The sequence below is a fragment of the Prosthecodimorpha hirschii genome (assembly GCF_001305515.1).
Lineage (GTDB): Bacteria > Pseudomonadota > Alphaproteobacteria > Rhizobiales > Ancalomicrobiaceae > Prosthecodimorpha > Prosthecodimorpha hirschii.
In genome coordinates this window covers 3,859,353-3,943,451 of record NZ_LJYW01000001.1, presented here as the reverse complement: position 1 = coordinate 3,943,451, position 84,099 = coordinate 3,859,353, and the positions used below count along the sequence as shown (strand labels likewise).

Here is an 84,099-nt window from a genome sequence, read left to right as displayed (position 1 = left end):
ATCCCCGCAAGGACCACGCCGTCCACGTTTCTCTTTCTTCGATCCATCTTGTCAATGAACACGACTAAAGCACACAAGGCTCAGTCGTTGCCAGAAACGAGTTCTGGCTTAAGACGATCCGGCGAACGTCGTCGCGGGATACACCGACATCTCTTCGGTAGTCTCATCCGAGACTTGGAGGCAACCGATCCACTCCGTCTTTCTCGGAGCCGATCGTTTCACCTTCAGAGGAGAACCAGGGCAGCGCTCAGTGGTGCGCCCCGCGTCGGTGGCGGTTATCTATGCGAAGCCCCGGACCCACGCAAGCCCCTTTTTTTGAAAAAATTCGCTGCATCGCGATGGACATGGCAAAACCCGAGGCAATCCGCCGGAAAGCCGGCTGTGGATCAGCCGCCGAGCTGGCGGACCAGCCGGGCGAGGTCCTGGCGCAGGGCCTGCAAGCCGGACTGGGCCGCATCGCGCTCCTTTTCGAGCCGGCTCATCTCGGCCTCCTGGCGCTTCAGCCGGTCCTGATAGGTGCGGGCGAGCTCGCCATTGCGGTCGACCGCCGCGAGATTGCCGCGCACCCGCTCCTGGTCCTCCCGGATCCGCCCGATCGCCTCGTCGACGCGCTCGATCGTGCGCTCGAACTCGGCCGTGTCGCGGCGGACCTGGGCGATGCGGCGCAGCGGCTCGCGCAAGGCCGGCTCGATCCGGTCCCCGCTTGAGACCACCTCGGCGACGACCGCGTCGGGCGTCTCCAGGATGGACCAGCGCTCCCGGTCGACGATGGTCTCGGTCACGGTCACGCTGCGGCTCTCGCCCGCCCCGAGATCGGCGCCGATGCGCGCGCGGCGCCCGTCGCGGCCGACCAGATTGCCGTCGGTCGTCACGGTCCAACCGGGATTGGCGACATGCTCGATCGACAGGCTGCGCGGGCCGGACGGATCGCCGGTCAGGGCATAGACCGTCCGCTTCTGACGGCCATACTCGACGATCAGCACGCCGTTCTCGACCTTCACGGTCTTCATCGCCCGGCTGTCCTTCACGTCACTGGCGACGCCGATCTTCGCATCGAGCGCATAGGCCATGGTGCGCTCCTCGCCGGGCGCCGCGCCGGCGAATTCCGCATCGCCGACGAAGCCGACCCCGGACCGGGTCGCCTCGGCCCCCTCGTAGACGGTGACGATGCCGCCGGGCAGCGTGACCGCGCTGTCGTTCTTGATGCGCACGGCGGCGATCGGGTGCCGGTCGTTGACGCTGGCCTGGAAGACGGAAACCCGCGTCGCCGTCGCGGCGCCGTCGAAGAAGGGCAGCGTCAGCGAGCGGCCGACGGCCAGATCGACCGGCCCCGGCAAGGCGAAGGTGGCTGCCGCGAGGGTCTCGACCGCCGCCACATCGACGCCGCCGGCGACCGGGGGCGGCTCGGCGAAGTCCATCGAGGCGGGCGCGGGTGCCGCCAGGGCCAGGGCCGGACGGGCATCCATCTCGGCCCGGCCGGCAAAGGCGGCCGGCTTCTTGGCCATGACGCCGCCGGCAAGCGGAGACGGCGGCGCGACCGGGCGTGGCGCGACGACGCCGCGATCCATGTCGGGGCGGAGCCGCTGGCCGACGCGGAGCGGGCTTTCCGGCCGCGGCACGCTGACGCTTTCGTAGAGATTCTGGCGCAAGGCCACGGGCGTGCCGGACGAGAGGGTCAGCCCGACGCCCTTCCAGTCGAGCCCGGTCCGGTTCTCCAAGACCGCCCAGCCCTGGAACCGCGCACTCGCCTGTCCGGCCGGCAGCACGACGCGCCAGGTCGGCTTCCAGACCGGTGCGGCGACCACATAGGTGACCAGGGCGCGCGTCTCGGCCGGCGCCTCGACGGTGACGGCGATGCGCCGCTTGTCGGCGGCCCGGTCGGCGGCAACCGCCTTCAGCGCGGCCTTCAGCGCGCCGCGCATCCGGTCGTCGGCGATCGTCACCCGGGTCGCCTCGTCGATCTCGACGTGCTCGATGGCATCGTCGTCGGTCGCCAGCGCCAGCCGGGCGCGGCGCCCCTGCGCCTGGCCGCCGTCGACCGCCTCGACCCCGATCACCAGGCCGGCCAGGTTGCGATCGCTGCGCCGGATCTCGACGCGCACGCCCTTCAGCGCCGCCAGCAGCGTCACGGAACTTTCGAGGTCGGCCGGTTTCAGCGGCATGCCCGCGAAGGTATCGCCGAGCCGTTCGCGGCCGGGCAGATCGACCGACAGGATGCGCAGGTCGCGCCCCTGCACCACGAGGCTCTTCAGGATGTCGTCGACCTGGGCCAGGGGGGCGTCGAACTCGATCACGGTCCGGCCCGCGACCGGGACCGTTCCGGCGATCTCGGCCAGACCGCCGGAAGACAGCTTGATGGTTTCGGGCCGGAATTCCGCCGCCACGGCCGGCCCGGCGGCGATCAGACCAACCAGGCTCGAGACCAGCGCTTTCGACATGGGGTTCTCCCTCGTTGCATTCCGCACGCCCGAGGGCGATCTCACGGGAGGATCGCGCCGGAACCGTGGCGGCGGGCCAGCGGAAGCGCGGCAGCCGCCCCCCGGATGACCGACACCCGGACGACCGATACCGGGCGGGCAAATCGCAGACGGCGGCCGAGGGACGGCCGCCGTCGAATGGCGCCGGGTGGGCGCGGGATCAGTGGGCGCGGGATCAGTCGAGCGACTGCTCGGTCCGTTCGCCGGCGCTGACGGTGAAGCGAACCTCGCTCGTATTCGTGCCGCGAGTCACGATCGCCACATAGTCGCCGGCCGGCATGGCCTTCTCGAAGGTCTCGCCGAACGCCGTGTCGAGCAGCTTGCGCTGGCCGGAGATCGACTTGCGGGCGGCCGCGATCTCGATCTTGGAGGCGCCGGAGGCGGTCAGCGCCGCGAAGCCCGCCTGCAGGTCGAAGGTCACCTTGATCGGCTCGCCGGCGCCGATCTCGACGATGCGGCTCTTCTCGGCAAGGCCCGCCCGGGCGATGACCTCGTAGGTACCGGACGGCAGGTCGAAGGCCGACAGGGTGTCGTACTGGGTCGCAATCCAGCGGCCGGGCGTCGTCGCATCCCGACGCGGCTCGCGCACCTCGACCACCAGACCGGTCTCGACCGGTTCGTCGGCGGCGAAGACGGCATCGACCGTCAGGCGGCTGGAATCGAGAGCGAGCCCGAGATTGATGCTGTCGCCGGCGGCCAGCGCGAAGGCCTTCTTGGCCGATGCCGACCCCTTGGTCAGCGTCATCTCGTAGGCGCCGGCCGGCAGCACGAAGCGCGGCACGGCATCATATTGGGTGGCGATCCACTGGCCGGCCGAATCGCGCACCTCCCAGGCGACGCCTTCGGCCTTGGCGCCGGAGCCGACGATGCGGCCCTCGCTGGTGACGGTGCCGGCATCGAGCACGACATCGACGCTGGTGATGCCGTCGCGCCGGACGGTCACCGGCAGGTCGCGGGTGACGTTCCCGAGCGTGACGCGCAGCACATAGTTGCCCGGCTCCTGGCCGCGCGCCAGCCGCGCGCCGTAGTCGGTCGACAGCCAGGCACCGGCCTCGGCGCCGGATTTGGCATGCAGCGCCCAGGCCAGCCCCGAATCGGTGACCGGGTCGGACCCGGCCGCGAGGCGGGCGATGGCGCGCAGGTTGTTGGCCGCCAGCGGATCGGGTTCGGCCTGGGCGGCCGGTGCCGGCTTCGGGGCGACGGCCGGCGCGCGGGCCGCCGCGACGGCGCGGGTCAGGGCGCTCGCAAGCCCGTCGGCATTGGCGGCGTCGAGATAGACCCCGCCGGTCGCTCCTGCGATGCAGGCGAGCTGCCGCTTGGCGACCGGGTCGGCCACATCGAAGCCGATGACATGGGCGACCAGCCCGACATCGGCGCGCTTCAGTTCGGCCGCGACCGCGCAGGGGTCGGCGTTGCAGGTCTCGATGCCGTCGGAGACCAGAATGACGTTGGCGCGCGCCTCGCCGCCCTTCAGCGCGGCCGCGGCCTGACGCAGGCTATCGGCGATCGGGGTGCGGCCCTTCGGCTCGACGCCGGCGACCGCCGCGCGGATCCGATCGGGGTCGAACGGCGACAGCGGCACGACCGTCTCGATGTCGCTGCATTCGCCCTTGCTGCGATGGCCGTAGACCATCAGGCCGACCCGGTCGCCGGGCTTGAACTGGCCGAGGATGGTGCCGACCGCGGTCCGCGCGCCGGCGATCTTGGTCCGACCGTCGACCAGCCCCCACATCGAGCCGGACGCGTCGAGGATCAGCATGGTTTCGGTCCCCTGCGCCTGGGCCGCGACGGGCGTCGTTGCGATCGACACCGGGGCGGCGGAGAGCAGGGCGGGCAGAAGAAGCGTGACGGCGGCGCGGGTCATGACGGCCCCTCAATGTTGCGTTGGGCGCAACAATCGCGAAACCTGCCTGAAGCCTGCGTGAACGTTTTTCTACGGAGGGATGTCAGACGCCGGAAACCGGTGGTTCCCGCACGGCTCGACGCTCCATCGATCTGGGTGAGCCCCATGATCGATCCGGACCATCATCACTATCGTCGTGCCGGAAAGGGAAAACTGGTGCCGCAGAAGGGACTCGAACCCCCGACCCCATCATTACGAATGACGTGCTCTACCAGCTGAGCTACTGCGGCGACCGGTGCGGCTAGATAGACGCAAAGCGCGCGGCTGGCAAGGCTGGAAACGACGGTGCGGCGCGGCTGTGCATGACGGCAGGGGAACTGTCGGAACGACCGGCCTCGGACGGCGCCCGGCAGTGCCTTTGCGGCAGGCCGGCGCGGGAGGCGGATACGAGGGACCGATACGGGAAACCGGCGGGGCCCTGCCGACGGGACGAAGGCCGAAACCGGTGCGGGAGGATCGACGGTTCCGGGCCGATCGACGGCTCTGCGCCAAACGCGGGTTCCTGGTCGATCGACCGCTCCGTGCCAAACGCGGGCTCCGCGACGATCGACGGCGGGCCTATTCGGTGACCACGTAGATGTTGGTGATCATCTTCTCGGGCGCCGTGACGGTCGGGTCGGTCACGTATTCCTCGTAGACCTTCTTCATGCTCAGGCTCTTGGCGACCAGGAAGTCGTCGATGCGGTTGTAGACCTCCTCGAGATCCTCGAAGGCGCCCTGGTGGACGAATTTCAGCGCCGGGCCGGCCGGGCTCTGGCCGACCTTCACGTCCTTGCCGGGCGCCTTGGCGGGTGCGGCCTCGATCGGCACCATGGCCTTGAACTGGAACTCCTCGTCGCCGGAATCGAGATACTCGATCATGGCCGACCCGGCGGCCTTCAGGTTGCCCTTGGCGATGGCGGCGAAGATGGCGTTGACGGCGTTTCCGATGCCCTCCTCCGCATCGTCCCAGGTCGCCTTGCCGGTGACGAACAGCACCGGCCGGGCCGTCAGCGTCACGGCTTCGGGCGGCGCCAGGGTCACGTCGCCATGGCCGCCGGCCTTGCCGAGATCGGCCGGCGACTGCATTTCCTTGCCGGCTTCCGGCGTTGCGGCCGATGGAGTACCGGGAGCCGGAGCGCCCGGAACCGGCGTGCCGGGCGCGGGCGTCACCGGCGCCGGCGTGGATTGCCCGGCAGGAGGTGGCGCATCCGTCGTCGTTTGTGCGACGGCCGAACCGCCGACGGACAGCACGATCGCCACGGCGACAGCCGATACGGCGCGGAACGGACGAACCATGATCATCTCCCTCGGGCAGCTCGCTCCCGATCCTTGAGCCTAAACCGGATCGTGGACGATTCGAAGACGGCGGCTGCGCGCCCCACTCAGAGGCCGCGGCACGTCCCTGCGTCAATCGCGATTTGGCACGAGAGCGACGGGCGTGGCCAGGGCGGCCGGATGATCGGGTCCGACGGCTGCAATCCGCTGCACGATCTTGGCGCCACCGCCGGAACAGAAACGGCCGGCCAGCTCGCCCTGCTCGTAGGCGATCACGACCAGCCCGGCGGCGAGGGCCGGGGCCAGCAATTCGTTCGGTTGCAGGTGGAAGTCCGTCCGCTGCGGGCGTCCGTGCCGCTCCTGGCCGCGGGCGAAGGTCTCGTAGATCAGGATTCCGTCCGCCGCGACGGCCCCCACGATCGCCGGAAACAGCGGCCGCCAGAGATAGTTGGTGACCAGAACGCCATCGAAGCGCCGGCCACCGAGCGGCCAGGGACCGGCCTCGATGTCGGCGATCACGGTTTCGACATCGCCGTCGTCGGCGAAGGCCGCCAGACCGGTCGGATCGCGATCGACCGCCACCACGGCGAGGCCGAGGCTGCGCGCCAGATGGACGTGCCGGCCGGTCCCGCAGGCGAGGTCGAGCACCGTTCCGCCTGGCCGGACTGCCGGCAGGAAACGGGCCGCCCAGTCGGACGGCGTCTGCGGCGCATGGTAGGGCTTGGCGGCGGGGACCGGCATGATCGGCGTTTCCAGGCTTTCCGGCTGGCAATCCGGGGCATCTTTCGCCATATAGACGGTGATCTCAAGAGCATCAGGACCCGGCGCGCATGTCCGCGACCTTCCGCTTTCGCAAGATGAACGGCCTCGGCAACGATTTCCTCGTGTTCGACGCGCGGCGTGACCCCGTGCGCCTGACGGCGGACGAGATCCTGCGCCTCGCCGACCGCAAGACCGGGATCGGCTTCGATCAGATGATCACGCTGGAGCCGTCGGGCGCCGGGGCGGATGCCTTCATGCGCATCCACAACGCCGACAGCTCCGAAGTCTCCGCCTGCGGCAACGCCACGCGCTGCGTCGGCTGGCTCCTGATGCAGGAAAAGGACAGCGCGGCGGCGACCATCGAGACCCGCGCCGGGCTGCTCTATGCCTCGGATGCCGGAGAGCCGGAACTGATCACGGTCGACATGGGCGAGCCGAAGTTCGACTGGCGCGACATCCCGCTCGCCGAGGAATTCCACGACACCCGCGCGATCGAACTGCAGATCGGCCCGATCGACGCGCCGATCCTGCATTCGCCGGCGGTCGTCAACATGGGCAATCCGCACGCGATCTTCTGGGTCGACGATGTCGAGGCCTACGACCTGGCGAAGCTTGGGCCGATGCTCGAACATCATCCGATCTTCCCCGAGCGGGCCAACATCTCGCTCGCGCAGGTGACCGGGCCGGACTCGCTGATCCTGAAGGTCTGGGAGCGCGGCGCCGGCCTGACGCGCGCCTGCGGCACCGGCGCCTGTGCGGCGGCCGTGGCGGCGGCGCGGACCCGGCGCACCGGCCGGCGCGTGCGCGTGACCCTGCCGGGCGGCGATCTGGTCATCACCTGGCGCGAGAGCGACAACCACGTGATGATGACCGGGCCGGTCGAGACCGACTTCACCGGCACGATCGACCGCGACACGCTCGCCGTCACCCTCGATCCGCCCGCCTCGGTCCGGGGAGCGGCGGAGTGACGATCGACGTCCTCACCTTCGGCTGCCGGCTGAACACGGTCGAATCCGAGACCATCCGGCGCGAGGCCGAAGCGGCGGGCTTGAGCGATCTCGTCGTGGTCAACACCTGCGCGGTGACCGGCGAGGCCGTCCGCCAAGCGCGGCAGGCGATCCGGCGCGCGCGTCGGGACAATCCGGCCGCCCGCATCGTGGTCACCGGCTGCGCCGCCCAGGTCGAGCCCGACACCTTCGCCGGCATGGAGGAGGTCGACCTCGTGCTCGGCAACGACGCCAAGCTCGAGGCGGCGAGCTGGCGCGGCCTGAAGGATTTCGGCGTCGAGGCGACCGAGAAGGTGCGCGTCAACGACATCTTCTCGGTGCGCGAGACCGCCGGCCATATGATCGAAGGCCTGGAGGGCCGCACCCGCGCCTTCGTGCAGGTCCAGAACGGCTGCGACCACCGCTGCACCTTCTGCATCATCCCCTATGGCCGCGGCAATTCGCGCTCCGTGCCGGCCGGCGCGGTGGTCGAGCAGGTCCGGCGGCTGACCGGCAACGGCTATGCCGAGATCGTGCTGACCGGCGTCGACATCACCTCCTGGGGCCAGGACCTGCCCGGCACGCCGAAGCTCGGCGACCTGGTCGGGAGCCTCCTGCGGCATGTGCCGGACCTGCAGCGCCTGCGCATCTCCTCGATCGATTCGGTCGAGGCCGACCCGGCGCTGATCGACCTGATCGGCACGGAGGCGCGGCTGATGCCGCATTTCCATCTGTCGCTGCAGGCCGGCGACGACATGATCCTGAAGCGCATGAAGCGCCGGCACCTGCGCGACGACGCGATCCGCTTCTGCGCGGACGTGCGCGCCCGCCGCCCGGACGTGGTCTTCGGCGCCGACCTGATCGCCGGCTTCCCGACCGAGACCGAGGCGATGTTCGAGAATTCGCTGAAGCTGGTCGCCGATTGCGGGCTGACGCATCTGCATGTCTTCCCATTCTCGCCGCGCCCGGGCACGCCCGCCGCACGCATGCCGCAGCTCGACCGCGCGACCATCAAGGCCCGCGCACAGCGCCTGCGCGAGGCCGGCGAGGCGGCGCTCGCCGCCCATTTCGACGCCGAGATCGGCCGCCTGCGCCAGATCCTGGTCGAGAAGGACGGGATCGGGCGCACCGAGCATTTCACCCTGTGCGAGATCGCAGCCGCACCGGCGGCCGGGCCCGTGCGGCCCGGCACCATCCTGACCGCCCGGATCACCGGCCATACCGTCCGGGCACTGACGGCGACGCTGGCCGAGGCGGCATGAGCGGGGCCGCGCGATCGATCGAGGCCGGGGAGTTCGGGGCACCATGAGCGACGACAAGGCGAAGCCCGGCTTCTGGAAGCGCATGTTCGGCGGCAGCCCCGAGCCTGCGGCCCAGCCCGCGCCGATCGAGCCCACAGGCGCGGAAGCCGCAGCGGTATCGACCGCAAGTCCCGTCGAGCCCCAGCCCGCCCCCTCCCCCGCGGCCCCGGAGCCGGCCGTCGCCGCCGACGCGCCGAAGCCGTCCTGGTGGTCGAAGCTGAAGTCTGGGCTGGCGCGCACCTCGTCGTCGCTGACCACCGGCATCACGGCGATCTTCACCAAGCGCAAGCTCGATGCGGCGACGCTCGAAGAGCTCGAGGACGTGCTGATCCAGGCCGATCTCGGCCTCGATACGGCGATGCGCATCACCGAGACCCTGCGCCGGGACCGTTTCGACAAGGAGATCTCCGACGAGGAGGTCCGCGCGGTGCTGGCCGCCGAGGTCGAGAAGGTGCTGGCGCCGCATGCGGTGCCGCTGACCATCGACCCGACCAAGAAGCCGCATGTCGTGCTGGTGGTCGGCGTCAACGGCACCGGCAAGACGACCACGATCGGCAAGCTGTCCGCGGAACTGACCCGCGCCGGCCGCTCGGTGATGCTCTGCGCCGGCGACACCTTCCGTGCGGCGGCGATCGATCAGCTGCGCATCTGGGGCGGGCGCGTCGGCGCGCCGGTGATCGCCCGCGAGCCCGGAGCGGATGCGGCCGGCCTCGCCTTCGATGCCTTGAAGCAGGCCCGCGACGAGGGGCGCGACGTCCTGATCATCGACACCGCCGGCCGCCTGCAGAACAAGGCCGAGCTGATGGCCGAGCTCGGGAAGATCGTCCGCGTCCTCAAGAAGCAGGACCCGGAGGCGCCGCATTCGGTGCTGCTGACCCTCGACGCGACCACCGGCCAGAATGCGCTCAATCAGGTCGAGATCTTCGGCCAGGTGGCCGGCGTCACCGGTCTCGTCATGACCAAGCTGGACGGTACCGCCCGCGGCGGCATCCTGGTCGCCATCGCGGCGAAGTTCAAACTGCCGATCCACTATATCGGGGTCGGTGAGGGCATCGACGACCTGGAACCCTTCGACGCCGCCGATTTCGCCAAGGCGATCGCCGGCCTGGAGCGCTGACGGGGTCGGCCCGCCCGTCAGCGGTTCGCGTCCCCTGCCGCCGCCCGCCGCATCTGCCGGGCGATGCGGTCCGGCCTCCGCCAAGCGGCTGCGGCGATGCAGGCGCTCGTACGTGGCTCAGTCGCTCGTGAACCGCAGCGCCGCGGCGGCGGCGATCGGGCCGATCACGGCGGAGAACAGGGTCAGCGCCGACAGGAGCAGGAACGGCGTCAGGAACGGGGCCGGCTGCAGGACGGGCGCATTGGCGGCCGCGACGCCGAAGATCAGGATCGGGACCGTCAGCGGCAGGACCAGGATGGCGAGCAGCAGCCCGCCGCGGCGCAGCGTCACCGTCAGCCCCGCCCCGATCGCCCCGATGAAGGTCAGGGCCGGCGTGCCGACCGCGAGCGTCAGCATGGTCGAACCGATCGCGATCGGCTCCATGTTCATGAACAGGGCCAGCAGCGGCGATATCAGCACCAGCGGCAGCCCGGTGGCGACCCAATGGGCGGCGCATTTGACCAGCACGACCAGTTCCAGCGGCTCCTCGCCCATCAGGATCAGGTCGAGCGTGCCGTCGTCGCGATCGGCCTGGAACAGCCGATCGAGCGACAGCAGCGTCGCCAGCAGGGCGCCGATCCACAGGATCGCCGGGCCGATCCGGGCGAGCAGGTTCAGATCCGGACCGACCCCGAACGGGTAGACGGTGACGACGATCAGGAAGAACAGCGCGCCCATCAGGGCGCCGCCGCCGACCCGGGTGGCAAGCCGCAATTCGCGGACGAAAAGCGCACCGATCGGGCTCATCCGGCCATCTCCTCGGCCATGCCGGCCGGCGCCAGGACGAGCGACCGGACGGCGGAGAACAGCAGCGGCTGGTGGGTGGCGGCGACCACGATGCCGCCGGCCCGCTGGTGGCCGGCGACGATCGCCGTGAAGCGGGCTTCGGAGGCGGCGTCGAGCGCCGAGGTCGGCTCGTCGAGCAGCCAGATCGGGCGGTCGGAGACCAGGAGCCGGGCGAGCGACAGCCGCCGCCGCTGGCCGGCGGAGAGATAGGCGGCCGGCAGGCCGGCGAGATGGCCGATCCCGACCGCCGCCAGCGCCGCATCCGCTGTCGCCGCCGGGCGGCCGAAGAAGCCGCGCCAGAAGCCGAGATTCTCTTCCACCGTCAGGGCCGGCTTGAGGGCGTCGGCATGGCCGAAATAATGCGCCTGCTGGGCGATCGAGAGGTCCGCGTCGCCCCCCTCCAGCGCAATCCGGCCCTCGCTCGCCGCGACCAGGCCGGCGATCACCCGCAACAGCGTCGACTTGCCGGCGCCGTTCGGGCCGGTGACGACGAGCGCCTCGCCGCCCGAAACCGAAAAGCCGAGATCGTGGAAGACGAGCCGCCCGCCGCGCTGGCAGGCAAGCCCTCGCGCATCGAGCCGAAGTGGCGGAAAGGCTGGCATTTCGGCTGATTCCGATCCGGTTGGAGCGCCACCCGCTGCGCCGCACAAAAAAGCTGCAGCCCGTTGACCCACGCGACTCTCGTCTGACTGGCCTCGTCTTACGAAATTGGCTACAAGGCGCGCAACCCGCGGCGACTGGCCGCGGGCTCCGGGTTTTTCCCGAGACGGTCCGTCGCGGCCGCCGGTGTCCTCGCAGGATACCGCAGGTGCATCGCAAAACGCCGGCAGGCGCACCGCGACGACAAGCCCGCCAAGGGGTCCCCGTCTCCAGCCGTGAAGGAAGGCCGCCGTGACCACATCCCTCGACAGCTTCAAGTCTGCCAAGACCCTCGAGGTCGGCGGCAAGTCCTACACCTATTACAGCCTCGTCGAGGCGGAGAAGAACGGCCTCGCCGGCGTCTCGGCCCTGCCCTTCTCGATGAAGGTGCTGCTCGAGAACCTGCTGCGCTTCGAGGACGGCCGCTCGGTCACGGCCGAGGACGTGAAGTCGGTCGCCGAATGGCTGGTCAATCGCGGCAAGGCCGAGCGCGAGATCGCCTATCGCCCGGCGCGCGTGCTGATGCAGGACTTCACCGGCGTGCCGGCGGTGGTCGATCTCGCCGCCATGCGCGACGCCATGAAGGCGCTCGGCGGCGATCCCGAGAAGATCAACCCGCTGATCCCGGTCGATCTGGTCATCGACCATTCCTTCGTGGTCGACTTCTACGGCAACGCCACCGCCCTGCAGCGCAATGTCGAGCGCGAATACGAGCAGAACCAGGAGCGCTACCGCTTCCTGCGCTGGGGCCAGAACGCCTTCGAGAACTTCCGCGTCGTGCCGCCCGGCACCGGCATCTGCCATCAGGTCAACCTCGAATATCTGGCCCAGACCGTCTGGACCAAGACCGAGGACGGCGTCACCTACGCCTATCCGGACACGCTGGTCGGCACCGACAGCCACACCACCATGATCAACGGTCTCGGCGTGCTCGGCTGGGGCGTCGGCGGCATCGAGGCCGAGGCGGCCATGCTCGGCCAGCCGATCTCCATGCTGATCCCCGAAGTGATCGGCTTCAAGCTGATCGGCAAGGCGGCGCCCGGCATCACCGCCACCGACGTGGTGCTGACCGTCACCCAAATGCTGCGCAAGAAGGGCGTGGTCGGCAAGTTCGTCGAATTCTTCGGCCCGGGCCTCGCCACCATGTCGCTGGCCGACCGCGCCACCATCGCCAATATGGCGCCGGAATATGGCGCGACCTGCGGCTTCTTCCCGGTCGATGACGAGACCCTCGCCTATCTGACCACCTCCGCCCGCGCGACCGACCGGATCGCCCTCGTCGAGGCCTATTCCAAGGCCCAGGGCATGTTCCGCACCGACGCCACGCCGGACCCGGTCTTCACCGACACGCTCGAACTCGACCTGTCGACCGTCGAGCCGTCGCTGGCCGGCCCGAAGCGTCCGCAGGACCGTGTCGTGCTGAAGAACGTCAAGGCCGGCTTTGCCGCCTCGCTCGAGGGCGAGTTCAAGAAGCCCGGCGAGATCGACAAGCGCGTGCCGGTCGCCGGCCGCGACTTCACCGTCGGCCATGGCGACGTGGTCATCGCCGCGATCACGTCCTGCACCAACACCTCCAACCCGAGCGTGATGATCGGCGCCGGCCTGGTCGCCCGCAAGGCGAACGCGCTCGGCCTCAAGGCCAAGCCCTGGGTCAAGACCTCGCTGGCGCCCGGAAGCCAGGTGGTCGCCGACTACTTCAACAATTCCGGCCTGCAGACGGACCTGGATGCGCTCGGCTTCAACGTGGTCGGCTTCGGCTGCGCCACCTGCATCGGCAATTCCGGTCCGCTCGACGAGCCGATCTCGGAGGCGATCAACGCGGCCGACCTGGTCGCCGCGGCGGTGCTCTCGGGCAATCGCAACTTCGAGGGCCGCGTCAACCCGGACGTGAAGGCCAACTACCTCGCCTCCCCGCCGCTGGTCGTGGCCTATGCCATCGCCGGCTCGATGCAGATCGACCTCGCTAACGATCCGATCGCCACCACGGCCGACGGCACGCCGGTCTATCTGAAGGACATCTGGCCGACCAAGGAGGAGATCGACGCGGTCATCGCGCAGTACATCACCCGCGATGTGTTCGCCTCGAAATACGCCTCGGTCTTCGAGGGCGACGCGCGCTGGCAGGGCATCGAGATCACCAAGGGCCTGACCTATTCCTGGCAGTCGACCTCGACCTACGTGCAGAACCCGCCCTATTTCGCCGGCATGTCGGCGACCCCGGCGCCGGTCACCGACATCCGCTCGGCCCGGGTCCTCGGCCTGTTCCTCGACTCCATCACCACCGACCACATCTCGCCCGCCGGTTCGATCAAGGCGGCGAGCCCGGCCGGCGAGTATCTGCGCGACCATCAGGTCCGCCCGCAGGACTTCAACCAGTACGGCACCCGCCGCGGCAACCATGAAGTCATGATGCGCGGCACCTTCGCCAACATCCGCATCAAGAACCAGATGCTCGGCGGCAAGGAAGGCGGCAACACGATCCACTATCCGTCCGGCAAGGAACTGCCGATCTACACGGCAGCCATGCAGTACAAGAGCGAGGGCGTGCCGCTGGTGGTCTTCGCCGGCAAGGAATACGGCACCGGCTCGTCGCGCGACTGGGCCGCGAAGGGCACCAACCTGCTCGGCGTCCGCGCCGTGATCGCCCAGTCCTTCGAGCGCATCCACCGTTCGAACCTGGTCGGCATGGGCATCCTGCCGCTGCAGTTCAAGGACGGCGACGGCTGGCAGGCGCTCGGCCTGAAGGGCGACGAGGCGGTCACCATCCTGGGTCTGGAGGCCGGCCTCAAGCCGCGCCAGATCCTGACCGCCGAGATCACCCGCGCCGACGGCTCCAAGACCTCGGTCGATCTGATCTGCCGCATCGATACGCTCGACGAGCTCGACTACTTCAAGAACGGCGGCATCCTGCAGTATGTGCTGCGCAGCCTCGTCGCGGCCTGAGCAACAAAGCAGAAATACAGATCATCGAGCCGCCGGGGCCTCTCCGGCGGCTCTTTTTGTCGTCCGGTCCAAATCGTTCCCGGCTTTTCCGGTCAGGCACCTCAACTTGGGTGAGCGTCACACCGACGTGACTCGCACTTGATGCGCGGCCGGCGTATGAGCCAAGGGACAGGACGGACGGCAGAGGCGGTGGAGCGGTGAGTTACTTCGTCGGAATCGCGATGACCATCGCCGCAGGAAGCTTCGCCTTGACGGGCGCCGAGGCGGGCGAGAAGCCGCGTGCGGTTCTGGAGCTGTTCACCAGCCAGGGCTGCTCCTCGTGCCCGCCGGCCGATGCCCTGATGAACCAGCTCGTCGAGGACAGAAGCCTGCTGGCCCTGACCTTCCCGGTCGACTACTGGGACTATCTGGGCTGGAAGGATACCTTCGCGCGTCCCGAATATACGCAGCGCCAGCGCGGCTATGCCGCCGGCCGGCACGATCGGGCGGTCTATACGCCCCAGATCGTGGTCAACGGCCGCGAGCATGTGGTCGGCAGCAATCAGGCCGCGATCGAGCGGACGGTGGCAAGCCACGAGCGGATGGATGCCCTGCCGGTCGACCTCGATCTCGACATCAAGGGCGACGTGGTCGTCGCCCGGGTCGGCGGCTCGGTGGCCGGCGTCGAGACCAAGGCCACGTTGTGGCTGGTCACCTACGATCTGCGCCGCTCGGTGCCGATCGCGCGCGGCGAGAACAAGGGCCGGACGGTCGTCTACAGCCATGTCGTGCGCCAGGTTCAGGCGATCGGCATGTGGAAGGGGCAGTCGATGACCGTCGAACTGCCCCGCCACGAATTGATGCCGGATCGCGATGTCGGCATGGCGATCATGCTTCAGCCCGATCGGGATTCCGGCCTGGGCCCGATCCTGGGAGCCGCCATGTTGACCGGCCCGTCCAGCTGACGGACCCGTCCATCTGATCCGGTCCGCCGCCCGCCCGGCATCCTGGGCATCCGGTTCCGACATCCGCCGCCCGTCCATGGTCGGCGGCGATGGCGGCGAAATCGAAGATCGGGAGCAAGGCCCTCTTCGAGCATCCTACTCCGATCGGGAGTACCGTTCGCAAACGAGACCATGCGGACCATCGACCGATCCCCTCGGATCGGGCACCGTTTCAGAACTCGACCAGCCTTGGCTTCTTCTCCAGAACCGCGAGAACGCGGCCGAGATCGGCGCCGCGCTTCAGAACCATGCCGCCTTGCGCGACGATCGAATACTGACCCTGGCGGCCGGCCAGTTTCGGGTCCTTCTCGATCCGGTAGAGCGGTGCTTCGGCGGTTCGCCGGAAGACCGAGAAGACGGCCCGATCGCGGCGATGATCGATGGCGTAGTCGCGCCATTCGCCGTCGGCCACCATGCGACCGTAGAGCTTCAGAATCTCGAACAATTCGCGCCGATCGAAGGTGACGGGCAGAACGGTCTTTCCACCGCCATGGGGAAAGGCGAACACCACGCCGTCGGCGGACGGCCGGCTGGGTTCGTCACCCTGGTCCCATTCGCTCAATCCGCACCCCTCCTCCGTCCTTGACCCGGATATCGGGCCGCCCGCGCGATCGGCAGCGGGACCGCATCCCCGGCGCCTCACAACAGCGAGCCGGCTGATCATCGCGTTGCCGGCCCGCGAAGGCAAGAACCGCCTGCGCGACAGCCGCGCCGCCGCACTGGCGGTCGGCCGGATAGGCCCCGTCGCGCCCGGGAGGGGGCCTCGCGTTCGGCTGATTAATTAATATTTATCAACAACTTAGAGGATAATTGTTTCCACTCTGTTTTCTTGCTTTCGCCGCAATCCGGACAATCGCGAGCCACGTTGCCCACCGACAGTCATCGTCGGTTCCGGTTGGTTCGACCCGATGGCTCGGCCGGTTTATTCAGCCCCCCAGCCCCCCGGATGGGCTGTCGGGTCGGACCTCCGGAACCCCGAAACCCCCGATCGAATGACGACCTGACCTGACGGGCCCCGCGCGGGCCCGTCCGTTTGTCGGGCATCGCCCTGTCGCGCGCGCCCCTCTCCCGGTCGGGCCGCCATGCACCGTCGACGCAAGGGTCCGGACCGGCGCCGCCTATTCGGCAGCGACCGATGGCAGGGACTGCGGACGGGACCCGACGGCGGACGATCCCGCATGCCGGGCGGGATCGAGCCAGAGGTCGAGGAAACGCTCCAGCCACAGCCGGGTCTGGGCGTCGTAGAGGGCGCGCCCCTCGAAATGGTGCGGCCGGCCTTGCGCGCCGGGCAGCTCGAAACGCTCCGCGCCCCGCGTGGTCCAGCGGTGCAGCATGGCGAGGGTCAGTTCCGGATGGAACTGGATACCGTAGGCGGCCGGACCGACCTGGAAGGCCTGGTTCGGGAAGCTCTCGCCCTCGGCCAGCAGGGTGCAGCCGCAGGGCAGGTCGAAGCCCTCGCGGTGCCACTGGTAGACCTCGGTCGGCCAGGCCATCAGCGCCTTGCCGGCCTCGGTCGGACAGAGCGGGTAGTAGCCGATCTCAACGAGCCCGTGCGGATTGGGGCCGACCGTGCCGCCGAGCTGGCGCACCAGCATCTGGGCGCCGAGGCAGATGCCGAGATAGGGCTTCTGTTCCGCCAGCGGCACGGCCAGCCAGTCGATCTCGCGCCGGACGAAATCGTCCTCGTCGTTGGCGCTCATCGGCCCCCCGAACACCACCGCGCCGGCATGGTCCCGGAGTGTCTCCGGCAGCGGATCGCCGTAGCGCGGGCGGCGGATGTCGAGCACGTAGCCGCGGCGGGTCAGCATCTGACCGACCCGCCCCGGCGAGGAGGTCTCCTGGTGGAGAACGATAAGGATGCGCGGGAGCGGCTTGGCCATGGCGTCCGGGCGAAGAGTCGTTCGCAGGTGCGAACCATCACACAAGTGAAACAATGGCCCGGGAAATGTGGCCGAATCAACCGTCGTCTTCGGATTTGTCGAGACGGGCTTCGACTTTCTTGCGGATCAGGACCCTGTCGCGGGTGCCGACATCGAGCAGCTCGGCCAGGCGCCACACCGTGTTGTCCTCGAATTCGTGCACCGCACCATCGGCCAGCACCATCTCCCAGAACATTTCGACCAGCGCCTCGCGTTCCGCCGGCGCCAGCCGCCGCTTCAGCAGCGCGGTGAACCGGTAGAGGTCGACCGCGTCGCGATCGGCGGTCTTCGCGGCTTCGAGCAGGGCCGCGAGACCGGCCGCGTCGAGATCGAAATGCCGCGTCAGCAGGCGCCGGCAGATGTCCTGCTCCGGAACCGAAACGGTCCCGTCGATGCCGATCAGGTGCACCATCAGGGCCGCGGTGGCGAGACGGACCTCGTCCTGCGGCGCCGGGATCGGAGCACCGCCGGTGAGATCGGCAAAATAGGCTTTCAAGGCATCGAACATCGTGACCGCCGATCGTCGGCTGAAAGGAAGACCGGATCATAGGGGCCGAGGCCGCTTCGACAAGAAGCCGGCCGTCGAATGCCGTCATGCGCGCGCCGGCCAGTGACAGAAACGCGTGCATTTCCTATAGCAAGCTGAGACAGAGCCTTGCCACGGTGCCCATGCGGATCACGATTTTCTTCGCGGCGATCGCCAGCCTCCTTGCCCCGATCGCCACGGCCGGCGCCGACCCGGCGCCCTCCGAGCGGGTCCGCCGCCTCCTCGCCGAGATGACGCTGGAGGAAAAGATCGGCCAGCTCGACATGCCCTCGCACGGCGGCCACTACGATCCGGCGCGCGTCGCGGCCGGGCGGACCGGCGGGGTCCTGAATTTCGGCAGCCCGCAGGAGATCGCCGCGATCCGGGCGCTGAACGCGCAGTCGCGGCTGAAGATTCCGTTGATCTTCGGCCTCGACGTGATCCACGGCTACCGCACCCTGTTTCCGATGCCGCTCGCCGAGGCGGCCAGCTTCGATCCGGCTGTGGCTGAACAGTCGACCCATTGGGCTGCCGTCGAAAGCCGCGCCGCCGGCCTCAATCTGACCTTCTCGCCGGTCGCCGACCTCGCCCGCGACCCGCGCTGGGGCCGGATCGTGGAAGGCGGCGGCGAGGATCCGATGCTGGCCGGCCTGTTCGCGGCGGCGCGCGTGCGCGGCTTCCACAGCGGCGGGATCGGCGCGACGCTGAAGCACTTCGCCGGTTACGGCGCCGTCGAGGGCGGGCGCGACTATGCCCCCGCCGACATCTCCGAGGGCACGCTGCGCGACCGCTACCTGCCGCCCTACCGGATGGCCGTGGAGGCCGGCGTCGACGTGGTCATGACCTCCTACATCTCGCTCAACGGCACGCCGACCACGGCCAGCCGCCGGCTGATGTCCGATATCCTGCGCGGCGAATGGGGCTTCCCCGGCTACGTCGTCTCCGACATGAACGCCATTCCGGAGATCGCGCTGCTCGGCGTCGCCGACGGCAACGGCGAGGCGGCGAAACTGGCGCTGGAGGCCGGCGTCGACCAGGACATGGACGGCGAGGTCTATATCGCCGAACTGGCCGGGCTGGTGCGCGACGGCACCCTGCCGGAGGCCGCGCTCGACCGGGCCGTCGCCCGGGTGCTGGCGACCAAGGAGCGGCTCGGCCTGTTCGACGAGAAACCGTTCGACCCGGCGGCAGCGTCAGCGGTGCTCGGCCGGGCCGACATTCGCGCGGCGAGCCGGGCCCTTGCCGCCGAGACCTTCGTCCTGTTGCAGAACAAGGACGACGTGCTGCCGATCCGGCCGGAAACGCGCTCGATCGCCGTCGTCGGCGCGTTGGCGGCCTCGCAGGCCGACACGCTCGGCAACAACGCCGCCCGTGCGGTTCCGGCCGAGACCGTCACGGTGCTGGACGGCCTCAGGGCCCGCGCGCCCGCCGGCACGCGGATCGATTTCGTCGAAGGCTGCGATACGGCCTGCACATCCGATTCGAACTTCCAGGCCGCCGCCGCCAAGGCGGCCGAGGCCGACCTGATCGTCGCGGTGCTCGGCGAACCCCAGGACCATTCCGGCGAAGGCGCCTCGCGCGCCAGCCTGGAACTGCCCGGACGCCAGACCGACCTGCTCCGCCGCCTCGCCGCCACCGGTCGGCCGGTGGTGGTCGTGCTGCTCGCCGGGCGCCCCCTGGCCCTGTCCGAGGCCGTCGATCCGGCCGCCGCGATCCTGCTCGTCTGGTATCCCGGCAGCGAGGGCGGCCATGCGGTCGCCGAGACGCTGTTCGGCGACCGCGATCCGGCCGGCCGGCTGCCGGTCACCTTCCCGCGCCATGTCGGCCAGGTGCCGATCACCTATGACGCCCTGCCGACCGCCCGGCCGGGCAAGGTCGAGGACCGCTATACGAGCCGCTATCTGGATGTCGCGCTCGGACCGCTGTTTCCCTTCGGGCACGGCCTCGGCTACACGCGCTTCACCCAGTCGGACGCCCGGATCGCGGCACGCAAGCTCGGACCGGACGACCGTCTGACCGTCGCGGTCACGGTCGCCAATGCCGGCACCCGGCCGGGCCGCGAGGTCGTGCAGCTCTATGTCCGCGACGTGGTCGCCAGCCGTGCGCGTCCGGTGCGCGAACTGAAGGCATTCGGCAAGCTGCTGCTGGAGCCCGGCGAAGCCCGCGAGGTGGTGCTGTCGGTGCCCGTGCGCAGCCTCGGCTTCCATCGCGACGACGGCAGCTATGTGGTCGAGCCGGGCCGCTTCGACGTCTATCTCGGCTCGAGCGCCGCCGCGCCGCTGATCGGCAGCGTGGTCGTCTCGCCCGGCTACGAGGCGCCGCCGGCAGGCCTGTCAGCCGAGCGGTTCGAAGCAGGCCACATGACGGTCATCGGCAAGAGCCCGTAACATCGGCATCTCGGCGCGGCACCGGGCCTTTGCGCGCGGGCAGCGATCGGCGAGCGGACAGGCGCCGGCCTCGGCCGCGCCGGGCTCGCCAAGCCGGAATGCGCCTGCGGCATGATCGGCTGGATCGGCATCGAAATCCGGCAGGGCGTCGACCAGCGCGCGGGTATAGGGATGGACCGGCCGGGCGAACAGCACCGCCGCCGGCCCGCTTTCCACCACCCGCCCGCGCAGCATGACCATGACGCGGTCGGCGACATGCTCGACCACCGCCAGGTCGTGGCTGATGAACAGATAGGTCAGCCCGCGCCGCTCCTTCAGGTCCATCAGCAGGTTGAGAACCTGCGCCTGGACCGAGACATCGAGCGCGGAGACCGGCTCGTCGGCGACCACCAGGGCCGGCTCGGTGATCAGCGCCCGGGCGATGGCGACGCGCTGGCGCTGGCCGCCGGAGAATTCGTGCGGATACCGGTGGAGCGCCGCCGTCGGCAGGCCGACCGCCTCCAGGATGGCCAGCACCCGCTCCCGCCGCGCGCGCCGGTCGAACCCGGGCTCGGCGACGGTGAGCGGTTCGGCGACGATCCGCTCCACGGTCAGGCGCGGGTCGAGCGAGCCGTAGGGGTCCTGGAACACCATCTGGAAGTGCCGCCGCCGCCGGCGCAGATCCGAGGCGGAGAGCGCGTTCAAATCCTCGCCGCGGAACAGGATGCGGCCCGCGTCGGGTCGCTCCAGCGCCATGGCGAGGCGGGCGAGCGTCGACTTGCCCGAGCCTGATTCGCCGACGATGCCGAGGCTGACGCCGGGCTCGACCGTGAAATCGACGCCGTCCACCGCCGCGACCCGTGCGGCCGGCGTGAACAGCCCGCCGCGGCCGACGGGATAGCGGCGCACCAGCGCCTCGGCGACGAGCAACGGTCCGGTCATGGCGCCCGCTCCGGGTGATGGCAGGCGGCACGGCTGGCCGGACCGCCGACGAAGGGCGGCGGCATGTCCCGGCAAAGATCCGTCCCGCGCGCACAGCGGCCGTGGAACGGGCAGCCGGGGGGCAACCGATCCGGCGACGGCACCGTGCCGGGAATCGCGGCGAGCCGCGCGCCGCGCACCGCATGGCGACCCGGCGAGGCGCCGACCAGCCCGCGCGTATAGGGATGGATCGCGGCGCGGAACATCGCCCGGCTGGCGCCCTCCTCCATGGCGGCGCCGCCATACATGACCAGCGAGCGTTCCGCGATCGCACCGATCACGGCGAGATCGTGCGAGATGATCACCAGCGCCATGCCGAGTTCGACCGAAAGCTCCTTCAGGAGCGCGATCAGCCCGGCCTGCACGGTCACGTCGAGCGCCGAGGTCGGCTCGTCGGCGACCAGCAGCGCCGGCCGGCAGGCGAGCGCCATGGCGATCATGACGCGCTGCCGCTGGCCGCCGGACAATTCGTGCGGATAGGCGTCGAGCCGCTCCCGGGCGCGCGGGATGCCGACCCGATCGAGCAGGCGCAGCGCCTCGGCGCGGGCCGTGGCACGGTCGGCACGGCCGTGGATCAAGAGCGGCTCGGCGACCTGGTCGCCGATCCGGTGCACAGGGTTGAGCGAGGTCATCGGCTCCTGGAACACCATCGCGATGCGCGCGCCGCGCAAGCCCGCCCGCTCCGGCTCCGGCAGCGCGACCAGATCGCGCCCCTCGAACCGGATCTCGCCATGCGTGCGCGCGATGGCCGGCAGGAGCCCGATCAGGGCGAGCGCGGTCATCGACTTGCCGGAGCCCGATTCGCCGACGATGCCGAGCCGCTCGCCGGCCTGCAGCGAGAAGGAGAGATCGCGCACGACCCGCGCCGGCCCGGACGGGAACGGCAGCGTCACCGAGAGGTTGCGCACGTCGAGCAGGGGGGCGCTCATGTCCGCGCCCTCCGGGCCCTGGGATCGACCAGGTCGCGCAGGCCGTCGCCGAGCAGGTTGAAGCCGAGCACCGTCAGGGCGATGGCGGCGCCCGGAAAGATCGCCAGCCAGGGCTGGGTCTGCATGTAGGTGCGCGCCTCGTAGAGCATCCGCCCCCAGCTCGGCGCCGGCGGCTGGGTGCCGAGGCCGAGATAGCTGAGCCCGGCCTCGGCCAGGATCGCGATGGCGAACTGGATGGTCGCCTGCACGACCAGGAGCCCGGCCATGTTGGGCAGAATATGGGCGATGGCGATCCGGGTCTCGGTCAGGCCCGCGGCCCGGGCGGCGAGCACGAAGTCGCGCGAGCGGACCTGCAAGGCGGCGCTGCGGGCGAGGCGCGCGAAGACCGGCACGTTGAAGACCGCGATGGCCAGGATCGCGTTCGCCGCGCCGGGACCGATCAGGTGGACCATCATCACGGCGGTCAGCACGGCCGGAAAGGCGAGCACGAAATCGTTGGTCCGCATCACGGCTTCGTCCAGCAGCGAGCCGTTGCGGCTGGCCGCCCAGGTGCCGAGCGCGGTGCCGGCGACGAGCCCGAGTGCGACCGACAGGAGCCCGACCTTGAGCGAATTGCCGGCGCCGACCATCAGCCTGGCGACGGTGTCGCGGCCGAGATGGTCGGTGCCGAGCCAGTGCAGCGCCGACGGTCCCTGCAGCCGGTCGGGGAGGGCAAGACGGGTCGGATCGAACGGTGTCCAGACGAAGCCGAGCGCGGCGATCGCCATCAGCGCGAGGGCGATCGCGCCGCCCACCACGAGGCCGGGATGGCGGTACCAGGCGAAGCCCATCAGGCCCTCCGCCGCAGCCGCGGGTCGACGATGCCATAGGCGATGTCGACCAGGAAATTGATGACGACCACCAGGGCGGCGAAGACGACGACCAGATCCTTGACCACGATGATGTCGTGCTGGCCGATCGCCTGGAACATCAGCCGGCCGAGCCCGGGCAGCGAGAAGACATCCTCGATGATGATCGCGCCGGCGATCATGAAGGAGAAGCGCACGCCCAGCATGGTGACGACCGGAACCAGGGCGTTGCGCAGGACGTGCCGGTAGAGCGTCGCGGCCGCGCCGAGCCCCTTGGCGCGGGCGGTGCGGACCCAGTCCTCCTGCAGCGCCTCCAGCGTCGCCGAGCGCGTCACCCGCGCCAGGATCGCCGCCTGCGGCAGGGCGAGGGCGATCACCGGCAGGATGAGCGAGGCGAGCGCCGGGCCGAGGCCGGCGTCCCAGCCGGGAAAGCCGCCCGACGGCAGCCAGTGCAGGCCGATCGCGAAGGCCAGCACGAGCAGGATGCCGACCCAGAAATCCGGCAGCGCCAGCCCGGCCTGGGCGAAGACCATCACGCCGGCATCGCGCAACGAACGTGGCCGCGAGGCCGCCAGCATGCCGAGCGGCACGCCAACCAGGGTGGCGAGCAGGATCGCCGCGAAGGCGAGCGGCAGCGTCACCTGCAGACGCTCGCCGATCAGCTGCGCGACCGGCACCCGGTAGCCGTAGCTGGTGCCGAGATCGCCGGTCAGGAGACCACCGACCCAGCGCAGGAAGCGCTCCGGCGCCGGCAGGTCGAGGCCGAACTCGGTGCGCAGGGCCGCGACGGTCTCCGGCGTCGCGCTGACGCCGAGGATCACCGCGGCCGGGTCCCCGGGCAGGATTTCCAGAACGACGAAGACCACCAGGGCGGTCGCCAGCAGCGTGACCGCCAGACCCGCAAGGCGCCGGGCGAGGAAGCTCAGCATCGATCCCCCGTCCCCGGCGCGACTGCGGCGATCACTGCCAGGCGAGATCGGTCAGCGGCGTCGCCGGCAGCGGCCAGTCGGCCCACATGCCGGTGAGGCTGGCCTTGGACACGGTCACCTTGGGCAGCACGAACAGGAACACGTTGACCGAGTCCTCGGCCAGCATCTTCTGCGCATCGCCGTAGAGCGCCAGCCGGCTCTTGTCGTCGACCGCCGCATCGACCTTCTTCATCAGGTCGACGAAGGCCTGGGACTTGTAGTTGAAGTAGTAGTCCGGCCGGGCATAGATGTTGATGTCGAGCGGCTCGGTATGCGAGATGATGGTGAGATCGTAGTCCTTGTTCTTGAACACCCGGTCGAGCCATTGCGGGAACTCGACATTCTCGATCGAGACCCGGATGCCGACCTCACCCAGCATGGCGGCGACGATCTCGGAGGAGCGCCGGGCATAGGCGGGCGGCGGCACTTTCAGGGTCAGTTCGAAGCCGGATGCGTAGCCGGCCTCCGCCAGCAGCGCCTTGGCCTTGGCCGGATCGTAGGGGTAGCGGCCGGTCAGATCGACATAGCCCGGCTGGGCCGGCGAGAAATGGCTGCCGATCGGCGTACCGGTGCCGTTGATGGCGCCGAGATTGACCTGGTTGCGATCGACCGCATGGGCGATGGCGCGTCGCACGCGCAGATCGTCGAGCGGCTTCTTGCCGTTGTTCATGGCGATGATGGTCTCGCCCTCGGTCTTGCCGATGGTGACCGTCAGCCGCTTGTCGGCCTTCAGCGTCGGCAGGGCCTCCGCCGCACCGAAATTGGTCAGCGCGTCGCAGTCGCCGGACTGGATCGCCGCCAGCTGGGCCTGGGGATCGTTGATGAAGCGGAAGGTGGCGCGGGCAATCGCCGGCTTGCCACCCCACCAGCCGTCGACCGCAACCAGGCTCAGCCGGTCGCCGCGGGTCCATTTGTCGAGCTTGTAGGGGCCGGTGCCGACCGGAGTGGTGGCGTTGGCGGCCGCCGTCTTCTCGGACACGATGATCGCATCGCCCCAGGCGAGCCCGTAGAGGAAATTGGCCGCGACCTGCTTCAGGGTGACCTTCACGGTCGCCGCATCGGGCGTCTCGATCGAGGCGATCGGCGTGAAGATCCACTTCTGGGCATTCTTGGAATCCGGCGCGACGGCCCGCTCCAGGCTGTATTTCACGTCCGCCGACGTGAACGGCGTGCCGTCATGGAAGGTGACGCCCGACTTCAGCTTGAAGGTGTAGACGAGATTGTCGGCCGAAATCTGCCAGCTTTCGGCCAGCTTCGGCACGATCTTGCCGGCGCGGTCGATGGCGACGAGGCCTTCGAAGATGTTGCCGTAGGTGACCTCGCGGATCGCCTGGGCGGCACCCGCGGTCGGGTCGAGCACGGTCGGCTCGAGGGTCTGGCACAGCACGACCTGGCTCTTGTCCTGAGCCAGGGCCGGCGAGGCGATCCCGCCCGCGACCAGCGCGGCGAGCAGAACGGAACGTCGGTACGGCATGGTGGGTCCCCCCTGGAATTTTCTCGAAACGCGCCGCCGGCCGAGGCCGACGGGTCAGGACGATGCGCCTCCGGCCAGCGTCAGCGCTGCGGCCGCCATGATCTTGGCCGAGGCGATCATGTCGTCGATCACCACATACTCGTCCGGCTGGTGGGCAAGATCCAGAATACCGGGCCCGTAGGCGACGCAATCGATCACCGATCCGTGCCGCGTGATGTGCTTCTGGTCGTAGGTGCCCGGCGAGGCGATATGGCGCGACGGCTTGCCGAGCACGCGATGGATATAGTGGTCGAGCGCCTTCACGACCGGCGCATCCGGCTCGGTCATGGTCGGCTGGAAGGTCATGATCTCGTCGAGCCGGTAGTCGAGGCCCGGCGTGCCGGCCTTGACCCGGTCCAGGAGCGCCAGGATCTCGCCCTTCACGGCCGCGAAATCCTCCTCGACCAGATAGCGGCGGTCGATCACCAGCCGGCAGGAATCGGCGACGACCGGCGCCGGCAACGTCTCGTCGCGCGGCTCGGCCAGGCCGCCATGGATCGAATTGTAGTTGAGCGTGGCGCTGCGGGCGCCGGGCGGTTCGCACGGCATGCGGGTCTGCCGGCGGGCGAGATCGGGCAGGAGCTCGCCTTCGACCAGGCTCAGGAACGCCGCCATGCCGCGGATCGCATTGATGCCGAGGAACGGCATCGAGCCGTGGCCGATGCGGCCCTTCATCTCGATCTCGGCCCACCAGACGCCGCGATGGCCGAGACAGACCCGGTCGACATCGAGCGGTTCCGGGATGATGACGTGGTCGACCTTGCTGCGGTCGAACCAGCCGTTGCGGGCCAGCCAGCCGACGCCGCCGAAGCCACCGGATTCCTCGTCGCAGGTGCCGGAGACCTCGATCGCGCCGGCGAAGTCCGGGGATTCGGCCAGGATCGCCTCCGCAGCGATGACGCTCGCCGCGATGCCGCCCTTCATGTCGCAGGCGCCGCGGCCATAGACCCGGCCGTCGCGGACCACGCCCGCGAAGGGATCGACCGTCCAGCCGTGCCCGGCCTCGACCACGTCGATATGGCCGTTGAAATGCACCGTGCGGCCCGGCCGGCCGCCGTCGCGCCGGGCGACGACATTGACGCGCGGATAGCGGTCGCTATCGCCCGGCGCCCCGAGCGCACGGGGATAGTCGACCGCAAAGCCGGAGGCCGCGAGCCGGCGGCCGAGATATTCGGCACACTCGCGATAGCCCTCGCCGGGCGGATTGACGGTCGGGAAGCGGATCAGATCGCGGGTCAGATCGACCAGATCGTCGCGCAGCGCGTCGATCCGCCGGAACAGGCGCTCGGCACTGCCCGCCGGCAGCGGGCCGGCGGTATCGGGGCGTGCAGAGGCCAAGATCGCGTCCGTATCCAAGGGCATGCGGTCACTATAGTGCCCGCAGGCCACGCCGCAACCGCCCGAACGGATCGCCGTTCAAATGCGCAACATCGCATCCGTCGGCGCCCGTCGGGGGTCTTCGGAGCCTCTTCGCAGCCGCCGCCGGGCCGCGGCCCGATCAGCCGCGCTTCTTCGCGGTGACCTCGATCTCGACCTTCATCTCCGGCTTGACCAGCCCGCAGACGATCATGGTCGCGGCCGGGCGGATATCGGCGAAGTAGCTGCCGACGACCGGGAAGACGGTGTCCATCATGCCGGCCTCGGTGACGTAGTAGGTCGCGCGGACCACATCGGCGAGGTCGAAGCCGGCCTCCGCGAGCGCCTTGCGGATCGTCTCCATGGCGTTGCGGGTCTGGTCCTCGACGCTGTCCGGCATCTGCATGGCCGCATAGTCGTAGCCGGTGGTGCCGGACACCCAGCACCAGTCGCCGTCGGCGACCGCACGGGAATAGCCGGCAACCTTCTCAAAGGGCGAACCGGTGGAGACGAGCTTTCTGGTCATGGGAACTCCGCAGTGAGATTGGTTCAGGCCTGCGCGGGACGGCGCGCGAACAGGAGCAGGGCGCCGGCGACGATCAGCGCCGTGCCGGAGATCCGGTTGACCAGCGCCAGGCGGCGCGCATCGCGGACGAAGCGCTCCAGCCGGCTGCCGGCGAAGGCATAAAGCGCGACCGCGACCGCTTCGAGCGCCAATGCGGCGGCACCGAGCTGCAGGATCTGCCCGAAGGCAGGCTGCGTCGGATCAACGAAGGGGGCGAAGAAGGCGGTGAAGACCAGCATCGCCTTCGGATTGGTGATCGCGGTCAGAAACTCCCGCCGCGCCAGAGCGGCAAGGCGCGAGGAGCCCTCGGCCTCGGTGAGATCGGAGGCGCCGCCGAGCACCATCTTCAAGCCCAGCCAGACCAGATAGATCGCCCCCGCGATCTTGATGGCGGTGAAGAATTCAGCCGAGGCGGCCAGGGCCGCCCCCAATCCGACCGCCGCCCCCAGGACGAAGCCGGCGAAGGGCGGGAAGCGCCCCGCCGAGGCCAGCAGCGCCGTGCCGAAGCCGTAGCGGGCGCCGTTGGTCATCGCCAACACGTTGTTCGGACCCGGATACATGTTGAGCGCGAAGGCCGCGGGCACGAACAGGGCCCAGGTTTCCGGTGACATCGCAGAAGAGCCCTTGGAACAGAAAGGGGCCACGGCCGGCGTCAGCCGGCCCGATCAGCAGGCAGCAGCACGACCGGCACGCGACGGCGTCGGGGCGTGTGCCTCCCCCCGACGCCCGGCGCCGGAACTCAGGCCCAGGGCTGGACCTCGGCGAGCTTCGTCTCGTAGCTGGTGATCTTGTCGGCCTTCTCGAGGGTCAGGCCGATGTCGTCGAGGCCGTTGAGCAGGCAATGCTTGCGGAACGCGTCGATCTCGAATTTCACGGTGCCGCCATCCGGACCCCGGATTTCCTGCGCCGGCAGGTCGATGGTCAGCGTGGCGTTGGACCCGCGGCCGGCATCGTCGAGCAGCTTCTCCAGGTCTTCCGGGGAGACCACGATCGGCAGGATGCCGTTCTTGAAGCAGTTGTTGTAGAAGATGTCGGCGAAGCTGGTCGAAATGACGCAGCGGATGCCGTAGTCGAGCAACGCCCAAGGCGCGTGCTCGCGGCTCGACCCGCAGCCGAAATTGTTGCCGGCGACGAGGATCTGCGCCTTGCGGTAGGCCTGCTGGTTCAACACGAATTCGGGCTTTTCGACACCGGCTTCGTCGAAGCGCATCTCGAAGAACAGGCCCTTGCCGAGACCGGTCCGCTCGATCGTCTTCAGGAACTGCTTGGGGATGATCATGTCCGTGTCGACATTGACGATCGGCAGCGGCGCGGCCACACCGGTGAGCGTCGTGAACTTGTCCATGGCCTCGTCTCCCGTCCTCGGCAGCCGGCCTTCGCGCAACGCGCGGTCGCCGGCAAGACATGACGCCCGTCGATGACGGATCATGCATTTCGTCGCGCGGGTGAATAGCCTGTTTTCGCGCCGGATCAAAGGGGCTCGGCCGCATTGCCGCCGCGCGGCGGCGAGAGAGCGGCCGCGCCGCCGCGGCTGCTTTCCGTGTTGCACCGCCGAATGGGTCGGCTAACGTCGGCCTACGTGGGGTCCCAGAGAGATTCGGGAGGCGCGCACCATGCCAAGGCTTTTCACAGGCCTCGAGATCCCCGCCGATCTCGCCCTCACCCTGACCGAGTTGCGCGGCGGCCTTCCGGGGGCGACCTGGATCGATCCGGAGAACTATCACGTCACCCTGCGCTTTATCGGCGATGTCGATGAGCGCATCGCCGACGAGATCGCCGACGCCCTGGCCCGGGTCCGCCGGCCGGCCTTCGACGTGCGGATCCGCGGCATCGACTATTTCGGCGGCCGGCAGCCGCATTCCGTCTTCGCCAAGGTCGAACCGACACCGGCGCTGATGGAGCTTCAGGCCGAGCATGAGCGGATCATGCAGCGGCTCGGGCTGGACCCCGAGGGCCGCAAGTACCATCCCCACATCACCATCGCCCGGGTCAAAGGCGCGCAGGCGCGCGACGTCGCGCATTGGCTCGATGTCCGCGGCGGCTTCCCCGGCGGACGCTTCCGCGCCGAACGCGCCGTCCTGTTCTCGTCCAGGGCTTCGAAGGGCGGCGGCCCCTATATCGTCGAGGACGAATATCCGTTCGTGGCGGCGGCCCCGGCGACCCGGCGCGATCCGGTGGTGGTCGCCAGGATGTATCCGCGCGCGATCCGTTCCGTGCCCGCCTCCTGAACCCGCGCGATCTTGAATTTATCCCCGGCGTCACGATTTCAAGGTTCGTGGCCGGCTGCGATCTCGCCATGCCGGCGGATCCCTTCCGCATGCCGGCGGAACCATTCCGCGTCCGCCGTCTTGTCAGGTCGCAACCTCGCCGGACCGTATGCAGGGCCGGCCCATCGGGAGTTCGCCAGAACCATGGACCAGCGCATCTTTCTCGACCCCGAAATCGTCGGGCCGGAAGACGAGCGCGAGGCGAAGGTCCGGGCCGGCTTCTGGGCGTCCCTGCGCCGCGCGGCCCGCGCCATCCCGTTCTCGACCGATCTGGTCGCCGCCTATTATTGCGCGCTCGATCCGACGACGCCGCGGCGGGTCCGCCTGACGCTGCTCGGCGCCCTCGCCTATTTCGTGATGCCGGCCGATCTCCTGCCGGACTTCCTGCCTCTGGTCGGCTTCACCGACGATGCCACCGTGCTGATCACGGCGATCGGCATGGTCACGGGCCATATCCGCGACGAGCACCGACAGGCTGCCGAGAAGGCCCTGTCCGAAGGCGCCGCGACCCAACAATAGTCGGCCCGTCGGCCTGGGCCGCGATCACTCGACCGGAGCCTGACCGGTCCCGGCAAGAGCGCCGACGTGAGGGTCCAGGCAGGCGAGATGCGCCGGCCGGCCGGCCAGATAGACCTGCGCCCGCGATGCGGCCAGGACGCGATCCTTTTCGGTGTCGAGCACGGCCAGGACGAAGGCCGCCATCGGCCTGCCGGCGGCCGCCGCAGCCTCCAGCCCGGCGCGCAGGTCCGGCCCTGCGGCATCGCCCTGACCCTGGATCGCGTCCCGGAATATGACCCGGAGCTCCTTCGACGGCGCCACGACGGCCGCCTGCGCCAGGGCGGCATCGGCGGCCTCCGGATCGGCCTCGGCGTAGCCATGCGCGGCCCGGACGATGTGCAGACGGGCGTTGAAGGCATCGTGGCGGAGCGCCAGGTCGATCAGGGCGAGCCGCTCGCCCGGCTCGAGCTTCGCCGCCGTCGAGAGCCGGTCGAAACGCAGGGCGACGCGGCAGGCAAAGGCCGTCTGCCGGCCGGATATCGCGACCTCGCGCGCCGCCGCCTCGGCGGCGAGCCGCGTCCGGATCAGCGAGACGATCTCGTCCGGTTCGAGGCCGCCGTTTGACGGCGCCAGCTGCACGGGTCCTGCCAGCGCGGCCGTCCCGGCAAAGGCGCTCTGGCCGGCATGAAGGCGGTGCAGGCGCGTCATCAGGGTGATCTCGAAGATGGCCCGCTCCAGTTTCGACATCCCCGCGAGGTCGACCGTGTCGGAGATGGGTCTCGCCGCATGGCGCTTCGCGAGATGGGACATGAAGGCCCGATCTTCCCCGAACAGGATGACCGCGTGACGGGCGGCCCGCTCTTGCACCACGATCGCCTCGGCGACCGGATAGGAGATCGCCTTGGTGACCATACGGGCATCCGTCCGGTAGTCGCCGTAGATCACGTCGCCGGCCCGCAGATGCACCCCGACGGCTCTCGCCGGCAGCGGCAAGGCCGCGGCCTTGCGGCGCGCGGCCTCGAGCGCGGGGACGAATTCGATGGCGTCGAACGCCGCCCGGCAGAGCGCGCGGTATTCCTGGGCGGTCCAGAACTGCGGCAGTTCATGTCCGATCGGCCGCCAATGCGCCCGCACCGCGACGACACCCTGCGGCGGCGCCCGGCCGGACTGGATCGCATCCCGGACCGCGCCGAGTTCGGCGACCCCCGACAGGCCTTTCGGTGCGCCCGGACCGCGGTGCCGCTCCAAGAAGGCCGGTGCGAAAATCTCGGTGACCGGCCCCATGGCATGGGTGTCCGGGTCGCCGGCCGTCATCGGCGGCCAGTCCAGTTCAACCGTCCCGCCGGCCCGTCGCGCCAGCGCGAGGGCATTGATCAGGCTGCTGAGCCGCGCGCCCAGGCCGTCGCGCTGGTGGACCAGGAAGCGCCAGCCGGAGGATACACCCTGCCCCTGCCATTCCAGCCATTTCGGCAACGCGCCGGAAGGCTTCGATCCGCCTGGCGCCGGCGCGCTCTTGGTATCCCGCAATCCGACGCTGGTCATCGCGCTCCGTGTCCGCCTTGGCGCATCGGGCCGAAGACGCCCCCGCCCCACCTTCCGCCGGCATCAGCCGACCTTGAAAATCTCGTCCACCGGGACCTGCATGGCCGTGACCAGCCGATTGGTCTCGGCCGCCATGCCGATCACGGCGAAGAGTTCCATCAGTTCCTGATCGCTCACGCCCTTGGCCCGCGCCGCAGCGGTGTGGGAATGGATGCAGTATTCGCAGGATTGCGCGACCGAGACCGCGATATAGATCAGTTCCTTGACCTTCGGGTCGAGCTGACCGGGGCCCATCACCGCCTTGAGGCTCTCCCAGGTGCGCTTCAGCAGGGCCGGATCGTTGGCCAGCGCACGCCAGAAATTGTTGATGAAATCGGTCTTCCGGGTCGCGCGGATGTCGTCGATCACCGCCCTGGCCTCAGGGCTCATCTGATCGTCGGCGAGAAGCGGCATGGTGGCCATGGTGGGGGTTCCTTGCGAGCCCGCAAGGTCGCCGACGCTGCCGACGGGGTCAAGCCGGCGCATGGCCCATCACCGGCGCTGTCGTGCAGCGGAACAAGGCCGCGACGGTTCGCTTCCCGGGCGACCGCAAGCGACGCTGCGGCACGACAGGACCGCGGCCGGGAGCCGTCGTGGCGCGCCCACGGGCCTCAGACCCTGTGCGATCCGCCGCAGGTGCCTTCGCGGGTCGGCGCGAAATGCTCAAGAACACCCGGTCGGGCACGCGAGACGCCGAAGGTCTTCGCTGGGGCCAGCGCCAGACGCTGAGATCCCTTGTCCGGAGTCAGCGCCAGACGCTGACCTCTCTGTCCTGGGTCAGCGCGAGACGCTGATCACTCTCTCCTGGGTCAGCGCGAGACGCTGAGCACCCTCTCCTGGGTCAGCGCGAAACGCTGACCGGGAGCCGCTCGCTGGTCTGGCCCGAGAAACGCTCCGGTCCGGCGCCGTAGAGCGTCGCCACGATGGAGCCGTCCGCCCCCTTCAGGGCAACCTGCTTGCCGCTCAGATCCCAGGCGGAGATCCGCTGCAACTGCGGCGAGGTGCAGCCGCGGGTGTTGGCGCGATAGCCACCGGACCACGTGGTCAGCGTCATGAAGAGCTGGCAACTGTCGGTCCCCGACGCGATCTTCCAGGCCCCGAGGACCTCGGTGCGACCGATCGGCGGCGCCTTTTCGGGCGAGGGCGGCGGGCCGGGATCGACGGCCGCCACGGGTCCGGGCGCGCCCGGCGGCGGCATGTCGCCGGCCATGCCCGGGCCCGGCTGTCCGGGAACCGGCGGCAGCGGCTGGAGCGAGCCTTGGGTGACCGGCTTGGTCGGTGCGGCGGGCAGTGGCTCGTATTGGGCAGCCGGCGCCGGCCCTCCCATATCCGACATCCCCAATCGGCCACAGCCGGCCAGCATGGTGGTGGCGACCAGCGCCAGCACGGCCGCGTGGCGTCCCGTCATGTCTCTTGCTCCGATCCCCGTCGCGACCGAACCGATTCGTCGCGTTGTCAGCATTACCGCATCCGGCCGTGTCAAGGCGACCGGAAATCCGCCGCGGACCGGCGTTCCGCCCGTGTCTGAACGGCGTTGATGGCTATTTTTCGATGCCCGGCCGAATCCCGGCCCGACGGGCGCCGATTCCACGCCCGATCCTCGAGGTTGCGCCACGCCGGGGCCGGTCGCCGCCGCAGACCGGCCGGCGGGGGTCCGCGGCGGCACCGGCACGTCCGCTGCGCCAATTCGTGATGGCAGCGATGCCAAGAGGGGTTGGATTTGCCATAGAGCCGCCCCATATTGCAGTGCAATATAGACCATGAGGGACGCCCTCCGTTGCCGGAACAGGCCGCGGATCGCCGCCGACCCGCCGCCGCAGAACCCGTATCGGGCCGGTGGACCAGACGGGTCGAATCCCAACCGGGCCACCCGGCCGTCGCAAGCCGGGCGCGCGAGGACATGACAATGAAAACGATCACCGACGGGGGCACAGTGCGCAAGCTCTGGCTCGCCGACCGCGGCGCCTTTCGGGACCATCTTTTGCGTCTCGACCCGATCTCCCGCCACCAGCGCTTCGCGATGGGGGCGTCCGACGACTTCGTCATCCGCTATGCGGAGACGAGCTTCAACCTAGACACGCTGATTCACGGCTGGTTCGCGGACGATCGGCTGGTCGGCGCCGGCGAATTGCGCGGCCTGCCGCAGAATGCCAAGGAAGCCGAAGCGGCCTTCAGCGTGGAGGCCGACTGGCAGCTCAAGGGCGTCGGCTCCGCGCTGATGGAAAAGACGCTGCTCGCCGCCCGCAACCGGCGCATCCGGCGCGTCTACATGAACTGCCTCGCCTCGAACCGGCACATGCAGCGCCTCGCCCGCCGGTTCGGTGCGGAACTGGAGTTCGAATCCGGCGACGTCGTCGGCCTCGTGCTGCCGGACGGCCCGACCCCGGGCAGCTATTTCCGGGAAGCCGTCGCCGACGCCCATGGCTGGACCACCGCCATCTTCGACCTGCAGCGTCGCATGGTGGCGCCGACGCGGGCCTGATACCGACGGTCATGGAATGATCGTCGGCATTCGACACGCGGATTTCTCATGCCTCTGCCGCCCATGAGACATTCGCGGCACGTCAACGGCCCGGTGCGTCGGCATCCTGGGCCGTTGCTGTGATCGGTACCGGTCCGGGATCTCAAGCCGCTGAACGGCCTCGGCATTCCGGACGCGGTTAACGAATGGTTCACCCCTTTCGCCGAAATTGACTCGAAGGCGGGCGATCCGGTCTTCCTGCGTCGCATGGCCGGCGCGGGGACGGGATCGCCGCCGGCCTTCGGCGCACCGGCACGAGGCGGGCGAATCGTTTCGCACGGGCGCCGACGACGAGCCAGTTCGAGCACGCGCGGGACCCGGACATGAGTGAAGACATCCTCGTACGGCTTCTCTGCGCCTCCGAACTCGAGGCCTATCTCGACCACATGATGCGCCTCGACGGCCCGGCCCGCGCCCAGCGCTTCGCGGCCGGCGTCGACGATCACTTCATCCTGTCGCACTGCCTGCACATGATCGTCTCGCGGACCAGCCTGATCGGCGTCTTCGTCGACGGCACCCTGCGCGGCGCCGCCGAACTCGAGGTCGACGACGACGGCGCCACCGGCGAACTGGTCATGGCGATCGAGAAGCCCTGGCGCGGCCGCGGGCTCGGCCGGCAGCTCGCCGCCGCGGCGATCGCCGAGGCCCGCCGCCGCGGGGTCGGCGCGATCCGGATCGATATCGAGGCGACCGACGAGGCCACGCGCGCCATCGCGCTCGGCCACGGCTTCCGCTCGCAGGGCGGCCGGCGCACGGTGACCTACCAGCTCACGCTCGACGGCAGCAGCCGTGATGAGACTGGCGAAACGCCGTCCTCGCGCTGGTGGAACCCCTTCCGCACCGCCGCCCGATCCGCGTAGGCGCATGCCCGCGGATCGAATGGCCCATCCTGCAGGCGGATGGGCGATGGGCCACCCGGCCGCATCCGGCAGAAGCGCGCGAACGCTCTCCAGACCGCTGAAAGAATGAGGCACCTGAAAGAATGCGGCCGCCACCTTCCGGTGACGGCCGCCATCTCGACATCCCGGCAGCGCAGGCGACGGCGGGTCAGACCCGCCGCTCGACCATCATCTTCTTGATCTCGGCGATCGCCTTGGCCGGGTTCAGGCCCTTCGGGCAGGTGTTGGCGCAGTTCATGATCGTGTGGCAGCGATACAGGCGGAACGGATCCTCGAGATTGTCGAGCCGCTCGCCGGTCGCCTCGTCGCGGCTGTCGATCAGCCAGCGATAGGCCTGCAGCAGCACTGCCGGACCGAGATAGCGGTCGCCGTTCCACCAGTAGCTCGGGCAGGAGGTCGAGCAGGAGGCGCACAGAATGCACTCGTAGAGACCGTCGAGCTTCTCGCGATCCTCGCGCGACTGCTTCCATTCGATCTGCGGCGTCGCCGACACCGTCTTCAGCCAGGGCTCGATCGAGCGGTGCTGAGCGTAGAAGTTGGTCAGATCCGGCACCAGATCCTTGATCACCGGCATATGCGGCAACGGATAGATCTTGATGGCGCCCTTCACCTCGTCCATGCCTTTGGTGCAGGCGAGCGTGTTGAGGCCGTCGATATTCATCGCGCAGGAGCCGCAGATGCCTTCGCGGCAGGAGCGGCGGAAGGTCAGCGTCGGGTCGATCTTGTTCTTGATGTAGAGCAGACCGTCCAGGATCATCGGCCCGCAATCGTCCAGATCGACATAGAAGGTGTCGATCTGCGGATTGCGCCCGTCATCCGGATTCCAGCGATAGACCTGGTATTCCTTCAGCCGCGTCGCATTGGCCGGCTTCGGCCAGGTCTTGCCCAGCTGCATGCGGCTGTTCTTGGGCAGTGCAAGCTCGACCATCGTGTCGTCCTTCGCCTCAACCGTCCTGCGCCCCGAGCGTCCGGCGGAGATCCTTGCGGATCACGAGCTTCAAGCCCGACCAGATCGCGTCGACCGCGCAAACCTTCACATCCACCAACCCCAAGGGCAGCGCCACGTCGCGAACCACATCCTCGGTCACGTCCGTCGCCACCTTCGCGGCCTTCTTGGGCCAGGCGACCCAGATCATTCCGGCCGGCCTGATCGCCGCGATCATCCCCGCCAGACCCGCCGCGAGATCGGCGCGCCGGGCGGTGAAACCGAGGATCAGATCCAGCCGGGCCGGCGGGCCGAAACCCACCCAGGCCTCCGTCCGGATCATGCCGGCAAAGGAGGCCGCCGCGGCGAGCGCCTCAAGTTCCGGGGGCAGGCCGACGAAGGCCACCTGCTGGCCGTCCGCAAGCCCGAGCTTGCGCGGCAGAGGCGTGCCCGAGTAGCCCGCCCCGGTCACATCAGTAGACCCGCGCCTTCGGCTCGATATAGGCGATGTCGTTGGACATCGTGTAGGTATGCACCGGGCGGTAGTCGAGCGTCACCTTGCGGGTGTCGTCGCTGGCCCAGGCGAGGGTGTGCTTCATCCAGTTGGCGTCGTCGCGGTCCGGAAAGTCCTCGCGGGCATGGGCGCCGCGGCTTTCCTGGCGGTTGGCGGCGGAGTCCATGGTCACGACCGCCTGGGTGATCAGGTTGTCGAATTCGAGCGTCTCGATCAGATCCGAATTCCAGACCATCGAACGGTCGGTGACCTTCACGTCGCCGATGCCGCTCCACACGTCGTGGATCAGCTTCTGGCCTTCGCTCAGCACGTCGCCGGTGCGGAACACCGCACAGTTGGTCTGCATGACGCGCTGCATCTTGAGCCGCAGCTCGGCCGTAGGCGTACCGCCCGAGGCGTAGCGGAAGCGGTCGAGGCGCGACAGCGCCAGGTCGCCGGCGCCCTTGGGCAGGTCCGGCTGGCGCTCGCCGCGCCGGATCGTCTCCGCGCAACGCAGGCCGGCGGCGCGGCCGAACACGACGAGGTCGATCAGCGAGTTGGAGCCGAGGCGGTTGGCGCCGTGGACCGACACGCAGGCCGCCTCGCCGATCGCCAGGAGGCCCGGGACGATGCAGTCCGGATCGCCGCCCTTCTTGGTCAGCACCTCGCCGTGGAAGTTCGTCGGGATGCCGCCCATGTTGTAGTGGACGGTCGGCAGCACCGGGATCGGCTCCTTGGTCAGGTCGACGCCGGCGAAGATCTTCGCCGATTCCGTGATGCCCGGCAGGCGCTCGGCCAGGATCGCGGGATCCAGATGGCTCAAGTGCAGGTGGATGTGATCCTTGTTCTTGCCGACGCCGCGGCCCTCGCGGATTTCGATCGTCATGGCGCGGCTGACCACGTCACGCGAGGCGAGATCCTTGGCCGAGGGGGCATAGCGCTCCATGAAGCGCTCGCCCTCGGAATTGGTCAGGTAGCCGCCCTCGCCGCGGGCGCCCTCGGTGATCAGCACGCCGGCGCCGTAGATGCCGGTCGGGTGGAACTGCACGAACTCCATGTCCTGCAGCGGCAGGCCGGCGCGCAGCACCATGGCGTTGCCGTCGCCCGTGCAGGTATGGGCGGAGGTGCAGGAGAAATAGGTGCGGCCGTAGCCGCCGGTCGCCAGGATGGTCTTGGCGCAGCGGAAGCGGTGCAGCGTGCCGTCTTCCATGCACAGTGCGATCACGCCGCGGCAGGCGCCATCGTCGTCCATGATCAGGTCGATGGCGAAATACTCGATGAAGAACTCGGCCGAGTAGCGCAGCGACTGTCCGTAGAGCGTGTGCAGGATGGCGTGGCCGGTGCGGTCGGCGGCGGCGCAGGTGCGCTGGGCGCGGCCCTTGCCGAAATGGGTGGTCATGCCGCCGAAGGGCCGCTGGTAGATCTTGCCTTCCTCGGTGCGCGAGAAGGGCACGCCCCAATGCTCGAGCTCGTAGACCGCATCCGGCGCGTTGCGGCACAGATACTCGATCGCGTCCTGGTCGCCGAGCCAGTCGGAGCCCTTGACGGTGTCGTACATGTGCCAGCGCCAGTCGTCCTCGCCCATGTTGCCGAGCGAGGCCGAGATGCCGCCCTGGGCGGCGACGGTGTGCGAGCGGGTCGGGAAGACCTTGGTGATGCAGGCCGTCTTGAGGCCGGCCTCGGAGCAGCCGGTGACGGCCCGCAGCCCCGCGCCGCCGGCCCCGACCACCACCACGTCGAAGGTGTGGTCGATGAACGGATAGGCGCCGTTGAGCGCGGAGGGGGCGGCGGTGGTCTTGGATTCGGCCATGGGTGCTGTGTCCGAGCGTTCAGATGCCGAAGGAGAGCTTCACGACGGCCCAGACGCACGCGATGGCCATCAGGGCGCAGAAGAAGGTGTTGGCGAGAACCAGCGCCGTCTTGGTCGGCTCGGTGTGGATGTAGTCCTCGATGACCACCTGCATGCCGAGATGCATGTGGTGGATGCCGGCGAGGAGCGTGGCGAGCAGCGTGATGGCGACCAGCGGATGGCCGAGCAGCGCGACGGCGTCGGCATGGCTGCGGCCGGGGATCGCGATCACCACGCCGACCACGATCAGGGTCAGCGGAACGAGCGCCACCGAGGTGACCCGCTTCTGCCAGAAGTGGTGGGTACCGTCATGGGCGGAGCCGAGACCGCGGACGCGGCCGAGCGGGGTGCGCATCGACATCGGAGTTCTCCTCAACGGACCACGAGGGCGACGATCCAGGTCAGGACCGTCAGGACGGCCGACCCGATCAGCGTGAACTTGGCCATCGCCATCCGGCTCTGCAGCTCGAAGCCCTTGCCGGTGTCCCAGATCAGGTGACGGATGCCGCCGAGCGTGTGGTGCCAGAGCGCGAAGGTGAAGCCGAACAGGACCAGGAGGCCGAGGAAGGAGCCGAAGAACCACTGCACGGTGTCGTAGCTCGCCTTGCCGGACGCCGCCGCGACCAGCCAGATCGCGACCAGCAGCGTGCCGCCGTAGAGCGCCGCACCGGTGATGCGATGGGCGATCGACATCGCCATCGTCCAGGAGAACCGGTAGATCTGCAGGTGCGGCGAGAGCGGGCGCGCGGGTCCGCTCGCTTTGCTTTCCGTGGTCGACATCGGCACTGGTCCGTCCGTTGAAGGCGGTCGTCGTTGAAGCGAACTCGTTCGGGCGGTCCGGATCGAATGCGGCGCCGGGTCCCCCCCCGACGCGCCTCGTTCTGCAGGCCCCCCGCCCGACGGGTCTAGGTTCTAATCCCTTTTGCTGCTCTGCGTCAAAACGTCCAAAGGGATTACGTCGCAATCCATCGCCCGGACGGCTCGCGTCGGGAAAAAATGCTCAACCATTGCTATCCTGGCATGCCATATACCTGAAATATCTCACCGTCATACGCATGAAGCCGTCACGCACACAAGACCTTGCAGTGCAGCATGCACGGGATGACGGGCAGGGTCTCGCGAGACCGGGCGGTGCGGCGTCCGGTCCTTCGCGCGGGTCCCGGTCGACCGGACCAAGGGCCTGATTCGAGATTGCTTTCCGCGCTGCCCCATCCCGCGCCCGCGCCCCGCCGCCTCGGTCCGGCAGCCCGATGCCGAGCGGCAAGACCGGCGCGGGCCGAGACCCGTCGGACGGCGGGACGACCGGCACCGCGCCGCGCAGGCCGGTCGACGGCACCCGGGCGCCGCCGCCCGAGCGGGAGCCGGCCAAGCGCCGATCACATCCCGATCCCGGTCTCTCGCTGGAACAAGATCAGGTCGAGGTCCGGCGCGCGGCCGGCGGAGCGGGTCAGGATCACATGCGCCTGGCCGCGATGGTGGGTCTGGTGGTTGAAGAAATGGGCGAGCGCAGGCGCGAGCGGCTGCGTCACGGGCTCGGGCCGCGTCACCGGAACATAGGTGAAGGTCGCCGCAAGCCGAGCCGCGTCCAGGCCGTCGACCCAGTCGACGATGCGCCGGTCCTCGGCGAAACGGGCCGCGGTCAGCCCCGCGAGGTCGTCATGCAGGATCGCGTCGAGCCGGTTCGGCGCCTCGCCCGCACCGGTGAACCGGCGCATCCAGATGCGATCGCCGACCAGAATATGGTTAAGCGTCCGATGCAGCGACCCGAAAAAGGCCCCGTGATCGGCCCGATAGTCGGCCTCCGGAAGCGCCGCGGCGGCTTCGTAGAGCCGCCGGTTGGCCCAGGCATTGTAGCCGGCGAACATGCGGAAATGGTCGAGCATCGATTGGCCCTTCATGTCAGTGGTCGGGCCTGAGGGTGCCCGGGCGGGGGCCGCCGCGCAACCGATCCGGCGTCGAGCGCAGCCGTCCGGCAGAGACGCAGCAGTCCCCTCCACCGCGGGCATCAGTGGGCTATTTTACCGTATCTATAAATTTCAGATTGTATTTTATTTTTGTTGCAACTTTATTTTAGTAGGCTCAAGATCAGACCAATAATAATCCTGCATTTTAGAATCCCCTCCTGCACTTTCAGGAGTCACCGCGATGAAAAAACGGATTCCGACATGTTTCGCCATCGCCACGTTGGCGCTGATTGCCGTCCTGGGGCTGGGTGCCAAGAGCAGTCATGGCAACCCTCAGGCTCAGACCTGCGAGTGGTCGAATTCCGAGGAGTTGTTCCGGAAGACCGTGAACTTCAAGAGCACGGATTCCACTGTCGCAGCCCCCATCCTATTACCGAGTCGAACGAAGAACGTCTACGACAGTGCCGGATATTCGCGCTCCGACGAAATTCGTGTCGCAGTCGGTGATGCGGCCCTGGTGAGGATTGAACTTCCCTCGAAGGACGCCACGACTTTGATCTACACAAACGGCGCAGCCCAGCCAAAGGTCGTGTGGAGCATCAACTCGCCGTCGGACTTCCGCGACGCGCCGCCGCCGGTCAAGTTGCCGATCAACACCAAAATCGATACCCGGAGCACCGATGCCATCGTCGTCAGGCTGGATGCCCCGAATATTGTGGCCTTAACAGAGCCCTGGCAGCTCGTAGCCGCCCTTTGCAACGGCACAACGAATACGCTGATCGGCTACACGATCATCGACGTCGAGGTCGTCAAACCGCTTTACGCGTGGGCCGCGTCACTCGCGGCTTTAGGCTTGTTCTGGAGCCTGATCAGCTTCGCGGCCTGGCGGTTGAACAAAACGAAAATCGACAAGCTGATCAACCCCGCGGATGACGGAAACTACCCGCTGCCTCTGACACTCGGAACATTTATGCACCGAATTCGAATCTGTGCTGACCCAGTCTTTATCTCTCAGAATTCACTCGGATACGGCAGCCTCAGTCGATTTCAGATTCTCATCTTCAGCTCTGTAGTCGGATTTGTCGTATTGTATGTCTATATTTATCTTGGAACACTGCCATCCATGTCTTCAACGATTTTGCAACTGCTCGGCATAACAGCCCTCGGAAGCACCTTCGTTCGAGCCACCAACGATTGGGCGGGAATCTCGCCGGCCACGCGACGCCTTCTGATCGGCGGCAAGCTTCTCATCATCAGCAGAGACAAGCCGCATCTCTCCGACCTTATCGAGACCCATGGCGAAATCGACGTCGCCAAAGTGCAGGCATTGTTGTTCACCGGGCTTGTCGCCGTCAGCATCCTGGGTTGTACGGCGGTCGGTCTTGCCGGTTTTACTCTGCCGCAGGAGATCGTCTACCTCAGTGGAATCAGCCAGCTCGCCTATGTGGCCGGCAGCGTGGCGCCGTCCGATACCCGAAAGCGCCTTGAGCAGGACATCACCGACTTTCGCCAGAAGGCCGCGGACCGGCGCAGCAAACCCGACGATCCGCAGGCCAAGATGGCGTTCGAGCAGGCCGCCGCACTGGCGCGCTCGACGCTCTACGAGACCTATCTGGACCGCTTCGACGACGATGAATTCGAAGCGATGATCAACGATCCGAAGCTGGAGCGGATCGCCTGACCGGATACTGCCAGTTTGCCCGGCTCCCCTACCCTACCCTCACCGCGGGATCAGCACCCAGTAGTCGAGATCGAGGATGACGGACGGATCGTAGTCGCCCGTCTCCAGCCGGTGGGGGAAGTCGGCGCAGGGCCGGTCCTTGGTGGCCACCGTCCGGATGCGCAGGGCGCCGACATCGGTGCGGCCGGGCAGGTCGGCGGTGTCGAGCACCTCCGACCAGGCGAACACCGTCATGCCGGCGAAGAGCGGGGCGACATGGCGGCCGCCGTTGATGGCGGCGACATGGAAGGCGTTGCCGAGGCCGTTGAAGCTGAGCGCGCGGGCGAGCGAGATGACGTGGCCGCCATAGATCAGCCGGCGGCCGAAGCGGCCCTGGCCCTCGGTGAACTGGTTGAAATGCACCTTGGCGGTGTTCTGGTAGAGCCGCGTCGCCAGCTGGTGCTCGGCTTCCTCGACCGTCATGCCGTCGACATGGTCGATCCGCTCGCCGGGCCGGTAGTCCTCGAAACGATGCGGGCTGCCGGCAAGCACGGCGTCGTAGCCGGCGCCGTCGAGCAGCGGCACGGCCGCGCCGATCACGTCGGGCGCCAGCACCGCCGGCAGTTCCGGCACATGCTCGTCGGCGATGCCGGCGCTCTCGTCGCTCTTGCGCACCATGACCCAGCGCACATAGTCGAGCACCTCCGCGCCGTCCTGGTTGTAGCCGGTCGAGCGGACATAGACGACGCCGGTCTTGCGGTTGGAATTCTCCTTCAGGCCGATCACCTCGGAGACGGTCGACAGCGTGTCGCCCGGATAGACCGGCGCCAGGAAGCGGCAGCCGGCATAGCCGAGATTGGCGATGGCGTTGAGCGAGATGTCCGGCACCGTCTTGCCGAAGACGATGTGGAACACGAGCAGATCGTCGAGCGGCGCGCGCGGATAGTTGATCGCCCGGGCGAAGGCATCGGAGGACTGGACCGCGAAGCGCGGGCCGTAGAGGGCGGTGTAGAGCGCCACGTCGCCGGTCGTGACGGTGCGCGGCGTGGCATGGCGGATCACCTGCCCGATGCGGAAATCCTCGAAGAAATTGCCCGGATTGGTCTTGCTCATCGCCGCCCCCGCCTGTCGCACTGCACCATGCCCCCGATGTGACCGCGCGGCGCGGGATTGTCCAGCCCTCCGGTGGTCGCAGACCCACTGGCGGACACTGATCGATTGTTGGTCCTCGAACCGCTGACGGTCAGTCACCCGCTGGCGGCCGCAGACCGTTGCAGTCATGGGAGATCGCCAAGGCCGGCTCAGGCCCAGATCGCCACCGTCAGGCCGCGCCCGTCCCGCTCGGGCGGATCGGGGAAGGGCCGGGCCTCGCCGGCCGCGATCCGGACGGCGATCAGGGCGTTGACGGCGGCATCGATCAGGTCGTCGCGGCCGACGCCGCGCGGCAGCGCCTGCTCCAGGAAGGCACGCGGATAGCCGTGGCGGACGAGCAGGTCGATCCGCTCGGCGAGACCCGGCTCGGCGGCGCGGTTCTTGACCTTCTTGGGCAGGCGCATCGCCGAGCCGCCGTTCAGCCGCCAGAAGGCGACCTCCGGGTGGACCTCGAAGACGCGGCCCGACAGAGCCGGCGTCATCAGCCGGTCGATCTCGCGGATCTTGGGCAGGATGTGGAAGCACTGGCGCGAGATCTTGCGCGGCGGCTCTGAGGTGGCGAAGGCGACGTCGCAGATGGTCCGGTAGGCGTCGGGCGCGTCGAGATCGTCGACGGCCCAGACGGCGGCCCGGCTCGGCACCGAGAAGACCGAGGACTGCCGCTCGCCGAGGAGCGGGCGGACAAGCCGCTCCGGCCCGCGTCCGCCCAAGCCGACCCGATCCGGCAGGCCGATCGGCATGTCGACCGCGATCACGCCCCCCTCCGCGGCGAGGATGGCGGCGAAATCGGCATGGACGGCGAGATGCGGCGCACCGGCATCGAGCGTGACCGCGACCCAGCCGGCCGGACAGCCGTCGACGCCGGCGACCGGCCCCGCCGCCGAAGCAGTCCCACCCTGCGGCGGCACCGTCACAGCGTGCCCGGCTTCGGCGCGCGACGCGGCCCATCGCCGCGCGGGCGGCCCGGTTCGGCCAGGGTGCGCACCGAGACGGTCGCCATGGAATGGGCCAGCACGTCCTGTTCGGCGGCGAGCAGAAGCTCGTCGGCGCCGGCGCGGACCGAGCGGGCGACCATGTCGAACACCGTCGCGGCGGCCCGCTCCAGGGCCTTCTCGGGACCGGCGCCGTCGAGGATGCGGGCCAGGAACAGGGCGGCGAGCAGGTCGCCGGTGCCGTTCGGCGCGCCCTCGACGAGCGGATGCTCGGCCTGCACGGCGCCCTTGGCGGTGACCAGCAGATTGGCGAAGGCGCGCGCCATCATGGCCGGGGCCGAGGTGACCAGCACGGTCGGCCGGCCGAGCGCGCGCGCCGCCGCAATCGTCTCGGCGGTCGAGCCGGTCGGCAGGCCGGCGAGCCAGCCGGCCTCGAAGCGGTTCGGGGTCAGGATGTCGGCGCCGGGCACCAGACGGTCGCGGATCGCCGCCGCGGTCGCCTCCGGCACGTAGAGGCCGCCCGAGCCGTCGGGGCGGACATCGCCGATCACCGGGTCGCACAGATGCAGGGCCGCCGGCCGCGCCGCCCGGACGGCCGCGATCAGGCGGGCGGCGGCCTCGACCTGGCCGGGCGCGCCGAAATAGCCGGTCAGCACGGCGCCGACCTCGCCGAGCTTGGGCGAACCGGCCAGGTCGTCGACCAGCGCCGCGAAGGCCTCGTCGGGCGCGACGAGGCGGGTGGCGCGGCCGTGGCCCGGATGCCATGGCAGCGTCACGGTCGGTACGAACCAGACCGGGAAGCCGAGCCTTTGCAGTGCGAACACCGCCCCGCGCCCGCCGACCGAACCGCGCGCCACCAGGCTCGACACGACGATCACGGCCGGCTTGCCGCGATCGGGGCCAGGATGAGGAGCGGCCGCGCCGGTCATATCACGTTGAGCTCGCGCACCGGCCGGCCGGCCGCGATCCGCTCGAAGCCGAACACGGCGAGATCGAGCGAGACCGAGCGGCCCGCGACGATCCATTCGGCGATCGCCCGCCCGGCGGCCGGGGCCTGCTGCAGCCCGTGCCCGGAAAAGCCGTTGGCGAAGAAGAAGTTGCCGATCTCCGGATGCGGCCCGATGACGGCATTCTGGTCGAGCGTGTTGTAGTCGTAGTGGCCGGCCCAGGCCCGGATCAGCTTGGCGGCCTCGAAGGCCGGGATGCGGGTGGCGAGCGCCGGCCAGATCAGGTCCTCGAACAGCGCATAGTCGACCTCGAAATCGTCGTCGGCCGGACGCGGATCCGGTCCCTCCTCGGGCGAGACGCCGCAGATGTGGTACTCGCCCTCCGGCCGGACATAGACGCCGGTTGTGTCGACCAGCAGCGGCATGCCGGGCAGCTTCTCGCGGCAATGGATGACGAAGACGAAGCGCTTGCGCGGCTCCACCGGCAGCGCGATGCCGGCGAGCGCGGCGACATCGCCGGCCGCCGGGCCGGCGGCATTGACGAAGGTACCGCAGGCGAGCGTGCTGCCGTCGGCGAGCGTGACGCCGGTGATGCGGTTGCCGTCGCGCCCGATGCCGGCGACCCGGCCCTGAAGGTAGGTCGCCCCGGCGGCGCGCGCGCCCTTGCGGATCAGGTCGAGCAGCGAATGGGCGTCGAACCAGCCCTCCCCCGTCACCCCGAAGGCGCCGGCGGCGAGGCCGTCGGTCGACAGCCAGGGGAAGCGGGCCGACAGCCCGGTCGGATCGAGCAGGGCGATGTCGGCCTGTTCGGCCGCCTGCACCCGATGATTCGCCTCAAGGATCGGCAAGCCCTCGGGGCTCGCCAGCAGGAGATAGCCGCCCTCGTGGAAGCCGATCTCGGCCTCGGCGCCGAAACGGGCCTTGAGCGAGCGGATGAAGTCGACGCCGTAGAGCGACAGGCGGATATTCTCGGGCGTCGAGAATTGCTGCCGGATCGAGGCCGCCGACAGGGTCGTCGCCGAGCGGGCATAGGTCGGATCGGGCTCGATCACCGCCACGGAGCCGGTGAAGCCGAGTTCATGCTTCAGGAAATAGGCGACGGACGAACCGACGATGGCGCCGCCGGCGATGACGACATCGAAGGACTGAGCGGGAGAAGGGCCGGGCACGACGGGCTCCGTGTGGCGGAATGAGGCGGGCGACGCAGCGTCGCCATGGCGGCGGACCATAGCCGAAGCCCGGCCGCGGGTGAAATGCCGCCGCCGCAGGGCACCTCAGTGCAGGCGCGACCCGATCCCGTCGACGACGAAGATCGCCGCGCCGAGCGCCAGTTCGACGCCGGCCCCGATCGGGATCGCCCACCACGCCGTGGACACGCCGCCGAACCGGAGGATCAGGACCGATACCGACGCCGAGACCAGCACCGTCAGCGCCAGCCCGGCCAGGATCGGCAGCGTGCCGGCCAGCGCGGCGATGACCACCAGCCAGGTGATCGCCTCGCCAAAAGGCGCGATCAGCCAGAGCAGGATCACGATATAGCCGAAGGCGACCGCCGCCGCCCCCAGGGCTGCACCGAGGAAGCCGACCAGCAGCGCCACGGGCGCGCGCACCCCAAGGCCATTTTCGCCGCTCATCGCGATTTCCGATCGACCACCGGCGGGCGCGGCGGCGCGCTCGGCGGCGGCGGCCGGCGGGGACCGGGATGGGACGGCGCAATGCTCGGCACCGCCGAAGCCGGTCTCCGATGCGCCGGCGGCGGCGACGGCGGCGGGGTGGCATGCGGGCCCGTCCGCCTCGGGTCGGGGACGGGTCCCTGGCCTGACGGCGCGGCCGACGCCGGCCGCGACCGTCCCGCGCCCCGGCCGGCGATCAGCCAGTAGACGAAGCCGCCGACGAAGCCGGCCGCGAGTGCCGGCGCGAAGGGCTGCGCCGCGATGCCGCCGATCGGTGGGCGGGCCGCCCAGAGCCCGATCAGCCCGCCGGCGACCAGATAGTAGCCGAGACTGCGCAGGCCGATGATCTCGCTGACCAGCGCCAGCAGGATGCCCGGCACGAAGGAGACCGAGAGGACGATCGCATAGGCGACCAGGAAGGCGCCGAAATCGGCCAGCGGCCCGAAGCTGCGCCAGATTTCGGCGGCATCGCGAAATTCCGGCGGCAGATGGCTGAGGACCTGCGAGGCCGCCGCAAAGGCAGCAGCCGCCGCCGCGGCCGCGAGGTAGCCGACCGTGATGACGATGAAGCGCCACAGGAGACGAAAGACGATCATCGGTTTTGTCCGCCACCGTTCGAACGGGCTGCCAAATCGGCCGGAACCCGGCTCACCGGTTCGGTGCCGAGCCTCGCCGGTTTCCGGCCGCGACGCAATCCGGCTGCAAGGCGGGCATCCGGCACCGCAGGCTCAGCGGTTCTCCGGCGCACGCTGCGGCGGCCGGGATCGGCGCTGCGGCGCCCCGACACGGGCGAAGACCAAGCCGGCAACCGCGCCGACGACCGCGAAGAGCAGGAAGGCCGCCAGATTCGAGCGCGCCGCATTGCCCATCCCGGATGTCGCCCAGACGGCCTGCACGAGCAGGCCCGAGAAGGCGCCGTAGAGCGTCTGGATCAGGGCCGACAGTTCGCCCCGGGCGGCACCGAACAGCACCAGTCCGACCGCAAAGGGCGCCGCCACCACCACAAGAATGGCGAAGGCGAAAAGGGCGATCACCCAGATGCCCGCGATACCGGCCGAACCGAGCGCCCGCGACGGCCCGAGGACGAGCGCGTCATGGGCGATCTGCCCGAGCGGCAGGATGAGGGCGGCAGCCAGGCACGCCGCCAGATAGCCGACGAGCAGGCGCGGCAGGCGCCCGCTGGGGATCATCGGCGGCCTGTTCGGATGCGGCCTGGGATCGGACGGCCTGGGATCGGATGGGCTGGCCATGGACGATTTCGGTCCCCGCGTGCACCCGCGCGCGAATCACGGGGGTGACGGTCCGATCCTACCGTTTCGGCACCCTCGGCTGTAGGGCTTCCTCGGCAACGCGTTACCGAATCGGCTCAGTCCTCGTCGGCGCCGCCGATCATGGCCTCCAGGGCCATGCGCTCGCGGATGCGAAGCCGCTCGGTCGCGGATTTGAGCTGCCCGCAGGCCGCCAGGATGTCGCGTCCGCGCGGGGTGCGGATCGGGCTGGCATAGCCGGCACGGTTGACGATGTCCGAGAAGGCCTCGATCGTATCCCAGTCGGAGCATTCGTAGCGCGAGCCCGGCCAGGGATTGAACGGGATCAGGTTGATCTTGGCCGGAATGCCGCGCAGCAGCCGGACCAGTTCGCGGGCGTCGGCCGGGCTGTCGTTGATCCCCTTCAGCATCACATATTCAAAGGTGATGCGGCGGGCATTGGAGAGGCCCGGATAGTCCCGGCAGGCGGCCATCAGTTCGGCGATCGGATATTTGCGGTTGAGCGGCACCAGCTCGTCGCGCAGGTCGTCGCGCACCGCATGCAGCGAGACCGCCAGCAGCGTGCCGATCTCCTCGCCGGCCCGCGCGATCATCGGCACCACGCCGGAGGTCGACAGCGTGATCCGCCGGCGCGACAGGGACAGGCCCTCGCCGTCGGTCGCCACCTGCAGGGCGTCGCGGACATTGTCGAAATTGTAGAGCGGCTCGCCCATCCCCATCATGACGATGTTGGAGACGAAGCGGCCCTCCTTCGGCACGATCGCGCCGGCCTCGGTCGCCCGGTCCGGAAAGTCGCCGAGCCGCTCGCGGGCGATCACCACCTGGGCGACGATCTCCTCCTTGGTCAGGTTGCGCACGAGCTTCTGGGTGCCGGTATGGCAGAACGAGCAGGTCAGGGTGCAGCCGACCTGCGAGGAGACGCACAGCGTGCCGCGGCCCTCCTCGGGGATGTAGACGGTCTCCACCTCGACCGGCCGGCCGGCGCCGCGCGGCGGAAAGCGCAACAGCCATTTGCGGGTGCCGTCGACGGAGATCTGTTCCGAGACGATCTCCGGCCGGGCGATCACGAAGGATTCCGCCAGCCGGGCGCGCAGATCCTTGGAGACGTTGGTCATCCGGTCGAAGGACTCGGCGCCGCGGAAGTAGATCCAGTGCCAGAGCTGCCCGACGCGCATGCGCACCTGACGCTCCTCGATGCCGACCGAGCGCAAGGCGTCGCCCAGATCCTCGCGCGTCATGCCCATCAGCGAGGGCTTGGCGTCGCGCACCGGCTGCGCCTCGGCCATCTTCATGATCGGCGCGATCGCGCCGGGCGGCACGGCCAAGCCGTCCGCCGGGACAGTCGAGAGAGTCATGCTGCGTCCTTCCGCGAGCCCTGCACGAAATCGGCGCGCCGGAGGCGGCGCCCAGGGTCTCGATCCGAACGCCCTACATAGGCGATCCGGCGGAAATCTTCAAAGGGCAGCTGCCGCGGACGGTCTATCGACTACTTGCATTCCTTCAGGGCGGCATCGAGCGCGCCGGAGAAGCCCTGCAGCGAGAAGGCATAGGTGGTGGCGTTGCCGCGGCCGGACTGGCCGCCGATGGTCAGCTTCTTGCCCTTCTTGAGGGCATCCACCAGCTTGACCTCGTCGGTCTTGTCCTGCAGCCAGGCGCCGTCGCCGCGGGTGAACATCGAGAATTTCTGCGTGTCGACCTCGACCGTGACCTTGCTGCCTTCCTTCAACGAGTAGCCGACCTGCAGGCTCGGCTCGTTGCGGACATTGTCGCCGGGCCAGATCGAGATGAAGAAGAACACCTCGCCATGGTTTAGACTGGCCGGCTCCATCTTGGTCGGCTTGGTGATCGCGTAGCAGACCTTGGCCTTCTGGGCGCCGGCCGTGACGGCGCTCCAATCCTTGGATTGGACCAGCAGGAGCGGGCTCTGCTGCGCCGAAGCCGGCGAGGCGGCGCCGACCAGTGCGGCAGCGCCTGCGATCAGACCGGCCCGGAGAGCAAGCGCGAGGGGTGAGTTCGTGTCCATGCCGTCCCGATTCCCTGTTCGAATGTCCTTGGCGGAGACCGAATCGGGCGCCTTTCGACATCCAATCGGCCCGCATTCCGCCGGCCAGCGTGCCGACGGCAGTGTCACGTCGCGTTAACCAAAACACGATTCAGGTTACCGAACCGTTGCCGCGCCGGGGCCGCCGGTCCGACCCGGCCGGCGATCGTTAAGTCTGTGCCGTCAGGTTGGCATGCATGTGACTTGCAGATTGGTCGATCCCGTGATCTGAGGCTAACATCGTGGCGGCAGGCGAACGGTTCGATCCAAAGGCGGCGACAATGGGGCATCCCGGACAGGACCGTCCCGGTCGCCGGGCCAGACTGTCTCGCCCCGCGCCGCAACCGCCCGAACTGGAGAGGGCATTCGAGGTCGCATGAGTATCGCGGATCCCGGGCGCATGGCATCGGAGCGGGATGAGTTTGCCGATCTCGTGGAGCGGATCGCCCGTCATCGGGACCGCGAGGCGTTCGGACGCCTGTTCGATCATTTCACACCACGCCTCGAAGCCTATCTGATCCGCCTCGGATCCGACGCCGGCTCGGCCGAGGAACTGGCCCAGGAGGCGATGGTCACGCTCTGGCGCAAGGCCGCCCTGTTCGACCGCACCAAGTCCTCCGTCGGCACCTGGCTCTATCGCATCGCCCGCAATCGGCGCATCGATGCCCATCGGCGCAACCGCGACGCCGCGCTCGATCCCGAGGAGCCGCTGCTGCAGCCCTCCGCCCCGGAGGATGCCGACGAGATCATCGACGCCCGGCGCCGCGAGGACAAGATCCGGGTCGCCCTTGCGGTTCTGCCGCCGGAACAGATCGAACTGGTCCGGCTCGCCTTCTATTCGGGCCTGTCGCACAGCCAGATCGCCGAACAATCCGGGCTTCCGCTCGGCACGGTCAAATCCCGCATCCGGCTTGCCTTTTCGCGCCTGCGCAAGGCGCTCGAGGATGACGGCCTGACCGAATTCTGATCCGAGTGACCGGAGCCCCGTCCGATGCCGAATGCCGATGCCGCCCTCGACCATGCCCGCGATCTGATCGCCCGCCATCCCCTGATCGATGGGCACAACGACCTGCCATGGGTCATCCGCATCGATTCGGAAGCGGCCGGCGATGTCGACAAGGCTCGCCTGGACGAGGCCCGCCAGGGCCGCGACACCGACATCCCGCGCCTGAAGGCCGGCGGGCTCGCCGCGCAGTTCTGGGCCGCCTTCATCCCGACCGATGTGCCGCATCCGGCCCGCACGACGCTGGAGCAGATCGACCTGATCCGCCGGATGGAGGCCGCCCACCCGGAGACCTTCCGGCCGGCCCGCTCGGCCGCCGACGTGATGCGGGCCAAGCGCGAGGGTCGGATCGCCAGCTTCATCGCCGTGGAGGGCGGCGTCGGCCTGGAAAACAGCCTCGAAATGCTGCGCACCTTCTACGACCTCGGCGCGCGCTACATGACGCTCTGCCACAACGAAACGCTCGACTGGGTCGATTCGACCACCGACGCGCCGCGCCATGGCGGGCTCGCCCCGTTCGGCGAGGCGGTCGTGCGCGAGATGAACCGGCTCGGCATGATGGTCGACCTGTCGCACACCTCGCACGACGCCATGCGCCGCGTGCTCGACGTGACCCGGGCGCCGGTCGCCTTCACCCATTGCAACGCCTTCTCGCTCTGCGACCACCCGCGCAACGTTCCCGACGACGTGCTGGCCCGCATTCCCGCCAATGGCGGCATCGTCATGGCGACCTTCGTGCCGGACTTCGTCTCGCAGGCCTCGCGCGACTGGATGCGGCCGATGAAGGACGATTTCGGCAAGACGCGTCCGGATGTCGACTGGACGACCGCGATGGCGGCCCGCCGGGCGGAACTCGGCCCCTGGCCGCGGGCCTCGATCGGCGAGGTCTGCGACCATATCGACTACATGGCCGCCCGCGCCGGCCGGAAGCATGTCGGCATCGGTTCCGACTTCTTCGGCGGCCCGCCCGTGGTCGGCCTGGAAGACGTGTCGCGCTTTCCGCATCTGATCGCGGAACTCGTCCGTCGGGGCTGGAGCGACGGCGACCTCGCCGGCCTGATGGGCGGCAACCTGCTGCGGGTCCTGCGCGCCGTCGAGCGGACGGGCCGGCACCTGTCCCGGATCGAACGTCCGGCCATGGGGCGGTTGGCCGTCTGACCGTGATTGCGTCCGTTTCGCAGCCTTCCGCGGCGCCGGACCTCGTGTTAACAGAGCCTTAACATCGGGGAAGTCTGGGGGGATCGAAACCGTGAAAGCCGTTCTGTGCCGGGCCTTTGGCCCACCGTCGAGCCTGACCGTCGAGGATATTGACGAACCGGTGCCGGGTCCCGGCGAGGCGCTCGTCCGCGTGCGCGCCGCGGGCCTCAATTTCTACGACACGCTCGCGATCCGGGACAAGTACCAGTACAAGCCCGCCCTGCCCTTCTCGCCGGGCGGCGAACTGGCCGGCGAGGTCGAGGCGGTCGGACCGGATACCGATCCGGGCCTGATCGGCGAACGCGTCGTCGTCTATTCGAAATGGAATGCCTGCCGGGAAAAGATCGTGGTCCCGGCCGAGGACCTGATCACGATTCCGGATGCGGTCGGCTTCGAGCAGGCGGCTGCCGTGGTGGTCACCTACGGCACCACCATGCATGCGCTCCGCAATCGCGCCGACATGGTCGAGGGCGAGACCCTGGCGGTGCTCGGCGCCTCCGGCGGCGTCGGCCAGGCGGCGATCGAGATCGGCCGGCTGATGGGCGCCCGGGTGATCGCCTGCTCGTCCTCCGAGAAGCTCGATTTCTGCCGCGAGATGGGCGCCCACGAGGTCATCGCCTACGACCAGGAAGACCTCAAGCTCCGGCTGCGGGAGCTGACCGACGGGCGCGGCGTCGACGTGGTCTATGACGCGGTCGGCGACAAATATACCGAGCCGGCGGTGCGGGCGCTGGCCTGGCGCGGCCGGCTGCTGGTGGTCGGCTTCGCGGCCGGTGAGATCCCGCGCATCCCGCTCAACCTGCTGCTGCTCAAGGGCTGCGACCTGCGCGGCGTGTTCTGGGGCGAGTCGATCCTGCGCGAGCCGGAGGACCATGCCGACAACATGGCCCAGATCATGGACTGGATCGCCGCCGGCCAGCTGAAGCCGCATATCCACGCGACCTACCCGCTGGCCGAGGCCGCCGCCGCCCTCGAGGCGATCGCATCCCGCAAGGTCAAGGGCAAGGTGCTGGTCGTCCCCTGACCCCTCGCGGTCGGGCGGAGCCGTCGCCCCTCCTTCACGGCCACCGCGGCGGGTCCGCCTGAAGCTGCCCGCCCCGCCTCCTGCGCGTCGTCCTATCGTCCGCCCGGTGGGCGGACCAGATCCGGGCCGGTCGCCGTGAAGGCGGCCGACAGCGTCGCCTCGGACGAGCCGCCGACGAAGACCTCGAAGCGGCCAGCCTCGACCCGGTAGGTGCCGGTCTCGTCATGGAAGCCGAGATCGGCGACATCGATCGGGATCGAGACCGTCTTCGCCTCGCCGGGTGCCAGATCGACGCTGGCGACGCCTTTCAGCTGGCGGTCGGGCCGGACCCGGCTCGACTGAACATCGCGGACATAGAGCTGCACCACCTCGCGACCCGCCCGCCGGCCCGCATTGGTCACCGTGACGGTGGCCGTCAGCCGACCGTCCGTCGCGACCTCGGTGCGGTCCAGCCGCAACCCGTCATAGGCGAACCGGGTCGTAGAAAGGCCGTGGCCGAAGGCAAACTGCGGCTTCCAGTCGACATCGACATATTTCGAGGTGAATTTCTGGTCCCGCTCGGCCGGCCGGCCGGAGCGCAGGCGATCGTAGGTGATCGGGATCTGGCCGGGATGGCGCGGCCAGGTCATCGGCAGCCGGCCGGACGGTGCGGTGTCGCCGAACAGGATCTCGGCCAGCGCGCGCGACCCGTAGGTGCCCGGATACCAGGTGGTCAGCAGGGCGGAGACATGCTCGGCCGCCCAGGGCACGATCAGCGGGCGCCCGGCCATGACCACCAGCACCACCGGCTTGCCGGTCGCGACCAGGCGCTCGAGCAGGGCCTGCTGGCGGCCCGGCAGGTTCGGATCGGCGCGCGAAGCCGCCTCGCCGGCGATGTCGCCCGGCTCGCCCAGGACCGCGACGATCACGTCGGCCGCCCTGGCCGCCTTGACCGCCGCCCCGAAGCCGCGCTCGTCGGTGCAGAAGGCATCGCAGCCGGCCTGGAAGTCGAAGGCGATGCCGGCCCTGGCGGCCCGCTCGGCGAGCGCCCTCCGGATGGTGACGACATCCTGCTCCCGGTACTGCGCCGCGTGCGGCCCGACATGCTCACGCGCGATGTCGGCCAGCGCGCCGACCAGAAGCACCTTGCGGCGGCCCTCGATCGGAACCGTCTCGCGCCGGTTCTCCAGGAGCACGATGCTGCGGCGGGCGACCTCGACGGCGAGATCGCGCGTTGCCGGCGCCAGCATGGCGGCCTCGGCCTCCTTCCACGGGATCGGCTTGCGGGTGTCGAGCCCGGCCTCGAACTTGACCCGCAGGACCCGGCGGACCGCCGCATCGATCGCGGCCTCCGACACCCGGCCGGCGGCGACCTCCTCGGGAAAGCGCGTCCGGTAGGTGCCCGAGGCCATGTCCATGTCGACGCCGGCCGCGAAGGTCTTGCGCGCCATGACGGCGCGGTCGGGATCGATGCCGTGGTTGCCGAGCTGGTCGATGGCGCCCCAGTCGGACACCACGAAGCCGCGGAAGCCCCATTCGCCGCGCAGGATTCCGGTCAGGAGACGGCTGTCGACGCTGGCCGGGATGCCGTTGAGCGCGCTCAGCGCCGGCATGATCGCCTGCGCGCCGGCCTCGACCGCAGCCCGGAACGGCGGCAGGTAGACGTCGCGCAGCGTCGCCTCGGACATGTCGGCCGGCGCATAGTCGAGCCCGGCGGCCGGCGCCCCATAGCCGACGAAATGCTTCGGCGTCACCACCAACCCGCCGGCCCGGTAGCCGGTGACGCGGGCCGCGGCCATGCGGGCGGCGAGCCAGGGATCCTCGCCGGCACCCTCGACGACCCGGCCCCAGCGCGGATCGCGGCCGATGTCGACCATCGGCGCATAGGTCCAGTTGACGCCCTGCAGCGTCGTCTCGCGCGCGATCGCCTCGGCGGCCCGGCGATTGAGTTCGGGATCGAAGCTCGCCGCCTGGCCGAGCGGGACCATGAACAGGGTCCGGTAGCCATGCAGCACGTCCAGCCCGGTCAGGAGCGGAATGCCGAGCCGGCTCTTCGCGGCCTCGGCCTGCACGTCGCCGGTCTCGCCGGCATTGGCGTAGTTGATGACGTTGCCGATCTCGCCGGTCGCGATCCGCTCGCGCGTGCCGAAGGGACCATGCGATTCCACCGTCAGCTGGCCGATCTTCTCGGCCAGCGTCATGCGGGCGATCAGCGCGTCGATGCGGGCTTCGATCGCCGGATCGGCGGCGGCGGGCAGCGCGACGGCGACGAGAGCCGCCACGGCAGCGGAGACGGCGGACAGGGTGCGGGTCAAGGCGGGGGATCCGTCTGGCTTCCGGGCGGGGATCGGTGCTGTGGCCGAAGCGATGATGCGGGTCAAGGCCTGGCGCCGGCCCGCTCTAGGATGGCGGCGATCGCCGTCTGGCCGCGCTCGCGCGCCAGCCGGAGCGGCCGGGCGCCGTTGCCGTCGGCGAGATTCGGATCTGCCCCACCCTCGACCAGCAGGCGGACGATCTCGGTATGGGCCGGCCCGCCGTCGCCGAGCACGATGGCTTCGAGTAGCGCCGTCCAGCCGAGCCGGTTGACGTGGTCGCGGTCGATCCGCGTGCCGAGCAGGATGCGCACCGTCTCGACATGGCCGTGATGGGCGGCCGGGATCAGCCCCGTCCCGCCATAGCGGTTGGTGGCCGCGAGGTCGGCGCCATGGGCCAGCGTCAGCCGCAGGATGTCGAGCCGGCCCTCGGCCGCCGCGTAGAGATAGGGGCTGTCCGAAATGGCGTCCTTGGCATTCACGTCCGCGCCGGCCTCGATCAGCAGCCGGGCGATCTCGACCCGGTCCTGATGGGTGGCGACCAGAAGCGCCGTCCGCCCGCGCGCGTCGCGCGCATCGAGCGGCACCTTGGCGGCGATCAGCCGGCGGACGGCTCCGGCATCGCCGGCGGCGACGGCATCATGAAGCGGCGACACGGGTCCTCCGGTCTGGGCGGACGCGCGCCCGAACGCGATCGCACCGGCCGGGACGGCCGCCAGCAGGCGGAGCAGGGAGCGGCGACAGATCGGCATGGCGTCCCGGGGCTCGTTTGCGGGTGATCTCGAAGTCATGAATGCGACACCGGCGCGGCCGCCGCAAGGCTATGGTCGTGTCGGGATGTGTCGGGATGTGTCGGGCCGGGCGCGATATCGGCAGCCCCAGGCCCGTTCGGAAGACTTTTGGCAGGATTCTGCTGTAGTCTGCATGCATTGCAACGCAGACGGCCGAAGGGCGGTCGAGGGGATCGGATGGGGCCGTCGTCGGGAGGCCGGACAAGCGAGATGCGCGCGGCCGGGACCGGGATCGGTCCCGCCGACATCTTGCGCCGCAGCCGCACGGGCTTCGTCGGCGTGGCGCTGGCGGGCGCGATGGTCAATCTCCTGTCGCTGTCCGGCTCGATCTACATGCTGCAGGTCTATGACCGGGTCATCCCCGCGCGCAGCGTCGCGACGCTGATCGGACTGACCGTCCTGCTCGCCCTGCTCTATGCCTGCTATGCCGTCTTCGATCAGTTGCGGCTGCGCCTGCTCGCCGCGATCGCCGGGCGCATCGACCAGCAGCTGCGCCGCCCGGTCTTCGACGCCTCGCTCGGCCTGTCGCTCGCCGGCGCCGACGCGGTCGCGGCCGGCACGCCGCTGCGCGACCTCGACCAGATCCGCAGCTTCGCCGCCGGGCTCGGCCCGGCCGCCCTGGTCGACCTGCCATGGTCGCCGCTGCTGCTCGGCCTCGTCTTCCTGATCCATCCGGCGCTCGGCGTCGCCGCCCTGGCCGGTGCCGTCGTGATCATCGTCCTGACGGTGCTGGCCGAGCGGCAGAGCCGCGAACCGGTGCGCGAGGCCGCCTTCGCGGGGGCGGCCCGCAATGCGCTCGCCGAGACGGTCCGCCGGCAGGCCGAGACCGTTGCGGCGCTCGGCATGCGCCAACGGCTCGGCGACCGCTTCGTCGCGCGGGCCGACCGGTTCGTCACGGCGAGCGAGACCGCCAGCCTGACCGGCAACCTGCTCGGCGCCGTCTCGCGCGTGCTGCGCCTGTTCCTGCAATCCGCCATCCTGGGCATCGGCGCCTGGCTGGTGATCCACCAGGAGGCGACGCCGGGCGTCATTCTGGCGGCTTCGATCACCGTGACCCGGGCGCTGGCGCCGATCGAGGTGGCGATCGCCAACTGGCGCGGCTTCCTGGCCGCGCGCGACAGCTATGCCCGGCTCGGCGAGACGCTGGCTCGCTTCGACCGGCCGGAACCCGCCACCGCGCTCCCCCTGCCGACCCGGGACCTCGTCGTGGACGGGCTGCATCTGGCTGCGCCGGGTCAGGACCGCGCCATCCTGGCCGATGTCTCGTTCCGCCTCGCGGCCGGCGACGGCCTCGGCGTGATCGGGCCGAGCGCCTCGGGCAAGTCCTCGCTGATGCGCGCCCTGGTCGGCGTCTGGCCGCCACGGCGCGGCACGGTCCGGCTCGACGGCTCGCCGCACGACCATTGGGCGCCGGATGCGATCGGCCGGGCGATCGGCTACCTGCCGCAGGAGATCGCGCTGATCGAGGGGACCATCGCGGAGAACATCGCCCGTTTCGATCCGTCGCCCGCCCCGGAGGCGCTGGTGGCGGCGGCCCGGGCTGCGGGCGTGCACGACCTGATCCTGCGCCAGCCCGGCGGCTACGACGCGCGCATCGGCGAAGGCGGCCTCGCCCTGTCGGCCGGCCAGCGCCAGCGCATCGCACTCGCCCGCGCGCTTTATGGCGACCCATTCCTGGTCGTGCTCGACGAGCCGAATTCCAATCTCGACGCCGAGGGCGAGACGGCGCTGGCCGAGGCGATCCGCAGCGTCCGGGCGCGCGGCGGCATCGCCATTGTGGTGGCGCACCGGCCGAGCGCGCTGGCCGCACTCGACAAGGTCGCGCTCCTGCAGAACGGCCGGATGGCGGCGATCGGGCCGAAGGACGAGGTCCTGCGCGCCCCCGTCCGGGCGCCGGGCCGCGGGCCCGCCGCCGAGGCGACGACCGGTGCGGCCTCGACCGGCGCGACCGTCACGGCGCTGGCCGACCGGCGCGAACCGCGACCGGAGGCGCCATGACCCGCGTCGGAGGCGCCATGACGGCGCCCGGTCCCGCCGCCCCGGCCGATCCCGATATCGCCGCGACCCGCCGGATTGCGCGGCTGGTGCGGCTCGTGCTCGTCGCCATGATCGGGCTCGTCGGCGGCGTGGGCAGTTGGGCGGCGACCACGCCGCTGGCCGGTGCGGTGATCGCGCAGGGGGTGTTCGTCGTCGACAGCTACAGCAAGAAGGTCCAGCACCCGAGCGGCGGCGTGGTGGCGGAGATCCGCGTCAAAAACGGCGACCATGTCTCGGAAGGCGACATCCTGGTCCGGCTCGACGAGACCCAGGCCCGCGCCAACCTGCAGGTCCTGTCCGGCCAGCTCGACCAGCTGGCCGCCGTCGAGACCCGCCTGCGCGCCGAACAGCAGGACGTCGACCGGCTCGCCTTTCCGCCGGACCTGGCCGACCGCGCCGGCGATCCGGCGGTCGCCGCCATTCTTGCCGCCGAGACGCGTCTGTTCGAGAACCGGCGCGAGGCGCGCGCCGGCCAGAAGTCGCAGCTCGTGGAGCGCAGCCGGCAGCTTGAGAACGAGATTTCCGGGCTGGAGGCGCAGCTCGCCGCCAACAAGCGCGAGACCGAGCTGATCGGGATCGAGCTGGAGGGCGTGCGCGAGCTGTTTCAGAAGAAGCTGACGCCGCTGACCCGCCTGACCGCGCTCGAACGGGATGCCGCCCGTCTCGACGGCGACCGCGGTCGCCTCATCGCGGCGATCGCGCAGAGCCGCGGCCGGATCGCCGAGATCGCCCTGCAGGCGATCCAGATCGACCAGGATGTGCGCTCGGAAGCCTCCCGTCTCCTGAGCGATGTCCAGGCGCGCAGCGCGGAACTCTCTGAGCGGCGCACCGCCGCGATCGACATCCTGAAGCGCGTCGACATCCGCAGCCCGCGCAACGGCGTCGTGCACGAACTGGCGATCCACACGGTCGGCGGCGTGATCGGTGCGGGCGATCCGCTGATGACCATCATTCCGGCCGAGGACAGCCTGGTCGTCGAGGCGCGTATCGCGCCGCAGGAGGTCGACCGGATCAGTGTCGGCCAGCCGGCGGCGATCCGCCTCAGCGCCTTCAATCAGCAAACGACGCCTGAAGTCTCTGCGCGGGTGATCTTCATCTCGGCGGACCTGCAACGCGATCCACAACTGAACATTTCCTACTATCTAGCGCGGCTCAAGCTCGACGCCGGCGGTGCCGCCGTTTCGGCCGAAACGCGTCTCGTTCCGGGCATGCCGGCCGAGGTCCACCTGAAGACCGGCGAACGGACGGCCTTGTCCTTCCTGTTGAAGCCGTTGACCGATCAGATGGCACGCTCCTTCCGCGAAGACTGACGCGGCGACCGTTACGATTGCCGCGCGGTTCCCCCCTCTGCTCCCATTTCGTGCAACGCGCCGGACGACCCGGCCCGCGTCGGACATGGTTTTATTCCGCGCCTGCCAATTCGCGCGGTTTCACGGGAGTCCAGAAAGGTGTCCGCGGCAGTATGTATTCTTACGAATGCGCGTTCTTTTTCGCTAATTAGCGCAGGTCTTTCATTGAATTCTCTTAAATTACAGGGCAGTTCCTTTTGTTTCCAAATTTTTGCCGCTTTGTACCGCAGTATACTATTTTCACCCAGCTATTTATTGACGGCTCAACCTAGGGTCGATTGTTTCACTACGTCGTGCTGCAATAATGCTTTCCACAACATGCTGCGAGATTGTGCAGTTGGGTCCGGTCCGGCCGCCTGAACAGGCGACGGACATAGGTCCTTCGCACGATCCGGCCTTCCATGCCGACATCCTCGGAAGGCGGGCCCGCTCGGACCGCCGCGGTGTTTGACGAGGGGCGGCGGCCTCGCGTCGCACCGTTGCACGCTGTCGTTCGGATCCGAGCCGCATCAAATTCAGGAACGGGCCTCGGGTGAGGAAGCGAAGGATCGATGCCTGATTTCGACGATGATAGCATTCTGGCCCTGATCGCGGTCGTCGGCACGCCCCGGCTGACCGAACTGGTCGACAAGCTAGAGATCGACGCCGGCGGCCTTCTTGCCGAACTCGCCGCGGCCGTCTCGGCCGGAAACGATGATCAGCGGCGCGCGGCCGCGCATCGGCTGTCCGGCATGCTCGCCCTGTTCGGAGCCCGGGCCGCCGAAGCCGGCGCGCGCCGAATCGAGACGATGGGCAAGGGATTGTCGCCAGCCGCGGGAGAAATCGATGCCCTGTGCGGATTGGTCGATGCGGCGGTTCGTGGATTGAAGGCACGGATCGCCAAGTATTCCGGGTGACGGGATGCTCAGGCTTGCCACCCGGTGTCGCCGCGGGTCTGTCCGGCCGAGACGGTTTCGACGGGGACTGCGAAACGATAGCCGAGCCCGCGGACGCTCTTCAGATAGTCCTCGCCACCATAGGCAGACAGGGCCGTCCGCAACTTGCTGACCAGCACATCGACCGATCGGTTGTCGGAGCGCCCGCCGTGACCATGCAGCGCAATCGAAATCTGGGCCCGAGTCAGAGCCTCGTCGGCGTGATCGACGAAAAGTTCCAGAAGACGAAACTGCCCGCGCGTCAATTCGACCGGCTTGCCGTCGACCGTCAGTTCCTGGCGCTTCAGATCGAGACGGAACGGGCCGAACCGGTAGACGACGTCGCTGACGCGGGCGACTTCGGTGCCGAACAGGCGTTCGCGGATGCGGCGGACCCGCACCACCATCTCGCGCAGGACGACCGGCTTCACCAGGAAGTCGTCCGCCCCGAGTTCCAGCGCCACGATCCGATCGAGCGGTTCGCCGCGGGCGGAAACGACCAGGATGCCGAAGCGGAAATCCCGGAACGTGCGGATGATCTCCAAACCCGATGCGTCCGGCAGGACGAGATCCAGCACCACGACGCTCGGCTGCACCGTCAGGCAGAGATTACGAGCCTCGGCTACCGTAGCGGCCTCATGGACTTCGAATCCCTCCTGCCGGCAGGCAGTGGCATAGACTTCGCGGGTGATCGGATCGTCGTCGACGACGAGAACGGGAAAACTCACGCTTGCAACCCGGTTAAAGGAGAAAGCCAACGGACTCCGCCTCAGCGGCGAGTCGCCTGGCTGCATCCATAGCCAGCCATTATCACATAGTCCTTCGGCAAGTGGCACGCCACCCCCTTTCATGAATAGGGGGTGGTTTCGCGCAATGATTTGGCAATGCCGAAGCCGGAATTCGGGGCCGCGAAGGCATGAGCGCTGCAACCGGCCCCGATCTGAAATGCTAGAACAAATCTTCCAACGACGAGCAGGCCCGATGAACGTCGCAAGGCATCGTCTCGAACCGCGCGGATTGATCCTGGCCGTTGCGGCGGCATTGATTGCGGTGGCATGGGCTGCCGTATCCGGCGTTCTCTACATTGATGCCCGCAGGGCAGAGGATGCGGCGCGGCAGGATGTCGGCACGACCGCCGCAATCTTCTCCGAGCAGGCCGTTCGCGTGATCCGATCGATCGACGACGTGCTGCGCTTCGCGGCGAACGGCATCGCCGACGACCCGTCTCCGGACGCCCTCCGCCGCCTGGTCGAGCGCAAGGTCATCGACCTCGATCTCTTGGTCCAGCTTGCCTTCGTCGATGCGCAGGGCCTGACGCTCGGGACCGACAAGGGACCGGACCCGAACGCGACCTCGGTCGCCGATCGCGAGCATATCCGCGTGCACCTCGACCGCAAGACCGAGGGGCTTTTCGTCGGCAAGCCGGTCGTCGGCCGGGTCTCGAAGCGTTGGTCGATCCAGATCACGCGACGGATCGAAAAGGCGGACGGCAGCCTCGTCGGTGTCGTCGTCGCCTCTCTCGACCCCCATTTCTTCGAACGCTTCTGGGCCAAGACGATCGGCAGCCAGCCGATCTGCCTGCGCCTGATCGGTCGCGACGGCGTCCTCAGGGCGCAATCGGACGACGTGGAACAAGCCCTGGCGGACAATCCGGACTTCGCCGCCACGGTTGCCGCCCTGGATGCGGCAGGCGGCCAGGAGGCCTACCGGGCGGATCGGACCGCGATCGTCAGTTTGCGTGCCGTCGAGGGCTTCCCCCTGCTCGTCTCGGCCGAGATGCCCCGCAGCGAGGTCGCATCCCTGATCGATGTGCCGGCGCTGCTGACCGTTGGCGTGCTCGCCACCCTCTCGATCCTGCTGATGGCCGCTCTGGTCTGGCGGTCCCAGAACCACCTCGCCGCCGAGCAACACCGCTCGACCGCCTCCGAGAGGCGGCTGCGCGAGGCGGTCGACGCCCTGCCGGATGCCTTTACCATGTACGACCCGTCCGGTCGTCTGGTCGCATGCAACCGTGCATTCGTCGCCTTCGTCGGCCTCGACAGCCCGGCCGAGGCGATCGGGCACACGCATGAGGACCTCGTCCGCAAGGGCGTCGCAGGCGGCACCTTCCCGGATGCGGCCGAACGCCCGGAAGACTATGTGGCGGCACGCCAACGCCTGTTCGAGACGGTCGTCCCCAACTACGAGTTCCGCGCTTTCGGAGACCGGACCTTCACGATCACGCAGCGCCGCACCGAGACCGGCGATACCGTGGCGATCCGGGTGGAGGTCACCGAGCAGCGCCGCCGCGAAGCCGAACTGGCCGCCGGTCGCGAGCGGCTGAAACTGCTGGCGGAGGCCGCCGACGCCGCCAACCGGGCCAAGACCCAGTTCGTCGCGACCATGAGCCACGAACTGCGCACCCCGCTGGTCGCCATCACGGGCTATGCGCGCCTGCTCTCCGAGGAACCGATCGGCGGCCGTGCCGCCGGCTACGCGGCGACGATCGTCGCCTCCTCCGAGCACCTTTCGGCGCTCGTCACGGACGTCCTGGATTTCAGCCAGCTCGAAGCCGGCGAGATGGCGCTGTCGCAGGCCCCGTTCGACGTGAAGGACTGCGTCGAGCAGGTTGCCGCGATCGCCCGTGGCCTGGTCGGCACCAAGCCGGTGACGATCCGGACCGAGGTCGCTCCGGATATCGGCGCGCGCCGCGGCGATCCGATTCGCATCCGCCAGATTCTGATCAACATCGCCGGAAATGCCGCCAAGTTCACCGATGCCGGTCAGATCCGGATCCAGGCCGCCCGTCTGCCGGACCGAAGCGGGATCGAACTCGTCGTCGCCGATACCGGACCGGGCATTCCGGCCGAGGACCGGGAGACGGTGTTCGAACCGTTCCGCCAATTGGAGCGGCTGAACGAACAGGGCCTGCGCGGAACCGGGCTCGGCCTGGCGATCAGCCGGCGACTGGTTCGCCTGATGAACGGGACGGTCGCGATCGAAGACAATCCGGGCGGGGGCACCCGCTTCCGGCTGACGCTGCCGCTGCCGCCGGCCGAGATGCCGGCGGCCGCGGAGAGCGGGGGTCCGTCGGATCCGGTCGACGCCCCGCCATCGCTGACGATCCTGGTCGCCGAGGACGTCCCGGTGTCGCGCATGCTCATGGAGACGCTGCTGAAGCGAAAGGGTCACACCGCGCATTGCGTCGTCGACGGTCAGGAGGCCGTCGAGTGGGCCCGCGCCCATGACTTCGATCTCGCCCTGCTCGACCTGCAGATGCCCCGGCTCGGCGGGATGGACGCCGCCCGGCTGATCCGGCAGGAAACCGCCGATCGCCCGAAACCGGTCACGATCGTCGCCCTGACGGCGGACGCCACGCCGCAGACGACCGCCGAGGCGCTGGCAAGCGGCATCGACGTGGTGGTGGTCAAGCCGTTCAAATTCACGGAACTGGACCGCGTCATCGCGCTCGCCGCCGGTCGCAGCAAGGCGTCCTGAGACGGCGGCCGACGCCATGCGGCATGGCCAAGCCGCCGCGGCGAGGGCCCGCACAGCCGCATTGAATTAGAAATCACTAATATTATAATGTCTCCCTCTTCTCAGGAGGGAGGACGCAATGAGTCTCACCGCAGCATCGGGCGATGCCCGCTCCGTGACCGGAATCCGCATCGACTGGACGCCCTACCTGGTCGGCGTCGGGATCGGAGTCCTCAGCTGGCTGGCCTTCGCGGTCGTCAACGCGCCGCTCGGCATCACGACCGCCCTGTCGCAGGTCGCCGGCGGTGCCGCCACACCGATCCTGGGCGCCGATGCGGTCGCCCAGAACGCCTACTGGAAATCGAATCCCTTTACGCTCGACTACGGCACCCTGTTCCTGGTCGGCACCTTCTTCGGCGGCATGGCCTCCGCGCTCGCCGCCGGCAGCTTCCGCTTCGAGGTCGTCCCGCCGGTCTGGCGCGAGCGGTTCGGCGGATCGCCGGCGAGGCGCCTCGCCGTCGCCTTCCTGGGCGGCCTGATCGCCATGTATGGCGCGCGCCTCGCCAACGGCTGCACCAGCGGCAACGGCATTTCCGGCGGACTGCAGCTCGCCGTTTCGGGCTGGACCTTCCTGGCCGCCATGTTCGCCACCGGGCTCGTCACCGCCGCCCTTCTGTTCCGCAAGGCCTGAGGACTTCCGCCATGTCGCTCCCCGTTTCCGGCACCGCCGCGCTCGTCCTCGCCGTCCTGTTCGGCTTCGCCTTCGGCTGGCTGCTCCATCGCGGTCGCGTCGCCAGCTTCGACACCATCGTCAATCAGTTCCGGTTCAAGGACTTCACCGTCCTGAAGGTGATGCTGACCGCCATCCTGGTCGGCGGCATCGGCGTGCTCGCCCTGATCGACGGCGGGATGGCCAAGTACCACATCAAGGATGCCAACATTTTGGCGGTCGCGCTCGGCGGCGGCATCTTCGGCATCGGCATGGTGCTCTACGGCTACTGCCCGGGCACCGCGATCGCCGCCATGGGATCCGGCAGCATCCATGCCGCGGTCGGCTTCGTCGGCATGATCCTCGGCGGCATCCTCTATGCCCTGTCCTATCCGTGGCTGCGCGACAACGTCATCAGCGTCGCCAAGTGGGGCAAGATGCGCCTGCCGGAACTGACCGGGCTCAGCGACCTGACGCTGTTCGGCATCCTGGCGGCGGTCGCGATCCTCGCCTTCGTGGCGATCGAGCGCAGCCGCCGGACCGCCTGACACAGGCCAGACGCATCGGCGGGGGCGGGGCGCATCGGCCGCCCGCCCCCATCGCTTGCCTCGGACACATTCCGTCGGCCGGGTAGGCCTCCGCGCGACCGGGTTCAGCCGAAGATGTCGGCCGTGATGCCGGCATACCAGCCGATCGATTCCTCGTAGGTCTGCTTGCGCAGTTCCTTGCTTTCGCCGGTCTTGGAGACGAAGCCCTCGACCTCCTTGATCTTTTCCGGCGTCGGCTCGTAGCGGCCGCCGACCTTCACCCCGTCGTCGGTTTCGATCAGGCTCCAGCAGGTATTGGCGTAGCGGGCCGGGAAGGCGCGGCTGTCGGTCAGTTCGGCGCGAATGGTCATCGCCGCCACCTTGGCCTGGCTGTTGGCCGAGAAGGCCGATTTCGGCATGTCGCCGGCCACGCAGGCGTCGCCCAGCACGAAGACGTTCGGATCGACCGCGGACTTCATCGAGGCCGGGTCGATGGCGCAGTAGCCCGACGCCCCGGCCAGCCCCGCCTCGCGCGCGATGGCGCCGGCCATCTGCGCCGGAATGACGTTGACCAGCGCCGCCTGGTAGGTTTCGAAGCCGGTCACCACCGTGTTGGTTTTCGGATCGACCGACTTGATGCCGTCGTGCACGCTCGGCGCCAGCCATTCGACCATGCCCGGATAATGCGCCTCCCAGCCCTCCTGGAAGAGGCCCATCTTGGAGAAGCGGTCCTTCGGATCGACGATGATGATCTTGCACTTGGTGCGACCCGTGGCCTTCAGCACATGGGCCATCATCGAGACGCGCTCGTAGGGTCCCGGCGGGCACCGGTAGGGGTTGGGCGGCGCCACCATCACGATCAGGCCGCCGTCCGGAACCGCGTCGAGGCGGGCCTTGAGCAGTTGCGTCTGCCGGCCCGGTTTCCAGGCATGCGGCATGAGGTCCTCCGCCTCGCGGCTCCAGCCCGGCACGCTGTCATATTTGAGGTCGATGCCGGGCGCGACCACCAGGCGGTCGTAGGGCAGGATGGAGCCGTCGGCGAGCAGGACCGTCTTCTTGTCGCGATCGATCCGGGCGGCCCGTTGCTGGGCGAGCCGGATGCCGTGCTCCGAGGCGAGGCGGTCGTAGCGGTGCACGATCGACTCGTAGCTGCGGAAGCCGCCGAGATAGAGGTTGGAGAAGAAGCAGGTCTGGTAGGTCTGGCCTTCCTCGACCAGCGTCACGTCGACGGCACCCTTGGAATCCTTGGCGATATAGCGCGCCGCCGTGGCGCCGCCGGCGCCGCCGCCGATGACCACGACGCGCGGCTTGGCCTGTCCGCGCACCATTGGCGCGCCGGTGACGGCCGCGCCCGCGAAGGCGAGCGCCCCGCCCAACAAAGACCTGCGTGTCGTCTGCATGGCTTTCCTCCCGAATGCGCGCCGATCGACCGCCCACGGCCGTCGGCCTTCTCTTGCCGTAGGTGTCGGCCGGAGCCGGGACGAACCCGACCCGGGGGCGGACTCAACGCGGCGGCTGCTTCATCAGCGATTCGAAATAGACCGCGAGGGCTGCGATCTCCTCGGCCGAGTAGCGGCCCGCAATGGTCTGCATGACCGGATTGGCGCGCTTGTGCGCCTTGAAGTCGTTCATGGCCTCGACCAGCCATGGCGCCGGCCAGCCGACGATCGACGGGATCCCGTCATAGTTGCCGGACAGCTGGTGGCAGGTGACGCACTCGCCGGACAGATATTCGCCGAGCGCACGGTCGCCCTCGATGACGCGGGCGATCGGCGGGGGCGGTGTCGCGCCCGAGACGATGCCGGAGCTTCCGGCATCCACCGCCATCGCGGCCAACAGGATGGTCGCCTTCTTGGTGTTTCGCATCGGACCGGCCTCCCCTCCGATCGTCATGCCGCGGCCTCATCCAGCCAATTCGACGCCGGAAAGCGCCCGGCGTCGAGGCATATCATTCCACCTTCATCGATTTGTCCTTGTCGTCGGGCGTCACGTCGATGACCCGGGCGCGGCCGGTGATCTCGACCTTGTCCTTGCAGGCGGTCATGCACGGATCCTTGCGCCAGAAATGCTTCTCCGCCGTCTCCCGGTCGTCGAGATAGAAGGCGGCCTCGTTGGGCAGCTTCACGGAGGTGAAATTGTCGCGCGAGAGCACGAAGTCGTCCTTCACGACATCGTTCATCGACAGCAGGAAGGCGACCAGCGCGTAGACCTCGTCGTCGGTCAGGGTCTGCGCCTGCCCGAACGGCATGGCCCGGCGGATATAGTCGAAGGTGGTCGAGGCATAGGGCCAGAAGGAGCCGATGGTCTTTTCCGGCGCCGCGCTCTTCAGGCTGCCGAAGCCGCCGGCCAGCACCGGCCAGCGCGCCGCGCCCTCGCCGAATTCGCCGTGGCAGGCGGCGCATTTCTCCAGGAACAGCGCCTCGCCCTCCTTGACCGAACCTTTGCCGGGCGGCAGGCCCTGCCCGTCCGGGCGGATGTCGATGTCCCAGGCTGCGACCTCCTCGGGCAGCGCCTCGCGGCCGAGACCGAGCCGGCCGGCCTCGGCCGCGCCGGCCGTTGCGGCCATCACGAGCGCGGCGGCGAAGACCTTACGAAATCTCGACATTCTCGGTCTCCCCGTTGGCGCGGACCAGCCAGGTCTGGATGCCGTTGTTGTGGTAGATGGAATTGAGCCCGCGCACGGCGCGCAGTTCCGCCTTGGTCGGCTGGACGTAGCCGGTATCGTCCATGGCGCGGGACTGGATCATCAGTTCCTCGCCCTGCCAGTCGAAATCGACATAGAAGCGGGCGACCGAGCGCGGCAGCACGGGGCCGTCGAGCCGCGCCGTGCGCCAGTTGCGACCGCCGTCGAGCGTCACGTCGACCCGGGTGATCGTGCCCCGCCCCGACCAGGCCATCCCGGTCAGAACGTTGGGCCCCTTGAACTTCAGCGGCGCCTGCGGGCTCGGATTGGTGACGACGGATTTCGCGTCCATCACGAAGGTGAAGCGGCGCGACCGGCCGTCGGCGAGCAGGTCGGTATATTTCGACGTTTCCTCGCGCGCATGCCAGGGCTGGTCGCCGACCTCGATCCGGCGCAGCCACTTGACCCACATGTTGCCTTCCCAGCCGGGCACGACGATGCGCAGCGGATAGCCCTGCTCGGCCCGCAGCGCCTCGCCGTTCATCTTGAAGGCGATCAGGCAGTCGTCGAGCGCCTTCTCGATCGGGATCGAGCGGTTCATGCCGGCCGCATCGCCGCCTTCGACCATGATCCATTTGGCGTTGGTCTTGAGGCCGGCCTCCTCCAGCAGGATGCGCAGGGGCACGCCCGTATACATGACGTTGTGGATCATGCCGTGCGTGAACTGGCAGCCGTTCAGCTGCGCGCCGCGCCACTCCATCCCCGAATTGGCCGCGCATTCCAGGAAATAGATCCGGTTGGTGCGCGGCATCCGCTTGATGTCGTCCATGGTGAAGACGAGCTGCCGATCGACCAGACCGTTGATCATCAGCCGATGCTTGGCCGGGTCGACCTCCGCGATGCCGCCGTGGTGGCGCTCGAAGCACAGGCCGTTCGGGGTGATGATGCCGTCGAGCTCGTGCAGCGGCGTGAAATTGACCGAGGATTCGCGGCCCGCCGTCAGCCACTCGACGTCGCGCTTGACGACATGGGCCTCGTATTTCGACGGCTTGCCGTAGGGATGGGCCGCGACTCCCTCGCCGAGAAAGCGCGACCAGTCCTGCACTTCGGTGATCGCCGGATCCGGCTTGGCGGCCGCGGCAGCGGCCGGGCGGGCGGTGAGGCCGGCGGCGGCACCGGCCCCGAGGGCGGCACCGCCCCCTAAGGCGGCAAGCAGGCTACGCCGGTCGAGCCCCTTGGCTGTCTGGTTCATGGTTGCTTCTCCCCGATCGCGCGGCGCCCCGGACGGGCGCTCAGCCGGCGACCACCTTCACGGATGCGTTGGGTTCGAGACGGATGGTCTTCTCGCGGGCGACATGGCCGGCGACGACCTCCCAGATCGGCGGCCCCTCGACGCCCTGGCCGACGCTCGCCCAGCCCGCCACCACATAGCTCCGGGCCGCGTCGATCGGCTTGCCGGAGGCGAGATGGGTCATTTCGGAAATGCGCTCGCCCATGGGCTTCGCCACATCGATGCGGTAGCCCATGCCGCCGACCCGGACCATGTCGCCGCCGCCCTGGAAATAGGGATCGGGGTGGAAGATGTTGTCGGCGACATCCTCCAGGATGGTCTTCAGCTGTTCGCCGGTCATCTGCTGGCGGTAGCAGTTCGGGTAGGTCATCGCGGTGGCGTTGGCGAGCGCCTCGAAGGTGATCGGATCGCCGGGCAGCAGGGTCGCGCCCCAGCGGAAGCCGGGTGTGAGCGCGATCTCGGCATCGCGCTCCTTGAGCATCGCGCCGGCGATCAGATCGTCGAAGGTGCCGTTGAAATTGCCGCGCCGATAGAGCAGCGACTCGGTCTGGCCGAGCACCCGGCCGAGGTCCGCCTCGTAGGGCCCGCGCCATTTGGCGACCAGGGCCGCCATCTCGGGATCGGGCCGGATGGCATCGGAGAAGACCGGGATCAAGCGGTGGCGGAAGCCCTTCAGGCGGCCGCCGCCGGCATCGATGTCGATCCGCGAGATGAATTTCCCATGCGATCCGGAGGCGACCAGGATCGTGTTGCCGACCTTGAGCACATCCGGCAGCGCGTCATGGGTATGGGCGGTGAGGACGATGTCGATGCCTTTGACGCGGCTCGCCATCTTGCGGTCGACATCGAAGCCGTTATGCGACAGGACCACGACGCAGTCGGCGCCCTCGGCCCGCGCCTCGTCGACCTGACGCTGCATCTCCTCCTCGCGGATGCCGAATTCCCATTTCGGTATCATCCAGCGCGGATTGGCGATCGGTGTGCGCGGGAAGGCCTGGCCGATCACCGCGATCCTGGCGCCGCCCTTGACGAAGGTCTTGCGCGGCTCGAAGACCTTCTCCTGCCATTCGTTGTCGCGAATATTCTGCGCCAGGAACGGGAACGGCAGCGCGTCGGCGATCTCCTTGACGCGCTCCTCGCCGAGCGTGAATTCCCAGTGGCCGACCATGGCCTCGACGCCGAGCGCGGTCATGATCTCGGCCATGTCGGCGGCCCGGGTCTTCAGGGCGGTCCAGCTGCCCTGCCAGGTGTCGCCGCCGTCGAGCAGCAGGGTCGCGTCGCCGCCGCGGCTCGCCCGGATGGACCTGATGAGGGTGGCGATCCGGTCCATGCCGCCCATGCGGCCGTAACCCTTCGCCAGCCCGACGAAATCCTCGCTGGTCAGCGCGTAGGCGTCCGCACTGCCGGCCGCGATCTTGTACCAGCTGCGGAACTCCGCATCGGTCAGATGGGGCGGCACGCCGCGGGCCTCGCCGACCCCGAGATTGATCGAGGGCTCGCGGAAATAGACCGGCTTCAGCTGGGCATGAACATCGGTCAGATGCAGGATGGTGGCGTTGCCGAAGGACGGGAAAGCGAGCAGGCTTTCCTCGGTCAACCGCTGCTGTGCGGCGACCCGGCCGAGCGGTCCGAGACCGGAGCCGGCGAGGATGGCGCCGGCCGCCGCGGCGGCCTGCAGGAATTCGCGACGAGAGACCATGGGATGCCGTCTCCAGGCGCCGCCCTTCGGGCGGGCACGGCCAGGACCGCTCCGGCGGAAGGGTCCGCCAGAGGAGGAAATCGCGCGGCCGCGGAGGCCGGCAGCGTCGGCAGTAAACTTAGGCGACCGTCATCTTGGCCGTCGCGGCATATTCGGAGCCGTCGTCGTCCTTCCAGGTGAACTTGAATTCACCGGTCTCGGCCGCCTTGTAGAAGAAGGACTGGTACGGATTGGCCGAGACCGAGGGATACCAGGTCGCGGCAAAGAAGACCTTGCCGTTGAAGCTCGCCTCGAAGGCATGGATGATCTTGCGCGGGATCGGCTTGCCGTCGGCGTCCTTGCGCTGCCCGGATTCCATTTCGTGGCTGATCAGCGTCTTGATCTCGACGATCTCGCCGGCCTTGGCGGTCGCCGGAACGCGGACGCGCGGCTGGGACTTGGTGGCCATGGACGTTTCCTCTTGAAATCTTGTCGGTCTTGTCGCGGGGCGGGCGCAGGCTTGCTAGCCGCCGCAGCCGCCGATGGTCACCTTGACGCCGGCCTTGGCGCTGTAGAGCTTGCCATCCGACATCTCGGCGACGCAGACGATGGTCTGGGTCTGCGCGAGGCGCATGCGGATCGAGGCCGAGGCCTTGCCGCTCTCGGGCGTGAAGCGATAGGTCAGGATCTGAGGCAGCGGGTTGCCGTCGGCGAAGACATGCACGGCCTTGACGTGGTCGGCCGCCGTCATCGGGCTTTCGACATCGACATTCAGCGGCACGACCAGGCCGTTCTCGGCGATCTGCGGCACGTCCAGCTTGATGCGCCCTTCGGTCATGGGCTTGTCGGCATAGAGCTTCTTCAGTTCGGCCGCCACCGCGGCCTCGTCGGCCAGCGCCAGTCGCGGCGCCAAGGCCGCCGCGAAGACGGCGATGGCCGCGCTGCCGATCGCCTGCCGGCGGGTGATGCCCGCGCTCGTCATCGTCATTCCTGCCTCCCGTTCCGTCCGCGATTGCCGCGGGACCTGCTTTTCAAATCGGTTCAAGAACTATATGATGATCGGTGAATATTCAAGAGGGGTGATCAAGGTCCCGGACGCGGGGACCTCGGGGGCGGCCGCCATCGGCCGGCAGAACGCTGCATAATCAATAATTTGCAAAATCAAGGAGGACACATGCCGATCAACGGGAGGATCGCCGGCTGGACGGCGGCGGCACTCATGTCGCTGTTCGTGGCCATGGGCGCCGAAGCGCAGGACGGTGCCTCGAGCGAGGCGGAGATCCAGCGCTACCGGGAGATGATCAGCGATCCGATGTCGAATCCCGGCTTTCTGGCCGTGGATCGCGGCGAGGCGTTGTGGTCGACCAAGCGCGGCACCAAGAACGCCACCCTGGAGACCTGCGATCTCGGCGAGGGGCCGGGCAAGCTCGACGGCGCCTATGCGCGGCTGCCGCGCTTCTTCGCCGATGCCGGCAAGGTCATGGATGTCGAGCAGCGCCTGCTCTGGTGCATGACCACGATCCAGGGCCTCGACACGGCCGACGTGATCAAGCGTCGCTTCTCCCGGCCCGGCGTCGAGTCCGACATGGAGGACCTGACCGCCTACATCGCCAACAAGTCGTCCGGCATGAAGTTCGAGCCGCAGCTCGGCAAGCCGGAGGAAAAGGCCATGTATGCGCTCGGCGAGGCGATGTTCTATCGCCGCTCCGGGGTGCTCGATTTCTCCTGCGCCACCTGCCACGGCGAAGCCGGCCTGCGCATCCGCACCACCAACCTCCCGGACTTCTCCAAGCCGAACAAGTCGGCCCAGGAGTCGATCGGCTCCTGGCCGACCTACCGCGTCTCCCAAACCGCCCTGCGCACCATGCAGCACCGGCTGTGGGACTGCTTCCGCCAGCAACGCCTGCCCTCCGTCGACTACGGCTCCGACATGGTGACCGCCCTGCAGGTCTATCTGGTCGCGGTCGCCAAGGACGGCGAACTGCAGGTTCCCTCGATCAAGCGCTGACGGAGACGGTCCATGAACAGACACACCATCGCGGTCGCCGCCCTGGCCGTCGCAGCCGGCCTCGCCGCCAGCCTCCCGGCCGGCGCCCAGGACGCCAAGACCCATCCCGAGCCGGCCGGCTTCGAAGCCGCCGCCAAGACCAGCTGGTCGAAGGTGAAGCCGGACGAATGGAAGACGCGGCTGGACACCGACGAGACGCAGCAGCTGTGCAATCTCTACCGCAACAATCCGCCGCCGGACATCGCCCGCAAGATCATGGAGATGAACCGGGCCACGGTGGTCTATCCGGCCGACGGCCAGGTCATCGGCGACTGGAAGAAGGGCCAGGCGCTCGCCAATAACGGCCGCGGCGGGCAGTTTTCCGACGAGCCGAACACGGTCAACGGCGGCAACTGCTACGCCTGCCACCAGTTGGATCCGAAGGAGGTCAGCTTCGGCACGCTCGGCCCGAGCCTGACCGGCTACGGCAAGGCGCGCGACTTCTCGCCGGAAGCCGCGAAGGAGGCCTACGCCAAGATCTACAACGCCCAGGCCGCCTTCGCCTGCACCAACATGCCGCGCTTCGGCGCCACCCGCTTCCTCAGCGAACAGCAGATGAAGGACGCCGTGGCCCTGCTCTTCTCGCGCGACAGCCCGGTCAACAAGTGACCCGATCCCCCGTGGCGGCGGGCCGCCGCGGGGGACTTCGTGCTGCGCGGCACCAGGGGCAACGCCTTCAGGCGCCGCGCTTCTTCAGCCAGTCCTGGAACGAGCCGGCCTCGTAGCCCTTTTCGCGGACGAAGCGGAACATGGCCAGGAACGGCTCGGGCTTCATGTAGCCGGGCACCCGCGCGACCTCGCGGGCGAGCGGCGCCTTGCCGGCCAGCCCGTCGGCCGTCTCGGGGAAGAATTGCAGGCTCGGCGTGAAACGGATGCCGTATTTCTCACCGAAGGCCTTCTCGCCGAGCTTGGCACCATCGAAATCGGTCACTTCGCGCGCGCCGATATGATTGAGATGCAGGAGCACGAAATTCTCCCGCACATAGGTCTCGATCTCCGGCACGGCGAAATTGACCGTGTGCAGCTCCTTGCAATAGGGGCAGCCCTTCAGGCCCCACAGGATGACGAAGCGCTTGCCCTCGCGGGTCGCAGCCGTCAGATCCTCGCCGAGTTCGAGGAAGCTGTCGAGGAACCAGGGCAGTTGATAGAGACCGGATTCGTCGAGTTCCGGCGCGGCCTGCGCGGTCCCGGGATGCAGGGCGGCGCCCGGCAGCAGTGCGGCGGCGGTTCCGGCGAGGATCATGCGGCGACGGTCGATCATGGACGTCCTCCCTGTCGTTCTTGAACGGGACGGCGGTCAGCCGATGCGGCCGAGCGCCGGGAATGTCTCGAGCAGCCATTGCGCCACGGCCGGCATGGTCCCGGTCGCCAGCACCAGGCCGGTTGCCACCAGGAACGCGCCGGTCGCCTTCTCGACAAGGCCAAGATGGCGCCGGAAGCGCCGCATCAGCGCGAGCGACGGCCCGGTGAAGGCCGCCACGACGAGAAACGGCACGCCGAGCCCGGCCGCGTAGACCGCCAGCATCAGCCCGCCGCGCCACGCGGTCTCCTGGTCGGCGGCGAGCATCAAGACGGTGGTCAGGATCGGCCCGACGCAGGGGCTCCAGCCGAAGCCGAAGGCCAGGCCGACCAGATAGGCCCCGATCAGGCTCGCCGGCTCGCCCGCGACCGAAACCCTTGCCTCCCGGTACAGGAGCGGGATGCGCAGGAGCCCGAGAAAATGCAGCCCCATGACGGCGACCACGATGCCGGCGACCACCGAGAGCGTGCGGATATGCGTGGCCAGCATCTGCCCGATCAGGCTGGCGGTCGCCCCGAGGGCGATGAAGACCGTCGCGAAGCCGAGCACAAAGGCCAGGGCGACCGGCATGAGCCGGCCGGCGCGCGCCGGTCCCTCGCCCTCGCCCCCCTGGGCCTCCAGGGCCGTCCCGGCCAGATAGGCGAGATAGGGCGGCACCAGCGGCAGCACGCAGGGCGACAGGAACGACAGGAGCCCAGCCAGGAAGGCCGCCGACCAGGTGACATCGAGAGTCATGGCGAGAATCCGGGGGTCGAGAGCCGGCAAAGAGGCCAGGACGGGCCTGATCGCGCCGCCGGCAGACGATGACCGTCTTCGGCGGCCTCGCATGCCGAGCCTCTCGAAACTATATTCGCTTTTCGTTATAATGCATCATTCGCAGGTCCACGCAACGCCTGCGCGGCGATCCCGGAGCCCGTTCGTGCGCATTCCGACTTTCATTCCGTGTCTGATGACGGCCGCCATGCTGGCTTCGGCCGCGCCGGCGGCCGCCATGGAACTGCTCATGGTCGAGCGCCCCGGCTGCGTCTGGTGCGCGCGCTGGACGCGGGAGGTCGGCCCGGTCTATGCGAAGACCGAGGAAGGCCGCCGGGCGCCACTGCGCCGCATCGACATCGACGCGGCACCGGCCGGCGTGGACCTGAAGGCTCCGCTTCTGTTCACGCCGACCTTCGTGCTCGCCGACCAAGGCCGGGAGATCGGACGGATCACGGGCTATGCCGATGACGGCATGTTCTGGGGCCTGCTCGGCGCCATGATCGCCAAGGCCGATCGGGCCGCAGACAAGGGTGAGACCGTTCCATGAACCGCATCGTATCGCTCTCCCTGGAGGAGAAGCTGGCGGACGGCGCCGAGTTCTCCCCGGAACTCGAGCAGCTGATGCGCCGCGCGCGCGAGGCGAGCGATTTCCTCAAGGCGCTGTCGCATGAAAGCCGGCTGATCGTGCTCTGCCTTCTGGCCGAGAAGGAGCGCTCCGTCTCGGATCTGGAACGCATCCTGTCGCTGCGCCAGCCGACCATCTCGCAGCAGCTCGCCCGCCTGCGCGACGACCGGCTGGTCAAGACCCGGCGCGACGGCAATACGATCTACTACAGCCTCGCCAGCGAGGAGGTCCGCCAGGTCATCGCGCTCGTCTATTCGATCTATTGCAAGCCGGGCCTGTCGGCCGCCGACGCCGGCGACTGACCGCGACCGACGGCCTGCCGGGAGGAGCCGGGTGACCATGACGGCGGAATGGGCAGGCGGGGCGGCGGGTTTCCTGATCGGGGCCGGCTGCGGCTATGCCATGCGGGCCGGCCGGCTCTGTTCCTTCGGCGCCCTGGAGGACTGGGTCACGATCGGCGATTCGCGCCGCCTGAAGGTGTTCGCCCTGGCCTTCGTGATCGCTCTCCTCGGCACCGAAATGCTGATCGTCGGCGGCCTGCTCGATCCCGCCCACACGACCTATGTGCCGTCGGCGGTTCCGATCGTCGGCATCGTGCTCGGCAGCCTCGCGTTCGGGGTCGGCATGTCGCTGGTCGGGACCTGCGGCCTCGGCAGCCTGGTCCGTCTGGGCGGCGGCGACCTGCGCAGTCTGGTGGTCGTGCTGGTCTTTGCCGGCATGGCCTATGCGGCGCTGCGCGGATCGCTGAACGGGCTCCGGATCGATCTGGTCGAGCGCATCCGCCTGCCCATGCCGGACGGAGCCCGCTCCGACCTGCCGGCGCTGATCGAGCCCTGGTTCGGCGCCGGCGGCCGGATCGGCGCGACGGCGCTGCTCGGTGTCCCGCTCCTCGCCTGGATCCTGCTCGACCGCCGCCTGTTGCGGACGCCGCGCATGCTCGCCGCCGGGCTGACGCTCGGCGTCGGCGTGGTCGCCGGCTGGGCGGCGACCACACTGCTTGCCGACGAATTCGCCGCCGCGCGGCCGCAGAGCCTGACCTTCGTCGGCCCGGTCGCGCGGGCCGTGCTCGGCATCGTCATCGGCTCCGGCGACGTGGCCGAATTCGGCGCCGCCAGCGTGTTCGGCGTCGTGGCCGGATCGTGGTCCGCCGCGCGGGTGAAGGACCAGTTCCACTGGGAAGCCTTCGACGACCAGCGCGAAATGCGGCGCCACATCGCCGGCGCCACCCTGATGGGGCTCGGCGGCGTCGCGGCGGGCGGCTGCACCATCGGGCAAGGCCTGACGGCCGGTTCCCTGCTGGCGGTCAGCTGGCCTTTCGCGCTGGCCGGCTTCTATCTCGGCGGCCGATTCGGCATCGCCTTCATCCTCGAGGGCCGCCTCTCCGAGGCCTTGCGCAGCCTTTTCTCGCGCTGACGGCGGACCGGCGTCCGTCCGGCTTGATCCCGATCAAGACACGGATCGGCCGCCTGCTATATTCGTCTTTCATAATATAGCGGGACCGGAGATCGCCATGCTGGAATGGCTCGTGGATGCGGTCGGCGAGGCCGGGGCGGCCGCGATCGGCGGCGCGCTGATCGGCCTCCTGTTCGGGGCTGCGGCCGAGCGGAGCCGCTTCTGCCTGCGCGCCGCGGCGGTCGACTTCTTCCATCTCCGTTTCACCGACCGGATCGCCGTCTGGCTGCTCGCCTTCTCGGCCGCCCTGATCGCGACCCGGCTCGCCTTCGGCTGGGAACTGATCTCGCCCGCACGCATCCGGCAGCTGTCCGCCCCGATGTCGGTCTCCGGCGCCGTCTTCGGCGGTCTCCTGTTCGGTGCCGGCATGGTCCTGGCGCGCGGCTGTTCCAGCCGCCTGCTGGTCCTGTCGGCGACCGGCAATCTGCGCGCGCTGCTCGCCGGGCTGGTCTTCGCCGTTACCGCGCAGGCATCGCTGCGCGGCGCCCTGTCGCCGCTGCGCGACTGGATGGCCGGGCTCTGGACGATCGGCGATCCCAAGACGCTCGACGCCCTGGCGGTCTTCGGTCTCGGCGAGACCGCCGGGCTGGTCATCGGGCTGATCTGGTTCGCGGCCGGCATCGGCTACGCGCTGCGGTCCGGATTGCGGCCTTCGGAATGGCTCGGAGCGATCGGGGTCGGGCTGGCGGTCGCCGCCGGCTGGACCTTCACCAGCGGCCTCGCCGAACTGGCCTTCGACCCGACGCCGGTGCACAGCCTGTCGTTCACCGGCCCCTCGGCCAACACGCTGATGTATGTCCTGAACCGGCCGACGCTGCCGGATTTCGACACCGCGCTGGTCCCCGGGGTCTTTGCCGGCGCCTTCCTGGCGGCCTGGCTCGGCGGCACGCTGCGGCTGGAAGGCTTCGAGGGCGGCCGGTCCATGCGCCGCTATCTGGCCGGCGCCGTCATGATGGGCTTCGGCGGCATGCTGGCCGGCGGCTGCGCGGTCGGGGCCGGCGTCTCCGGCGCCGCCGTCTTCGCCACCGTCGCCTGGATCACGCTGGTCGCCATGTGGGTCGGCGCCGGCCTGACCGACCGCCTGCTGACCCAGCCCGAAGGCGTCGCGGCACCATCCGACGCCGACAGCATCGTCAAATCGACCGGGATCGCGTGACGGTTCTTGAATTTTAGATAGTGCGAATATACTTTCCGATCAGAACCGACTGCCGACATCTCGGAGGCCGGAACCGGCCGCAGGGCCGCACACGGGCAGGGTTGACGAGAGCGCCATGAAGTCCATTCCGGCTGCGGAGCCGACGCTCTGCGATGCGACCGCCTGGGATCTGGACCGTCTCGAAGGCAAGGCCGACCGGGCCGCGCGCCTGCTCGACGCGCTCGGCCATACCAAGCGCCTGATGGCGCTGTGCCGTCTGATGGACCAGGAAATGTCGGTCGGCGCGCTGGCGGAAGCGGTCGGGCTGACCCAGTCGGCGCTGTCGCAGCATCTCGGCCGGCTGCGCGATCTCGGTATCGTGGCGACCCGCCGGGAAAGCCAGACCATCTACTACCGGCTCGCCTCCGACGAAGTCCGCCGCCTGATCGCCGTCCTCTATGACATCTACTGCCGTTGAGGGACTTGTCATGACCCATGTCACCTGCCCGAGCTGCCAGGCCGTCAACCGCATCCCCGAGGACCGTCTGGCGGCCGACTGGCGTCAGGCCAAATGCCCGAAATGCGGAACGCCGCTCTTTCCGGGCAAGCCGGTCGATGCGACCGGCGAGGCGCTGCAGCGCGCGATCGAGCGCTCGGATATCCCCGTCGTGGTCGATTTCTGGGCCGCCTGGTGCGGACCCTGCCGGATGATGGCGCCGCAATTCGCGGAAGCCGCCGCTGCGGTCGGCCCCAAGGCCCGCTTCCTCAAACTCGACACCGATGCCGAGCCGGAAGCCTCCGCGGCCTTCGGCATCCGCTCGATCCCGACCATGATCCTGTTCAAGGGCGGCCGCGAGCTGGCACGCCAGTCCGGCGTGATGAGCGCCGGGCAGATCGCCCAATGGATCGCCCGGGCCTCCTGACGGGTTGACGGTCGCGCACCCGATCGGCCCGCCCCCGGCCGGCCGCGGACCGGGCGCCCGCCGTCATTCCGGCCGGCAGATCTCGTCGCGCATCATGCCGACGACCGTGCGTATGGCGAGCGCGCCGATGACCGTCGTGGTCAGTGCGGCGAGGCCGAAACCGGCCCCGACATGCGCGGCCGAGCCGGACAGTTCGCCATACACGAAGGTCGCCACCGTGAGGGCCGCCAGCGGGAAGGAATAGGCCCACCACGACATGGCGAAACCGATCTGGCGCAGCCGGCCGGCCTGGGTCAGCACCACCAGCGCGAACAGGACGGCGGCGTCGTAGAGGATGCGCCCGAACGGATCGAGACCGCCGCCGAGCCGCGTCCAGGACAGGAACGCCACCGCCGGCGGCGCGACCAGGATGGCGAGCGTCGGCAGCAGGCGGTCCGGCATCGGCGGGTGGAAGATCAGCCGGTTGAAGACCAGCGTCAGCAGGATCAGCCAGAAGACCAGCCCGACCGAGAGGAAGAACCAGGAGACCTCGATCGCCCCGTAGCCGACGCCGGCGATCGGCACCAGCACGTTGCCGACGGCCGGAATGAACCAGGCCGGCGTCAATTGGGGGGTCTCGAAGGCGCGATGGCCGATCCAGACCGAGACGACCGAGAGGCTTCCGATCAGTTGCAAGGCGGCGCCGGCCGCCCAGAGCGGCTGGGCCAGGGCAGGGAGCGCCGGCTGCAGGGCCGTGCCGAGCAGGATCAGCGAGATCGCCGCCGCCGGAAAGAAGGCCATCCGCACCGGATGGCGCCATTCCGCGACCACCATGGCCGGATGCCTCAGCACCTTCAGCGCATAGGTCGCGGCGATCACGACGAAGACCAGCAGGGCCAGGGTGGCGACGATCGTGCCGGCGACCGGCGACCGGCCGAGCGCATGCTCCGCCCGCGTCACCGCCAGGGCCAGACCCGAAAGCCCCATCACGGTCGCGAAGAAGACGATCGGGAAATGAGCAAGTCTCGAATGCGCCACGGCAACAGCGGTCATGGTTTCCCCTCGGTCGTGCAACGGTCCGGCAGGCCGGGTCAACCGCCCCGGCCTGCCGGACCGCATTGTCGCACATCGACCCGAACCGCGCGCCGGTACCGCACGACATGGCAGGGTTCATCGCACCATCGCCTTCAGCCCGGAAGGCCGGACCCGTGCGGCGACCGGACCGCCTCTCGCGCCGACCGGATGCCTCGCGTCAGGCCTCTTCCTCGATCTTGATCGCCTTCAGCTTGTCGATGCCCAGCGCCTGCAAGGCGAGGCGTTCGTAGAAGGGCTCGGATTTGCCGATCCGGATCTTGCGCAGGAAGTAGCGCTCGAAGCCGATCTTGGCGGCATGCACCCAGCGCCCCGACGAGGACCAGTTGACGTTGCGCGGCGGGATCTGCGGCTGCGCCACGAAGGCGACGCCGCCGTCGCCGAAGTCGGCCAGACAGACCGCATTCCAGGTCGCCTCGGCGTCGGGCTCGCGGCCCTCGATCAGCCGCGCGATATTGTGCGCGGTCGCCGTCACCATGCTCTCGATCATGAAGCCGGTCTTCGGCACGCCGACCGGCACCGCCGTCTTGCCGACCGGCGGGATGGCGACGCAGACGCCGACCGAGAACACGTTGCGGAAGGTCGGATTGCGCTGGTGCTTGTCGGCCAGGATGAAGCCGCGCGGATTGGTCAGGCCGTCGATGCCGCGGACGGCCGGCACGCCGCGGAAGGCGGGCAGGATCATCGAGAAGGCGAAGGGCAGTTCGTGCGAGGTCTTCAGGGCGCCGTCGTCGGTCAGTTCTGAGACCAGCATCCGGCCCGCCTCGACCCGATCGATCTTGGCGTTGCAGATCCATTTGACGTGATGCTGGCGCATCTCGCTCTCGAGCAGGGTCTTGGTGTCGCCGACGCCGTCCAGGCCGAGATGGCCGACATAGGGCTCGGCGGTGACGAAGGTCATCGGAACCCGGTCGCGCACCTTGGCGTCGCGCAGCGCCTTGTCGAGAACGAAGGCGAATTCGTAGGCCGGCCCGTAGCAGGAGGCGCCCTGGGCGGCACCGATGATGACCGGACCCGGCGCCTTGACCAGGCGATCGAAGGCCTGCTTGGCCATCAGGGCGTGGTCGACATGGCAGATCGACTGGGTGTGGCCGTCGGGGCCGAGCCCCTCGATCTCGTCGAAGGCGAGATCCGGCCCCGTCGCGACGACCAGATAGTCGTAGGCGACCGAGGTCCCGTCGGTCAGCTCGATGCGGTTCTCGGCCGGATGCAGCCGGGCGGCGCCCTGCGCATGGAGCCGGATGTCGCGCTTGGCGAAGACGGGTACCAGATCCGCCTCGATCGCCTCGCGGTCGCGCCATCCGACGGCGACCCAGGGATTGGACGGGACGAAGGAGTATTTCGAGCCCTTGTTGACGACGGCAATCTCGTGCTGCGGACCGAGGATGTCCCTCAGTTCGTAAGCCATGATGACGCCGCCGAGACCGGCGCCGAGGACTGCGACCCTTGCCATGCTGATCCTCCCGTCTTCCCGGCATTCGGTGGTCCGTGCCGGTCCGCGACCGCATTGCCCTTGCGATCTTCGATATCACATTATATTAGTGAATACGAAAATACAAACTAAAAAGGAGCCCGCGATGTTCGGTTTCGGTCGCCGCCCCACAGGCCACAGCCTCACGCCCCAGGATGCCCACGCGCAGGCGTTGTCGGGGCAGATCACGCTGGTCGATGTCCGCGAGGACGGCGAATGGCGGCAGGGGCATATTGCCGGTGCCATCCACATGCCGCTGTCGCGGCTGCGCGACTTGGCCGGCAGCCTTCCCGGCGGCCGCCCGGTCGTCTTCTATTGCCTGTCCGGCGCCCGGTCGGCCCAGGCCATCACGGTCTGCCGTGCGCTCGGCTTCGCACACGACACCCATATGGCCGGCGGCATTTCGGCCTGGCGGGCGCATGGCCTGCCGCTGGCCCGCTGATCGTCCGGCTTCCTTTTTTCCCGGCTGATCGGTGCGGAAAGGGTTGATTAGTTTTCGTACATGCGCATATTCTAAATTACAAAATGAAAGGATCTTCCATGACGCTCGATCGTATCGTCCTCGCCTTTGCCGGAGCCATGGTGCTCCTGTCGGTCATCCTGACGGTCCTGGTCCATCCGCAGTTCGTCTGGCTGACGGTCTTCGTCGGCCTGAATATGGTCCAGTCCGCCTTTACCGGCTTCTGTCCGGCCGCCATGGCCTTCAAGGCCTTCGGCGTGAAGCCCGGCTGCGCCTTCTGATCGGGGGAATTCGATGCGCCTGGCCCCTGCCGCCGTTTCCGCCACCGCCTTGGTCCTGACTGGCCTGGTCCTGACTGGCCTCGTCCTGGCGGGACCCGCCCCGGCGCGGGCCGGTTCCCTGAAGATCGAACCCGTCACGGTGCCGGAATGGAAGGCCGTCTACGGCCGGGTGGAGGCGCGCGACACGATCCCGGCGCGGGCCCGGATCGGCGGCACCTTGACCGAACTGCTCGTCTCCGAGGGCGATGCGGTCAAGGCGGGGCAGCGCATCGCGGTCGTCCATGACGACAAGATCGCCTTCCAGGTCTCCGCGCTCGACGCGCAGCTGAAGGCGATCGTCGCCCAGCTGCAGAATGCCGAGACCGAGCTCGCCCGAACCCAGTCCCTGGTCGACAAGGGCGTCGCCACCGCGCAGCGGCTCGACCAGTTGCGCACCCAGGCCGACGTGTTCCGCAACCAGATCGCCTCGACCGAGGCGCAACGCCTCGTCATCGTGCAGCAGGGCACCGAAGGCAACGTGCTGGCCCCCGCCGACGGCAAGATCCTGACCGTGCCGGTCACCCGCGGTGCCGTCCTGCTGCCCGGCGAGGCGGTGGCGACGATCGGCGCGGGCGGCTTCTTCCTGCGCCTGGCGATCCCCGAGCGCCACGCGCCGCTTCTGAAGGAGGGCGCGAACCTGACGGTGGAAACCGGTTCCGGCACGGCGACCGGCCGGCTGGCCAAGCTCTATCCCCAGATCGGCAATGGCCGGATCGTCGCCGATGTCGAAGTCCAGGGCCTGCCGACCGTGTTCGTCGATGCCCGCGTGCTGGTCCGGGTCCCGATCGGCGTCCGCACGGTGCTGATGATCCCGGCCGCCGCGATCGCCCATCGCTCAGGGCTCGATTTCGTCACCGTCCGCATGCCCTCCGGCCCGGTCGAACGCACGGTCGTGATCGGCGAACGGGACGGCGACAAGGTCGAAATCCTGACCGGCCTCGCGGCCGGCGACGAGGTGATCACGCCATGAAGCTCGGTCTTGCCGGCGGCCTGACGCGGGCCTTCATCGGCTCCGCGCTGACCCCGCTGTTCCTGCTCGCCGCTCTCGCCATGGGGCTCGTCGCCCTCGTCACGCTGCCGCGCGAAGAGGAGCCGCAGATCTCCGTGCCGATGGTCGACATCCGCGTCTCCGCGCCCGGATTGAGGGCCGAGGATGCGGTCAAGCTGGTCACCGAACCGTTGGAGACCATCGTCCGGGCGATTTCGGGCGTCGACCACGTCTATTCGCAGACCCGCGACGACGGCGCGGTGGTGACCGCCCGCTTCCTGGTCGGAACCCCGGCCGATGCCGCCATCCTGCGCGTGCACGACAAGCTGCGCGCCAACCAGGACCGCATCCCGGTCGGCATCCCGGAACCGCAGATCGTCGGCCGCGGCATCGACGACGTGGCGATCGTCTCCCTGACGCTGGCGCCGAAGCCGGAGGCCGCCGCCGGCGTGAGCGCGGCCGATCTCACCCGCATCGCCCGCGAATTGCGCACCGAGATCGCCAAGATCGACGATGTCGGCCTGACCTATCTGGTCGGCGAGACCGGCGATGCGATCCGCATCGCCCCGAACCCCGACAAGCTCGCCCTCTACGGCGTCACCCTGCAGCAGCTTTCCGCCAAGGTGACGGCCGCCAACCGCGCCGTCCCGACCGGGCTCGTGCGCAGCCAGGCCGGCCAGATCGACGTCATCGCCGGCGAAACGCTGCAGACCCCCGCGGATGTCGGCAATCTGCTCCTGACGACCCGCGACGGCCGGCCGGTCTATGTGCGCGACGTGGCCGACGTGGCCTTCGTCTCCGATACCGCGGATCTCCATGTCGCCCATGTCACGCGCGGGCCGGACGGAGCGGCCGTCCGCGTGCCGGCGGTCACGCTGGCGGTCGCC

Annotated in this window: 81 protein-coding genes, 1 tRNA gene and 1 pseudogene; 32 read left to right on the top strand and 51 right to left on the bottom strand. The window is 69.0% G+C overall.

From position 1 onward, the window contains the following. Window positions 1-386 precede the first annotated feature (386 nt). The 5 genes from ABB55_RS17350 to ABB55_RS17330 all read right to left on the bottom strand — a co-directional run bounded on the left by ABB55_RS17350 (window position 387) and on the right by ABB55_RS17330 (window position 6,429). On the bottom strand, window positions 387-2,438 hold the full coding sequence (locus tag ABB55_RS17350; protein ID WP_054359921.1) for a DUF4139 domain-containing protein: 2,052 nt from the start codon (window positions 2,436-2,438) through the stop codon (window positions 387-389). Window positions 2,439-2,652: 214 nt separating this feature from the next. After that, window positions 2,653-4,341 carry a vWA domain-containing protein gene (locus tag ABB55_RS17345; RefSeq protein ID WP_054359920.1) on the bottom strand — a complete coding sequence of 563 codons (1,689 nt, stop codon included), beginning with the start codon at window positions 4,339-4,341 and terminating at the stop codon, window positions 2,653-2,655. A 193-nt stretch (window positions 4,342-4,534) separates the two neighbouring features. Beyond that, window positions 4,535-4,610: transfer RNA gene (locus tag ABB55_RS17340), tRNA-Thr, on the bottom strand. Between the two features lie 328 nt (window positions 4,611-4,938). Next, a complete protein-coding gene (locus ABB55_RS17335; RefSeq protein WP_160321258.1) occupies window positions 4,939-5,658 on the bottom strand; it encodes a GyrI-like domain-containing protein in 720 nt (239 codons plus the stop codon). Between the two features lie 111 nt (window positions 5,659-5,769). Next, window positions 5,770-6,429 (bottom strand): class I SAM-dependent methyltransferase, encoded by a 660-nt coding sequence (locus ABB55_RS17330; protein WP_210168257.1) that lies wholly within the window; start codon window positions 6,427-6,429, stop codon window positions 5,770-5,772. A gap of 38 nt (window positions 6,430-6,467) precedes the next feature. Here ABB55_RS17330 and dapF point away from each other — a divergent pair, with 38 nt between their 5' ends. From dapF to ftsY, 3 genes are read left to right on the top strand one after another with little or no spacing between them, the layout of a single operon-like run. Beyond that, entirely contained in the window at window positions 6,468-7,367 is a 900-nt protein-coding gene (dapF, locus tag ABB55_RS17325) for a diaminopimelate epimerase (RefSeq protein ID WP_083463702.1), read from the top strand. Then, the gene (gene mtaB, locus ABB55_RS17320) at window positions 7,364-8,647 is read left to right on the top strand and encodes a tRNA (N(6)-L-threonylcarbamoyladenosine(37)-C(2))-methylthiotransferase MtaB (protein WP_054359918.1); all 1,284 of its coding nucleotides are present in this window, start codon (window positions 7,364-7,366) and stop codon (window positions 8,645-8,647) included. Before dapF ends, mtaB begins: the two co-directional genes overlap by 4 nt. Before the next feature lie 43 nt (window positions 8,648-8,690). Further along, window positions 8,691-9,803, top strand: coding sequence for a signal recognition particle-docking protein FtsY (gene ftsY, locus ABB55_RS17315; RefSeq protein WP_054359917.1), 1,113 nt, complete (start codon window positions 8,691-8,693; stop codon window positions 9,801-9,803). Window positions 9,804-9,920: 117 nt separating this feature from the next. Here ftsY and ccmB read toward each other — a convergent pair whose 3' ends face one another. Further along, window positions 9,921-10,580, bottom strand: a complete 660-nt coding sequence (gene ccmB / locus ABB55_RS17310; RefSeq protein WP_054362134.1) for a heme exporter protein CcmB — start codon at window positions 10,578-10,580, stop codon at window positions 9,921-9,923. Window positions 10,581-10,585: 5 nt separating this feature from the next. Then, on the bottom strand, window positions 10,586-11,230 hold the full coding sequence (gene ccmA / locus ABB55_RS17305; protein ID WP_054359916.1) for a heme ABC exporter ATP-binding protein CcmA: 645 nt from the start codon (window positions 11,228-11,230) through the stop codon (window positions 10,586-10,588). Between the two features lie 289 nt (window positions 11,231-11,519). Between ccmA and acnA the strand changes: the two genes are divergently transcribed. Together acnA and ABB55_RS17295 are read left to right on the top strand one after the other, a co-directional pair. Beyond that, window positions 11,520-14,210, top strand: a complete 2,691-nt coding sequence (gene acnA / locus ABB55_RS17300) for an aconitate hydratase AcnA (protein ID WP_054359915.1) — start codon at window positions 11,520-11,522, stop codon at window positions 14,208-14,210. A 221-nt stretch (window positions 14,211-14,431) separates the two neighbouring features. Next, entirely contained in the window at window positions 14,432-15,154 is a 723-nt protein-coding gene (locus tag ABB55_RS17295; protein ID WP_054359914.1) for a DUF1223 domain-containing protein, read from the top strand. A 211-nt stretch (window positions 15,155-15,365) separates the two neighbouring features. Here ABB55_RS17295 and ABB55_RS17290 read toward each other — a convergent pair whose 3' ends face one another. The 3 genes from ABB55_RS17290 to ABB55_RS17280 all read right to left on the bottom strand — a co-directional run bounded on the left by ABB55_RS17290 (window position 15,366) and on the right by ABB55_RS17280 (window position 17,608). After that, window positions 15,366-15,704: a DUF2794 domain-containing protein gene (locus ABB55_RS17290; protein ID WP_054362133.1), complete on the bottom strand. Its 339-nt coding sequence runs from the start codon at window positions 15,702-15,704 to the stop codon at window positions 15,366-15,368. 607 nt (window positions 15,705-16,311) lie between these two features. Beyond that, a complete protein-coding gene (locus ABB55_RS17285) occupies window positions 16,312-17,073 on the bottom strand; it encodes a glutamine amidotransferase (RefSeq protein WP_054359913.1) in 762 nt (253 codons plus the stop codon). A 76-nt stretch (window positions 17,074-17,149) separates the two neighbouring features. Continuing rightward, window positions 17,150-17,608, bottom strand: a complete 459-nt coding sequence (locus tag ABB55_RS17280; RefSeq protein WP_244472063.1) for a tellurite resistance TerB family protein — start codon at window positions 17,606-17,608, stop codon at window positions 17,150-17,152. Between the two features lie 173 nt (window positions 17,609-17,781). Here ABB55_RS17280 and ABB55_RS17275 point away from each other — a divergent pair, with 173 nt between their 5' ends. Next, window positions 17,782-20,025: a glycoside hydrolase family 3 N-terminal domain-containing protein gene (locus ABB55_RS17275; protein ID WP_054359911.1), complete on the top strand. Its 2,244-nt coding sequence runs from the start codon at window positions 17,782-17,784 to the stop codon at window positions 20,023-20,025. Here the strand turns inward: ABB55_RS17275 and ABB55_RS17270 are convergent. From ABB55_RS17270 to leuD, 9 genes are all read right to left on the bottom strand, one after another. Further along, complete coding sequence (locus tag ABB55_RS17270; RefSeq protein WP_083463700.1) at window positions 19,972-20,946, bottom strand: ABC transporter ATP-binding protein; 975 nt, start codon at window positions 20,944-20,946, stop codon at window positions 19,972-19,974. The two genes, ABB55_RS17275 and ABB55_RS17270, sit on opposite strands and share 54 nt — an antisense overlap. Further along, complete coding sequence (locus ABB55_RS17265) at window positions 20,943-21,914, bottom strand: ABC transporter ATP-binding protein (protein WP_054359910.1); 972 nt, start codon at window positions 21,912-21,914, stop codon at window positions 20,943-20,945. Before ABB55_RS17265 ends, ABB55_RS17270 begins: the two co-directional genes overlap by 4 nt. After that, on the bottom strand, window positions 21,911-22,744 hold the full coding sequence (locus tag ABB55_RS17260; protein ID WP_054359909.1) for an ABC transporter permease: 834 nt from the start codon (window positions 22,742-22,744) through the stop codon (window positions 21,911-21,913). The genes ABB55_RS17265 and ABB55_RS17260 overlap by 4 nt, the downstream gene beginning before the upstream one ends. Then, window positions 22,744-23,691, bottom strand: coding sequence for an ABC transporter permease (locus tag ABB55_RS17255; RefSeq protein WP_054359908.1), 948 nt, complete (start codon window positions 23,689-23,691; stop codon window positions 22,744-22,746). Before ABB55_RS17255 ends, ABB55_RS17260 begins: the two co-directional genes overlap by 1 nt. Before the next feature lie 31 nt (window positions 23,692-23,722). After that, window positions 23,723-25,204 carry an ABC transporter substrate-binding protein gene (locus ABB55_RS17250; protein ID WP_054359907.1) on the bottom strand — a complete coding sequence of 494 codons (1,482 nt, stop codon included), beginning with the start codon at window positions 25,202-25,204 and terminating at the stop codon, window positions 23,723-23,725. Window positions 25,205-25,258: 54 nt separating this feature from the next. After that, window positions 25,259-26,581, bottom strand: a complete 1,323-nt coding sequence (locus tag ABB55_RS17245) for an acetylornithine deacetylase/succinyl-diaminopimelate desuccinylase family protein (RefSeq protein WP_244472062.1) — start codon at window positions 26,579-26,581, stop codon at window positions 25,259-25,261. A 160-nt stretch (window positions 26,582-26,741) separates the two neighbouring features. After that, entirely contained in the window at window positions 26,742-27,125 is a 384-nt protein-coding gene (locus ABB55_RS17240) for a RidA family protein (RefSeq protein ID WP_054359906.1), read from the bottom strand. Window positions 27,126-27,148: 23 nt separating this feature from the next. Continuing rightward, window positions 27,149-27,775: a LysE family translocator gene (locus tag ABB55_RS17235; RefSeq protein WP_054359905.1), complete on the bottom strand. Its 627-nt coding sequence runs from the start codon at window positions 27,773-27,775 to the stop codon at window positions 27,149-27,151. A gap of 128 nt (window positions 27,776-27,903) precedes the next feature. Beyond that, a complete protein-coding gene (leuD, locus tag ABB55_RS17230; protein WP_054359904.1) occupies window positions 27,904-28,509 on the bottom strand; it encodes a 3-isopropylmalate dehydratase small subunit in 606 nt (201 codons plus the stop codon). 268 nt (window positions 28,510-28,777) lie between these two features. Here leuD and thpR point away from each other — a divergent pair, with 268 nt between their 5' ends. Both thpR and ABB55_RS17220 read left to right on the top strand, forming a co-directional pair. Further along, on the top strand, window positions 28,778-29,392 hold the full coding sequence (gene thpR / locus ABB55_RS17225; protein ID WP_054359903.1) for an RNA 2',3'-cyclic phosphodiesterase: 615 nt from the start codon (window positions 28,778-28,780) through the stop codon (window positions 29,390-29,392). 183 nt (window positions 29,393-29,575) lie between these two features. After that, window positions 29,576-29,950, top strand: coding sequence for a YkvA family protein (locus ABB55_RS17220; protein ID WP_054359902.1), 375 nt, complete (start codon window positions 29,576-29,578; stop codon window positions 29,948-29,950). A 24-nt stretch (window positions 29,951-29,974) separates the two neighbouring features. Here ABB55_RS17220 and ABB55_RS17215 read toward each other — a convergent pair whose 3' ends face one another. The 3 genes from ABB55_RS17215 to ABB55_RS17205 all read right to left on the bottom strand — a co-directional run bounded on the left by ABB55_RS17215 (window position 29,975) and on the right by ABB55_RS17205 (window position 32,918). Further along, a complete protein-coding gene (locus ABB55_RS17215) occupies window positions 29,975-31,471 on the bottom strand; it encodes a hypothetical protein (protein ID WP_152982084.1) in 1,497 nt (498 codons plus the stop codon). A 63-nt stretch (window positions 31,472-31,534) separates the two neighbouring features. Then, the gene (locus ABB55_RS17210) at window positions 31,535-31,933 is read right to left on the bottom strand and encodes a carboxymuconolactone decarboxylase family protein (RefSeq protein WP_054359900.1); all 399 of its coding nucleotides are present in this window, start codon (window positions 31,931-31,933) and stop codon (window positions 31,535-31,537) included. Window positions 31,934-32,351: 418 nt separating this feature from the next. Continuing rightward, complete coding sequence (locus ABB55_RS17205) at window positions 32,352-32,918, bottom strand: AprI/Inh family metalloprotease inhibitor (protein WP_140940674.1); 567 nt, start codon at window positions 32,916-32,918, stop codon at window positions 32,352-32,354. A gap of 498 nt (window positions 32,919-33,416) precedes the next feature. On the opposite strand from ABB55_RS17205, the gene ABB55_RS17200 reads away from it, so the two are divergent. Continuing rightward, window positions 33,417-33,992: a GNAT family N-acetyltransferase gene (locus tag ABB55_RS17200; RefSeq protein WP_054359899.1), complete on the top strand. Its 576-nt coding sequence runs from the start codon at window positions 33,417-33,419 to the stop codon at window positions 33,990-33,992. 362 nt (window positions 33,993-34,354) lie between these two features. Then, window positions 34,355-34,891: a GNAT family N-acetyltransferase gene (locus ABB55_RS17195; protein ID WP_054359898.1), complete on the top strand. Its 537-nt coding sequence runs from the start codon at window positions 34,355-34,357 to the stop codon at window positions 34,889-34,891. Window positions 34,892-35,078: 187 nt separating this feature from the next. On the opposite strand, the gene ABB55_RS17190 is transcribed toward ABB55_RS17195, so the two are convergent. The 6 genes and pseudogenes from ABB55_RS17190 to ABB55_RS17165 form a co-directional block, all read right to left on the bottom strand. Further along, window positions 35,079-35,858, bottom strand: coding sequence for a succinate dehydrogenase iron-sulfur subunit (locus ABB55_RS17190; RefSeq protein WP_054359897.1), 780 nt, complete (start codon window positions 35,856-35,858; stop codon window positions 35,079-35,081). Window positions 35,859-35,874: 16 nt separating this feature from the next. Continuing rightward, a complete protein-coding gene (locus tag ABB55_RS17185; RefSeq protein WP_054359896.1) occupies window positions 35,875-36,327 on the bottom strand; it encodes a DUF3052 family protein in 453 nt (150 codons plus the stop codon). A 1-nt stretch (window position 36,328) separates the two neighbouring features. Continuing rightward, window positions 36,329-38,158, bottom strand: a complete 1,830-nt coding sequence (gene sdhA / locus ABB55_RS17180; RefSeq protein ID WP_054359895.1) for a succinate dehydrogenase flavoprotein subunit — start codon at window positions 38,156-38,158, stop codon at window positions 36,329-36,331. 55 nt (window positions 38,159-38,213) lie between these two features. Next, window positions 38,214-38,552: pseudogene (sdhD, locus tag ABB55_RS17175) on the bottom strand (succinate dehydrogenase, hydrophobic membrane anchor protein); the annotation flags it as partial. 17 nt (window positions 38,553-38,569) lie between these two features. Then, window positions 38,570-38,977, bottom strand: a complete 408-nt coding sequence (sdhC, locus tag ABB55_RS17170; protein ID WP_054359893.1) for a succinate dehydrogenase, cytochrome b556 subunit — start codon at window positions 38,975-38,977, stop codon at window positions 38,570-38,572. 596 nt (window positions 38,978-39,573) lie between these two features. Further along, window positions 39,574-40,080 (bottom strand): DinB family protein, encoded by a 507-nt coding sequence (locus tag ABB55_RS17165; protein WP_054362130.1) that lies wholly within the window; start codon window positions 40,078-40,080, stop codon window positions 39,574-39,576. Between the two features lie 262 nt (window positions 40,081-40,342). Between ABB55_RS17165 and ABB55_RS17160 the strand changes: the two genes are divergently transcribed. After that, entirely contained in the window at window positions 40,343-41,782 is a 1,440-nt protein-coding gene (locus tag ABB55_RS17160; RefSeq protein ID WP_054359892.1) for a hypothetical protein, read from the top strand. A gap of 39 nt (window positions 41,783-41,821) precedes the next feature. Here ABB55_RS17160 and ABB55_RS17155 read toward each other — a convergent pair whose 3' ends face one another. The 9 genes from ABB55_RS17155 to ABB55_RS17115 form a co-directional block, all read right to left on the bottom strand. Beyond that, the gene (locus ABB55_RS17155) at window positions 41,822-42,874 is read right to left on the bottom strand and encodes a MaoC family dehydratase (protein WP_054359891.1); all 1,053 of its coding nucleotides are present in this window, start codon (window positions 42,872-42,874) and stop codon (window positions 41,822-41,824) included. Window positions 42,875-43,062: 188 nt separating this feature from the next. Beyond that, window positions 43,063-43,827, bottom strand: coding sequence for a DUF429 domain-containing protein (locus ABB55_RS17150; RefSeq protein ID WP_054359890.1), 765 nt, complete (start codon window positions 43,825-43,827; stop codon window positions 43,063-43,065). Next, window positions 43,824-44,774 (bottom strand): pyridoxal kinase, encoded by a 951-nt coding sequence (pdxY, locus tag ABB55_RS17145; RefSeq protein WP_054359889.1) that lies wholly within the window; start codon window positions 44,772-44,774, stop codon window positions 43,824-43,826. The genes ABB55_RS17150 and pdxY overlap by 4 nt, the downstream gene beginning before the upstream one ends. Then, on the bottom strand, window positions 44,771-45,961 hold the full coding sequence (locus ABB55_RS17140; protein WP_054359888.1) for an NAD(P)/FAD-dependent oxidoreductase: 1,191 nt from the start codon (window positions 45,959-45,961) through the stop codon (window positions 44,771-44,773). Before ABB55_RS17140 ends, pdxY begins: the two co-directional genes overlap by 4 nt. A gap of 105 nt (window positions 45,962-46,066) precedes the next feature. Beyond that, on the bottom strand, window positions 46,067-46,426 hold the full coding sequence (locus ABB55_RS17135; protein ID WP_054359887.1) for a hypothetical protein: 360 nt from the start codon (window positions 46,424-46,426) through the stop codon (window positions 46,067-46,069). Beyond that, window positions 46,423-47,061 (bottom strand): hypothetical protein, encoded by a 639-nt coding sequence (locus ABB55_RS17130; protein ID WP_054359886.1) that lies wholly within the window; start codon window positions 47,059-47,061, stop codon window positions 46,423-46,425. The genes ABB55_RS17135 and ABB55_RS17130 overlap by 4 nt, the downstream gene beginning before the upstream one ends. 132 nt (window positions 47,062-47,193) lie before the next feature. Next, window positions 47,194-47,655 carry a hypothetical protein gene (locus ABB55_RS17125; RefSeq protein ID WP_054359885.1) on the bottom strand — a complete coding sequence of 154 codons (462 nt, stop codon included), beginning with the start codon at window positions 47,653-47,655 and terminating at the stop codon, window positions 47,194-47,196. A 176-nt stretch (window positions 47,656-47,831) separates the two neighbouring features. Further along, window positions 47,832-49,088 (bottom strand): dual-specificity RNA methyltransferase RlmN, encoded by a 1,257-nt coding sequence (rlmN, locus tag ABB55_RS17120; RefSeq protein ID WP_083463697.1) that lies wholly within the window; start codon window positions 49,086-49,088, stop codon window positions 47,832-47,834. Between the two features lie 131 nt (window positions 49,089-49,219). Further along, the gene (locus tag ABB55_RS17115; RefSeq protein ID WP_200912037.1) at window positions 49,220-49,756 is read right to left on the bottom strand and encodes an invasion associated locus B family protein; all 537 of its coding nucleotides are present in this window, start codon (window positions 49,754-49,756) and stop codon (window positions 49,220-49,222) included. A 418-nt stretch (window positions 49,757-50,174) separates the two neighbouring features. On the opposite strand from ABB55_RS17115, the gene ABB55_RS17110 reads away from it, so the two are divergent. From ABB55_RS17110 to ABB55_RS17100, 3 genes are all read left to right on the top strand, one after another. After that, window positions 50,175-50,741, top strand: coding sequence for a sigma-70 family RNA polymerase sigma factor (locus ABB55_RS17110; RefSeq protein ID WP_054359884.1), 567 nt, complete (start codon window positions 50,175-50,177; stop codon window positions 50,739-50,741). A 24-nt stretch (window positions 50,742-50,765) separates the two neighbouring features. Then, window positions 50,766-51,935 (top strand): dipeptidase, encoded by a 1,170-nt coding sequence (locus ABB55_RS17105; protein WP_054359883.1) that lies wholly within the window; start codon window positions 50,766-50,768, stop codon window positions 51,933-51,935. 91 nt (window positions 51,936-52,026) lie between these two features. Further along, window positions 52,027-52,998, top strand: a complete 972-nt coding sequence (locus tag ABB55_RS17100; RefSeq protein WP_054359882.1) for an NADPH:quinone oxidoreductase family protein — start codon at window positions 52,027-52,029, stop codon at window positions 52,996-52,998. A 92-nt stretch (window positions 52,999-53,090) separates the two neighbouring features. On the opposite strand, the gene ABB55_RS17095 is transcribed toward ABB55_RS17100, so the two are convergent. Next, on the bottom strand, window positions 53,091-55,292 hold the full coding sequence (locus ABB55_RS17095; protein WP_054359881.1) for a glycoside hydrolase family 3 N-terminal domain-containing protein: 2,202 nt from the start codon (window positions 55,290-55,292) through the stop codon (window positions 53,091-53,093). A 62-nt stretch (window positions 55,293-55,354) separates the two neighbouring features. Next, window positions 55,355-55,945: an ankyrin repeat domain-containing protein gene (locus ABB55_RS17090; RefSeq protein ID WP_244472061.1), complete on the bottom strand. Its 591-nt coding sequence runs from the start codon at window positions 55,943-55,945 to the stop codon at window positions 55,355-55,357. Between the two features lie 345 nt (window positions 55,946-56,290). Here ABB55_RS17090 and ABB55_RS17085 point away from each other — a divergent pair, with 345 nt between their 5' ends. The 3 genes from ABB55_RS17085 to ABB55_RS17075 all read left to right on the top strand — a co-directional run bounded on the left by ABB55_RS17085 (window position 56,291) and on the right by ABB55_RS17075 (window position 60,362). Continuing rightward, window positions 56,291-58,078, top strand: a complete 1,788-nt coding sequence (locus tag ABB55_RS17085; protein WP_054359879.1) for a type I secretion system permease/ATPase — start codon at window positions 56,291-56,293, stop codon at window positions 58,076-58,078. Continuing rightward, window positions 58,075-59,427, top strand: a complete 1,353-nt coding sequence (locus ABB55_RS17080) for an HlyD family type I secretion periplasmic adaptor subunit (RefSeq protein WP_244472060.1) — start codon at window positions 58,075-58,077, stop codon at window positions 59,425-59,427. The genes ABB55_RS17085 and ABB55_RS17080 overlap by 4 nt, the downstream gene beginning before the upstream one ends. A gap of 590 nt (window positions 59,428-60,017) precedes the next feature. Beyond that, entirely contained in the window at window positions 60,018-60,362 is a 345-nt protein-coding gene (locus tag ABB55_RS17075; protein ID WP_054359878.1) for an Hpt domain-containing protein, read from the top strand. 8 nt (window positions 60,363-60,370) lie between these two features. Here ABB55_RS17075 and ABB55_RS17070 read toward each other — a convergent pair whose 3' ends face one another. Next, on the bottom strand, window positions 60,371-61,216 hold the full coding sequence (locus tag ABB55_RS17070) for a response regulator transcription factor (RefSeq protein WP_160321257.1): 846 nt from the start codon (window positions 61,214-61,216) through the stop codon (window positions 60,371-60,373). A 145-nt stretch (window positions 61,217-61,361) separates the two neighbouring features. Here ABB55_RS17070 and ABB55_RS17065 point away from each other — a divergent pair, with 145 nt between their 5' ends. The 3 genes from ABB55_RS17065 (at window position 61,362) to ABB55_RS17055 (ending at window position 65,093) form a co-directional block, all read left to right on the top strand. After that, complete coding sequence (locus tag ABB55_RS17065) at window positions 61,362-63,857, top strand: ATP-binding protein (protein ID WP_054359876.1); 2,496 nt, start codon at window positions 61,362-61,364, stop codon at window positions 63,855-63,857. A 118-nt stretch (window positions 63,858-63,975) separates the two neighbouring features. Beyond that, the gene (locus ABB55_RS17060; protein WP_054359875.1) at window positions 63,976-64,527 is read left to right on the top strand and encodes a YeeE/YedE thiosulfate transporter family protein; all 552 of its coding nucleotides are present in this window, start codon (window positions 63,976-63,978) and stop codon (window positions 64,525-64,527) included. Between the two features lie 11 nt (window positions 64,528-64,538). Beyond that, window positions 64,539-65,093, top strand: coding sequence for a YeeE/YedE thiosulfate transporter family protein (locus tag ABB55_RS17055; RefSeq protein WP_054359874.1), 555 nt, complete (start codon window positions 64,539-64,541; stop codon window positions 65,091-65,093). Between the two features lie 104 nt (window positions 65,094-65,197). Here ABB55_RS17055 and ABB55_RS17050 read toward each other — a convergent pair whose 3' ends face one another. From ABB55_RS17050 to soxY, 7 genes are all read right to left on the bottom strand, one after another. Then, window positions 65,198-66,472 (bottom strand): NAD(P)/FAD-dependent oxidoreductase, encoded by a 1,275-nt coding sequence (locus ABB55_RS17050; RefSeq protein WP_054359873.1) that lies wholly within the window; start codon window positions 66,470-66,472, stop codon window positions 65,198-65,200. 103 nt (window positions 66,473-66,575) lie between these two features. Further along, window positions 66,576-66,938, bottom strand: a complete 363-nt coding sequence (locus ABB55_RS17045; protein WP_140941704.1) for a c-type cytochrome — start codon at window positions 66,936-66,938, stop codon at window positions 66,576-66,578. Between the two features lie 82 nt (window positions 66,939-67,020). Beyond that, window positions 67,021-67,677, bottom strand: coding sequence for a c-type cytochrome (locus tag ABB55_RS17040; protein ID WP_054359871.1), 657 nt, complete (start codon window positions 67,675-67,677; stop codon window positions 67,021-67,023). Then, window positions 67,661-68,947, bottom strand: coding sequence for a sulfite dehydrogenase (gene soxC, locus ABB55_RS17035; RefSeq protein ID WP_054359870.1), 1,287 nt, complete (start codon window positions 68,945-68,947; stop codon window positions 67,661-67,663). The genes ABB55_RS17040 and soxC overlap by 17 nt, the downstream gene beginning before the upstream one ends. A 40-nt stretch (window positions 68,948-68,987) precedes the next feature. Beyond that, complete coding sequence (gene soxB / locus ABB55_RS17030) at window positions 68,988-70,685, bottom strand: thiosulfohydrolase SoxB (RefSeq protein ID WP_054359869.1); 1,698 nt, start codon at window positions 70,683-70,685, stop codon at window positions 68,988-68,990. 118 nt (window positions 70,686-70,803) lie between these two features. Further along, window positions 70,804-71,133: a thiosulfate oxidation carrier complex protein SoxZ gene (gene soxZ, locus ABB55_RS17025; RefSeq protein ID WP_054359868.1), complete on the bottom strand. Its 330-nt coding sequence runs from the start codon at window positions 71,131-71,133 to the stop codon at window positions 70,804-70,806. A 54-nt stretch (window positions 71,134-71,187) separates the two neighbouring features. Beyond that, entirely contained in the window at window positions 71,188-71,652 is a 465-nt protein-coding gene (soxY, locus tag ABB55_RS17020; protein WP_140941708.1) for a thiosulfate oxidation carrier protein SoxY, read from the bottom strand. A 231-nt stretch (window positions 71,653-71,883) separates the two neighbouring features. Between soxY and soxA the strand changes: the two genes are divergently transcribed. Together soxA and soxX are read left to right on the top strand one after the other, a co-directional pair. Then, window positions 71,884-72,672, top strand: a complete 789-nt coding sequence (soxA, locus tag ABB55_RS17015) for a sulfur oxidation c-type cytochrome SoxA (RefSeq protein WP_244472179.1) — start codon at window positions 71,884-71,886, stop codon at window positions 72,670-72,672. A 12-nt stretch (window positions 72,673-72,684) separates the two neighbouring features. After that, window positions 72,685-73,320 carry a sulfur oxidation c-type cytochrome SoxX gene (gene soxX, locus ABB55_RS17010; RefSeq protein WP_054359866.1) on the top strand — a complete coding sequence of 212 codons (636 nt, stop codon included), beginning with the start codon at window positions 72,685-72,687 and terminating at the stop codon, window positions 73,318-73,320. A gap of 67 nt (window positions 73,321-73,387) precedes the next feature. On the opposite strand, the gene ABB55_RS17005 is transcribed toward soxX, so the two are convergent. Further along, window positions 73,388-73,972 (bottom strand): thioredoxin family protein, encoded by a 585-nt coding sequence (locus tag ABB55_RS17005; protein WP_054359865.1) that lies wholly within the window; start codon window positions 73,970-73,972, stop codon window positions 73,388-73,390. A 36-nt stretch (window positions 73,973-74,008) separates the two neighbouring features. Next, window positions 74,009-74,746, bottom strand: a complete 738-nt coding sequence (locus ABB55_RS17000) for a cytochrome c biogenesis CcdA family protein (RefSeq protein ID WP_054359864.1) — start codon at window positions 74,744-74,746, stop codon at window positions 74,009-74,011. A 184-nt stretch (window positions 74,747-74,930) separates the two neighbouring features. On the opposite strand from ABB55_RS17000, the gene ABB55_RS16995 reads away from it, so the two are divergent. From ABB55_RS16995 to trxC, 6 genes are all read left to right on the top strand, one after another. After that, the gene (locus tag ABB55_RS16995; protein WP_338053654.1) at window positions 74,931-75,314 is read left to right on the top strand and encodes a thioredoxin domain-containing protein; all 384 of its coding nucleotides are present in this window, start codon (window positions 74,931-74,933) and stop codon (window positions 75,312-75,314) included. Further along, the gene (locus ABB55_RS16990; protein ID WP_054359863.1) at window positions 75,311-75,694 is read left to right on the top strand and encodes an ArsR/SmtB family transcription factor; all 384 of its coding nucleotides are present in this window, start codon (window positions 75,311-75,313) and stop codon (window positions 75,692-75,694) included. The genes ABB55_RS16995 and ABB55_RS16990 overlap by 4 nt, the downstream gene beginning before the upstream one ends. A gap of 37 nt (window positions 75,695-75,731) precedes the next feature. Further along, complete coding sequence (locus tag ABB55_RS16985; protein ID WP_054359862.1) at window positions 75,732-76,805, top strand: YeeE/YedE family protein; 1,074 nt, start codon at window positions 75,732-75,734, stop codon at window positions 76,803-76,805. Window positions 76,806-76,902: 97 nt separating this feature from the next. After that, on the top strand, window positions 76,903-78,000 hold the full coding sequence (locus ABB55_RS16980; RefSeq protein ID WP_054359861.1) for a YeeE/YedE family protein: 1,098 nt from the start codon (window positions 76,903-76,905) through the stop codon (window positions 77,998-78,000). Window positions 78,001-78,115: 115 nt separating this feature from the next. Further along, on the top strand, window positions 78,116-78,457 hold the full coding sequence (locus tag ABB55_RS16975; RefSeq protein ID WP_054359860.1) for an ArsR/SmtB family transcription factor: 342 nt from the start codon (window positions 78,116-78,118) through the stop codon (window positions 78,455-78,457). 10 nt (window positions 78,458-78,467) lie between these two features. Continuing rightward, entirely contained in the window at window positions 78,468-78,902 is a 435-nt protein-coding gene (gene trxC, locus ABB55_RS16970) for a thioredoxin TrxC (protein ID WP_054359859.1), read from the top strand. Between the two features lie 63 nt (window positions 78,903-78,965). Here the strand turns inward: trxC and ABB55_RS16965 are convergent, their stop codons facing one another. Both ABB55_RS16965 and ABB55_RS16960 read right to left on the bottom strand, forming a co-directional pair. Beyond that, complete coding sequence (locus ABB55_RS16965) at window positions 78,966-79,934, bottom strand: SLAC1 anion channel family protein (RefSeq protein ID WP_054359858.1); 969 nt, start codon at window positions 79,932-79,934, stop codon at window positions 78,966-78,968. Window positions 79,935-80,133: 199 nt separating this feature from the next. Next, complete coding sequence (locus tag ABB55_RS16960) at window positions 80,134-81,426, bottom strand: NAD(P)/FAD-dependent oxidoreductase (protein WP_054359857.1); 1,293 nt, start codon at window positions 81,424-81,426, stop codon at window positions 80,134-80,136. A gap of 124 nt (window positions 81,427-81,550) precedes the next feature. Here ABB55_RS16960 and ABB55_RS16955 point away from each other — a divergent pair, with 124 nt between their 5' ends. The 4 genes from ABB55_RS16955 to ABB55_RS30945 form a co-directional block, all read left to right on the top strand. Then, window positions 81,551-81,886, top strand: coding sequence for a rhodanese-like domain-containing protein (locus tag ABB55_RS16955; RefSeq protein WP_054359856.1), 336 nt, complete (start codon window positions 81,551-81,553; stop codon window positions 81,884-81,886). Window positions 81,887-81,984: 98 nt separating this feature from the next. After that, window positions 81,985-82,185: a YgaP family membrane protein gene (locus tag ABB55_RS16950; RefSeq protein ID WP_054359855.1), complete on the top strand. Its 201-nt coding sequence runs from the start codon at window positions 81,985-81,987 to the stop codon at window positions 82,183-82,185. A 13-nt stretch (window positions 82,186-82,198) separates the two neighbouring features. Further along, window positions 82,199-83,194 (top strand): efflux RND transporter periplasmic adaptor subunit, encoded by a 996-nt coding sequence (locus tag ABB55_RS16945; protein ID WP_152982082.1) that lies wholly within the window; start codon window positions 82,199-82,201, stop codon window positions 83,192-83,194. Next, a partial coding sequence (locus tag ABB55_RS30945; protein WP_244472059.1) for an efflux RND transporter permease subunit occupies window positions 83,191-84,099 on the top strand: 909 nt, incomplete at its 3' end. The genes ABB55_RS16945 and ABB55_RS30945, both read left to right, overlap by 4 nt.

Coding starts and splice junctions, on each gene's coding strand:
- ftsY (WP_054359917.1), top strand. CDS start 8,691: ATGAGCGACGACAAGGCGAAGCCCGGCTTCTGGAAGCGCATGTTCGGC.
- ABB55_RS17050 (WP_054359873.1), bottom strand. CDS start 66,472: ATGCAGACGACACGCAGGTCTTTGTTGGGCGGGGCGCTCGCCTTCGCG.
- ABB55_RS17255 (WP_054359908.1), bottom strand. CDS start 23,691: ATGCTGAGCTTCCTCGCCCGGCGCCTTGCGGGTCTGGCGGTCACGCTG.
- thpR (WP_054359903.1), top strand. CDS start 28,778: ATGCCAAGGCTTTTCACAGGCCTCGAGATCCCCGCCGATCTCGCCCTC.
- ABB55_RS17335 (WP_160321258.1), bottom strand. CDS start 5,658: ATGGTTCGTCCGTTCCGCGCCGTATCGGCTGTCGCCGTGGCGATCGTG.
- ABB55_RS17155 (WP_054359891.1), bottom strand. CDS start 42,874: ATGAGCAAGACCAATCCGGGCAATTTCTTCGAGGATTTCCGCATCGGG.
- rlmN (WP_083463697.1), bottom strand. CDS start 49,088: ATGACTCTCTCGACTGTCCCGGCGGACGGCTTGGCCGTGCCGCCCGGC.
- ABB55_RS17195 (WP_054359898.1), top strand. CDS start 34,355: ATGAGTGAAGACATCCTCGTACGGCTTCTCTGCGCCTCCGAACTCGAG.
- ABB55_RS17085 (WP_054359879.1), top strand. CDS start 56,291: ATGCGCGCGGCCGGGACCGGGATCGGTCCCGCCGACATCTTGCGCCGC.
- ABB55_RS17125 (WP_054359885.1), bottom strand. CDS start 47,655: ATGATCCCCAGCGGGCGCCTGCCGCGCCTGCTCGTCGGCTATCTGGCG.
- ABB55_RS17065 (WP_054359876.1), top strand. CDS start 61,362: ATGAACGTCGCAAGGCATCGTCTCGAACCGCGCGGATTGATCCTGGCC.
- ABB55_RS16945 (WP_152982082.1), top strand. CDS start 82,199: ATGCGCCTGGCCCCTGCCGCCGTTTCCGCCACCGCCTTGGTCCTGACT.
- soxA (WP_244472179.1), top strand. CDS start 71,884: ATGTCGCTGTTCGTGGCCATGGGCGCCGAAGCGCAGGACGGTGCCTCG.
- ABB55_RS16950 (WP_054359855.1), top strand. CDS start 81,985: ATGACGCTCGATCGTATCGTCCTCGCCTTTGCCGGAGCCATGGTGCTC.
- ABB55_RS17055 (WP_054359874.1), top strand. CDS start 64,539: ATGTCGCTCCCCGTTTCCGGCACCGCCGCGCTCGTCCTCGCCGTCCTG.
- ABB55_RS17200 (WP_054359899.1), top strand. CDS start 33,417: ATGAAAACGATCACCGACGGGGGCACAGTGCGCAAGCTCTGGCTCGCC.
- ABB55_RS17210 (WP_054359900.1), bottom strand. CDS start 31,933: ATGGCCACCATGCCGCTTCTCGCCGACGATCAGATGAGCCCTGAGGCC.
- ABB55_RS17165 (WP_054362130.1), bottom strand. CDS start 40,080: ATGCTCGACCATTTCCGCATGTTCGCCGGCTACAATGCCTGGGCCAAC.
- ABB55_RS17060 (WP_054359875.1), top strand. CDS start 63,976: ATGAGTCTCACCGCAGCATCGGGCGATGCCCGCTCCGTGACCGGAATC.
- dapF (WP_083463702.1), top strand. CDS start 6,468: ATGTCCGCGACCTTCCGCTTTCGCAAGATGAACGGCCTCGGCAACGAT.
- soxB (WP_054359869.1), bottom strand. CDS start 70,685: ATGGTCTCTCGTCGCGAATTCCTGCAGGCCGCCGCGGCGGCCGGCGCC.
- ABB55_RS17215 (WP_152982084.1), bottom strand. CDS start 31,471: ATGACCAGCGTCGGATTGCGGGATACCAAGAGCGCGCCGGCGCCAGGC.
- ABB55_RS17265 (WP_054359910.1), bottom strand. CDS start 21,914: ATGAGCGCCCCCCTGCTCGACGTGCGCAACCTCTCGGTGACGCTGCCG.
- soxC (WP_054359870.1), bottom strand. CDS start 68,947: ATGAACCAGACAGCCAAGGGGCTCGACCGGCGTAGCCTGCTTGCCGCC.
- ABB55_RS16965 (WP_054359858.1), bottom strand. CDS start 79,934: ATGACCGCTGTTGCCGTGGCGCATTCGAGACTTGCTCATTTCCCGATC.
- ABB55_RS16975 (WP_054359860.1), top strand. CDS start 78,116: ATGAAGTCCATTCCGGCTGCGGAGCCGACGCTCTGCGATGCGACCGCC.
- pdxY (WP_054359889.1), bottom strand. CDS start 44,774: ATGACCGGCGCGGCCGCTCCTCATCCTGGCCCCGATCGCGGCAAGCCG.
- ABB55_RS17160 (WP_054359892.1), top strand. CDS start 40,343: ATGAAAAAACGGATTCCGACATGTTTCGCCATCGCCACGTTGGCGCTG.
- sdhA (WP_054359895.1), bottom strand. CDS start 38,158: ATGGCCGAATCCAAGACCACCGCCGCCCCCTCCGCGCTCAACGGCGCC.
- ABB55_RS17275 (WP_054359911.1), top strand. CDS start 17,782: ATGCGGATCACGATTTTCTTCGCGGCGATCGCCAGCCTCCTTGCCCCG.
- ABB55_RS17345 (WP_054359920.1), bottom strand. CDS start 4,341: ATGACCCGCGCCGCCGTCACGCTTCTTCTGCCCGCCCTGCTCTCCGCC.
- ABB55_RS17005 (WP_054359865.1), bottom strand. CDS start 73,972: ATGATCGACCGTCGCCGCATGATCCTCGCCGGAACCGCCGCCGCACTG.
- ABB55_RS17205 (WP_140940674.1), bottom strand. CDS start 32,918: ATGACGGGACGCCACGCGGCCGTGCTGGCGCTGGTCGCCACCACCATG.
- ABB55_RS17130 (WP_054359886.1), bottom strand. CDS start 47,061: ATGATCGTCTTTCGTCTCCTGTGGCGCTTCATCGTCATCACGGTCGGC.
- ABB55_RS17115 (WP_200912037.1), bottom strand. CDS start 49,756: ATGGACACGAACTCACCCCTCGCGCTTGCTCTCCGGGCCGGTCTGATC.
- ABB55_RS17235 (WP_054359905.1), bottom strand. CDS start 27,775: ATGTCACCGGAAACCTGGGCCCTGTTCGTGCCCGCGGCCTTCGCGCTC.
- ABB55_RS17270 (WP_083463700.1), bottom strand. CDS start 20,946: ATGACCGGACCGTTGCTCGTCGCCGAGGCGCTGGTGCGCCGCTATCCC.
- ABB55_RS17040 (WP_054359871.1), bottom strand. CDS start 67,677: ATGTCGAGATTTCGTAAGGTCTTCGCCGCCGCGCTCGTGATGGCCGCA.
- soxX (WP_054359866.1), top strand. CDS start 72,685: ATGAACAGACACACCATCGCGGTCGCCGCCCTGGCCGTCGCAGCCGGC.
- leuD (WP_054359904.1), bottom strand. CDS start 28,509: ATGGACAAGTTCACGACGCTCACCGGTGTGGCCGCGCCGCTGCCGATC.
- trxC (WP_054359859.1), top strand. CDS start 78,468: ATGACCCATGTCACCTGCCCGAGCTGCCAGGCCGTCAACCGCATCCCC.
- ABB55_RS17075 (WP_054359878.1), top strand. CDS start 60,018: ATGCCTGATTTCGACGATGATAGCATTCTGGCCCTGATCGCGGTCGTC.
- ABB55_RS16955 (WP_054359856.1), top strand. CDS start 81,551: ATGTTCGGTTTCGGTCGCCGCCCCACAGGCCACAGCCTCACGCCCCAG.
- ABB55_RS17000 (WP_054359864.1), bottom strand. CDS start 74,746: ATGACTCTCGATGTCACCTGGTCGGCGGCCTTCCTGGCTGGGCTCCTG.
- ccmA (WP_054359916.1), bottom strand. CDS start 11,230: ATGCCAGCCTTTCCGCCACTTCGGCTCGATGCGCGAGGGCTTGCCTGC.
- ABB55_RS17110 (WP_054359884.1), top strand. CDS start 50,175: ATGGCATCGGAGCGGGATGAGTTTGCCGATCTCGTGGAGCGGATCGCC.
- ABB55_RS17295 (WP_054359914.1), top strand. CDS start 14,432: ATGACCATCGCCGCAGGAAGCTTCGCCTTGACGGGCGCCGAGGCGGGC.
- ABB55_RS17350 (WP_054359921.1), bottom strand. CDS start 2,438: ATGTCGAAAGCGCTGGTCTCGAGCCTGGTTGGTCTGATCGCCGCCGGG.
- ABB55_RS17190 (WP_054359897.1), bottom strand. CDS start 35,858: ATGGTCGAGCTTGCACTGCCCAAGAACAGCCGCATGCAGCTGGGCAAG.
- ABB55_RS17240 (WP_054359906.1), bottom strand. CDS start 27,125: ATGACCAGAAAGCTCGTCTCCACCGGTTCGCCCTTTGAGAAGGTTGCC.
- ABB55_RS17045 (WP_140941704.1), bottom strand. CDS start 66,938: ATGCGAAACACCAAGAAGGCGACCATCCTGTTGGCCGCGATGGCGGTG.
- ABB55_RS16990 (WP_054359863.1), top strand. CDS start 75,311: ATGAACCGCATCGTATCGCTCTCCCTGGAGGAGAAGCTGGCGGACGGC.
- ABB55_RS17250 (WP_054359907.1), bottom strand. CDS start 25,204: ATGCCGTACCGACGTTCCGTTCTGCTCGCCGCGCTGGTCGCGGGCGGG.
- ABB55_RS16980 (WP_054359861.1), top strand. CDS start 76,903: ATGCTGGAATGGCTCGTGGATGCGGTCGGCGAGGCCGGGGCGGCCGCG.
- ABB55_RS17220 (WP_054359902.1), top strand. CDS start 29,576: ATGGACCAGCGCATCTTTCTCGACCCCGAAATCGTCGGGCCGGAAGAC.
- ABB55_RS17080 (WP_244472060.1), top strand. CDS start 58,075: ATGACCCGCGTCGGAGGCGCCATGACGGCGCCCGGTCCCGCCGCCCCG.
- soxY (WP_140941708.1), bottom strand. CDS start 71,652: ATGACGATGACGAGCGCGGGCATCACCCGCCGGCAGGCGATCGGCAGC.
- ABB55_RS17330 (WP_210168257.1), bottom strand. CDS start 6,429: ATGGCGAAAGATGCCCCGGATTGCCAGCCGGAAAGCCTGGAAACGCCG.
- ABB55_RS17135 (WP_054359887.1), bottom strand. CDS start 46,426: ATGAGCGGCGAAAATGGCCTTGGGGTGCGCGCGCCCGTGGCGCTGCTG.
- ABB55_RS17285 (WP_054359913.1), bottom strand. CDS start 17,073: ATGGCCAAGCCGCTCCCGCGCATCCTTATCGTTCTCCACCAGGAGACC.
- sdhC (WP_054359893.1), bottom strand. CDS start 38,977: ATGTCGACCACGGAAAGCAAAGCGAGCGGACCCGCGCGCCCGCTCTCG.
- ABB55_RS17260 (WP_054359909.1), bottom strand. CDS start 22,744: ATGGGCTTCGCCTGGTACCGCCATCCCGGCCTCGTGGTGGGCGGCGCG.
- soxZ (WP_054359868.1), bottom strand. CDS start 71,133: ATGGCCACCAAGTCCCAGCCGCGCGTCCGCGTTCCGGCGACCGCCAAG.
- ABB55_RS16985 (WP_054359862.1), top strand. CDS start 75,732: ATGACGGCGGAATGGGCAGGCGGGGCGGCGGGTTTCCTGATCGGGGCC.
- ABB55_RS17105 (WP_054359883.1), top strand. CDS start 50,766: ATGCCGAATGCCGATGCCGCCCTCGACCATGCCCGCGATCTGATCGCC.
- ABB55_RS16960 (WP_054359857.1), bottom strand. CDS start 81,426: ATGGCAAGGGTCGCAGTCCTCGGCGCCGGTCTCGGCGGCGTCATCATG.